This is a genomic window from Flavilitoribacter nigricans DSM 23189 = NBRC 102662 (assembly GCF_002646595.1).
Classification (GTDB): domain Bacteria; phylum Bacteroidota; class Bacteroidia; order Chitinophagales; family Saprospiraceae; genus Flavilitoribacter; species Flavilitoribacter nigricans.
Genome location: NZ_PDUD01000031.1, coordinates 115,343 through 202,776, shown reverse-complemented (window position 1 = coordinate 202,776; position 87,434 = coordinate 115,343). Strand labels below are relative to the sequence as shown.

The following is an 87,434-nucleotide window of genomic DNA, read 5'->3' as shown; positions in this document are numbered from 1 at the left end:
TATACGGATCTGGATGCCGGTATTTTGACTGGCGCCTCTATTGGCGATTACGTTTGGGAAGACCTGAACGGCGATGGCATCCAGGATGCAGGTGAGTCGGGCGTTGGTGGCGTTACCGTCAATCTTAAAGATGGCACGGGTACCATAATCAATACCACCACTACGGCGGCCGATGGTTCCTACAGCTTCACTAATCTGGAGCCAGGAGATTACTCCGTGCAGTTTGAATTGCCGACCGGAATTATTTTCACGGACCTGAATGCAGGCGGCGATGAAACCCGGGATAGTGATGCCGATCCGGCCATGAGTGGTATGACCGAAACGGTAACGCTGACTTCCGGCGAGAATTACAATGATCTGGACGCCGGTCTGTACCGGCAGATCGATCTGGAACTGATCAAATCCGTAAGCAACAGCAGTCCGAATGTAGGCACAGATATTGTTTTCACGATCAGCCTGACCAACCAGGGGCCAAGCGCGGCTACGGGTGTGGAAGTCAGTGATCAGTTGCCTTCAGGCTATGCGTATGTTAGTGCAGATGGCGCTTACAATGCCGGTAGCGGAATCTGGACCGTGGGTACAGTAGCAGCCGGAGAGACTGTTGAACTCAATATCACCGTAACGGTACTGCCCACCGGAGCTTATATTAACCTGGCGGAAGTTACAGCCGCTAATGAAGACGACATCGACTCCACTCCGGGCAACGGAGCGGATACCAATGATAACGGCATCGTGGGACCACTGGATAATGATGGCTCTCAGGACCCGAATGATGAAGACGACGGTGATGATGCCGAGACCACGCCGGTACCGGTCATTGATCTGGAATTGATCAAGACCGTCAGCGATGCCACTCCTAACGTGGGCGATGAGATCGTATTCACCATTACACTGACGAACCGCGGCCCCAGCGAAGCGACCGGTGTGGAAGTTGGCGATCAATTGCCCGATGGTTATGCTTATGTGGGAGCGGATGGCGATTATAATGCCGGGACGGGCATCTGGACTGTTCCCAATATTCCGTCGAACGGTACGGCTACGCTGAACATTACCGTAACGGTATTGCCGGAAGGCAATGTGATCAACCTGGCGGAAGTGATCAGTGCCAATGAGCAGGACAGCGATTCCACCCCCGGCAATGGTGCCGATACGGATGGTGACGGTTTGGTAGGACCTTTGGATAATGACGGCTCCCAGGATCCCGATGATGAAGACGACGGCGACGATGCGGAAGTTGGTGTCTGTGACGTAGTCACCCTGGCGGCAGTCGATCCGGTTTGTGAGGACAACGGCAGCTTCCAGTTGAACGGACAACCCGCCGGAGGTACTTACAGCGGTACGGGCGTTACTCCTGCCGGACTCTTCGATCCCGCAATCGCCGGCCCCGGTAACTGGACCATTACCTATGAATATAATGATGGCGCCGGCTGTGAAGACGTAGTCACCATTGACATCGTCGTATACGAATTGCCGGAAATTCAGATCGGTGATTCCGAAGGCAATACCGTGATCACACACGTGGGCTGCTTTGGTGAATCCACCGGAGCCATTGATCTGGTAGTGACCGGAGGCTCCGGAAATTACGATTTCGAATGGAGTAACGGTGCCGAAACGGAAGATATTAGCGGGCTACCCGCCGGAACTTACAGCGTGACGGTTACGGATGAAAATACTTGTCTCGATGTAGCGACCTTCGTGATTGAAGAGCCCACCGATCTGGTGATCGATGTCGACGGCAGCACGGTAGAAGATGTGGAATGTAACGGGGATGCTACCGGGGCCATTGACCTGGTGGTTAGCGGCGGTACCCTGCCGTTCACCTACGCCTGGAGCAACGGCGCTACCAGCGAAGATCTGACGGACCTGGCGGCCGGTACTTATACCGTTACCGTAACCGATGCTAATGACTGTATCGAAACAGCCAGCTTTACGATCGATGAAGCCAGTGATCTGGAAATTGACCTGGCCGCTACGGAGGTTACCCACGTAGATTGTAACGGTGATGCCACCGGAGCGATCGATCTGACCGTAAGCGGAGGAACGCCCGACTACATTTTCTTGTGGAGTAACGGGGCCACTACCGAAGACATCAATGGCCTGACGGCCGGCACCTATAGCGTGACAATCACCGATGCCAACGGTTGTACGGAATCTGGAAGCTTCGACATCGATGAAAATACCGCGATCGAGATCACGGTTTCTCCGGATACGGAAGTTTGCCGCGGAACAGCCACGGATCTGGTGGCCAGTGCCACCGGTGGGGTGGGACCTTATGTATTTACCTGGTCAACCTCCGAAACCAGCACGACCATTAGCGTAGCACCCGTAGCTACGACCATCTATACCGTAGAAGTGCGGGATGCGCTGGGCTGTACGGCTACCGGGCAGGTAACGGTGACGGTGAATCCATTGCCGATCGGTGACGTCAGTAATGACGTAACTATCTGTCTGGGCGAATCTACCAACCTCTTCATTGAAAATGTTTTCAACGGAGAACCACCTTACACCTTTGAGTGGACGGAAGGAAATGATCCGACCGTAATTTCCACCGCAACGGAGATCACGGTTACGCCAACTACCATTGGTACTACCAACTATTTTGTCAAAACCACGGATGCCAAAGGCTGCTTTGAAATTGACGTGGTTATGGTCACTGTAAATCCAAAACCGGAAGTAACGGTAGCGGATCAGACCATTTGCGCCGGTGAAATCGCTTCTCTGGAGCCCACCACCTCGGTAGGTACCGAACCTTATACGTATGCCTGGAGCACGGGCGCAACTACCGCCACCATTCAGGTAAGTCCGGAAATGACCACTACTTACGGACTTACCGTAACAGATGCTAATGGCTGTATCGCGGAAACCAGCGCGACGGTGACCGTGAACGAGCTTCCGGAAGTGGTGATCAACTCCGATGATGCCGATGATATTGTATGCTTTGACGAGTCCGTTACGTTAACGGCGGATGTAAGTGGCGGTACGGCGCCCTATACCTACGAGTGGAGTACCGGCGCCACCGGTATGTCCATTACCGAACTGCCCGTTGCGGCCAGTACGACTTACAGCGTGACCGTGACGGATGCTAACGGCTGTGAAAAGTCGGTCGAGATCACCATTGAAAAGAACCCGGATCTGGTGATCGATGTCGACGGTACGCTGATCGAAGATGTCGAGTGTAACGGTGATGCGAGCGGATCGATCGATCTGGTCGTATCCGGTGGAACATTACCTTATTCCTTCGATTGGAGTAACGGCGCAACGACCGAAGATATCTCCGGTCTGATTGCCGGTACCTACTCGGTGACCGTTACCGATGCCAACGGTTGTGAAGACACGGCCAGCTTTACCGTAGAAGAAGCATCCGATTTGGTGATCGATGTGGACGCCACTGAGTTGACGGATGTGGATTGCTTTGGCGAAGCTACCGGATCAATTGATCTGGTAGTTACGGGCGGTACGGCCCCTTACACCTATCTGTGGAGCAATAACGCCACTACGGAAGATATCAGCAACCTGGCGGCCGGCACGTATACCGTTACGGTTACGGATGCCAATAATTGTGAAGAAATTGCCGATTTTATCATCGAGCAGGCTCCGGATCTGGTGATCGATGTAGACGCTACGGAGCTGACGGATGTGGACTGCTTTGGGGAAGCTACCGGGGCCATCGATCTGGTAGTGACGGGCGGTACGGCACCTTACACTTATCTGTGGAGTAATAACGCCACTACGGAGGATATGAGTAACCTGACGGCTGGAACCTACACCGTCACGGTCACGGATGCCAATGATTGCGAAGAGGTTGCCAGCTTTACCATCGAACAGGCTCCGGAACTACTCATTGATCTGGATGCGACGGTACTGACGGATGTAGACTGCTTCGGCGATGCCACAGGGGCTATCGATCTGGTGGTCACGGGCGGTACGGCACCTTACACTTATCTGTGGAGCAATAATGCGACCACCGAGGATATCAGCAATCTGGTGGCCGGAACCTACAGCGTCACCGTCACCGATGCGAATGACTGCACCACTACCGAAAGCTTTACGATCGAACAGGCTCCGGATCTGGTGATCGACATTGATGCTACCCAAATAGAAAATGTAGAATGCAACGGCGACGCTTCCGGCTCGATTGATCTGATGGTCGGCGGTGGCACGCCACCCTACACTTATCTGTGGAGCAACGATGCGACTACGCAAGACCTCAATAATCTGGCGGCCGGAATTTACACCGTAACCGTTACGGATGCCAAAGGTTGTGAAGACACAGCCAGCTTCGAAGTGGAGGAAGCGAATGATCTGGTGATCGATCTGGACGCTACCGAAATTACGGATGTAGACTGTTTCGGTGAATCCACAGGAGCGATTGATCTCGTCGTGAGCGGCGGCACGCCCGCTTATACCTATAGCTGGAGCAACGGTGCGACAACCGAGGATCTTGCCGCAGTACCGGCCGGAACCTATACGGTAACGGTTACGGATGCCAACGGTTGTACCGAAATAGAAGCCTTCACTATTGAAGAAAATTCAGAACTGATTATAGCGTTAAGCCCGGATGCGGAAGTATGCCGCGGATCCGCTACGGATCTGGAGGTTTCCGCCAGCGGTGGGGTAGGGCCTTATACCTTCACCTGGTCTACCAATGAAACCAGCAACTTCATTACCGTATCACCGGTTACCACTACCGTGTATAGCGTTACCGTTACGGACATTTACGGTTGCGAAGATGTCGGTGCAGTAACGGTTACCGTTAATTCATTGCCGATCGGGGATGTGAGTGACGATGTAACGATTTGCCTGGGCGAATCGACGACTATGGTGGTAGAAAACGTTTTCAACGGCGAACCACCCTATGCCTTCGAATGGACCGAAGGCAATGATCCGACGGTGATCGGAACGGGTACGGAACTGACCGTTACCCCGGAGACCATCGGCACGATCAACTACTTTGTAAAAACTACCGATGCCAATGGATGCTTTGAGATAGACGTCGTGATGGTCACCGTCAAACCCAATCCCACGGTAACGGTAGCCACCGAAACGATCTGTACCGGTGAAACGGCAACTCTGGAAGCTGTACCGGCGGACGGCACCGGGCCTTATACCTATCTGTGGAGTACCGGAGCAACTACCAGCACGATTGAGGTAAGCCCGGAAGCAACCACGGATTATCAGGTGACCGTTACCGATGATTTCGGCTGCACCGGCGAAACGACCGGTACCGTGATTGTCAACGACCGTCCGGAAGTAGTCATTACCACTGATGATGCCGATAATATCCTGTGCGCTGATCAGTCAGTCACATTAACGGCAGAAGTAAGCGGGGGTAATGGTCCTTACACCTACGTGTGGAACACCGGTGAGGAAACGGTATCGATTACCGTTTTACCTACGGAAGCGAGCACCACCTACTCAGTGACTGTAATGGATGCGAATGGCTGTGATCAGACCGCGGATATTGTTATTACAAAAAATCCGGATCTGGTAATTGATGTGGACGGAAGTGTGATCACTCCGGTCGACTGCTTCGGCGCATCTTCCGGTGCTATTGATCTACTGGTTTCCGGCGGTACCGCGCCCTATACCTACCTGTGGAGCAACAACGCAAGCACGCAGGATATCAGCGGTCTGGCGGCCGGCAACTATTCGGTTACCGTCACGGATGCCAATGGTTGTGAGGATACGGCCAGTTTCACAGTTACGGAACCTCCCGTACTGGATGGCAGCGGTGAGACGGTTGATGTGGACTGTAACGGAGCGGCCACCGGTGAGATCGATCTGACCCCAACCGGGGGTACACCTCCCTACACTTTTGCCTGGAATACAAATGCTACGACGGAAGATATCGACGGTTTGACCGCCGGCAACTATCAGGTGACGATCACCGATGCGAATGATTGCGAAAAGATACTGGAATTCACGATTGAAGAAACCAGCGATCTGCTGGTGGAAGGTACCACAACGGATGTTGCCTGCTTTGGCGAGTCGACCGGCGCTATTGACCTGACGGTCAGCGGTGGCACTACTCCTTACACTATTATTTGGAACACTACGGCCACTACCGAAGATATCAGTGGCCTCCCGGCGGGCGAATACACGGTAACGGTGACGGATGCGAATGGTTGCGATAAAACGGCAACATTCACCATTGAACAGGCAGATGAATTGACCCTGAGCGCCGAAATGGTTCATGTAGACTGCTTTAATGCGGCAACCGGCTCGATCGATCTGACCGTTAGTGGCGGCACTACTCCTTACACGATTAACTGGAACACTACAGCCACCACGGAAGACGTTAGCGATCTGACTGCCGGGACTTACACCGTCACCGTTACGGATGCCAACGAATGTACGGAAACGATGAGCTTCACCATTATCGAACCCACGGACCTGATAGTCAGTGGCACCCAGATCGACGTACTGTGTAATGGAGCTGCGACGGGCTCAATCGACCTGACTGTCAGTGGCGGTACGCCGGACTACACTTACGCCTGGAGCAACGGCGAGATCACCGAAGACATCAGTGGTTTGACCGCCGGCACTTACACTGTGACCGTCAAGGATGCAAATGACTGTACCGAAACCGCCAGCTTCACCATCACGGAGACGGATGAACTGGTAGTTACGGGCACCCAGGTTGACGTATTGTGTAACGGCGCTGCGACGGGCTCCATTGATTTGACGGTGAGCGGCGGCACGCCGGATTACACTTATGCCTGGAGCAATAGCGCCACTACGGAAGATATTAGCGACTTGACGGCCGGTACTTACACGGTCACCGTCACGGACGCCAACGACTGTACAGAAACGATGAGTTTCACGATTACTGAACCTACGGAATTGTTAGTTGATGGTACCCAGGTAGACGTGCTGTGTAATGGCGCTGCGACGGGCTCTATTGACTTGACAGTGAGTGGCGGTACACCCGATTATACTTTCGTCTGGAGCAATAGTAACACGACGGAAGATATCAGTGGATTATCTGCGGGCACCTATAGTGTAACCGTTACGGACGCCAATGGCTGTACGGAAACGGCCAGCTTTACCATCACCGAACCAACCGATCTGGTATTGAATGGTACGCAGGTTGATATCCTGTGTAATGGTGATGCGACGGGTTCGATTGACCTGACGGTCAGCGGTGGCACCCCAGACTACACCTACGCCTGGAGTAACGGCGCGACCACCGAAGATATTAGTGGACTTACGGCCGGTACCTATACCGTGACTGTAACCGATGCCAATGGCTGTATGGAAACAACCGGCTTCACCCTCACTGAACCTACAGACTTGGTGTTGAGCGGTACGGAAGTGGACGTGGCGTGTAACGGTGCCGCAACTGGCTCCATTGATCTGACGGTCAGCGGTGGTACTCCAAATTACACCTTTGCCTGGAGCAACGGCGCCACTACCGAAGATATTAACGGACTGGGCACCGGTACTTACACGGTGACGGTTACGGATGCCAACGAGTGTACGGAGACGATGAGCTTTGTGATCGAAGAAGCCAGCGATCTTAGTTTGTCCGCGACTCAGGTTGACATTCTGTGTAATGGTGACGCGACGGGCTCGATCGATCTGACGGTTAGCGGCGGCACCCCGGATTACACCTACCTCTGGAGTAATGACGCTACCACTGAAGACCTCAGCGGTTTGACGGCCGGCACCTACACCGTAACGGTAACGGATGCCAATGGCTGTGAGAAGATACTGGAAATTACGATCACTCAACCGGATGCATTGGAGTTAAGCGGTACCCAGGTTGATGTGCTATGCAATGGCGCGGCAACTGGTTCCATTGATCTTACGGTGAGCGGTGGTACACCTAATTTTACCTACGCTTGGAGCAACGGTGCAACTACGGAAGACATCAGTGACTTAACGGCTGATACTTACAGCGTAACCGTAACAGACACCAACGACTGCACAGAAACAATGAGTTTCACCATCACCGAACCTACGGATCTGGTGGTCAGTGGCACCCAGATCGACGTAGAGTGTAATGGCGCTGCGACCGGGGCCATTGACCTGACCGTTAGTGGCGGTACGCCGGATTACACTTACGCCTGGAGCAACGGCGATATCACCGAAGACATCAGTGGTTTGACCGCCGGCACCTACACCGTGACCGTAACGGATGCCAATGACTGTACCGAAACAGCCAACTTCACGATCACGGAGACGGATGAACTGGTAGTTACGGGTACCCAGATTGACGTACTGTGTAACGGCGCTGCGACTGGATCCATTGATCTGACGGTCAGTGGCGGTACGCCGGATTACACCTATGCCTGGAGCAACAGCCCCACTACGGAAGATATCAGCGACTTGACGGCCGGTACTTACACCGTAACCGTTACAGATGCTAACGACTGTACGGAAACCATGAGTTTCACGATTACCGAACCTACGGACCTACTAGTTGATGGTACCCAGGTAGACGTGCTGTGTGATGGCGCTGCGACGGGCTCGATTGACTTAACGGTGAGCGGCGGTACACCCGATTATACTTTCGTTTGGAGCAATAGTGCCACCACGGAAGATATCAGTGGGTTAACTGCGGGCACTTACAGCGTAACCGTTACGGACGCCAATGGCTGTACGGAAACGGCAAGCTTCACCATCACCGAGCCAACTGATCTGGTATCGAATGGTACGCAGGTCGATATCCTGTGTAACGGTGCCGCGACGGGTTCTATTGACCTGACGGTCAGCGGTGGTACTCCGGACTACACCTACGCCTGGAGTAACAGCGCGACCACCGAAGACATCAACGGCTTGACTGCTGGTACTTATACGGTGACCGTTACGGATGCCAACGGCTGTACGGAAACAACCGGCTTCACCCTCACCGAACCTACTGACTTGGTATTGAGCGGTACGGAAGTAGACGTTGCGTGTAACGGCGCGGCGACCGGCTCGATTGATCTAACGGTAAGCGGCGGCACCCCGGATTACACCTATGCCTGGAGCAATGGCGCAACGACCGAAGATATCAACGGACTGGGTACCGGTACTTACACAGTGACCGTTACGGATGCCAACGAGTGCACGGAAACAATGAGCTTTGTGATTGAAGAAGCCAGCGATCTCAGTTTGTCGGCTACTCAGGTTGACATTCTGTGTAATGGTGACGCGACGGGCTCGATCGATCTGACGGTGAGTGGCGGCACACCCGATTACACCTACCTCTGGAGCAACGGCGAAACCACAGAAGACCTCAGTGGTTTGACTGCCGGCACCTACAGCGTAACGGTGACCGATGCCAACGGCTGTGAGAAGATCCTGGGAATTACGATCACTCAACCGGATGCATTGGCATTGGCCGGTACGCAGATAGATGTACTGTGTAACGGCGCTGCGACGGGCTCCATTGACTTGACGGTCAGCGGCGGCACACCAGATTATACTTATGCCTGGAGCAACGGTGCAACGACCGAGGATATCAACGGCTTAACGGCTGGTACTTACAGCGTAACCGTAACAGACGTCAACGACTGTACGGAAACGATGAGCTTTACCATCACCGAGCCTACCGATCTGGTATTAAATGGTACGCAGGTCGATATCCTGTGTAATGGTGACGCGACGGGTTCTATTGACCTGACGGTCAGCGGCGGCACCCCAGACTACACCTACGCCTGGAGTAACAGCGCGACCACCGAAGATATCAACGGCTTGACTGCTGGTACCTATACGGTGATCGTAACGGATGCCAATGGCTGTACCGAAACAGCCAGTTTCACCATTACGGAGACAGATGAACTGGTAGTTACGGGCACCCAGGTTGACGTACTGTGTAACGGAGCTGCGACTGGCTCCATTGATTTGACGGTGAGCGGCGGCACCCCGGATTACACTTATGTCTGGAGTAATAGCGAAACAACAGAAGATATTAGCGACTTGACGGCCGGAACTTACACGGTAACCGTCACTGATGCTAACGACTGTACGGAAACCATGAGCTTCACGATTACTGAACCTACGGAATTGGTAGTTGATGGTACCCAGGTAGACGTGCTGTGCAATGGTGCTGCGACGGGCTCGATTGACTTAACGGTGAGCGGCGGTACACCCGATAATACTTTCGTCTGGAGCAATAGTGCCACGACGGAAGATATCAGTGGGTTAACTGCGGGCACTTACAGTGTAACCGTTACGGACGCCAATGGCTGTACGGAAACGGCCAGCTTTACCATTACCGAGCCAACTGATCTGGTATTGAATGGTACGCAGGTCGACATCCTGTGTAACGGCGCTGCGACGGGTTCTATTGACCTGACGGTCAGCGGCGGTACCCCGGACTATACTTATGTCTGGAGTAACGGCGCGACCACCGAAGATATCAACAGCTTGACTGCTGGCACCTATACGGTGACCGTAACGGATGCCAATGGCTGTACGGAAACAAACAGCTTCACGCTTAGCGAACCTACGGATCTGGTACTGAGCGGTACCGAGGTGGATGTTGCCTGTAATGGCGCTGCCACCGGTTCGATCGATCTGACGGTGAGCGGTGGTACACCGGATTATACTTATGCCTGGAGCAACGGGGCAAGCACGGAAGATATTAGCGGCCTGGGTACGGGTACTTATACGGTAACCGTTACGGATGCCAACGAATGTACGGAGACAATGAGCTTTGTGATCGAAGAGGCCAGTGACCTAAGTTTGTCCGCGACTCAGGTAGACATTCTGTGTAATGGGGATGCGACGGGCTCGATCGATCTGACGGTTAGTGGTGGCACGCCAGATTATACCTTCCTCTGGAGTAATGATGCCACCACGGAAGATATTAGCAGCTTAACGGCGGGCAACTACACCGTCACTGTCACGGACGCCAATGGCTGTGAGAAGATACTGGAAATTACGATCACTCAGCCGGATGCATTGACTTTGAATGGCACAGAGGTAGATGTGTTATGTAACGGAGCAGCGATGGGTTCGATTGATCTAACGGTCAGCGGTGGTACACCGGATTATACTTACGCCTGGAGCAACAGTGCCACCACGGAAGACATCAGCGGTTTAACGGCAGGCACCTACACGGTCACCGTCACGGACGCCAATAATTGTACGGAAACGATGAGTTTCACCATCACCGAACCAACCGATCTGGTATTAAATGGTACGCAGGTCGATGTTCTGTGTAATGGAGCATCGACGGGTTCGATTGACCTGACGGTTAGCGGCGGTACTCCGGACTACACTTACGCCTGGAGCAACGGCGAGATCACCGAAGACATCAGTGGTTTGACCGCAGGCACATACACCGTGACCATCACGGATGCCAATGACTGTACCGAAACCGCCAGCTTCACCATCACGGAGACGGATGAACTGGTAGTTACGGGCACCCAGGTTGACGTACTGTGTAACGGAGCTGCGACCGGTTCCATTAATTTGACGGTTGGCGGCGGCACGCCGGATTACACTTATGTTTGGAGCAATAGCGCCATCACGGAAGATATTAGTGACTTGACGGCCGGTACTTACACGGTAACCGTCACTGATGCTAACGACTGTACGGAAACCATGAGCTTCACGATTACTGAACCTACGGAATTGGTAGTTGATGGTACCCAGGTAGACGTGCTGTGCAATGGTGCTGCGACGGGCTCGATTGACTTGACAGTGAGTGGCGGTACACCCGATTATACTTTCGTCTGGAGCAATAGTAACACGACGGAAGATATCAGTGGGTTAACTGCCGGCACTTACAGCGTAACCGTTACGGATGCCAATGGCTGTACGGAAACGGCCAGCTTCACCATTACCGAACCAACTTATCTGGTATTGAATGGTACGCAGGTCGATATCTTGTGTAATGGTGACGCGACGGGTTCTATTGACCTGACGGTTAGCGGCGGTACTCCGGACTACACCTACGCCTGGAGTAACAGCGCGACCACCGAAGATATCAACGGCTTGACTGCTGGTACCTATAACGTGACCGTTACGGATGCCAATGGCTGTACGGAAACAACCAGCTTCACGCTCAGCGAACCTACGGATCTGGTATTGAGCGGTACCGAGGTGGATGTTGCTTGTAATGGCGCTGCGACCGGTTCGATCGATCTGACGGTAAGCGGCGGCACGCCGGATTATACTTATGCCTGGAACAACGGCGCGACCAGTGAAGATATTAGTGGCCTGAGTACCGGGACCTACACAGTCACGGTCACGGATGCCAACGATTGTACGGAGACGATGAGCTTTGTGATCGAAGAGGCCAGCGATCTTAGTTTGTCGGCTACCCAGATTGACATTCTGTGTAACGGCGCTGCGACGGGCTCGATCGATCTGACGGTTAGTGGTGGTACACCGGATTACACCTACCTCTGGAGCAACGGCGAAACTACAGAAGACCTCAGTGGTTTGACGGCCGGCACCTACACCGTAACGGTGACCGACGCCAACGGCTGTGAGAAGATCCTGGAAATTACCATTACCCAACCGGATGCATTGGAGCTAAGCGGTACGCAGGTTGATGTGCTGTGTAATAGCGCGGCAACGGGTTCAATTGATCTGACAGTTAGCGGAGGTACACCAGATTATACCTACACGTGGAGCAACGGTGCAACGACCGAGGATATCAACGGCTTAGTAGCCGGTATTTACAGCGTAACGGTTACAGACGCCAACGACTGTACGGAAACGATGAGCTTCACCATCACCGAACCAACCGATCTGGTATTGAACGGTACGCAGGTCGATGTCCTGTGTAACGGAGCTGCGACGGGTTCTATAGACTTGACGGTTAGCGGCGGTACCCCGGACTACACTTACGCCTGGAGCAACGGCGAGATTACCGAAGATATCAACGGCTTGACTGCCGGTACTTATACCGTGACTGTAACGGATGCCAACGGCTGTACCGAAACAGCCAGCTTCACCATCACGGAGACGGATGAACTGGTAGTTACGGGCACCCAGATTGACGTACTGTGTAACGGCGCTGCGACTGGCTTCATTGATTTGACGGTGAGCGGCGGCACGCCGGATTACATTTATGTCTGGAGCAATAGCGCCACTACGGAAGATATTAGCGACTTGACGGCCGGAACTTACACGGTCACCGTCACGGATGCCAATGACTGTATCGAAACGATGAGTTTCACCATCACCGAACCTACGGAATTGGTAGTGGGTGGTACCCAGGTGGATGTACTGTGTAATGGCGCTGCGACCGGTTCCATTGATCTGACGGTGAGCGGTGGCACGCCAGATTATACTTATGCCTGGAGTAATAGCGGAACAACGGAAGATATCAGTGGTCTGACGGCTGATACTTACACTGTAACCGTCACGGACGCCAACGACTGTACAGAAACGGCCAGCTTCACCATTACCGAGCCAACTGATCTGGTATTGAATAGTACGCAGGTCGATATCCTGTGTAATGGTGACGCGACCGGTTCTATTGACCTGACGGTGAGCGGCGGTACCCCGGACTATACTTATGTTTGGAGTAACGGCGCGACCACCGAAGATATTAGTGGACTTACGGCTGGTATTTATACCGTGACCGTAACGGATGCGAATGGCTGTACGGAAACAACCAGCTTCACACTCACCGAACCTACGGAACTGGTATTGAGCGGTACAGAAGTAGACGTTGCGTGTAAAGGCGCCGCGACCGGCTCCATTGATCTGACGGTAAGCGGCGGCACCCCGGATTACACCTATGCCTGGAGCAATGGTGCCACAACCGAAGATATCAGCAGTTTAGATGCCGGAACTTACACGGTGACTGTCACAGATGCTAACGAGTGCACGGAGACGATGAGCTTTGTGATCGAAGAGGCAAGTGATCTCAGTTTATCCGCAACTCAGGTTGACATTCTGTGTAACGGCGCTGCGACGGGCTCTATCGATCTGACGGTTAGTGGTGGCACACCCGATTACACCTACCTCTGGAGCAACGGTGCTACCACCGAAGGTATCAACGGCCTGACGGCAGGCACCTACACCGTCACGGTGACGGACGCCAACGGCTGTGAGAAGATTCTGGAAATTACAATTACCCAACCGGATGCATTGGCATTGGCCGGTACGCAGATAGATGTACTGTGTAACGGCGCTGCGACGGGCTCCATTGACTTGACGGTCAGCGGCGGCACACCAGATTATACTTATGCCTGGAGCAACGGTGCAACGACCGAGGATATCAACGGCTTAACAGCCGGTACTTATAGCGTAACCGTTACAGACGCCAACGACTGTCCGGAAACGATGAGCTTCACCATCACCGAGCCAACCGATCTGGTATTGAATGGTACGCAGGTAGATGTACTGTGTAACGGTGATGCGACGGGTTCTATCGACTTAACGGTTAGTGGTGGTACCCCGGACTACTCTTACGTCTGGAGTAACGGTGCTATCACGGAAGATATTAACGGCTTGACTGCCGGTACTTATACCGTGACTGTAACGGATGCCAACGGCTGTACGGAGACAGCCAGCTTTACGATCACCGAAACCGATGAACTGGTAGCTACGGGCACTCAGGTTGACGTGCTGTGTAACGGAGCTGCGACGGGCTCCATTGATCTGACAGTCAGTGGCGGCACGCCGGATTATACCTACGCCTGGAGTAACGGTGTGACGACTGAGGATATAAGTGGTTTGACTGCCGGAACTTACACGGTAACCGTTACAGACGCCAACGACTGTAAAGAAACCATGAGTTTCACGATTACTGAACCTACGGAATTGGTAGTCGACGGTACTCAGGTTGATGTACTGTGTAATGGCGCTGCGACCGGTTCGATTGACCTTACGGTCAGTGGTGGAACTCCGGACTATAGCTTTATTTGGAGTAATGGAGAAGTAACAGAAGATATAAATGACCTAACTGCTGACGCATACACGGTTACAGTAAGTGATGCTAACGGCTGCACAACAACTGCGAGCTTTACCATAACTGAAGCCGATGCATTGAATTTGGATGGCACTCAGATTGACGATGCAGATTGCTTCGGTGATGCTTCCGGTTCTATCGATCTGGTAGTCAGCGGCGGTACTGCTCCTTACACTTACGCCTGGAGCAATGGTGCAGACACAGAAGATTTAACCAATGTCACAGCGGGAACTTACACCGTAACCGTTACGGATGCCAACAACTGTACGGAGACAGCCAGCTTCACGATTGAAGAAGCCAGCGATCTGGTGATTGATGTTGACGCGACGGTAATTGATGATGCGGATTGCTTCGGCGACGCTTCCGGATCTATCGATCTGGTGGTTAGTGGCGGTACGGCTCCCTACACTTTCTCTTGGAGTAACGGTGCAGATACGGAAGATCTGATCAACGTCACGGCCGGCACCTATACGGTGACCGTTACGGATGCGAATAACTGTACCGAGACAGCAACCTTCACGATTGAAGAGGCCAGCGATTTGGTGATTGATCTCGACGCTACGATTGTTGACGATGCAGATTGCTTCGGCGATGCCAGTGGCTCTATCGATTTAGTGGTTAGCGGCGGCACCGCTCCTTACACATTCGAGTGGAGCAACGGTGCTGATACGGAAGATCTGATCAACGTCACGGCCGGAACCTATACGGTGACCGTTACGGACGCGAATAACTGTACAGAGACAGCAAGCTTCACGATTGAAGAAGCCACAGATCTGGTGATTGATGTTGACGCTACAGTAGTAGATGACGCAGATTGCTTCGGCGACGCTTCTGGTTCTATCGATTTAGTAGTAAGCGGTGGCACGGCTCCTTACACTTACGCATGGAGCAACGGTGCTGAAACGGAAGATTTAACCAACGTCACGGCCGGCACCTATACGGTTACGGTGACTGATGCGAATAATTGTACGGAGACAGCGAGTTTCACGATTGAAGAAGCCAGCGATCTAGTGATCGATATTGATGCAACGCTAGTTGATGATGCGGACTGCTTCGGCGATGCTTCCGGCTCTATTGATCTGGTGGTAAGCGGAGGTACATCTCCTTACACTTATGCCTGGAGCAACGGTGCGGACACGGAAGATTTGACCAACGTTATGGCGGGCACTTACACGGTGACCGTTACGGATGCGAATAACTGTACAGAGACGGCCAGCTTTACAATCGAAGAAGCCAGCGATCTGGTGATCGACGTTGATGCGACGTTGGTTGATGATGCGGACTGCTTCGGCGATGCTAGCGGTTCTATCGATCTGGTAGTAAGTGGCGGCACGGCACCATATACATTCGAGTGGAGCAACGGCGCAGACACGGAAGACCTAGCCAACGTCACGGCTGGCACCTACACCGTTACTGTTACGGATGCGAATAATTGTACGGAGACAGCGAGCTTCACAATTGAAGAGCCCAGCGATCTGGTAATCGATGTAGACGCCACGGTAGTGGATGATGCAGATTGCTTTGGCGATGCCAGTGGATCTATTGATCTGGTAGTAAGCGGCGGCACGGCTCCTTACACCTATGAGTGGAGCAATGGTGCAGAAACGGAAGACCTGACCAACGTTACTGCCGGAACTTACACAGTGACGGTGACAGATGCCAACAACTGTACAGAGACAGCGAGCTTCACCATTGAAGAGGCCACCAATCTGGTAATCGATGTTGATGCCACGGTAGTAGATGATGCGGACTGCTTCGGCGATGCTTCCGGTTCTATCGATCTGGTAGTCAGCGGCGGGACTGCTCCATACACTTACGCCTGGAGCAATGGTGCAGACACAGAAGATTTAACCAATGTCACTGCGGGCACTTACACAGTGACCGTTACGGATGCCAACAACTGTACCGAGACGGCGAGCTTCACGATTGAAGAAGCCAGCGACCTGGTAATTGATGTTGATGCCACGGTAGTGGACGATGCGGATTGCTTCGGCGATGCATCTGGCTCTATTGATCTGGTAGTGAGCGGCGGTACGGCTCCTTACACTTATGCCTGGAGCAACGGTGCGGATACTGAAGATCTGACCAACGTCACTGCAGGAACTTACACGGTGACCGTTACGGATGCGAATAATTGTACCGAGACAGCGAGCTTCACCATTGAAGAGGCCAGCGATCTGGTAGTCGATGTTGATGCCACGGTGGTAGATGATGCGGACTGCTTCGGCGATGCTTCCGGTTCTATCGATCTGGTAGTAAGCGGTGGCACTGCTCCCTACACCTATGCCTGGAGTAACGGCGCAGACACGGAAGATTTGACCAACGTCACGGCGGGTACCTATACGGTGACCGTTACTGATGCCAACAACTGCACGGAGACGGCGAGCTTCACGATTGAAGAAGCCAGCGACCTGGTAATTGATGTTGATGCCACGGTAGTAGATGATGCAGATTGCTTTGGTGATGCTACTGGCTCCATTGATCTGGTAGTGAGCGGCGGTACGGCTCCTTACACTTATGCCTGGAGCAACGGTGCGGATACTGAAGATCTGACCAACGTCACTGCAGGAACTTACACGATGACCGTTACGGATGCTAATAATTGTACCGAGACAGCAAGTTTCACGATTGAAGAAGCCAGCGACCTGGTAATTGATGTTGATGCCACGGTAGTGGATGATGCCGATTGCTTTGGCGATGCCAGTGGCTCCATTGATCTAGCAGTTAGCGGCGGCACCACTCCTTACACATTCTCTTGGAGCAATGGAGCAGATACCGAAGATCTGACCAACGTCACGGCGGGCACCTACACCGTGACCGTTACGGATGCTAACAACTGTACAGAGACGGCGAGCTTCACGATTGAAGAGGCTAGCGATCTGGTGATTGATGTTGATGCTACGGTGGTAGATGATGCCGATTGCTTCGGCGATGCTTCCGGTTCTATCGATCTGGTAGTAAGCGGCGGCACTGCTCCTTACACTTACGCCTGGAGCAATGGTGCAGACACAGAAGATTTAACCAATGTCACAGCGGGCACTTACACTGTGACCGTTACGGATGCCAACAACTGTACAGAGACGGCGAGCTTCACGATTGAAGAGGCTAGCGATCTGGTGATTGATGTTGACGCAACGGTGGTAGATGATGCGGACTGTTTCGGCGACGCCTCCGGTTCTATCGATCTTGTAGTAAGCGGTGGCACGGCTCCTTATACATTCGAGTGGAGCAACGGCACTGATACCGAAGATCTAACTAACGTCACGGCTGGAACTTATACCGTTACGGTTACGGATGCGAATAACTGTACCGAGACAGCCAGCTTCACGATCGAAGAAGCCAGCGACCTGGTAATTGATCTTGACGCAACAGTAGTGGATGATGCAGATTGCTTCGGCGACGCTTCTGGCTCAATTGATCTGGTAGTTAGCGGTGGCACGGCTCCTTACATCTATGAGTGGAGCAACGGCGCAGATACGGAAGATCTAACCAACGTTACTGCGGGCACTTACACGGTGACCGTTACGGATGCGAATAATTGTACCGAGACGGCCAGCTTCACCATTGAAGAAGCTAGCGATCTGGTAATTGATATTGACGCCACGGTTGTAGACGACGCCGATTGCTTCGGTGACTCTTCCGGCTCGATTGATCTGGTGGTTAGCGGCGGCACTGCGCCCTACACTTATGCTTGGAACAACGGCGCTGATACGGAAGATTTGACCAACGTTATCGCGGGCACTTACACCGTCACGGTGACGGACGCCAACAACTGTACAGAGACGGCAAGCTTCACCATTGAAGAAGCCAGCGACCTGGTAATCGATCTTGATGCCACAGTAGTAGATGATGCCGATTGCTTCGGTGATGCTAGTGGATCGATTGACTTGGTGGTCAGCGGCGGCACTGCTCCATATACATTTGAGTGGAGCAACGGAGCAGATACTGAAGATCTGACTAACGTCACGGCGGGTACTTATACGGTCACGGTAACCGACGCTAATAATTGTACGGAGACGGCGAGCTTCACGATTGGAGAAGCCAGCGATCTGGTGATTGACCTTGACGCTACGGTGGTAGACGATGCCGATTGCTTCGGCGATGCCAGCGGCTCCATTGATCTGGTAGTAAGCGGTGGTACTGCTCCTTACACATTCTCTTGGAGCAATGGAGCAGATACCGAAGATCTGACTAACGTCACGGCTGGAATTTATACCGTCACCGTTACGGATGCCAACAACTGTACAGAGACGGCAAGCTTCACCATTGAAGAAGCCAGCGATCTGGTAATTGATCTTGACGCCACGGTGGTAGATGATGCCGACTGCTTCGGTGATGCCAGTGGCTCTATCGATCTGGTAGTCAGTGGTGGCACTACTCCTTATACATTCGAGTGGAGCAACGGTGCTGACACGGAAGACCTAACCAACGTTACAGCTGGCACTTACACCGTGACCGTTACGGATGCGAATAATTGCACCGAGACCGCCAGCTTCACCATTGAAGAAGCCAGTGATCTGGTAATTGATATTGATGCTACGGTAGTAGATGATGCAGATTGCTTCGGTGATGCCAGCGGCTCCATCGATCTGGTAGTCAGTGGTGGCACTGCTCCATACACTTACGCCTGGAGCAACGGCGCTGACACGGAAGATCTGACCAACGTCACAGCTGGTACTTACACGGTCACTGTGACGGATGCGAATAACTGTACTGAAACTGCCAGTTTCACGATCGAAGAAGCTACCGACCTGGTAATTGATGTCGATGCCACGGTAGTAGACGATGCGGATTGCTTCGGCGATGCCAGCGGCTCCATCGATCTGGTAGTAAGCGGTGGTACTGCTCCTTACACCTATGAGTGGAGCAACGGAGCAGATACCGAAGATCTGACTAACGTCACGGCTGGAACTTATACCGTCACCGTTACGGATGCGAACAACTGTACAGAGACGGCAAGCTTCACCATTGAAGAAGCCAGCGATCTGGTAATTGATCTTGACGCCACAGTAGTGGATGATGCAGATTGCTTTGGCGATGCCAGTGGCTCCATCGATCTAGTAGTTAGCGGCGGTACAGCTCCTTACACCTATGAGTGGAGCAACGGAGCTGAAACCGAAGATCTGACTAACGTCACGGCTGGAACTTATACCGTCACCGTTACGGATGCCAATAACTGTACGGAAATAGCAAGTTTCACAATTGAAGAAGCCAGCGATCTGGTAATTGATGTTGACGCCACGGTGGTAGATGATGCGGATTGCTTCGGCGACGCTTCCGGCTCGATTGATTTGGTAGTAAGCGGCGGTACGGCTCCTTACACATTCGAGTGGAGCAACGGCGCGGATACGGAAGATCTGACTAACGTCACGGCTGGAACTTATACCGTCACCGTTACGGATGCCAACAACTGTACAGAGACAGCAAACTTCACGATCGAAGAAGCCAGCGATCTGGTGATTGATCTTGATGCAACAGTAGTTGATGATGCGGATTGCTTCGGCGATGCCAGTGGCTCGATCGATCTGGTGGTGAGCGGCGGCACGGCTCCTTACACCTATGAGTGGAGCAACGGAGCTGACACGGAAGATTTGACCAACGTAACTGCAGGCACCTATACGGTCACGGTTACGGATGCGAATAACTGTACCGAGACAGCGAGCTTCATGATTGAAGAAGCCTCTGATCTGGTGATTGATGTTGACGCCACGGTAGTAGATGACGCAGACTGCTTCGGCGATGCCAGTGGTTCTATCGATCTGGTAGTAAGCGGTGGCACGGCTCCTTACACCTATGAGTGGAGCAACGGAGCTGACACGGAAGATTTGACCAACATCACTGCAGGCACCTATACGGTCACGGTGACCGATGCGAATAACTGTACGGAGATAGCGAGCTTCACAATCGAAGAAGCTACCGATCTGGTAATTGATGTTGATGCCACGGTAGTGGACGATGCGGATTGCTTTGGCGATGCGAGTGGCTCTATCGATCTGGTAGTCAGCGGTGGCACTGCTCCCTACACATTCGAGTGGAGCAACGGCGCTGATACGGAAGACCTGACTAATGTCACAGCGGGCACTTACACCGTTACCGTCACGGATGCGAATAACTGTACGGAGACAGCGAGCTTCACGATCGAAGAAGCCAGCGACCTGGTAATTGATCTTAACGCAACAGTAGTTGATGATGCAGATTGCTTCGGCGACGCTTCTGGCTCAATTGATCTGGTATTAGGCGGCGGCACGGCTCCCTACACTTATGCTTGGAGCAACGGCGCTGACACCGAAGACCTGACTAACGTCACAGCTGGAACTTACACGGTCACGGTGACCGACGCCAACAACTGTACAGAGACTGCGAGCTTCACGATTGAAGAAGCCAGCGATCTGGTGATCGATGTTGATGCAACGGTAGTTGATGATGCGGACTGCTTTGGAGATGCTAGTGGCTCTATTGATATGGTAGTGAGTGGCGGCACAGCTCCCTACACTTATACCTGGAGCAACGGTGCTGACACGGAAGACCTGACCAACGTCACGGCTGGAACTTATACCGTCACGGTTACGGATGCGAATAATTGTACAGAGACAGCGAGCTTCACAATTGAAGAGGCCAGCGATCTGGTAATCGATGTTGACGCGACTGTAGTTGATGATGCGGACTGCTTCGGCGATGCTTCCGGTTCTATTGACTTGGTAGTTAGCGGCGGCACTGCTCCTTACACATTCGAGTGGAGCAACGGCGCTAATACGGAAGATCTGACCAACGTCACGGCTGGAACCTATATGGTGACCGTTACGGATGCCAATAACTGTACGGAGACGGCAAGCTTTACCATTGAGGAAGCCAGTGATCTGGTAATCGATCTTGATGCCACAGTAGTGGATGATGCGGATTGCTTCGGCGATGCCAGTGGCTCTATCGATCTAGTGGTTAGCGGCGGCACTGCTCCTTACACATTCGAGTGGAGCAACGGCGCTGACACCGAAGATCTAACTAACGTCACGGCTGGAACTTATACCGTAACCGTTACGGATGCCAATAATTGTACGGAGACGGCCAGCTTCACCATTGAAGAAGCTAGTGATCTGGTGATTGATCTTGACGCCACAGTAGTGGATGATGCAGATTGCTTTGGCGATGCCAGCGGCTCTATTGATCTGGTGGTTAGCGGCGGCACCGCTCCTTACACATTCTCTTGGAGCAATGGAGCAGATACCGAAGATTTAACCAACGTCACGGCTGGAACCTATACGGTCACGGTGACTGATGCGAATAATTGTACCGAGACAGCAATCTTCACGATTGAAGAAGCCAGCGATCTGGTAATTGATGTTGACGCAACGGTGGTAGATGATGCGGATTGCTTCGGCGACGCTTCCGGCTCGATTGATCTGGTAGTAAGCGGTGGCACTGCTCCATACACTTACGCTTGGAGCAACGGCGCAGACACGGAAGACCTAACCAACGTTACTGCGGGTACTTACACGGTCACGGTGACGGATGCAAATAATTGTACAGAAACGGCAAGTTTCACGATCGAAGAAGCCAGCGATCTGGTAATCGATGTTGATGCTACGGTTGTGGATGATGCGGATTGCTTCGGTGATGCCAGCGGCTCCATCGATCTGGTAGTAAGCGGCGGTACCGCTCCTTACACATTCGAGTGGAGCAACGGCGCGGACACGGAAGACCTGAATAACGTGACGGCTGGTACTTACACCGTCACCGTCACGGATGCGAATGATTGTACGGAGACGGTGAGCTTCACGATCGAAGAAGCTATCGATCTAGTGATCGATGTTGACGCAACGGTAGTAGACGACGCGGATTGCTTCGGCGACGCTTCTGGCTCCATCGATCTGGTAGTCAGCGGCGGCACGGCTCCATATACATTTGAGTGGAGCAACGGCGCAGATACGGAAGATCTGACCAACGCCACGGCGGGTACTTATACAGTCACAGTGACCGATGCGAATAACTGTACAGAGACAGCGAGCTTCACGATCGAAGAAGCCAGCGATCTGGTGATCGACGTTGATGCGACTGTAGTTGATGATGCCGACTGCTTCGGCGATGCTTCCGGTTCTATCGATCTGGTAGCCAGCGGCGGCACTGCTCCTTACACTTACGCCTGGAGCAATGGTGCAGACACAGAAGATTTAACCAATGTCACAGCGGGCACTTACACTGTGACCGTTACGGATGCCAATAACTGTACAGAGACGGCGAGCTTCACGATTGAAGAGGCTAGCGACCTGGTAATTGATGTTGACGCAACAGTAGTGGATGATGCAGATTGCTTCGGCGACGCTTCCGGCTCCATCGATCTGGTAGTAAGCGGCGGCACGGCTCCCTACACTTATGCATGGAGCAACGGTGCTGACACGGAAGACCTGACCAACGTCACGGCGGGCACTTATACCGTCACGGTTACGGATGCGAATAATTGTACAGATACAGCGAGCTTCACCATTGAAGAGGCCAGCGATCTGGTAATCGATATTGACGCGACAGTTGTTGATGATGCGGATTGCTTCGGTGATGCCAGCGGCTCCATCAATCTGGTAGTAAGCGGTGGTACTGCTCCTTACACATTCTCTTGGAGCAATGGAGCAGATACCGAAGATCTGACTAACGTCACGGCTGGAACTTATACCGTCACCGTTACGGATGCTAACAACTGTACAGAGACAGCAAGCTTCACCATTGAAGAAGCCAGCGATCTGGTAATTGATCTTGACGCCACAGTAGTGGATGATGTGGATTGCTTTGGCGATGCTTCCGGCTCGATTGATCTGGTAGTAAGCGGCGGCACTGCTCCTTACACTTACGCATGGAGTAACGGTGCTGACACGGAAGACCTGACCAACGTCACGGCGGGAACTTATACCGTCACGGTGACGGATGCAAATAATTGTACCGAGACGGCAAGCTTCACCATTGAAGAAGCCAGCGATCTGGTGATTGACCTTGACGCCACAGTAGTGGATGATGCGGATTGCTTCGGCGATGCTAGCGGCTCCATCGATCTGGTAGTAAGCGGTGGCACTGCTCCATATACATTCGAGTGGAGCAACGGCGCGAACACCGAAGACCTGACCAACGTCACGGCGGGAACTTATACCGTCACGGTGACGGATGCAAATAATTGTACCGAGACGGCAAGCTTCACCATTGAAGAAGCCAGCGATCTGGTAATCGATGTAGACGCCACGGTAGTGGATGATGCGGATTGCTTCGGCGATGCGAGTGGCTCTATGGATCTGGTAGTTAGCGGTGGCACTGCTCCCTACACTTATGCTTGGAGCAACGGTGCTGACACCGAAGATCTAACCAACGTCACAGCTGGAACCTATACGGTCACGGTGACCGATGCGAATAATTGTACCGAGACAGCCAGCTTCACGATCGAAGAAGCCAGCGACCTGGTAATTGATCTTGACGCAACAGTAGTGGATGATGCAGATTGCTTTGGCGACGCTTCTGGCTCAATCGACCTGGTAGTAAGCGGTGGCACGGCACCATACACTTATGCTTGGAGCAATGGTGCTGACACGGAAGACCTGACCAACGTCACGGCCGGCACCTATACGGTGACCGTTACCGATGCCAACAATTGTACCGAGACGGCCAGCTTCACGATCGAAGAAGCCAGCGACCTGGTAATTGATGTTGATGCCACGGTAGTGGACGATGCGGATTGCTTTGGCGATGCTTCTGGCTCCATCGATCTGGTGGTTAGCGGCGGCACTGCTCCATATACATTTGAGTGGAGCAACGGCGTAGACACGGAAGATCTAACTAACGTCACGGCCGGAACTTATAACGTTACGGTCACAGATACGAATAACTGTACCGAGACGGCGAGCTTCACGATTGAAGAAGCCAGCGATCTGGTGATTGATGTTGATGCCACGGTAGTAGACGACGCGGATTGCTTCGGCGATGCCAGTGGATCGATTGATCTAGCAGTTAGCGGCGGCACTGCTCCTTACACATTCGAGTGGAGCAACGGCGCTGATACGGAAGATCTGACCAACGTCACAGCGGGCACTTACAGCGTGACCGTTACGGATGCCAACAACTGTACAGAAACGGCAAGCTTCACCATTGAAGAAGCTAGCGATCTGGTTATTGATGTTGACGCTACGGTAGTTGATGATGCCGACTGCTTCGGTGACGCTAGCGGTTCTATCGATCTAGTAGTAAGCGGTGGCACTGCTCCATACACTTATGCCTGGAGCAACGGAGCAGAAACGGAAGATCTGATCAATGTCACGGCCGGCACCTATACGGTGACCGTCACGGATGCGAATAATTGTACGGAGACAGCGAGCTTCACCATTGAAGAGGCCAGCGATCTGGTAATCGATGTAGACGCAACGGTAGTGGATGATGCCGATTGCTTTGGCGATGCCAGTGGCTCCATTGATCTGATAGTAAGTGGCGGCACGGCTCCTTACACTTATGTATGGAGCAACGGCGCAAACACCGAAGACCTGACCAACGTCACAGCAGGCACTTATACGGTGACCGTTACGGATGCGAATAACTGTACGGAGACAGCGAGCTTCACGATTGAAGAAGCCAGCGATCTGGTGATCGATGTTGACGCTACGGTAGTGGATGATGCGGATTGCTTCGGCGATGCGAGTGGCTCCATCGATCTGGTAGTAAGCGGCGGCACGGCTCCTTACACTTATACCTGGAGTAACGGTGCTGACACGGAAGATCTAACTAACGTTACGGCCGGTACTTATACCGTTACGGTGACGGATGCGAATAACTGTACCGAGACGGCGAGCTTCACGATTGAAGAAGCCAGCGACCTGGTAATTGATCTTGACGCCACAGTAGTGGATGATGCAGATTGCTTCGGCGATGCTTCCGGTTCTATCGATCTGGTAGTCAGCGGCGGCACTGCTCCTTACACTTACGCCTGGAGCAATGGTGCAGACACCGAAGATTTAACCAATGTCACAGCGGGCACTTACACTGTGACCGTTACGGATGCGAATAACTGTACGGAGACGGCCAGCTTTACAATTGAAGAAGCTACTGATCTGGTGATCGACGTTGATGCGACGTTGGTTGATGACGCGGATTGCTTCGGCGATGCCAGTGGATCGATTGATCTAGCAGTTAGCGGCGGCACTGCTCCTTACACATTCGAGTGGAGCAACGGCGCTGACACGGAAGATCTAACTAACGTCACGGCTGGAAATTACACGGTCACGGTGACCGACGCCAACAACTGTACAGAGACGGCGAGCTTTACGATTGAGGAAGCCAGCAATCTGGTAATTGATCTTGACGCTACGGTGGTTGATGATGCGGATTGCTTCGGCGATGCTTCCGGTTCTATTGACTTGGTAGTTAGCGGCGGCACGGCTCCTTACACATTCGAGTGGAGCAACGGCGCTGATACGGAAGATTTGACCAACGTTATCGCGGGCACTTACACCGTCACGGTGACGGACGCCAACAACTGTACCGAGACGGCCAGTTTCACGATCGAAGAGGCTAGTGATCTGGTAATCGATCTTGATGCCACAGTAGTGGATGATGCCGATTGCTTTGGCGATGCCAGTGGCTCTATTGATCTAGCAGTTAGCGGAGGCACCGCTCCTTACACATTCTCTTGGAGCAATGGAGCAGATACCGAAGATCTGACCAACGTCACGGCGGGCACCTACACCGTGACCGTTACGGATGCTAACAACTGTACAGAGACGGCGAGCTTCACGATTGAAGAGGCTAGCGATCTGGTGATTGATGTTGACGCCACGGTGGTAGATGATGCGGATTGCTTTGGCGATGCTTCCGGCTCCATCGATCTGGTAGTCAGCGGTGGTACTGCTCCATACACATTCGAGTGGAGCAACGGCGCAGATACGGAAGATCTGACCAACGTCACGGCGGGTACTTATACCGTCACAGTGACGGATGCGAATAACTGTACGGAGACAGCAAGCTTTACAATTGAAGAAGCTACTGATCTGGTAATTGATGTAGATGCCACGGTAGTTGATGATGCAGATTGCTTCGGCGATGCCAGCGGCTCCATTGATCTGGTAGTAAGCGGCGGCACGGCTCCTTATACATTCGAGTGGAGCAACGGCGCTGATACGGAAGATTTGACCAACGTCACAGCGGGCACTTACACCGTCACGGTGACCGACGCCAACAACTGTACAGAGACGGCGAGCTTCACGATTGAAGAGGCTAGCGATCTGGTGATTGATGTTGACGCCACGGTGGTAGATGATGCGGACTGCTTCGGCGATGCTTCCGGTTCCATCGATCTGGTAGTCAGCGGCGGCACAGCTCCATATACCTACGCTTGGAGCAACGGCGCAGACACGGAAGATTTAACCAATGTTACGGCTGGCACTTACACAGTGACCGTTACAGATGTGAATAATTGTACCGAGACAGCGAGCTTCACCATTGAGGAAGCTAGTGATCTGGTGATTGATGTTGACGCAACGGTAGTTGATGATGCGGACTGCTTTGGCGACGCTTCTGGCTCCATCGATCTGGTAGTAAGCGGCGGCACGGCCCCTTATACATTTGAATGGAGCAACGGTGCGGACACAAAAGATCTGACTAACGTCACGGCTGGAACTTACACAGTCACGGTGACCGATGCGAATAATTGTACAGAGACAGCGAGCTTCACCATTGAAGAAGCCACCGACTTGGTGATTGATGTTGACGCTACGGTAGTGGATGATGCGGATTGCTTCGGTGATGCCAGCGGCTCCATCGATCTGGTAGTCAGCGGTGGCACGGCTCCTTACACCTATGAGTGGAGCAACGGAGCTGACACGGAAGATCTGACCAACGTCACGGCTGGTACCTATATGGTGACCGTTACGGATGCGAATAACTGTACAGAGACGGCCAGCTTTACAATCGAAGAAGCCAGCGATCTGGTGATCGACGTTGATGCGACGGTAGTTGATGATGCGGACTGCTTCGGCGATGCTTCTGGCTCTATCGACCTGGTAGTAAGTGGTGGCACGACTCCTTACACATTCGAGTGGAGCAACGGTGCAGACACCGAAGATCTGACCAATGTCACAGCTGGTACTTATACCGTCACGGTAACCGACGCTAACAATTGTACAGAGACAGCGAGCTTCACGATCGAAGAAGCCAGCGATCTGGTGATCGATGTTGACGCCACCGTAGTGGATGATGCGGATTGCTTCGGCGATGCTTCCGGATCGATTGATTTGGTAGTAAGCGGCGGTACGGCTCCATATACCTATGCTTGGAGCAACGGTGCGGATACCGAAGATCTGACTAACGTTACTGCCGGAACCTATACGGTCACGGTGACCGATGCGAATAACTGTACCGAGACAGCCAGTTTCACGATCGAAGAAGCCAGCGACCTGGTAATTGATGTTGATGCCACGGTAGTGGATGATGCGGATTGCTTCGGTGATGCCAGCGGCTCCATCGATCTGGTAGTCAGCGGCGGCACGGCCCCTTATACATTTGAATGGAGCAATGGCGCAGACACGGAAGATCTGACCAACGTTATAGCTGGTACTTATACGGTCACGGTAACCGACGCTAATAATTGTACGGAGACGGCGAGCTTCACAATTGAAGAAGCCAGCGACCTGGTAATTGATGTTGACGATACGGTAGTGGATAATGCGGACTGCTTCGGCGATGCTTCTGGCTCCATCGATCTGGTAGTAAGCGGTGGAACTGCTCCTTACACATTCGAGTGGAGCAACGGTGCTGATACCGAAGACCTGACCAACGTCACAGCAGGCACTTATACGGTGACCGTTACGGATGCCAATAACTGTACAGAGATGGCGAGCTTCACGATTGAAGAGGCTAGCGATCTGGTGATTGATGTTGACGCAACGGTGGTAGATGATGCGGACTGTTTCGGTGACGCCTCCGGTTCTATCGATCTTGTAGTAAGCGGTGGCACGGCTCCTTATACATTCGAGTGGAGCAACGGCACTGATACCGAAGATCTAACTAACGTCACGGCTGGAACTTATACCGTTACCGTTACGGATGCGAATAATTGTACCGAGACAGCCAGCTTCACGATCGAAGAAGCCAGCGACCTGGTAATTGATCTTGACGCCACAGTAGTGGATGATGCAGATTGCTTCGGCGACGCTTCTGGCTCAATTGATCTGGTAGTAAGCGGTGGCACGGCTCCTTACATCCATGAGTGGAGCAACGGCGCAGATACGGAAGATCTGACCGACGTTACTGCGGGCACCTATACGGTGACCGTTACGGATGCGAATAATTGTACGGAGACAGCAAGCTTCACGATTGAAGAAGCCAGCGATCTGGTGATCGATCTTGATGCAACAGTGGTTGACGATGCGGATTGCTTCGGTGATGCTTCCGGTTCTATCGATCTGGTGGTAAGCGGCGGCACCGCTCCTTACACATTCGAGTGGAGCAACGGTGCAGAAACGGAAGATCTGACTAACGTTACTGCGGGCACTTACACGGTGACCGTTACGGATGCGAATAATTGTACGGAGACAGCAAGCTTCACGATCGAAGAAGCCAGCGATCTGGTAGTCGATGTTGACGCGACAGTGGTAGATGATGCCGACTGCTTCGGTGATGCCAGTGGTTCTATCGATCTGGTAGTAAACGGCGGCACAGCTCCTTACACTTATGCATGGAGTAACGGTGCTGACACCGAAGATCTGACCGACGTTACGGCCGGAACCTATACGGTGACCGTTACGGACGCCAACAACTGTACCGAAACCGCTAGCTTCACAATTGAAGAAGCCAGCGATCTGGTAATTGATCTAAATGCTACGGTAGTAGACGGAGCAGATTGCTTTGGTGATGCCAGTGGATCTATTGATCTGGTGGTAAGTGGCGGTACCGCTCCATATACATTCGGATGGAGCAACGGTGCGACTACCGAAGATCTTAACAATCTAACCGCCGGCACCTACACCGTGACGGTTACTGATGCCAACAACTGTACCGAAACCGCCAGCTTCACAGTAGAGGATGCAAGTGACCTGGTGATTGACCTGGATGCGACCGCAGTGGAAGATGTGGATTGCTTCGGCGACGCGAGCGGTTCGATTGCTCTGGTCGTAACTGGTGGTACGGCACCCTACACTTACGCATGGAGTAACGGTGGAAGTACCGGGGAATTGAATAACCTCGCTGCCGGAACCTACACCGTGACCGTTACGGATGCGAATAATTGTACGGAGACGGCTAGCTTCACGATTGAAGAAGCCAGCGAACTGGTAATTGATCTTGACGCCACAGTAATAGACGACGCAGACTGCTTTGGTGAAACTAGTGGCTCCATCGATATGGTGGTAAGCGGCGGCACCGCTCCTTACACTTATGCTTGGAGCAACGGCGTGGATACAGAAGACTTAGCTAACGTCACTGCCGGTACTTACACGGTTACGGTGACGGATGCGAATAACTGTACGGAGACGGCGAGCTTCACCATTGAAGAAGCCAGTGATCTGGTAATTGATATCGATGCAACGGTAGTGGATGATGCAGATTGCTTTGGCGATGCAACCGGTTCTATCGATCTGGTAGTCAGCGGCGGCACTGGTCCCTACACTTTTGCCTGGAGCAACGGTGCGGACACGGAAGACCTGATCAATGTCACGGCCGGTACTTATACCGTTACGGTGACGGACGCGAATAATTGTACGGAGACGGCGAACTTCACGATTGAAGAAGCGGAAGAACTGCTGGTCGATCTGGATGCCACCTTAGTGACCGATGCTGATTGCTTTGGTGATGCGAGTGGGGCTATCGATCTGGTGGTAACCGGCGGCACGGCACCATACACATTTGCCTGGAGTAATGGGGCAACTACGGAAGATCTGAATGGCCTTACCGCCGGTACGTATACGGTGACCGTTACGGATGCCAATAATTGTACGGCGGAAGCCAGCTTTGCACTAAGTGAAGCCAGCGATCTGATCGTAGCTATTCTGACGGAAGATGAAGCAGTCTGCGCCGGAGGTTCATCGGTGTTAACGGCAACGGTGAGCGGCGGGCAGCCCACTTACGAATATCTCTGGAGTACCGGAGCAACGACGGAATCCATTACTGTCACTCCGACGGAAACTACCGTGTACGGACTCACCGTCACCGATGCCAATGGTTGTGACAAACTGGCGAGCATTACGATTGAGGTGAATGAACTGCCCGACCTGATCGTCGATACGGAAAGTGGCGTCACGGCCGTTTGTGAGGACAACGATCCGGTTGCCCTGGCAGGCATTCCGGCCGGTGGCGTTTTCTCCGGAACGGGCGTGAGCGGTAGTACGTTTGACCCGGCCGGACTGGCAGTCGGCGACTACACGATTACCTACAGTTATACCGACGAACTGGGTTGCTCGGCGACAGAGACTCTGACCATCTCTATCCTGGCCGCACCGGTGATCGAGTTTGTAGCGGCGGATGCCTTCTGTCTGGAAGATGCGCCCCAACAACTGCAGGCCAGTCCGGGCGGAGGCACTTTCTCCGGACCCGGGGTTAGTGCACAGGGATTATTTACGCCATCACTGGCCGGAGTCGGTACTCACACGATTACTTACACCTTTACCAACGGCAGTAATTGCTCCGCCACGGGTACGATCGAGGTAGTGGTTAATCCGCTGCCGCAAATTACCATTGAAGAAAATGTGAGTACTTCCTGCGAAAGCAACGATGGTCGCATTCAGATTGCGATCAGCGGCGGTACGCCGGAATACACGATCGAATGGAGTAATGGAGCGACGGGCTTAAGCGTGGATAATCTGTCCGCCGGCACTTACGGCGTAACGGTTACCGATGCCGCCGGTTGCTCGGCAACTACCGAAGTAATTGTTACCCGGGAATGCTTTGACCTGGCGCTGATCAAACGGGTAAGCAATGTAAACCCGACCGATCTGTTCCCCGGCACCCTGGTACTGTTTACATTCGAACTGATCAATCAGGGCAACATTGCTGCGACCAATATCGAGATCACCGATTACATTCCGGACGGCATGTTGCTCGATGATGCCAACTGGTCACAATCAGGAGCACTGGCCACCCGGGTGATCCCCGGTCCGTTGGCCGGTGGTACTTCCACGATCGTTACCCTGGGGCTTCGGATCGATCCGGCTTACCCCGGCGGTAGCTCAATTGTGAATGCAGCGGAGATCAGTGCGGCGGAAAATGCCCTCGGACTGGAAGATGCCGATTCACAATACGATCAGATCAATGGCAACGACGGTGGCGGTCTGCCGAATTCTCCCGCTGACGATGCAGTGGATGGAGACGGAAGCGCTGCTCCCAATACCGGAGATGCTGCGGGAGATGAAGATGATTACGATCCGGCGGTGATCGATGTGCAGGTGCCCTGCGATATTACGGCTACTCTGATCCGGACCATCTGCGATCCGAACGGAACGGAAAGTAATCCGAACGATGATACCTGGACTTTCGAGATCCGGGTAAATGGTGAAGGAAAAGGTTCCGGCTGGACGGGTACAGTGAACGGTACGCCCTATAGCGGCAATTACGACGAAGTCACGACCATCGGACCGTTTTTCATCAGCAATGGTGCGGTATCCATCCTGGTTCGGGACAATGATGATCCCGATTGTACGGATGTACTGACGGTGGCTCCGCCCCAGACCTGCTCGGATGTCTGTGAGATCACGCTCATTCAGCCGCAGACGCCCTATTGTGATGATAACGGTACGGACTTCGATCCGTCCGATGATGTATACTTTGTAGTACTGGAAGCCAGTAATTTCAACGGCAGTCCGAACGGATGGGATGCTACCGACAACTTCGGTAATACCTGGTCAGGTAATTACGGCACAAGCTTCACTTTCGGACCGTATGCCTTTGCCGACGGTGCAGTGACGATCACTTTTGCCGATGATCAGGAGGGCGCTTGCCAGGAGGTCATTACGGTGGATCCGCCGGAGGAACGTTGTTCTGAAAACTGTCAGATCAATGCCATCGTTGAGACGATCATTTGTGATCCGAACGGCACGCCTTATGACAATTCCGATGATCAATATATCGCGATCGTGACCGTGGATGGATTTAATAACGGCAGTTTCTGGCGTTCCAACGATCCGAATACGCCTACCGGTCAGTACGGTGTAGCCACCATCCTCGGGCCATTCCCGATCAGTGGAGGTAACAAAGTGATCAATTTCCGGGATAATGTCAACAGTCAATGTACGGCTTCCGTCGTGCTGCAGGCACCCGATCGCGGATGTTCCAATGAATGTCTGATCGATGCCGTGGTGAACAACATCAAATGCGACGATAAAGGCACGCTCGATCCGTCGGATGATACCTATACCTTTGATGTGACCGTGATCGGTCAGCACAACTACGGCAACTGCTGGAACCAGAAAGAATTCGGTTATATCCAGGAAACCGGTGCTTACGGCGTTCCATTTACCTTCGGACCGTATATGGCCGGCGACGGCCCGGTAGAACTGACGTTCCGCGATTGTACCAACGATGCCTGTATTGTGACGGTTACGGTAGATCCGCCGGTAGGCTGCTCGGCCGATGTTTGTGAGATCCAGGAAGTAGCGGTGAGCAATATCGAGTGTTCGGAAACGGTCAGCGGGATGTTTACTTTCGATCTGGACGTGAGCGGGATCAACACGGGCGCCAACTGGAGAGCGGTCAGCGGAGACCTGGTCTTCACCGGAGTTTACGGTACAACGACCACCTCCATCGCCTTACCGGCGACCGGTAATCTCTACACCTTCGAACTGACCGACCTGGAAACCGGAGATTGTACTACTACCTTCACGGTACAGGCGCCTACGGCCGAAGACTGCTTTATTTGCCCGATCACCGCCGCAACGGCCAGCAATATTGCGTGTACGCCGAATAACGACGGCACCTTTACTTTCGATCTGCTGGTGGATGCCGCACCCGCTGAAGGTAGCTGGACGGCAACCGGCGGAGGCATCAGTTTTATTGGTAACTACGGTGAACTGACCACTTCCGCACCGATCCCGGCTACGGGAGAGACCATCACCTTCACGGTAGTGGACAACAGCAACCCGGACTGCAGCACGACCGTAACGGTAACTGCTCCAACCGCGGAAACCTGTTCCGAATGTACGCTGGAAGCGCTGGTCTCTAATGTGAGCTGCCACGAAAGTGGTGATCAACTGTTTGTCTTTGACCTGACGGTGACCGGCGAAAATACTTCCGGAACCTGGACGGCATCGGCGCGGGACATCACCTTCTCGGGTAGTTACGGAGAACCGGTAACCTCACCGGCCTTCGTCACCATGGGAGAAGTACTCACGGTAACCATCGTTGACGATGAGGACCCGAGCTGTACGACTACCGTCGACATCGGAGTGCCGGATGATTGTGGCGAATGTAACCTACGGGTGGAGATCGGACAGATCGTCTGCGATCCGGCCGGCACCTACGGTAACAATGAGGACGATACTTTCTCCTTCAGTGTGACCATTAGAAACGGTAGCGGCAACGGATGGGTCAGTATTGACCGCAAATACTCCGGTATTTACGGTCAACCGACCATGATCAGCGGAGTGCCGGTTTCGAATGGTGCCATTACGATTCAGGTACTGGACAAAACCAATCCGGAATGTCAGGCGGCCATCTTTGTAAATGCACCCGAACCCTGTTCGGATCTGTGCGTCATCGATGTCGCAGAAAACGATATTGAGATCATCTGCAATGATGGCGGTACCCCCGCCGATGCGTCGGATGATATATTCACCGCGAGCATCATCGCCACCTCGATGGATGTAGGGGCCAGTATCGGTTACATCGTTTCCGACGAAAGCACCGGTGAGGTGCTAGGTACCGGCTTCTACGGCCAGCCATTTATGCCGGTCTTCCCGTTCCCGGTAGCTGAGGGTAGCCGAAATCTGGTATTTATCGATCTGCTCAATCCGAATTGTGAAGCGATCGTTACCCTCGATCCGGCGGATTGTCGGGTTTGCGGAATAGAAGCGGTGATCAGCAACGTTACCTGTGATGATAATGGTACCGGCGCGGATGCAACCGATGATGTCTACTACTTCGATCTGACGGTCAATGCAGCCTACGCCTCGGCCGGATGGACCTTCGCGGAAGCCGGTCTGAGTGGCGCTTACGGTGAGACCATCACCCTGGGGCCATTCCCGATCAGCGAAGGTAACGTCAGCCTGACGCTGGCCGATGCCGAAGATGCCGGTTGTATGACTACTGCTACGGCCCAGGCACCCGCGCCCTGCTCGGATAGCCAGTGTGCCGTGACGGCGGAGATCCAGGAAGTAAGTTGTGATGACATGGGAACTCCGGAAGATCCTAACGACGATACCTATACGGCAACCGTATTTATTTCCAGTGTTAATGCCTCCGCTCAGGGTTGGACGAGCAGTAATGGGCAGTCCGGAACCTACGGAGAAACGGTGGTGCTCGGTCCTTTCCCGCTTGCCGATCAGACCATTGTGATCAGTGATCAGCAGAACAGTGAATGTTCCTTCAGTCTGGAACTGACACCGCCGGCTCCTCAGGTCATCTGTCCGGATGACGTAACCGGATTCGGGGATGGTGATGGTGGTTACCTGGATTTCATCTGCACCGATGTGGATTTCATCCTCAACAACCCGGGCAGCCTGATCGTGACCGGCGAACCCTTTATTCTGAATGCCTGCGGGGTCGATCACATCGATTTCTCCGATGAGATCGTCGATGACGGGGAGTGCACGGTGATCACTATTCTGAGAACCTTCACGATCCATACGATCACCGGTCAGGACTTTACCTGTGAACAGCGGATCTACATCCGCAAGCCGAATTTTGACGATGTCAATATGCCGGTAGATCTGTCCTTCGATTGTGACGCTACCTTCGAAACGGATGATAACGGTCACCCGCATCCAAATGTGACCGGTTACCCGACGGTGCTTACCGCCTTTGATGAATTCTCTCTGGATCCTGACTATTGCAATCTGTCGGCATCTTATGCGGATGAAGTGGTTGGCGGTTGTGCCGAAAGTGTGGTCATCAACCGGACCTGGACCATCACGGATGAATGTCTGCCGGGTGAAAGTCTGGTGGAAGTGCAGGTGATCACGATCGACGGATTCGGCACGGCCAGTATTATCTGTCCGGTGGATCAACACAACGGTCCGGTACTGGATGGCATCATGATCTTCGGTACCGATCCGGAGAAATGTTTTGCCACCGTAGAGATTCCGATGCCGATCGTGGAGGTCAACAGCAGTTGCGAAGCGATCGACTACGTATTGATGACGGAGATCCTGGACAGTGAAGGTGCCGTTATTTCGGTGATCGGTGAGGGTGACTCCCGCGTGATGAATACCCTGCCGACCGGCGAATACATAATCCATTACATTCTGCAAAGTGCCTGTGGCCTGCTGGCTACTCAGGACTGCCCGTTCCGGGTAGTGGATGAACTGGCTCCGATAGCGGAATGTGTCGGTGGACTGAATGTTTCCATCGGTGGATTTGGTCTGGCCCGGATCTACGCCGAGCAGATCGATAAAGGTAGTTACGACGAATGCGGTGGGCCGATCACGATGGAAGTGCGTCGGAAATATACCCGCGATCCGGAGACCTGCGATACGCTGCTCACGCCGTTCTACTCGGATTGGGGGCCGTATGTCGATCTGACCTGCTGCGATGCCGGACTGTACGTGGAAGTTGAATTGCGCATCACCGATATCAACGGCAATACCAATGTTTGTAACACCAGTATTCTGGTTGAAGATAAGAGTCTGCCGTTCTGTACCGGTCTGGAGGATGAATTTATCCACTGCGATGAACTGCCGCTGAACTTCCAGGCCAGTGATTCCACGATGTTGGCCGGACTCTTCGGAATTCCCGATGTAGTGGATAACTGTGCCGCCGAAGCCATTGAACTGGCGCCGGTGATCGCACTGGACGAGTGTGGTGGGGGAACCATCACGCGTCGCTTCCAGGCCGTCGACCGGGTTGGTAATGTTTCGGCCAGTATTTTCGAACAGGTCATTACGATCCAGTACAGCGCAGATTACGAGATCGGATTCCCCGCGGATGTGGAGACGGATTGTATCGATGAGTACGGCATCAGTCTGTATAAATTCGGATGTGATTCCGTAACGGTTCGTTATACGGACGAGATCCTGCCGGTATCCGGCGAAGCCTGCGCCCGGATCATGCGGACTTACCACGTGATCAACCACTGTGAGTGGGACGGTATTTCGGCTCCGGTCGTCATCAGCCGGGATGAGAACTGTAATGGTATAGCCGGCGAAGCGGATGTCTGGGTACTGAGTCGCTCGGCGAACGAGGTGTATGTTGATGCAGACCGGAACGAGAACAACTTCATTCCGAGCGCCAACAAAAAGTCCGAGGTCTGTGACGGCACCACCAATCCGGCAGGCTACTGGCGTACGGTCAACTCCACGGGTTACTGGCAGTACAGTCAGATCATCAGCTTGTACGATGAGGTGGATCCGGAAATCGACTTTGAAGAACCGGCACCGTTCTGTACTACTACCGAGGAGTGTGCGGCTGAAATACTCTATCCGTTCACGATCACCGAGAACTGTATCGCGGAATTGCTGAATTTCACCATTATGGTGGATGAAAACGGCGACGGATCGGTGGAACGGGAACTGATCAGCGAAGATGCGCTGGTAGGTACTTATCCGAACTACGCTATCCGGACTACCTTACCATTGGGTAAACATAATCTGCTTATCCGGGTAGCGGATGGCTGCAACAACCGTTCGACAGCCATCATGCCGCTAGAAGTAGTCGACTGCTTTGTACCCGATCCGATCTGCCTGGATGGTATGATCGTCAATCTGGAAGCACTGCCGGCGGATACGGATATCAACGGCGACGGATTTACGGACGAGGCCGCAGTTTCGGTATTTGCTTCCGAGCTGGCTTCCTGTAATCTCAGTGAATGCGCCGCACCGCTCCGATTCTCCGTGAATCGTATCGGCGAACTGCCCGATCTGGACCGGAGCAGCCTCCAACTGACCTGTGACGATCGCTACAGCGTGGATCTGGAAGTCCATGTGTGGGATAATGCCGACAATCCGCTGGCGCCACAACCGGACGGTACGGTCGGCGGACGCAATTTCAAGTCGTGTACCGTGAGGGTATTCGTTCAGGACGAACAGGAGATCTGTACCGGTTGCGGAGAGATCAGTGTGGAGGGAACGATCGAGACCTCCTGGTCCGTTCCGGTGGAAGATGTGATCGTACATTTGGAAGGCGAGGCGATGAATGCCGATGACCAAACGAACGTACAGGGCATATATCTGTTTAACAATGTGGTAGATGGATACAACTACCGCATTACACCGGAAAAGGATGGTGATGACCGCAACGGGCTGACCACTTTCGATCTGCTTTACCTGCGGGCCCATCTGATGGGTGAGAATGTGATCACAGATCCGTACCTGCTCATCGCTGCGGACCTCAATGGTAGCGGTACCGTCACTACGATGGACCTGCTCGAAATGCGGCAGTTGCTGCTTGGTGAAAACGATGATCTGCGGACCAATACCAGCTGGCGATTTGTGGATGCGGCTTACGAGTTTACCAATACGACGAATCCGCTGGCGGAGGACTTCCCGGAATACATCGAGGTGGACAATCTGCTGGATTGCCTGTCGGGCGCTAATTTCCGGGCGATCAAGATCGGTGATCTCAATGGTTCGGCGATCGCCAACAGTGAAGATCCCGGTGGAGCGAGAAACGCCGTGGGCAAATTTGGCCTGAACGTAGACGATCAGCTGCTCGAACCCGGTAAGGAATATCGGATCGATATTCATTCGGACGAGTTGCAGCGTATTCTCGGCTATCAGTTCACGCTGAATTTCAATCCGGATGCACTGGAATTAATGGATATCGAATACGGAATAGCCCAACCCGAGCATATCGGCCGGCGATTTGTCGACCGCGGAATGCTCACCAATAGCTGGAATCATCCGGATCTGGATCCCGGAAATACAATGAGTACCAATAGGTTATACACCCTGGTGGTGCGATCGAAAGTAAATGCACCGCTCAAACAACTTATTTGGATTGATTCTCGTTATATCTCCCGTGAAGCCTACGGAGTTGAAGGACAAGCGCTCGATGTAGAGCTTCATTTCAATCCATCGGTCAAAACGTTGGCTACTTCCCCCCGATTATTCCAAAACCACCCGAACCCTTTTGGTCAGCAGACCAAAATAGGCTTTGAATTACCCGTGCAAAGTTCAGTTGAATTTTTGCTCATGGACGCCCGTGGACAGCTGTTGAAAATAATAACGGATGAATATCCGGCAGGATACAACGAAATTGTCCTGGAACGTGGGAATCTTCCCGCAGGTTTATTATATTACAGCATGAATGTAAACGGGTTCTCCGCAACGCGAAAAATGGTTCTAATAGATTGATTTATTAATCTTTAGAAATTAAAAATATAAAACTTGTAAATTTGTTTCATGTGAAGGGGGTCGAGGCAATTTTGCCTCGGCCTACTTTTAAATTTGCCGGTTTATCCTTACTTTTGAGCGTTAGAAATTACTCCCCTCCCTTGCTAAGATCACTAATAAATTAAGGTAAGATCCAATCGATATTGTTACTGTGCGTTTGAGGCTTTCCCCCCTTCGTTCAAACTGGCATAACAATGTAGTTCCTTTTATCCTCCTCACTAATACGAACAACGATCTCTTTACCTGCAAACAGTCCGGTTTTTGGGTCAGCTCACCGAGTAGATCCTGAAACTTTGGCGGTTTGATTTCGTAAAGTTGATTACTACATTTTAAACACACTTAGCACATTAAAGCGCAACCGCTGCGAGCGGTTGGGTGAGTACAAACACTATGGAGTTCTACTACGCAACAGCACTTCCCAAGGCTGTCGGAGCGACGTATATCGCCCGGCCGGCCCCATTCCCATTTCTATTCCATCTGGATAAGTTTTGCCGGACTGCTATCGTAGCTGTAGGCCCATCGTTTGTGTCATTTTTCCTAGCCCTGGGGATAGGGAAATGAACATGCATAAAACAATTTACAAACACAGCTGAGCCCTGATAAATCCGGTTTCCATGGAATATTTTTACCTATTCTCTACCATCAGAACAATTTTAAACCAGTTTCCCGGCCGTCTGTGCCGGGCCGTCCTGCTGGTCAGTTGCGGCCTTATTTTTACCGGCTCCGGTACCCTGTGGGCCGAAGGGACCAAACAGCTTGCACCCAATCCGGATGAGATCGTCATGCTGCTGGTGGACAATGATGTTTACGGCAACTTTGCCGCCTATGACGGCCCCGAGAACAGTCGGCTCTATTTTCGGATCAACGATCCGGGAGAAGTAGTCTATCTGGGGCTTTCCCGGAATTTCCGCGCCAACGGCCAGCCGGAATCCACCGGAGCCTATAACTTTCGCATCCGCCGCCGCAGCGATGGTGCGGTCGTGCACGGTCCGTTCACCATTCATGCTTTCAACGAGAACGTCAGCAATTGGGAAGACGCTACGCTGGGCCCCGCCGCTATTACCGGCCAGGGATACGAAACCACCGATAGTCGCTACTTTTTTGATCCGCAGGAAGCCGGTGATTACTTTATCGAATTTGAAGATGCCACCCATATCGGTTTTTGGGATATTACCGTAGCCGGAGACGGTGCGGCGAAGACCGGGCGTATCTTTTCCATGAACTGGGCTTTCCGAACTCCTGCCGATCAGAACGAAGCGCCGGAATGTGTGTGGGACCGCGAATTCAACGGCATCCTCTATTCTTATACCTCGGATGGTTTCGTGACCAGGATCGATTTTAGCGATTCTGGTTTTCAGGGCCTTTCGTTCAACGTGGCTTTCAACCGGACCGGACCGGGTACTTCCGGCGATCCCCAACTGGATCGGATGTCCGTAGAGGGGCAGAACCTGACGGAGAATTCAGCCGAGCACCTGATATTTCTCAATGAACCGGATCCAACCCAGTTCCCGGACGGTGAATGCGGTGCCGCTGCCGTCGCGGAATCCTTTTTGTGTACGGATTATGGAGGATATTGCCTCGAAGCAACGGTTTCCCGGCCCGGCCAGGTAGAGGTGGTCCTGGATTTTAATCAGAACGGAGTATATGATAACGGTCTGGATGTACGATTACTGGAAATATTCGAAGACCCCGGATCGTCTACAAAGTGTATCAATTGGGATGGCTTAAAAGGCGATGGTACCCGTCCGGCAAATGGCGAAACGGTCAACCTGCTGGTGCAATACACCCAGGGGGTACAGCACTGGGCGCTTTTCGACGGCGAATTTCTGAAGAACGGTTTCTGCGTGGAACCCGTCCGGCCCATCTGCGATAACGGACAAAGCAACTTGTTGTACTGGGATGATCGCAACATCACGGATGATCCCGGGACCGGGGCGGTAAAGGACGGTCGACTGGGTTGCGACTGTACGACCGAAAGCTGCCGTACCTGGAATTATTTCGATCCCAATACAGAAGATTGCCGCTTTATTAATGACAATATCACCCTGGGTTACGGGGATAAAAGTACGCTGAACACCTGGTGGTTTGCCCGCAATGTTTTTACTACCTATGTCGATATTCCCTTCCCCGCCGGAGTGACCATTGAAGGAGAGACCGAGATCTGCGAAAATGCCGAAACCACCCTGGAGGCGATCACTTCCAGTTCGGATATCATTACCATCACCTGGGAAGGCCCGGCCGGAATCATCAGTGAAGGCGGTGCGGAGAATACCCAGATCACCGTTTCCGAACCGGGCATGTACACCGTAACGGTAGCGGAATCCACCGGTTGTACGACATCGGCCAGTCACGAACTGGCGGTCATCGTCTGCCCGGTAGATGTGGAACTGGACAAACTGGTAGACGTGCTGAACCCGGAGATCGGCCAGGTGATCAATTATGAGATCGCTCTGACGAATCACGGTCCCGGGGTAGCGACGGGTATTCGGGTAGAAGACCTGATCCCGGACGGTCTGACGGAGATCACCGCTATTTCCGACGGTGGTATGCTGCAATCGGACGTCATTGTCTGGACCGGACTGGCACTGGCGGAAGGCCAGACGATCGTACTGAGTTACCGGGCCCGGGTTACCCTGGGGCTCAGCTATACCAACCTGGCGGAGATCACCAGTATGGATCAGGAAGATATCGATTCTACGCCGGGTAACGGTGTGGATACCAACAATAACGGAGAGGTGGCCGATGACCCCGGCGATGAAGATGACGGCGATGGCGTGGTACTGGTACCCCAGCCCTGTAGTATGGGCGCCTCGATCGATAAAGTGGTCTGCGACGACAACGGGACGCCGGTGGACCCATCGGATGATACCTTTACGTTTGAAGTGACCATCAATGCCGCCAATGCTTCAACCGGCTGGATCGCCAATGATCCCGGTCTGAGTACCGGGGTATACGGACAGGCAACGAAATTCGGTCCGTACCGGATTGCCGACGGTATCGTCAGCTTTCAGGTCCAGGATCAGTTTTTCGGCGGGGTGTGTAGCATTCCCATTAGTGTAAATCCGCCGGCTACCTGCTCGGATCAATGCCTGATCGAAACGGAAGTGAGCCAACTGTTGTGTAATGATAACGGGACGCCGAGTGATCCCAATGATGACACCTATACTTTTGATCTGACGGTGACCGGTTTTAATACCGGGGAAAGCTGGTCGGCCGGTACAGTTTCGGCCGCCTACGGGCAGACCGTTTCCTTCGGTCCTTTTGCCATCAGCGACGGACCTACCTACCTGACCATCACGGATATTGGGGATGGAGCCTGTAAAGTGGAGGTCGTGGTGCAGGAACCGCTGACCTGTTCGGGGCTGTGTGAGGTGGAAGCCGCCATTTCCAATATTATCTGTGATGATAATGGTACGCCGAGCCATCCGGAAGACGATGTGTTTTACTTCGATATTCTGGTCGAAGGAGCCAACGTGGGCGCTGAAGGCTGGACCTGCAATTTCGACCTGGAAGGCAGCTACGGAGAAGTCCTGCGCGCCGGTCCTTTCCCCATCAGCGGCGGAGATCTTGAGCTCGAAATTCGCGATAAGGAAGACGCCGCCTGTACGGTCGTCAGCACCGTAAATGCCCCGGCAAGCTGCTCGGACGAATGTCTCGTTGAGGCCGTAATGAGCAATTTGCGCTGTGAGGATAACGGTACCCTGAGTGATCCCGATGACGATATATTCTTTTTTGATCTGATGGTTACCGGCCTGAATACGGGTGATAGCTGGTCTTCCAATATCGGGATTTCCGGTAGCTACGGAACCCTGACTTCCTTCGGTCCCTATCTGATCAGTGACGGAGCTATTAAGTTGGTTATCAGTGATGAAAGTGATCCAGAGTGTACCTTTACTTTAGAGATAACGCCTCCCAATACTTGCTCCAATGTTTGTGCCATTGAAGCGGCCATCGAAGCCATTTATTGTGACGACAACGGTACAGCCAGCAACCCGACCGACGATGTCTATTTTGCAGATATCCTGGTGACGGGTGCCAATACCAGCGAACAAGGCTTCACCATCGGTGAAATTTCCGGGCAGTATAATGTGCTGACTACAGTTGGCCCGTTCCCCATTGCTGACGGCGATGTCAGCCTGGAAATCACCGATGCGGGCAATTCTGATTGTCTGGCCTCGATCACCCTGACCGCTCCGGAAACAACCTGCTCCGAAGCCTGCGAATTATTCGTGGAAGTACTCAATATACAGTGTGATGACAACGGCACTCCGAGCCTTTCGGATGATGATACCTTTACGTTTGACGTGATCGTCAATGGCTTTAATTATTCCGGTAACTGGCAGTCGGCCGAAGGTGTCATTGGCAACTACGGGGAAGTGACCACCCTGGGGCCATTCCCGGTCGCCGGTGGCACGGTCAATACGGTCATTTCCGATCTGGAAGATGCCGCCTGTACGGTTCCCGTAAGTGTGGAGGCACCGCCGCCCTGCTCGGATGCCTGCGAGATCATCAGTACCGGTCTGCGGGATCTGCTCTGTGATGATAACGGCACCCCGACCGACCCGAGTGATGATACCTATTCGTTTGTACTGGTGGTGACCGGCTATAATGTGTCCGGCGAGGGTTGGTCTTCCAACCTGGGCGTCAGCGGCGAATACAACACCCCGGTGAGTTTTGGCCCCTATCCGATCCGGGAAGGAGGACAAAATATTGTGATCACTGACAAGACCGATCCGGAATGTCAAACTGTATTTAATGTCCCGGCTCCGCCCACCTGTTCGGAGCAGTGCGCTATCGAAGCCACCATCCTGGAAGTGATCTGTCTGGATAATGGTACGCCGAGCCACGCGGATGACGATCTTTTCCAGGTGCGGGTGATCGTATCTCCGATCAATAATCCCGGCACGGGCTGGATCGGTTCCGGCGGTGTACGCGGCGTTTACGGCGAAGAGGTCACCTTTGGCCCTTATCCCATTCGGGACGGCAACCGGCGATTGGTCTTCAACAGTCTGGACTTTGTCGATTGCCGGTTTGAATTGCCCGTGGAGGCACCCGAACCCTGTTCGGATCAGTGTCTGATCGAGGAGGTAGAGATCATATCTGTTGACTGCGATGATAATAATACCCCCGGCAATTCACTGGATGATCTCTATACCTACACCGTAGTGGTGAATGGATTGAACCTGGGCGAAAGCTGGACGGCCAGCGATGGTACTACCGGCGCATACGGGGTGCCGGTTACTTCCGTGCCGCATCCGGCAGCCGAAGGGGCCTTTACGGTCACCCTGACGGATGATCTGAGTGCGGACTGTGCCTACGAGATCAGTGTAAGCCCTCCGCCCATCACGATCGAATGTCCGGAGGATGCCTTCCGGGCTACGGTACCGCGCAATGCCCTGGTACTGGAAGGTCGCCTGGAAGAGACGGATGCCCGTTTTGCCAAGGTGGATGATCTGTGCTGGATGCCCAATGAGTATTTTGAATCGGGAGATCATTACTACGATCGCTTCAGCCTGCGCTACAACAGCGAGGCGGAGGAGCCCGAGATATTTACCTTCTATCTGTTCTCGGATATTCCCGGGAATGCGGATCTGACCTTGGGACTGGACGGCGCCGGTGGTCTGTTCCTCGGGCCGTATTATCCGGATGATCCCTGCTGTTTCCTGCAGTCTTCCGATGTACGCGCCACGGCTACGGAATTACCTGATTTATTGGAAAATCCTTTACTCGATCCATCCGGACTGTTCAGCAAGCCCTATTCAGCTGTCGCCAAATTCAGTGTGTTGATGGCCCCGAACGAAGTGTACACCCTGCTCACCACTACTTTTCTCCAGGACACCGAAGGCGATTACGCCTGGTTGATCGTGTCCAGACCGGAAGCGGAACTGGAAGTGGTAAACGGAGACATCGCGATCGAAAACCGGCAACAACTGGAAGTGGGGATGGAACTGACCTTCTTCGACCGCGATTTCGTACTGGATAACCCGGAAAGCACCGACGCCTTGGGTTACCCCCAACTCAGCGACTACTGTGGGGTAGATTCGATCACCTTTGATGACCGGATCACTGATCTCGGCGAATGTAGCGACATCATCGTTCACCGTAAGTTCAAAGTGTACGGCTACGGTAATCCGGCTCCTCTGGACAGTTGCGAGCAGGATCTGACCCTGCGGCGCCCGGATCTCGACGATATCATCTTGCCGCCGGAAGCGATCCTCTACGCCTGCGGTGCGGTATACGATACCCTTTCCAACGGTAATCCGGCACCCTCAGCCGCCGGTTTCCCGATGGTGCTGACCCAGTCGGGTTACGCCGAACTCTCGGAGTCTTTTAATTATAATCTGACCATTGCCTATAAGGATAATGTGGTAAATATTCCGGGCGATTTCACGAAGACCTTTAACCGGGACTGGACCATCACGGATGTCTGTAACGACACTTTGCTCCGATATTCCCAACTGATCAAGATCGGTGGATTTACCGATCCCATTGTGGAATGTCCGGTGAGCAATCACTACTGTCCGATCCTGGAAGGCAACATCATGCTCTTCCCGCTGGATCCCTTTGCCTGTACGGCCACGGTGGAAGCGCCGCTGCCCGACATCATCAATACCTGCGGCGAGCAAAACTGGATGGTGCGGACCGAAGTATTGCAGGTAGTGGGCGACGAAACGCTGGTGCTGGCTACTTTCGAGCCCGGAGAGGAACGCGTTATTACCGATCTGCCGCCGGCAGATTATCTGTTCCGCTATACGGTATTCGATAATGAGGATCACTCTGTGGAGCGGCTCTGCGTTTTCCGGGTAGCCGACACCCAGGAACCCGCAGCGATCTGCCGTACGGATCTGGACGTTACGATCAGTGAAGACGGACCGCAGCGGATCTTCGTAGACGAGATCAATCAGGGTAGTTACGATAACTGTGAAGTCGCCAAAATTGAGGTTCGCCGGGTATTCCACCGCGATCCCGCTACCTGTGCCCTGCTGGATACGCCGGCCTATTCCGCATGGGGCGAATTCGTAGAATTCAGTTGTTGTGATATTGACCAAAAGGTCACCGTAGAAATGCGGGTAACCGACATCTACGGCATCGAAAATATGTGCTGGCTGGACGTTCCGGTAACGGGCAGCCAACCCGTGGTTTCCGGTCTGGGAACTCGAAATCTGACCTGCTCCGATCTGCCGGATGATTTCGATGCCGCCGATACCCTGCACCTGCAGGCTGTTTTCGGTTTGCCGCAGGTAGACGCCAATTGTCCGGGTATCATCCGGGAATTAAGTCCCTTACTCCAACTTACGGAATGTGGTGTGGGTAGCATTCAGCGGCGTTTTCAGATCAGCCGGCTGAACGGCCTGTTGCTGGAAGATATTTATACCCAAACGATCAATATCGAAGCGTATCTTGAATATGAGATCGGTTTTCCGGCGGATGCCGTTACCGATTGCCTGGACTTGAGCGATACCCTTATCCTGCGGAAAACTGCCTGTGATTCACTCGAAGTCACTTTTGAGGACGAGCGCCTGGATCCCGTGGCGGATGAATGCTACCGCGTTGCCCGGACTTACCACGTTATCAGTCACTGCGAGTGGGACGGCATCAGCGATCCCGTGTTGATCAGCCGCGACGAAGACTGTAACGGTACGGAAGGGGAGGAGCGCACCTGGGTGCTGCGCCGTCCCGATCGGGCATATATCGATTCGGATACCAACGAAAACAATACCGTTCCGGCGGCCGGTACCAAAGGCCAGTCCTGCGACGGTGAGACCAATGAGGCCGGTTTATGGAAAACGGCGGAAAGTACCGGCTACTGGGTATATACCCAGGTGATCAGTGTTTACGACGAACAGCCACCGGTGATCACCTTTGAGGCACCCGATCCATTCTGTACGGTGGATGCCCGCTGTGAGGCCGAAGTGATTTACCCCTTTACGGCGGACGATGCCTGTGTGATCGAGACCTTCGACGAACTGAACATCGGGCTGGATATCGACGCGGACGGTACGCTGGATCAGGACCTGACCGATGCTGGTATACTCTTTGGGGACTATCCTCATTTTGAAATTATAGGAGACTTCCCGATCGGTAGTCATCAGTTTGTCGTTACCGCCATCGATGTATGCGGTAATGCAACTACGGCCAATTTGCCCTTTACCGTGATCGATTGTTTCGTAGCTACTCCCGTCTGTACGGAAGGGCTGACCGTCGATCTCGCCCTGCTGGGCGCCGGCGTAGATATTGACGGTGACGGTACGGCGGATATTGCCGGTGTGACCGTCAATGCGGCCGATTTGATCACTTACGACCCCACGGAATGTACCAACCCCCTAAGAATATCTCTAAACCACCCGGGAGAGCTGCCGGATATCAACCGGACCAGTATTGGCTATACCTGTGACGATCGGTACACGGATTCCCTCGAAGTATACATTTGGGACAGTGCTTTTAATCCCTACCGTCTGCAACCCGATAGTCTGACCCAGGGAGGGCCGAATTACAAATACTGTACATTGCAGATCCGCATTGAAGACCCAGAAGAGGTCTGTCCGGATTGTGACGGCAGCCCCGTGGTGGGAGGTACCGTAACCACGGAAGGTGGCGATACCCCGCCGATGGTGGAAATGGAGATTGAAAATGTGGGCATGGTGCAAACGCCCATAACCAAAGACGGTGGTTTCCAGCTGAGCGATCTGGCGTCCGGTGGTGGTTACGTCATCACGCCCCATTGGGATCAGGGTGTCCGGAACGGGGTCAGTACCCTGGATTTGATGCTGGCCAGAGCGCATATTCTCGGCTTGCGGACGCTGGATTCTCCCTATAAACTGATTGCCGCGGATGTCAATAATTCCGGGAATATCTCGGCGCTCGATCTGATCGAGTTCCGCCGGGTGCTGCTGGGAGAAGCGGACCGTTTCACGAACAACACCAGTTGGCGGTTCGTCGACCGAAAGTATACTTTCCCGGATGCGCTCAACCCCTGGTCGGAGCCCTTCCCGGAATCGGTCGTGATCGATGAACTGGTCACCTGCATCAATGGACTGGATTTCGCTGCGATCAAGATCGGCGACCTGGACGGTAGCGCGCGTTTCGAATCGGAAGCGTTTGCCGGTAACCGCGGTTTCGGTGCCGGACTGACGCTGGAAGCATCGGACCCACTGCTGGAATCGGGCACTTCAACGATCTGGACCGTCGAATTACCGGACCCCGGCAGCCTGCTTGGCTTCCAGTTTACCCTCAGTTTTGACCCGGAGTTGGTGGAGATCGAACAATTTATTCCCGGCCTGCTGACCGAAGATCAGACGGGGATGCGATTCTCCCGGGAAGGGGTCATGACCTTCAGCTGGGATCGCGATCCGAAGCTGGATCTCTCCGGAACGGAACGCACTAAAGCCTTCAGTCTGAAACTGCGAGCGAATACAACGCTGCATCCGAGTGAGGTGTTTCGGATCAGTTCGCGGGTAACGCCGGCCGAAGCTTACCGGACACTGGAGGGGGCAACAACCGTAAACCTGCAGTTCGAAGGAAACGATCCGGATACGCCAAGCCTGAAACTCTACCAGAACCGGCCGAACCCCTTCGGGGATTATACCATTATCGCTTTTGATCTGCCGACCAGTGGTCCGGCGGAAGTGCAGCTGATGGACGTGAGCGGCCGTTCGGTATGGCAGTACAAGGGGGATTTTGCGGCGGGTTATAATGAGTTGAAAGTGAGTGCCCGGGAATTGCCGGGTAGCGGTATGTATTACTACCTGCTGCGAACACCATCCGGAAGTCTGACCAGAAAATTAATTGTCCTATAAAGTCCTCAAACCAAAAGGGTGACCGGGAGCCGGAATTTACAGAATCGTATATTTTGTAAATTCCGAAGCTCTCCGGGCACCCTTTTTTATTGCAGCGGTGCGCCGGAGTCGCAATTCATCTCTATCCTCAACTCCTCTTCTGATCTTTTTCCATCGCCTGCAGGATCTTCCGGCCCCGGGAGCGAAAACCCGCCGTAGCGTGCTCCCACTGATCTTCGATGATCAGTTTTAATTCCTGCTTCAATTCCGGTACATGCGTGCAGATGTTCCAGATCACGGTCATGGCGAAAACGCGGATGGCCGCGGGTTCGCGCGGATCCGTCAGCAGTTGGAAGGAAATATCGGCTATCTCTCCCCAGAGTGATTCCGGAATATCAACATACTGCAGGGCGCGGAGCGTATTGCGCCGGATGGCGTCGTGCTGTCGTTTATCGCGAAGATTGAGGACCATCTTTTCCAGATGGGGGGCGATCAGGTGCGGATGCCGGTCCAGACAGTGAGTTACCACCCAGGCTGCCCTTTGGGCCACCCGGTATTCGTCTTCCAGCATCAGCCCGATCAGTTCGTCAAAACGTTCGGGGCGGTCGCCGATCCAGCCGGCGATCTTTTGGGCCTGTTCTTTTGAATGTTCTTCGAGAAGACTGGTTCGGATATCCATGTTGAACGCTTCGGTGGTGATTTTCCGGCAGGATCAGTCGTCCGGGAAAGGCAATATAATCCACGGGCGACTCAGCGGGTAAAAAAGGAAAAAGAATCGTAATTTCACAAACAAATATCCAAATGATACAAAAAAGTGAAATAAATTTTCGTTAGTTTAGCGATTCACGGTTTATTCGTCTGCTTAGTTGGAGCGCCGGAAAATTCAAAATGGTGATTTTCCGTTGAAACCGGCTCTCCCGTTGGAGTGAAAAAGATCTGTAACCGTTCGCAGCGGCCATGTTAATATATTGATTTACAAATTACTGTCACCCGGGCTTCTCAGCCTGTTTCGCACGCGGGCGATCTCCAGCCAAAACCAAGCAAACGCATACTAGCCCCGCTTCAGCCACATCCTGATTCCCTTAACCAACAGAACCGGAAACAATAATCGAATAGCATAAAATAAAGTATCATGTATTTTAATTCTAAAGGGCAAGACGACGTCACCTATGATGCCATCGTTGTTGGCACGGGTATCAGTGGCGGTTGGGCGGCCAAAGAGCTCTGCGAGAAAGGGCTCAACACCTTGGTATTAGAGCGTGGTCGAATGGTAAAACACGTAGTGGATTACCCCACCGCTAATCTCGATCCCTGGGATCTTCCCAATCGCGGACGCACCGCTCAGGCCGAGATCAAAGAAAAATATCCCAAGCAAAGTCGTACCGGCTACACCATCAGCGAAGCGACTAAGCACTGGTTCGTCAATGATATTGATAATCCATATTCCGAGGTTAAGCGTTTCGACTGGATGCGCGGTTACCACGTCGGTGGCCGGTCCATCATGTGGGGACGGCACTCCTACCGGTTGAGTGAAATGGACTTTTCGGCTAACGCCAAAGACGGACACGGATCGGACTGGCCGGTGCGCTACGCGGAGATCGCACCCTGGTACGATCACGTAGAGACCTTCGCCGGTATCTGCGGTCAGAATGAAGGCCTGCACCAGTTGCCGGACGGCAAATTCCTGCCGGCCATGGAACTGAACTGTGTGGAGAGCAAGCTGCGCGAAAGCACCGCCGCCAACTTCGGCGGACGGGTGGTCACTATGGGACGGATCGCCCACCTGACGGCCCCGAACCCGGCCGTTCACGGCTCCAGAGGTAAATGTCAGTACCGCAACCGCTGTATTCGCGGCTGTCCTTTCGGTGCTTATTTCAGCTCGAACTCCGCAACGCTTCCGGCGGCAGAGGCGACCGGAAATATGACTCTGCGCCCGAACTCCATCGTATTTTCACTCATCTACGATCCGGCCGATAAAAAGGCCAAAGGGGTACGCATCATCGACGCGGAAACCAACGAGACGCACGAATATTTTTCCAAAGTCATTTTCCTCTGTGCTTCGGCCCTGGGTAGTACCCAGATCCTGATGAATACCGTTTCCGACGAGTATCCCGACGGATTGGGCAGTAGTAGTGGTGAACTGGGCCACAACCTGATGGACCACCACTTCCGCTGCGGCGCCGCCGGCGTTTACGACGGATTCAACGACAAATACTATAAAGGTCGTCGTCCGGGTGGCGTGTACATTCCGCGTTTCCGGAATGTCGATAAAGAAAGCGAACGTCAGGATTATCTCCGTGGCTTTGGTTACCAGGGAGGTGCCAGCCGGCAGAACTGGATGCGCGATATCAGTGAAATGAGCGCGACCATGGGCGCCGAAGCGAAAGACCTGCTGATGCAGCCCGGCCCCTGGAGAATGGGACTGACTGCCTTCGGGGAATGCCTGCCTTACCACGAGAATAAGGTCGTCATCAATCGCGATAAGACGGACAAGTGGGGACTGCCTACCCTGACGATGGATTGCGAGTTCAAAGAGAACGAAAAAGCCATGCGCCAGGATATGATGGACTCTGCGGCCGAAATGCTGGAAGCAGCCGGCTTCAAGGACGTCAACACCTACGACCGGGCGTCTTACCCCGGCCTGGGGATCCACGAAATGGGCACCGCCCGCATGGGTACGAGCCGGAATAACAGCGTACTGAACAAGCACAATCAGGTTTGGGACGCTCCGAACGTTTTCGTTACCGATGGCGCGTTCATGGCTTCCGCGGGTTGCCAGAACCCCTCGTTGACTTACATGGCGTTTACCGCGCGGGCCGCGGATTACGCAGTAAGCGAAATGAAAAAAATGAACATTTAAAAACAGGAGTCGGGCCTAAGTGATCAACAGCCAGGTGGTAATAGCCGGCCACTGATCGCTAAAGACCGACCGTTAAAAATATAGTCATGAACAGAAGAGATGCACTAAAAAGGGCAGCCATGATCTCCGGTTTTGCGGTATCCGGTTCGCTGGTGAGCGCTGTCATGCAGGGGTGCCAGGAGGTGGATACTTCCCCGGACTGGACCCCGGAATTCTTTACGCCCGAAGAGGGTGAAAAACTGGGCGCACTGGCCGAGGCTATTCTGCCGAGGACGGATACGCCGGGTGCAAAAGATGTTTTTGTAGACCGCTACATCGATATGATCACCAAAAACTGTATGACCGAGGCGGAGCAGCAGCGGATGAAGCAGGGTATCGCGGAACTCTACGATGCCTACGAAGAATCCGGCGGCAAAGCCTTCATTGAGGCGAGCTCAGAGGAACAACTCGGTTATCTGCAAAAGGTAGAAATGGATGCCCGGCAGATCGCTGCGGATGCGGGCAATATCCAGCAACCCGATTCGGAAGAGGAACGCCTCAACCGCCGTCCTTTCCTGCCGGATTTCAAAAATCTGGTGATTGCGGGCTACTTTACATCCGAGGAAGTCGGTACCAATGTACTGCCTTACGATCCGGTTCCCGGAGAATGGATCCCCTGTGGAGATCTCCAGGAATTGACCGGAGGGAAATTGTGGTCATTGTAGAATAAGCGTGTGTTTGGGAATTGTTGCTTCGCGAAAACCAGTATTTTGGGCCGGATCAACAATTCCTGAACGAGCTTTCAAAGTGCCGGGACCGGAGCAGGTGGAAGGGCGTTCGGCCCGCCTCCGGCTTTAAAGCCCGCTCCATCCTAATACATTAAATCCCTCAAATATGATAACAAGACGAGAAGCCATCAAAAACACAGCTGCCGGTATCGGCGCCATCGGCCTGGGCCTGGCGGCCTGTAATACGGCCGATGGACAAGCTGCTAATTCGGAAAACGAAAAAGAAAAATCAACTATGGGTATGGCCAAATACCAACACTCCGTTTGTAAGTGGTGCTATGGAGATATTCCAATGGAAGAATTCTGTGAAAGAATTCAGGACATCGGGATCAAATCCGTGGAGATCATCGGACCCAAAGATTGGGAGATTGCTGCTAAGTACGGCATGACCTGCGCCATGGGAACGGATTCCTTCATCAGATTACCGGATTGTCTCAACGATCCCAAGAATCACGCCGAATTACTCGCCGGCTACACCACCCTGATCGATAAGGCCGTGGAAATGGGCATCCCCAACCTCATCTGTTTTTCCGGCAACCGGAACGGACTGGATGACGAAACGGGACTGGAAAATTGTGCCGTAGGCCTGGAGCCGATCGTAAAGATAGCGGAGCAAAAAGGGGTCAACATCGTTATGGAACTCCTGAACAGTAAAGTGAACCACCCGGATTACCAGTGCGACAAGACCCCCTGGGGCGTTAAGCTGGTAGATAAGGTCGGCTCTCCGAACTTCAAGCTATTGTATGACATCTACCACATGCAGATCATGGAGGGAGATGTGATCGCCACCATCAAAAAGTACAAGGATTACATCGCGCATTATCATACCGGAGGGGTACCCGGCCGGAATGAGATCGACGAAACGCAGGAACTGTACTACCCGGCGATCATGAAAGCGATCGCCGAAATGGGCTACGAAGGTTTCGTAGGCCAGGAGTTTGTTCCTACCTGGGACGATCCGATCGCCGCCCTGCGCCACGGTGTGGAAACCTGTACGGTTTAATCGAAAGTAATGAGTAATAAAAAAGGGCCTCTGCCGATCGGCAGAGGCCCTTTTTTATTGTGCGCCAATTCTCGCTGACTGTAGTTCGGATTAGTTCAGCTGGAACCGCACCACCACACCACCGGACGTATCCAGACGGGGGAAACCCGCGGATGTTTTCGGAATGGTTTTCCGATAGTCAAAGAACAGGCGCAGGGACAATCTCCGGTTCAGTTTGTATTCCGCTGAAGGCGAAAACTGCACGGTATTGTTACCCCGGGTCGGTTCGGAGGATTTATCATCCAGGTTCCGGGCGATCGTAAGGTCATCGGTCAGGGAGAAGGTGAACTGGATATCCAGATCCTGCCCCTGCAACTGGCTGGGCCGGTTGCCGCCCCGTCCGGGAGTGGTGGTCGGTGCCGGTGCGTCGTCCGGTTTCCGGCTTCCTTTTTTGTTACTACCGGTCAGGAAAGGAATATCTACGTTACGCATCAGGTAGCCGAAACCAAAGTCGATCTTTTTGGAACGGGTTTCGCTCAGCAGGGTGTTGGTCACGTTCAGGGCCAGTGTCCGCTGCTGCTGGTAATCAAAGCTGAAGGACATGCCGTTCTGTACGGTTGCCTCCACGCCCAATAGCGGGGCGAAACCTTCCTGGATCACCACATCGGGGATCTCCAGTTTGGCGTAGTAGTTATAGTTGACCGAATCTTTCAGGCTATTGTTCCGCAGACCGTCCAGGTAGTAGAGGTTCGTCTGGTAGTTGTTTACCGTCAGGGTGGAGCGGTAGCCGTGGGTGATATTGAAGTTCGAGAAAATATCCCGGAAGATCGGCAGTTTCGATAGTCCGTTGTAGGACGCCCGCCAGTTGGGGAACGGCCGCGTTCCGAAGAGGTCCATGTTAAAGTTGGTCGGATCCTGACCGGTATAGGTCGCAATAAATGCGGGGATCAATACCTCCTGCTGGTTCCGCCCGTAACCGTCCGTGTAGCCCTGAGCCGCCAGGTTCGGATCTTCGTGCTGTCCGGTACCGAGGCGTTGGGAAATAACCACGCGATTATCTTCGAAATCCTTAAACAACTGTTTGACCTCTTCGTCATTTTTGAACAGGGTATTCAGCGCATTGTAGCTGACCGTCATCGATCCCAGATAGCTGGGGATGGCGTGCCGGTAATCAGCTCCGAGTTCCTTGTCAAATACCTTGAAGCTTTCCGTATAGTTCTCCGTGTACTTGCGGTCGGCATCCACCTCGATCCGGAAATCCCGGAAAGGTTCGAGCGTAAGTCGTCCGCCGTATTCCTGGGAATATTCCTGCACCACGTCCTGGTTCATGAAGACGTTATCCGTGATCCAGTTGCGGTTATCGTACAACCAGTCACCGGCACCCGCCCGCGGATTATTCCGCAGATCATCGGACAGGGTCCGGATATTCGGTTGCAGACCCGCGATGAAGTCCCAGCCCGGTGCATCGAAACCGGAGGAAAGACCGAGTAATTCCGTTTCGGGCATAAAGCCGGGCACGACGGTGGCGAAGGTTTCTTTATAATTCAACCGGGCCTTGCGGATCAGCAGCAACGGCCTGATCAGTACTTTTTCGAAAACGCTGGGTTCGCGTTCGGGCTTCTCGTCTTCGGCATCGGCTCCCGGCTGTCGGGCCGGAGTACGGCGACTTCTGGGATCCGTACGTCCGCGGGTAGGCTGATTGCCCCGACTGATCTTCTTCAGGTACGGTATGTTGTCGTACAGTTTTTCGAAGTTCAGGTCGGCCGTCACCTGACGGATCTGATTGTTCTGGATGATGTTACCCAGACTGTCCACGTTCAGGGCCGCAGCGTTCCAGCTGTATCCGGCCTGGTACTGCGCCCGCACCTGTACCCAATCCATAAACGGCAGGTAGCGGAGCGGCAGCGTATAGCTTACATTGACGTTGTGCTCGTAGTTTTTCGGACGTCCCAGGTTTTTCAGGTTGGTCCAGATGCTATCCCGGCGGAACTGGTCGATATCCGTGATGTTGGGATTCTCCCGCATTTCCCGTTCGTCCGGTTCGTCGATCACCGAGAAGCTGCGGGCATTGAAACTCAACTGCAGGGATTTGGTAATATTCCACTGCAGGTCGTAGTTCCGTTCCCAGTTGAACCGCTTATTGAAATAGGTCGTATACCGGGGATCTCCCGCAAAACGGTAGCGGGTATCGGCAAACTGCCGGTCCAGTATAGAGCTGAAATTAAAGGAGTTTGGCAGCGGGTTCAGGTTGAATTCCTTGACCAGCCGGAGGAAAGGCGAATTGCCGAAGCCTTTGAATGGCTCCAGGAATCCACCCGGTCGACTGTAGGAATAATCAATAATACCGGTGTATTTCTTTTCGCGCTGGAATTCAATGATCGGATCCCGGTATTCGATCTCCGATTGTGAATAACTCAGACTGAAGTTCGAGATATCCCAGGGCATAGGTTTACTGTCGCCCGTTCGTTCCTTCCGGACGTTGGTAAAGTTGAGGGTCTTGATCTGGGTGACCTCCTGGGCCTGGGCCTTGATCGAATCTCGTTGTTCCTGATTCTGCGCGTTGTTGACCTTCTCATCCAGCAGAATGTCCAGATCGTAGGGATCGTATTCCGGCGTTTTGGTCGTATTGGAAAGCTGGGCGTAGAACGGTACGCTGATCCCGGTGCTTTCCGGCAGCAGTTTACCCAGTTCCAGGTTGGCCGCTACGTCGTAGCCGGCGATCTGCTCCCGGGAGCGTTGGTGTACACCGTCATCCAGGGCGCCGAAGCCGATGCTGTTGAAGTTACCGGCCAGGGTCAGGTTACCAAAGTCCGCCAGTTGGATATCCGTTCTGGCCAGGGCCGCCGCACCGCCGCGCTCATCCAGACCGACCAGGCGCAATTCGTTCGCCCATACTTCGGTAGAGTAGGAGACCCCGTCGTTCTTCGGGTTGCGGATACCGATCATAGCCATTTTTACGAAACCGAGGTTCGGATTACCCTTCACCTTGATTACGTGCCCCTGATCGATAGTCTCTATATATTCATCCGCCGGACTGCCGCTATTGGCGTTTCGCGCTTCCTTCAGCTCGGTGAGCAGGCGCAGACGGAAATTCAGTTCGTTCTCGATCCGCCAGACTTCCTGTTTGTATTCCGGGGAAGCCGGGTTGAGTTCCAGTATCCGGTCCGGATCGGACATCACCAGCGGGATCTCGTATTCGTAATAATTATTCTTGAAGTCACTACCCAGACGCATGAACAGGCGCAGTTCGCCGTCCGGCACTTCGAAGTTCTTAGATTCGGCGTGCACGAACATCTTGAGTTCCTCGTACAGACGGAAGTCCCATTCGATGATCTTGAATATGGCCCGCGAATCCCCGTCACAAAGGTTATCCAGGCGCATGGAGATAGATTGCTCGTTCTGCAGCGTATTGAATACACCCAGCGACAATTCCCGCTGGATCCCTTCGGGTAATACGTAGTTGAAAGGCGTCCGGCGGCTGTTCTCTTCAATGTTCACCGCATCCACGTCGAAGGTGGTCTCGATGTCGTCGCAGCCGGTGCTGATCACGCCGCTGGAAGTCAGGTCCTGCGTGTAGCGGCGCCACTGGTTACGTACCAGTTCCAGGCGGGCAAAACGCATAACTACGGGATCCTGGAAACCGCGCATGTACATCCGCATAAAGCGAATGGAGCGGAAATCTCGAATACCACCCACACTCTTTTTGTCCGGCGTGTTCAGCGGGATACGGAAGCGGTACCAAACCCGGTTGGAAGCGTCATCCTCGATCTGATCGGTGATGAAAGGCGTCCGTTCCCGGTCGATCAGCCGTGGGTTCATCGGATCGTAGTACAGCGGAACTTCGTATTGGAAATAAGCTTCCGTCTCGTTGAGGGTATTATCCTGGTTCAGGTCCTCCGCATCGGGGATGTTGGTACCCGACTGGCGGATCCGGTTGTCGGAATTGGAACGGGAGTTACCTTCCGGGTTATTGAAAAACTTGTAGCGTTCCCGGACACCGTCGGTATTGGTAAAACCCTGATCGTTATAATAACGGAAATCGTCATTCGAGGGATCCTGAGCTTCGCGGCTGGCGATGGTCGGGCTCAGTGCCTGGAGTGCGCTAAGGTAAGGAGCGAATTTCTGTTGTTCGCCCTCGTTGTTGAGACCGTCCAGACCTACGTCCTGGATCTCCCGCGTACCCGGATCGTTGTCGAAGGCCCGGGTGATCTGCTGCCCGATCGGCACCCGCGACCAGACCGTTGTATCTACCGGTCGCTCGGGGTTCTGCGGGGTAGGCAGACCATTTTCGAAAAATTTACGCGAGTCCTTCAGGATATCCTCGGAGATGTTACCCAGGTTGATATACAGCGTACCCTGGCGGGCTTCAACATTGCTGGCCGGCTGGGACGCATCCTGGTTGTCGAGGAAAGGACTCAGCGCCCAGAATTCCAGGAACTCGATGTTAGCCGATTGAAAATCATTCGTCGTCAGAGCCCGCATGATACCGCCCCAGCGGGTTTCCGGATCGTTCAGGATCAGGGTATCGTTCTGGCTGGTCACCCCGCGGGTGAGGTTGCCGTAACCATTTGGTACATCGTAGTTGTAGGGACCTCTTTCCCGGGGGAAGAAGGCCAGGTCCAGCGTCTGGAACAACTGCGGATCGGCCGGCGTCGGCTGGATATTGGGGAATACCTCCTGCTGTGGGATCCGGTCGTAGTAAGTAGATCCACCGTCCGTACCCGCCCGGGCACTGGGGTCGATCCGGTACCAGTTGAGCCGGGCCCGGTTGGCACCCGATGCCAGCGTATTCTCGCGGCTTTCGGGGAAGAGAGGGTTATTGTTTTGCGCATCGTTCTGCGGCACACTGGCCAGGTACCACTGGGTAACCGGCTGCCGCAGGTCGAAGCTGCTGGCGCTACCTTCAAAGTCATCCACGTAAATGATACCGTCCTTGTCGCGACGGCTCTCATTGATCGCCCGGGAGTGACCGGGTTTCAGGTAAGCCGCTTCCGCACTGAAGGAGATATTGGAAGGCGCTTTGGTGGACAACAGCGGAAACGCATCTACAGCCTTGGTCAACCAGGGCAACTCCTTGCTGAAGTTGACATCAAGGCCATAGATCTTGTTGTTAATAGGATCTTCACCCAGGTTTACCTTTTGGGTGAAGGGGCGTTCAAAGAGCTGTAGGAAAGTAGCTCCGATGTTGAAATTATCATTGAGCTGGTAATCGGCGCGCAGACCCAGCATGGTTTTGGACTGGAAGCCGAAGAGCGTATTATCCTCGTAGGAGACGTTGATCGGAACCCCGGAACTCAGGATCGCATCGTTCAGTACCCGCACTTTACCGGTCGCATAGTCTACCTCGTAGTCGCGGCCTTCCTGCAGCAAAGTACCACCGGCCGTTACCCGCACCGATCCCGGAGGAACGTTGAAGGCACCCAGGGAGATCTCTGAGGAAACGCTTGACTTGTAGCTACCCTTGATCACGTAACGGTTCTTCTCCGGATATTCCCGCGCCTGGAAGAGCGTCTGGGTATAAAGCTCCGGATAGGTATACTGGGCGATGGCGGCCTCCGTTTCCAGTTGTTCCCGGAGGTGCGAGCCGAAAGGTTCCAGTACCGGGAACATGATCCGGCCGTTGTTGGGATAAATGGTTAAACCGGGAACGTAGTCAAAAATACCGTCCGGTTGCGGGTCTCCCTGTGTATTCAGGTTATCGAGATTGAACACGTCGATCAGCGGGCGACCGGCCAGGTTACTGGACGGCAGGAAGCGCTTCAGGCCTTCACCCGGATCTTCGTAGAATACGTCCAGGCGGAAATCCTGCGGATTCACCTGGTAGGCACCGATGGAATAGACGTTTTTCATCATCAGGTCCCAGGTCGGCACGTCGATCCGCTGGGTGGTACTTTTCAGCAATTTGGTGAACAGTACCTGCGGCGTTTGTTTGAGGGTATCGGTTGAAGTATTGTCGTACAGGTTGGCGAATTCCCCCACGAAGAAGGTCTCTCCATTGTATTTGTAGGAGAAGGAAACAGCCAGTACCTGGTCGGGTTGTACGTTGATATTCAGGGAGATGAAGCCCAGTTCCGGGTGAATGGTATATTCCCGGGAGTTCAGCTTACGGGCACTTACCTTTTCGAAATCGCGGGCCTGCTGGAGTCCGAATTCGGCCGATTGCAGGATAGCTACCGAACGGTCGATGTTCCGGATACCGTCTTCGCGGTTGATCAATTTGCTATACAGACCGTTGGCGTCGTTATCCGGCAGCGGTTTACCGTCACAGATCTCGCGGTAGCGCGGGGTCTGGTAGGTTGGGATCGCATCGGGGTTCACCAGCCTTTCCGGTTCACCGAGATCCGAGAAAGCCACGATGTCCCGTACATCTTCTACTTCGTTCCGGTCGTTGGTGATCCAGACCTCGATGTTCTCGATCTGGAAAAGCGTATTGATCTGGGGCAGGTTTTGCAGCGCCCCTTCGAAAGTGCTTCGGTTGTAATGAGAGAGGAAGAAGTGCCGGTTCTCATCGTAGTCATCGGCCTTTACCTGGAATTCCTGCAGCTGGCTGCCCCCCTGCAACTGGATGTTTTCCCGTTGCGATTTTTGCTGGGAAGCGATGGCGGTCAGGCGGAGGTGACCGAACTGCAGTTCCGTTTTCAGACCGAAAAGGCTTTGCGCCCCCTGGATCAGGCTACCCCGGAGCGGTAAGCTCACGTTACCGGCCTCAATTTTCTTCAGGATATCATCTTCGCTGAATGCGTCGCTATTGTAATCGAGTTTGATCTGATTGTCAAAATCAAAAGTAGCTCCCGTGTTGTAGTTGGTATTCAGGTTCAGCTTCTCACCGATCTTACCGGTGACGTTCATCTGAATGTCCATGTCGAAGTCGAAACCACCGGTGGTCCGCTGCCGTTCGGTCAGGATGGGGTTGTCCAGCCGCTGTACATCGAAACCGAAGGTAAGGTCGATGCCCCCCTGCGGCCGGATATCAACGGTAGTACCACCGAAGAGCCGGTCGATGATACTGTTCTTGACATCGAATTTGGCAAAGGGATCCGTAGCGCTGAGGCCCGTCCCTTCGGTATTGATGCCCGACAGGCGATTGAAGTATTCCTGTTCTTCCCTCTGCTGACGGTATTTCAGGTATTCGTCAAAAGACATGTAGGTGGGAGGGCGGAAGTAGGAGTCGCCGATCTTTTCGGAAATGATATACTGACCGGTTTCGGGATCGTATTCGATCGTTTGTTCAACGGCCGACGGATCTTTCAGATCGAAAGGGTTGTTGGACTTGTCGTTGATATAATCACCATACCGCTCCTGTGGGGGAGGGATGGTATCCGAAACCGTTTGGGCCAATACGTATTTCGAATCATAAGGATCTCCGAGTCCGCCGGTGTCACCGGCCAGAGCGGAAAAACTGAAACTTAGAGCGGCCACAAAGGTTAGCAGTAAGCCGATAGGTAGTACTATTCTATTCATAATTCAACACGGGATTCTATCTGGAATGCGCGATTAAAAATCCGGGAGCATTCCCGGGAAGATTTCTTTTTCGTTTCTTCCCTTAAACGTTTGAATCGTTCCTTATTTTCTGACAGTCAAAAAATTAACATCAATCGAAAATTCATCCGACGTTCCTCGCCAGGACTACATACAACATAGGTTTGCTCTTGGTCTGGGGGAAAGGAGGGATGCATAGGGGCGGATTGCATTGTGAGGATTTTTTCAACCGGTTGACAACTTTAATGACAATGACAAAAGCTATTCGCTGCGTACTTTCGGAAATTGTTCAAGAAATTGTGCCAGAGGTTGTCTAATAAAATAGCCTCAACTGATCGGCGATCCGATTTCTCATTTGAGAATTTATGATTTAGTATATCGGCAAAGGGTTTCAGGAGGATGACAAGTTTGCGAAGCGCAATATTGAGATTGTTTACATTCCCCCGCAAAGGCGAAAGAGATCTAAGCAAGCTCTTATCCGGACATTTGTTTGAGAGCTACCCTGACCAGGGCCTCTACACTGGAAATGCCGGACTGTTGTTTCAAAATCTTATTGAGCACTTTTTGCACCTGAATGCGGTTGTAACCTAAAGTTACCAAAGCAGATAACGCCTCATCGCGCACGGTATTGTCCTGAGGCGAGAAAGTTAATCCCGTATCCCCACTTTCTTTCATTACTTTATCCTTCAGATCGAGGATGATGCGTTTGGCCGTTTTGGGCCCTACACCCTTCACCCGCTTGAAGGCAACGAGGTCTTCACTGATGATGGCGCTTTTCAGTTCGTCCGGGTTCATGGCCGATAGGAGTACCTGAGCGGTACTGGTACCGATACCGGAAACACTGATCAGTTGTACGAAAAGGGTGCGTTCGTCGGCTTCCGCAAAGCCGTACAGGGTATGACTGTCCTCCTTGATCTGCAAATGGGTCAGGATCTTCACCCTTTCCATTTTTTCGATCTGGGTATAAGTATGCAGGCTGATGTTGATGTGATAACCGAGGCCACCCGTCTCCACCACAATGAAGGTGGGCGTTTTAAAAGTTATCTCTCCTTTGATGTACGTAATCATGCTATTAACTGGCAGGCCTTTTCCCCTTCGGCCTGTTGGGGTAGATGGTTAGGCAATGCGTGTCGGACGAGATCGATGGAACGCTGAGCGGTGAAGCTGCCGGAATCCAAAACGTCCAACTCTTCAACGTCTCAAGGACTTACCTGTATTGCCTTTGATCTACCGGTTTTTCAAAAATGAGTACGAAGGTAAGGAAAGTATCCCAAACGGAGAACAGGTGCAGATTTTAGTGAACTTCCTGCTGCTGAAGCCTTCAGCGGGTCTTTTGTGTCAATGTAAGCGGGCTATCCTATCCGGCATATCTGGGCTAAAGATGGACCAACTTCGTATTTATGTGCTAATTTTATCTTTGGGGAAAATACCTCGGATGCCCGGCCAAACCGGGCAGCGCCCTCTATAAATGAACAGCTATGTACCTTTTGAAATCGGACCGGTCCGATGTGCCGCTCTTATTGGGAGTCTGGATCCTGATCCTGTTGTTCGTCAACCCCGTCGGAAACTATCCGATAAATGATGACTGGGCCTACGCCCAGATCGTCAAACGGTTTGTGGAAACCGGGGTTTATGACCTCGGGTTCTGGCCGGGTATGACCCTTTTTACCCACGTTATGTGGGGCAGCCTGTTTTGCTGGCTATTCGGTTTCTCCTTTACGGTACTGCGCCTGTCCACTCTGTGTATGGCGATCATCGGCAGCCTGGTCTTTCTGGAACTGCTGAAAAGTTTCGTCCGGAATACCTGGTCGCGCCGCCTGGCCGTGGGCGTTTTGCTATTCAATCCCTTCTTCCTGCTCCTTTCCTTTTCCTTCATGACGGATGTCCCGTTTTTGACCATGATCATCTCGGCCCTGCTGTTCTTCAAAAAGGCGCTGGATGAGGATCGTTACCGGGATTGGGCACTGGCGCTCCTGTTTTCGGTGGCCGCCATTCTGACCCGTCAGCTGGCCCTGATCGTTCCGCTTATTTTCAGTGCCGTGCTTGTGCTGAAGAGCCGTCGCCCTAAACACATCTTACTGGCAGCGGCCATTGCCGGCATCAGTTTTCTTTCCCTTTACGGCTATACCGCCTACATGGAAGCTACCGTGGGGCTACCTCCGCCTTTCGGCCGACCGGAATCTTTACTGGATAAACTGAATACCTATTTTATGGGCGTGCAACTCCAGCAGCGCGGCGGAGCCCATTTATTCTACTGGAGTATTTTTCTGATCCCGCTGCTGGCTATACTGGACTACGGTTTCCGGCGAAAAAGAGCCGATCTTTTGATCCTGGCGTTTGCTACCTTCATCTGCGGCTATTTTTACGCTTATTCCTACGATCTGATCCCGGTTGGTAATCTGTTTTTAGGCCTGGGTTTCGGTCCGATGCCGCTGGCCGATATCGAGAAAGGATTTAATCCGGCGCGGGAGATCCCCGCTGCGGCTTGGTTGTGGCTACAGGAACTGGTTTTCCCGGCATCGGTCGCGCTTTTGTACTACGCCGGTAAACAGGCCTGGATCGGGCGGAAGGCATGGCGTGATCTTTCCGGGATCCGACTGTGGAAACTGGCCGTTTTGTTACTGTTGCTGGCCTATTCCTGCTTTATTCTGATCGATGCCAATAAATTCGACCGCTATTTTTTACCGGTCTATCCCTTATTAATCATTCTGCTGTGCCCTACAGCCGAACGAACTCCCGGACGGTTGCCGCGGATCATCGGCGGCCTGACGCTTTCAATCCTGGCGCTCTATTCCCTGGTGGCTACCCGTGATTATCACGCCTGGCAGCGCGCGCGCTGGACGGCTCTGGACGAACTGGTGGTCGGGCAGGGGATCAGCCCCCGCCTGATCGACGGAGGTTTTGAATTTAACGGCTGGTACGAGACCGGCCCCAAAAATCCTTCCGGTTCGGACTCAAAGTCCTGGTGGTTTGTCAATGAGGATGTATACTTGTTGGGCAAAGATGCTTTCGACTGCTTCGAAGTGATCAAAAGGGTACCGACCCATACCTGGCTGGACCCACTGGGCGACAGCCTGGCCGTACTGCGCCGACCCGTTCTTATCCGGATGGATACCCTCTTTACCGATCTGGAAAGGACCGGTGAAGCGGGCAGTGTGCAATCCGATGACGGCCGCTATCAATTCAGTATCGGGGGCAAGTTGGATTCGACCGTTGCCTTCAGTGGGAGACGATCCGTTTTGCTGACACCCGAACATCCCTACGGCCTGTCCATTCAACTGGACAGTGTGGAAGCCTGCGAGCAGATCACGATTACCGCCTGGCGCCGGGGCAATTCCGGTTCGGCCGGTACGGTGATCCGGGCACCCGACGTGGAGCAATTGCACAGTTTTGAGCGCTACTTTGTAGATGAAGAAAGTGATAAAGGCTGGAGGCGCCTGCGACACGAATTGACGGTGCCGTATAATTACAGCCCGAATACCCTCCAGGTCTACATCTGGAACCCGGTCATAGATTCGGTGTGGATGGACGATCTCCGGATCATTCGTCGCCGATCGGGAACGGAGTAGGAGGATGGACCTATAGCCAGGTCGGAACTTTATTCGGTCAGACTGCTGTAGGCCCGGGCGATCTTTGCGGCTAGCGCGACATTACTCAGTACCAGTTGGATATTGGCTTTCAGGCTTTTACCCTTACTGAGCTGTTCGATCCGGCTCAGCAGAAAGGGTGTGATGTCCTTACCCGTGATGCCCCGGCCGCTGGCTTCGGAAACGGCCTGATCAATAACGGCATCGATCCATTTTTTAGGCAGAGAAGCCTCTTCCGGAATGGGGTTGGCAACTACCATTCCGCCGCCGAGTCCCAGTTCCCATTTGGTGCGCATGACTTCGGCGATCGCTTTGGGACCATCCAGCCGGCAGTCAACTTCCAGTCCGCTTTTTCGGGTGAAGAAAGCCGGGAATTCGCTCGTTTTGTAGCCGATGACCGGCACCCCGTGGGTCTCCAGGTACTCCAGGGTGAGGCCGAGGTCCAGAATAGATTTGGCACCCGCGCAAACGACAGCCACCGGAGTGCGGGCCAGTTCCTGCAGGTCGGCGGAAATGTCCATACTCGTGGGGGCATCCCGGTGCACTCCACCGATACCACCCGTGCCGAACACGCTGATTCCCGCCATTTCGGCAATGATCATGGTGGACGCTACCGTTGTGGCTCCGTGTGAACCTTTCGCCAGTATGATGGGCAGGTCCCGGCGGCTGACTTTGGGGATCACCGTGCCGCCTCGCCCCAGTTGCTCGAGTTGCCCGGACTGAAGCCCCACTTTGATCCTCCCGTCCAGGATAGCGATGGTTGCGGGGATCGCCCGGTTTTTCCGAACGGTACGTTCTACTTTCAGGGCCGTTTCCACATTTTGCGGATAGGGCATACCGTGGGAGATGATCGTGGATTCGAGGGCGACCAATGGGCGTTTTTCCGCCAGAGCGGTCTGTACTTCTTCGGAAAGGTCTAAGTATGGATGTACGGGCATGGGTTTGATCATTGTTGGCGGCAAAAATAATCATCCTGCTGAGCTCATGCAACGCAAGCGGACTGGAATGCCGTTTCGCACACCAGGAATCCACTACCCGGCATCATTTATACAGGAAGCAAACGCTCTCGCAATGAAATATAGATTTATGAAGGGATTGCATTATCTGATCTTGCCGGTTATGTTTTTATGGCTAATTCCGCCGGGCGTGGGGCAGCCGTTCGCACAGTATAAAAAACTGATGCCGCTGGAGCAGCCGGAAAATTATCCGAAAGATTCGATCTTGTTGAAGTATAAGGCGGTGGATTCGACCCGCGCCATCATTGCCTTTCTGATCAATCGCACCGCCGATACGCTACTGGTCCCGCTTTGGTCGGATGGAGCAGCTGCTCATCTGGAGATCGAATTTGTTGCGGACAACCAAGAGACGGAAACCTGGGTCGTATTGAATCCACCCCAACTGAGCAGTTGTTACATACACACAAAATATGCAGTCAACTTACCTCCGGATCACTACCTCTGGCTGAATGAGCAATTGCCTTCATCGGGGCCGTACCTGACCCAATTGAGATTTCAGGTGCGGGTAAATGACAGCTTGCAGGTTCTTTCTCCATTGATCCCCGCCCGGATTGACAAGCGCTATCTCTATCCCCAGCAGGCTGAATTTTTACGCTTTTTCGATAGCCGGCAGTTGGAGGTAGAAGACCGGGAAACCGGAATTATGCTGGCCGGTAGCAAAGCCAAAACCGAGGCGTATTTATTCGAAGATTGCGAAAGCGCCCTGCGAACGATCACCGGTGCACTCGAAAAATATCCCGATGCGGACCAGCTTCATCTGATACACGGCATGATCTATCTGGTGAGTATGGGGCAGAATGATGGACTTTCCCTACCGGAAAAACAACTGCTTATCGGTCAGGCCTACCGTTGTTGGGAGTCGATATCCGGTGCCGATGAGACGGTGCTGGAAAGCATCCGCAAATTTAAAAAGGTATACGATCCGCATCTGCTAAAAAAGTCGACCTGGGATCCCGAACAACTGGATTGCCGGGAACGGGACGGCCGGCTCGAATGCTTTCTGGACTATCCGGTTCCTGCTTATCTGGAGGTCTATTTTGCGGAAGAAAATTAGAACGATCCGGCAAAAAAAGCCTGCCGGTTTGTGTAATCGGGCACGGTCCGGCATCTCTAAAGGGAAAACCTTAAATCCGAGATCAATGAAAAAACAGACCCATTACCTGAAGATCAAACTCGATCAGCCCTGCGGAGAAAGCTGGGGTGACATGGAGCCTCGCAAACAAGGCCGTTATTGCCACCAGTGCACCAAAACGGTGCGCGACTTTTCCGAGGCTACTGATGCGGAACTCATCCATTTCTTTAGCAAGCAACCACAAAATATTTGTGGCCGTTTCCGGCGCGATCAGCTTCGCCAGGTGTATACTTTTTATCCCGCGGCACCCACCTCCCGGATCGCTCCCTGGCGTACGGCCGCTTTGATCGGTGGCTTATTGCTGGGCGGACATGCGGTGGCCGGACAGGTGTTGGAAACACCGCTGCCGCCACCGGTCCCGGAATTGCAAACGGGAGCTTCATTGAAAAGTTGTGATAGCCCCATTGTGGGAAAAATGAAAATTACCGGGCAGGTGACCGATACCCGGGGTGAGCCCCTGATCGGGGCCAATGTCCGGATCGTCGGTTTCGGCAACGGAACGGTGAGTGATATGGACGGTCAGTTCGTATTGACGATCCCGGACGAACTGGAAAATGTAGCGGTTGACGTCAGTTTCATCGGTTTTGAAGCCCGGACTTTCACTTTTGACCGCCAACAACTGGCGGACGAATTGAGCCTGGACGTACAACTGCAGGATAAGCAATACCTGCTGCAGGAAGTAGCCGTCGTTGCGAACAGTAACCATGGTGATCCTATGGTCCTCGGTGGCATCAGTTCGGTGGTCTACACCCGGATCGCTCCCAGGGCAGAACCTTATCAGGAGGAGATTATCGATCCCACGCTGACCATTGCTCCCAATCCGTTCCGGGAGGCGTTGAACGTCCGCTTCCAGGCACCCGCTTCGGGAGCTTATCAGCTGCACCTTTTTGACCTTTCCGGGAAGCTGCTGGATGATTCGGTACTGGAGCTGACGGAAGGGGAACAGCAATTCACGCCGGAATTGAGCCTCAACAACCTGCCGGCGGCAACCTACCTGCTGCGACTCCGGGCTCCGGATGGACAGGTCTGGACGAAGCGGTTGGTAAAGCTGGATTAAACGTTTCGGGCATTGCAACAGTTCATCCACTCATTCTCCCCGTCGATTCACTAAAAAAGTAGGCACAGTACCGGAACCACGCTGGTGTCAATGGCCGGAATTAGCTATCTTCCGCTTATAGATGGCCCATCACCACCGGATCGGGCGGGGTAACCTTTTGTTGTCCCGGCAGATTAAGGTAAAGCTCAGAGCGGCTGTTTTCACCTAAAAGAAACCGAAGATCAGTGGTCACCCAACCCGTATTGCTGCTTACTTTTTCCAATGATCAGGATAACTACCTGCCCATGATCGTGGCGGAACAGAAAGCGATCAAGCAGGCGCTGCTGGACCATGTGGATAAGAATTACCTGGAATTACGGGATGTGCAACACGCTTCTACGGAGGAGATCTTCTATCTGGTCAATCGCTACCACCAACGCCTGCATATTTTCCACTACGGAGGACATGCCGACCGGGAAAGTCTGCAACTGGAACGGGAAGTAGGCGTCGTGCAGACTGCCCACGCGCGCGGCATTGCCGGCCTGCTGGGTACCCAAAATCAATTAAAACTGGTCTTTCTGAATGGCTGCGCCACCGCCGGCCAGGTAAAAGTACTGCTGGACGAGGGCGTGCCGGCCGTCATCGCGACCCGGGTGCCGATCAACGATCGGGAAGCCCAGCACTTTGGCGCTCAGTTCTACCAGGCGCTTTCCGCCGGAAGTACGATCCGCGAAGCTTTTCGCAAGGCGCGCGCTTTTATCGAAACCACGCGCAACGATCTGGATATTCAGGAAAGCCCGCTGGGACGGGGGATCGATCTCAGTCGGCTCCATGCTACCGAACCCATTCCCTGGGGGCTGTATTATCGTCCCGACCGCGAGGAAGTATTGGACTGGAAATTGCCGGTAGAATCTCCCCTGGAGGTTAACTTCGGCGCCGAACAGTGGAAAAACCGCTGGGAAAGCCCGGTAAACGATCTGCTGGTCAATGAAAGCCTGAAAGCCATTCGCGAAAGCGAGATCGTCAAGGAACTGGCCCGTAAGATCCACAAGGAGCGCAAAGCGGGCAACAGTAGCCGGCGGCCTACGGATGCCGAAAAGAAAGACACACTGGTGCGGGCCTACCCGGCACCGGTCAGCGTGCATTTGCGGGCCCTGTTTTCCAGTAGTCATTCCGCGAAATACGATGAGGCCAGATTGGCGCAGACCGTCAATACCTACCAGAAGACCATGCAGTTCCTGGCGTTTATACTGCTGTCGGATATCTGGGATCACCACCATCGCAAGGCCGGAGGTATACAGTTGAACGAAGCCGAGCGCCTGCAGCTGCGGGCCTTTTTTGAACTGAACGCCATCGCGGTAAAAACCTTTGACTATTTCCAGCTACTGCATGCCCTGCTGGGGATTATATCCCGCAATCAGCTGGTCTGCTACGTGGAGGAGCTGGGTCGGGTTGGCCCATCCTGGAGTACAGATCAGCGGATGATCGAGTGCAATGATTTCTTTCAGCGGATGCGGAGCGAACTGGAATACGACATCCCCGGACGCCTGATCGAAGCCTACGGCATGGAAGCGGAACAACGGCTGGCCCAGCTCTTGGAAGCCATTCACTTTCTGGCTCATTATAAAATGGCGGTCGTGAAACATATCGAAGTGAAGCAGATGAAGCACATGCCGCCCAAGGCCTACCGGCACATCATCGTCGAACTGGATAATAACTACCAGGATATCGGAGAACGGGACCGGCAGCAGGAATTGGCCGAGTCCACGGATATGGAATCGGTGCTGTTGTACCGCGAGACACTGAATAAGAGTCTCAACCTTTCTCCTTTTTTCCTGGATGAGAATGCCCTGATCCGGGAATACAATTCCAAACTATACCATTTTTCCCACTGGACGGAATCCGGCCTCTGTTACTATTGGATGGAAAATGAAAAGGATACGCTTCAGGTGTCGGGGCGAATGTATCCCCGGATCTTACAGCAGTTTGAGCTGGTGCGGCAGGATCTCTTACAGGAGGAGGCTCCGAGCCGGGTCGCAACGGAGTTTGATGATGACGATATACTTTCCGTCATCTAAAATGATGTCCCGTAAAGGGGCAGAAATTCGATCGATAAAATATTCGGTACTGAAAAGCTAAAACCGTGCGTAAATACCCTTTCAAGTTTTTGGATGCCTACACCAGGGAAGATCGGGAGATCTTCTTTGGCCGTGACCGGGAGATCGATGCCCTGTACCGGATGGTTTTCCAGACCAATTTGCTATTGGTATACGGTGGCTCGGGTACCGGAAAGACCAGCCTGATCCGTTGCGGACTGGCCAATTGCTTCAAAGATTCGCAATGGCTGGATCTGTACATTCGCCGCGGAGCCGACATCAATCAGTCGCTACTGGAAACCATTCGTAATCATATACCGGAGGTGGTAGCGAAGGGCACCGAGGAGAATTCGCCCGACTGGTTCGAGGAAATGATCGCCGATGAATCGGGAGGGCGTACGACTGCCGTTCCGGAGGTCCTTTCCACTCATCCGGTGGCCCGGGCGCTTCGGGAACTGTATCTGGCCAATTTTACCCCCATTTACCTGATCTTCGATCAGTTTGAAGAATTATACACGCTGGGTACGGCTGCGGAACAGGAAGAATTGGTACGAACCATCAGCGAACTGGTACAGCTTCCCTTACCCATCAAGATCCTGATCGTAATGCGGGAGGAATACCTGGCCCGTCTATACGAACTGGAAAAAGCGGTGCCGCAGTTGCGGAACAAAAAACTCCGGATCGAACCAATGGACCTGCCGCGGGTAGAGCAGGTCATTCTGCAGGCTACCGTCCACAATCCCCAGTCCAACGTTCAGTTGGCGACCGGTCGGGAAAAAGAAATTGCGGAAGCCATCGTAGAAAAGATCCGGGAAGGTGACGTAAATGTGAAATTGCCCTATCTCCAGGTATTTATGGATCGGCTGTACGAACTGGCCAGCGGGGAGCCCATCCGGCGCGAACAGGACGTAACCATCGATCTGGATCTGGTGCGGCAAACCGGTAACATCGGAGATGTACTGGCGGATTTCATCGAACGGCAGAACCACCGCATCTATCAGAAATTATCCCACCAATATCCCGGCCTACCGCCCGATACGGTCTGGCGGCTGCTGTCTCCCTTCGCAACGATTGACGGTACCAAGGTGCCGATCCGCGAAACGGACCTGCCCCATCTGAAAAAATACCTGCCCGACGAAGGGGTGCCTTGGGCGGAAAAATTCATCCGGGAAACGATCGCTGAGCTGGAGAACGGTCGGATACTCCGCTACCGGAAAGAGGAAAGGACTTACGAAGTTGCGCACGATACGCTCGCCCGGCAAATTGCCGAAAAACGAAGCGAAGAGGAAAAAGCCTACCTGAAGGCAAGGCGCATGATTACCGAAGGGCTCGCTACATTCGCCGATACCCGTGCGCTGCTCGGGAAAGAACAACTCGCCTATATACGGCCCTATCGGAAACGGCTGCAGGAGGAGTTGTCGACCAGTCAAAAAGATTTTGTCGAACAGTCCGAACGCCGGCGGCAGCGAGAGATCCTCCGCTTGCGATTGGGCATTTTGCTGGCCTTTATCGTAGCCCTGGCCGTGATCCTGATCGTGCTGCGGGAACAGCGACGGACCCAGGCGGCTCTGGATGAACTGCTCGCGGCCCAGGCGGCCCGGGAAAGAACGGAGCTTAACGTTTTACTGGAAAGGGCCGGCCAGATCGCCAAGGGCGGGAACTGCCCGCCGGAAAGCATGCGCCAGACCATCGACAGCCTCTATCAAAAACACGAGGAAGTTACCGAATTACAACAACAGTACGGAGAAACGGTCGCAAAATTAACCCATTGTCAACGGTAAGGTATGGAAGCTAAAATGGATCGGATCGGAAGGGAAAAGTGGCAGCATCGGCAGATCATGCTGTTGCTGGCCGGCCTGCTTTGCCTGGTACCCGGTGTGGTAATGGGGCAAAATTGTTACGATTACCCCTGCGTCATCCGTAAGGTAAAAGAAGCGCTGGTCGCCAAACGTTACCAATCCGCTTTCGATAATCTGGAATCGGCGGCAGCCTATCCGGGCAGCAACGCGGAAGAAATAGCTGACCTGCGGCAGCAATTGTTCAACAGTATCCAGCGGGAAAAAGAACAGGCAGAGACCGAAAGACAACGCGCCGAACAGGCCGAAGGACGGGTAAGGAGTACCCTGCGGATCGTACAGGAAGAGCGCGACCGGAGTGAGGTATTGCGGAAGGCGGCAGAGCGAAACAGCGAGATCAATCGCATAACGGCGCAGGCGATGGAAGTGCAGGCCGAAGATCCGGGCCTGGCGGCCAATCTGGCCCATTACGCTTTTGAACTTTCCGATCGCGGACATCCGTTAGCCGCCAAGATCCGGAGAAATATGTACCAGGATCCCGCCGTACTCCTGCTGCGTACCGCGCTGCAAGGGCACCGGGCCGAAGTAACGGCCATGGCCTTTTCTCCGGATGGCCGGTACATACTGACGGGCAGCAAGGACCGGACCGCCATCCTCTGGGACTTCAAAGGCACCATCCTCCGGCATTTCACCGGGCATGCCGGAAGCGTCACTGCGGTGGCCTTTGCGCCGGACGGCCGCCACGTGGTCACCAGCAGTCAGGATCACGACCTTAAACTCTGGGACCTGGAGGGCCATGAGCTACACACCTTCTCCGGGCACCTGAGAGCGATCAAGCAGGTGGTTTTTTCCACTGACGGCAAGTTGCTCCTGAGTGAAGCCGGGGACGGTCTCCGATTGTGGCAAATCAGCGGTGAAGAGCTGGCCGCTAAATTTGAGGAAAGCCAGGGGCGACTGGAAGCGATCAGTTTTACGGAAGATGATCGTCGGATCGTCGGGGTCGATACCTACGGTGCGGTGAAAAAATGGGATCGTTCCGGGCAATTGCTCGATAAAGCTGAAATGAATATTGATAATCTACTGACGGCTGCTTTTTCGCAGCGGGGAGACCGCTTACTGGTAAACAGTATCGGAGGAAAAACCCTGCTGTGGGCAACCGAAAGTAATCGCGTAGAGCGGGAAATGCCCAATCCATCTGCCTTTCGGGCGGCGGGGTTTTCGGCCGTTGACGACCATATCCTGATCGCCCGTACCGAAGGGGTAGTGGAAGCATGGGAATTGTCCGGCCGGAAAAGAGGAGCCATCCGGCAAATGGGTTCGGCTCATTCTCTGATCGATGCCGTTTTTTCAGCCGATGGCCGGTGGATGCTTTCGCTCAGTCCGGCGGGTTTACCCAAACTTTGGGACCTGTCGGTGGGGAGGCAACTATTGCTGGGCGGGCACCGGGAGGCCATATCCGCTATGGTTACGGCCCCGGATGGCAGTCAGATCTATACTGGCAGCTCTGACGGATCGATCATTGCCTGGTCGGCGGACGGAAAAATACGTTGGCGGGCCCACTGCTACGCTGGAAGTGTAAGAAGCATGGCCGTCACGGCGGACGGCACCCGACTGATTATTGGCGGCGAGAATGGCCAGGTAGAATTGAGGAGCCATGAGGGGAGCCTGCTTTCCACCGTTCAGGGATCAGCTTACCGGTTTGGTTACGTTAATTCCGTAGCGGTATCGCCGGACGGAAACTATTTACTGCTGGCATCCGTCGGCGGGCATGTGCAGTTGATCGCATTGGAGACTGGAGCGCAGCGAGATTTTAGTGTTCAGAAGGAGGACGTCTTCTCCCTTGCCTTTTCTCCGGACGGTACGGAAGTTCTGCTCGGAGGTCTGGAGGGCGTGGTCTGGCGTTGTGATCTGGAAGGAAACCTGCTCCATACTTACCGGGCCGATACAGATCGCACGATCAATCGGGTGACTTTCACGCCCGATGGCCGGTACTTACTGGCGGCCAAAGGCGCGGATATTTGCATCTGGGATCCGGAAGGGACGCTGATCCGTACTCTGGCCGGACATCAATACGACATCACGGATCTGGCGATATCGAATGACGGCCAGTTAATATTGAGCAGCAGTCCGGACAAAACGGCCAGACTGTGGAGTATTCAGGGAGAATTATTACAAACGCTGGAAGCCCACCAGGGTATGGTGAGTGCGGTAGCTTTTCTGCGCGACTGTGACACCTGCCCATGGAAACTGGCTACCGCCGGAGCCGATCAGACGATCCGCATTTTTGACCGGGAGGGACAATTAACTCGGGTGCTGGGCGGGCATCCGGCAGAAGTGCGCGCGGTCGCCTACGCTCCGGATGGCACGCTGATGGCTACCGCCGGAAGAGCGGGCGAGATCCGCTTGTGGGATGCCGATGGTCAGTTGCGGACGCTCATACCGGCCCACGATCGCAGTGTTGAAACGCTCGCTTTTGCTCCGGATGGCCAAAGTCTGCTGAGTGGCAGCCTGGATCATACCGTAAAACAGTGGGACCGCAACGGCCGCCTGCTACAGACTTTTGAAGGGCAGGAGCGGGGTATCAAAGCCATACTGTTTTTTCCGGATGGGAAGAAATGGTGCACCGCCGCCGGTAGCGAATTAATCATCCGAGATATAGAAGGCTATTTGTTGGCAAGCTACGAGGCTCCTTTTAATATCTCCGGATTAGCCATTGCACCGGATGGCCAACAAGTAGCACTGGCCGGTGGTGAAGGACGGGTGGTACGCCTGAACCCGGAGGGTAAATTACTGGATGAGTTGCAAACGACCCCGGTCCCGATCTTTGATCTGGCCTTTTCTCCCAATGGGCAGGAATTACTACTCGGGCTTGAGCGCGAAGGTGCTCTGCTACTGGATCTGAAGGGCCAGGTTATCCAACACCTGGAAACTGGACCGTCGTCGGTAATGGCGGTTGCCTTTGCTCCGGTTTGTGAAAACTGTGCCTACCGGCCCGGTGAGGTACTGGCTACCGGTAGTGCCGACGGATCGGTGATCCTGTGGAACCGACAGGGGTTGGAGTTGCAACGAAGCGAACTGGGGCCAAAGGCGGTCAGCGACCTGGAATTTACCCCGGACGGCACCCGCTTGCTGGTGGGCACAACGGATCATAATGCCGTTGTGCTGTACCAGGTCGAAGCCTATTTCGGCGATCGGTCCGCCGTTTCTTACCCGCAAAGCGCCACTTTCGGTTTGCCTTTCGATTACCGGCAGCTATCCGATCCCGGCGCGATCCTGGAGTACGGAACGCATTACCTGGGAGAAAATAATACCCAACAGGAGATGAGTCTGGAGCAACTGGCTACCGCGCGGGAGGTGACGGAATATCTGGTCGATCGTTTTGGCGACGGGTACCGGATCTACCTGGCGGAAGTGCTCTACAATTACGCCAAATACCATTTTCGTCGGGGAGCATTTACCCCGGCTGTTGAGGCTTATCAAAAAATCATGGCCTATGATCCGTCCACCGCCTGGCTGGACCTAGAACTGGCCACCACCTGGCTGTTTGCCGGCAACTGGACCGAAACTAAAACCATCTACGACCGATGGCTGGGGCAGCCATGGGACCGCTCCGTTTCGGATTACGCCCGCAATTGGGGCGAAGCTTTCTACAAGTATCTGGATCAGGCATCGGAGCGTGTTACTCCCCGGGATGAAGCGTTGGTTGCCCGTGCAAAAAATTATCTACTCGAGGCCATGAGCAAATAAAAAGACCCGGCGTTCCGCAATGGGAAGACCGGGTCATAAGTTACGCTATTGTATTTTTAGCCGGTGCTTTACCGGCGTTGAATTATTGTACTTGGATCTGCCGTGGCGGTAAAACCTTGGCTTCCTCTCTCTTCGGGATCATGATCCGCAGTAATCCGTCTTCGTATTTAGCTTCGATCCGGGAATCATCCACTACCGTTTTGGGCAGGTGGAAAGTCCGTTGGAAAGACTGGTAGCTAAATTCTCTGCGGGTATAACGTTCGTCCTCTTTGTTTTCTTGTTCAGTTTCCCGATGAGAAGTAATTTTTAGGACTTCGTTCTCTAATTCGATAGTGAAATCCTCTTTTTTCATGCCGGGAGCCGCCATTTCTACGAGAAAACCTTCGTTGTTTTCCACAATGTTTACGGCCGGCAGGGTCGTGTTGGTATTCGAAAAATTGCTGTTACCCCAATCGAAAACATCTCTGGTAAAGAAATCGTCGAACAGACGGGGCAATGTCGGAAAATTACTTTTGATAAGTGTCATGGTTTCGGTTTTTTTTGGTTAAACAATAAATGAAATAAGTGCTCGAAAACCGATGTTTGCACCGTACAATCTATTTATTAACAACTTGTATGCCAATTGATTATATCTGAAAAATTGACAGTATCAAGCCTCTGTTCCCGACAATTTTGCATATTCGGCTGCAAATTTTGCAGTTGACCGGTCCTACTGCTTGATGATCTGCCGGGTCAGAAAACCATCTTCCGACTGGATCCGGATACGGTATGGACCGGCCGGTAATTCCTGCATCCCGATCTGGTTATCACCACTGAATAGCTGTTCCCGTTTTATGATCTGTCCCTGCGCATCCAGCAGCAAAGCGTTACCGGTCTGATGCTGCGGCCAGTGGACCGTTACTTGTTCTGCTGTAGGGTTGGGGAAAATACGAACAGCTACATCCGTCAGATAATCCTTTACCGGTGTGGCCACATCCAGGGTAGTGATCTGATCCAGGCAGAGATACGCCGGCGTGTTGGGGCCATATTGTCCGACATCACTACTGGTCAGCGAAAATTGCAGGCTATCGGCATCGCCCAGTGCCGTCAGGTCCAGATAGGTCCATTCCTTAACGATATAGTCCTGGCTGTTATCCTCAAACCGGTAATCGGCCAGGTAGAAATCGATGCTATCCGTACTCAGCGTACCGTTCAGGTATTTCTTGATGGTCAGCAGAAAAAAGTCCGGATCGTCTCCCGTTTCTCCACCGAATTTTTTGGCGAAGCTGTCCCCGTTCAGCATGCTCAGGTAGGCATAGGTATTGTTGGTGACGTACAGCCCTTCCACCGTTCCTCCGGCTGCACCTTCCGTCAGGATCAGATTAGAGAATGGAGAAGCGAACGTAACGGCATAGGTATCGGAATCATCGTAACCACCGCCGGTAATGGCGCTGAATTGGTTGGTATAGCCCGCGGTCAGCGTATCCGTCATGCTCGAAATGGCCCATCCGGACCAGGAGCCGTAATCGAAATTATAGCTATTGGGCAGAAAAACATTGCCGTCACTAAAACCGCCGCTGTTGTCGCCGCCGTCCAGAAAGTTATCGGGAGCCAGGCCAAAGGATTCGAAGGTGGCCGTTGTCTGGGCCGACACGAACGACAGCGAAATACTGCCCAGCAGGCAAATGAAGAATTGTCTCATTGGTATTGATGTTTATTATGGTTTTTATGGAATCGGTTGATGCACCTGGCTTCCGGTCGGTCGCCGAAAATACAGCTGCAGGCCAAGCTGGAAATGCCGGCCAGGCATCGGTTGGCGTTCGATCACGCGATAAGGAACATTCCAGAGATTATTGATCTGGAGATAAAGACGGGATCCCCAGTTTGATTTCTCCAGATGATAGGTAAGTCCCGTACTGCCCAGGTCATAACCGGATAGCTGGCCGACATTGAGACTGCCGACCGGGCCGGTGTAAGTGTGCCGGTACTGCAACTGCAATTGCCGCCATTGCAGACGGGCCTGTCCGAATGCCTGATGTTCCGGCACGTAGATCAGTTGTTCCCCCCGCTCGAGTTTAGGACTGGTGATCCCGATCTCGTTCGTAGAGCGGATGTAATCATAAGCGGTAGAGAGCTGCAACTGCCAGTCGGAAGACCGCCAGCCCCATTCCGCGCGATATTCCAGTCCCCGGCTCCACACCTTGGTAATATTATTAGAAGACCAGAAAGACTGTCCATCGGGGCGGCTCCATAAGATCCAGTTATCGATATGGCGATTGAAGGCCGTAATGCCCAATGACCAGGAGTGGGCACCGGTAACTGCCCGCCACTCCAGCCCGGCTTCCTGGCTCCAGCCGCTTTCGGGCAGCAGGTCCGGATTGCCACCCGGTTGCCAGTACAGGTCGTTGAGGGTCGGCAGACGATAGTTGCGGCTGACCTTGGCCCGAAAGCGCAGGTGCCGGCTTACCGGCCCTTCCAGCCCCAACCCCGGTACCAGAGGTTGTAACTTACCGTCGACGATCTCTTCCCGGAGGTTGAACTGCAGCGTCCAATCGCCCAAATGGTATCGGTATACCAAAAAGGGCGCGGTGCGGTTTTGTTCCGGAGGACGGGCGTAGGCATCCGCCCGGGCCGTCACCCAGTTATGGGTAATGCCGAATTGCAGGTGGTGGTTCCCGTTCCAGGCCCGGCTTCCGCTGACCTCCGCCTGAGTGGTCCAGAAACCGGTCAGTGCCTGCAAACGGATCTGTTCATCCCGGTAGTCGATGATCTCCCGGAAGAGCCCCAGCCGGGCCTGCCAGATCATTTGCGGACCAATCCGTTTCCAGTGGAGTGCCGTTCGGATAAAGCGGTCGGCCTGGGTGGCGAGGCTTTGGTTTTGTACGGTAGTGGGCGGGATCTCCCGGTCGGATTGCTGGGCCCAGACGTGTATGCTCAGTTGCTGACGCGCATCCGGTTTCCAGTAGGCACTTTGTAAAATGCCCGACTGCTGCAGGGCCGCATGGGTACGGACCTGCTCCGCCAGGTCCGGTCGGATCCGGTACCGGAAATCGTTATCGGCAGATCGGTAAAAAAGGCGGGTCTGGAATCCCAGACGTCCCTGGCGATAATATCCGCTCAGCTGGTAGTCCTGAAAGCCAAAACTGCCGAGGGTAGACCTTAGGTCCAGACCGGCGGTACTATCTCCGGGCATTTCATTACTTAGACTGAGTACCCCTCCGATGGCACCGCTGCCCCAGGCGGCACTATTGCCGCCGTAAGTGAGTTGGGCACGGTCGATAAACCCCAATGGGAACAGCGAAAAATCTAATTGCCCCAACATTGGGCTGGGTATGGGCAGGCCGTTCCACAGCACACTGGTATGGGCGGCGCTACCGCCACGGATTGAGGTAGTGGCAATGCTGCCGCTGCCGTAGCTTTTGATGTAGAGGCCGCTTTGCTGACCGAGCCATTCTGCCAGATTGGTGTGAGCAAATGCCCGGAGGTCCGCCCGGTCCCAGTTGCGTGTCCGCCCCCCCGTGACCTGACTACGTACGCTGGTCTCACTGATCTCGACCGTGGGCAACTGCAGTAACGTATCGATCTGCGCCACGCTAAAAAGCGGCAGACTCAGCAGGAGGCAAACAGCGAACAGATGAATGAAAGCAGGCATAGTTCCTTCGGGTTGGCTCACGGAACAATGCCAGGAAGAAAGGTCAGTGGGTAATCCAGGGCGGGGTAGGGGAGCACCATTCGGCCTCCAGCCAGTATTACCTTGCCTCATTCCCCGCTTTTCCTCCGAAAGCTTGAATGAATAACTTCCGACCGTTTCGGACGGTCAAAAGCAGATGACATCAGGCAGGTCTTCTGGCTCGTTCTTTTTGCCGGCGCCTTCCCACCCTGATGATTGGGCAGTGGCGTTATGCCGGAAAATGTACAGAACTTACAGCAGCGGGGACTGCTCCGGATTTACACCGGATTCCCTTTTAAGATCGATTGCGAACCACCGGGATCAACAAAACGATCACCTAAGCGACACAAAGGTAATCTTTTTTGGTACAAGTGGACCCTTCGTCAATTTACAGACAACAGTATAGGATAGAAAGCTCGGATTTATTTTGTTTATTTAGGGGCTTAAAAAACGAAAAACTTTAAAAGCAGTTTGGGTTTGGTTTTTCAAACTGGTTACCGGTTATTTTTTGACTATTGACCGCTAGCTAAAGGCCATAACAAAAACAGCTTTAAACACTTTAAACCGGTGCTTATATGCACGTATCCCATCTGCTGAAATGCCTCCTGCTGGGAGGCTTTTGCTGTTGGCTACTTCCTGTTGCGACTGCTCAGGAAATTGCCGAAAAGCCCCCCACCTTTAAGGAAGACCTGGACAATCTGGTACAGGGTCGCCTGTATTCCCCCAATTACTTTCCCATCAAGGGAAGTCCGTTTCTGACGAAAGACTGGAGCCTGGAAGATATCCAGATGCAGGGCAAGTTGTATACGGACATGCCGGTCTGGTACGATATCTATCTGGATGATCTGATCCTCCTGAATCAGAAGGGGGCAAAACTCTATTTTATTCGTCTGAACCGAAAGCAGGTAGAACACTTTAATATCGGCGACCGGCAATTCGTCAATCTGGCCCTTAGTCCCTATGCCTCCTTGCCGCTGCGGCCGGGTTACTACGAAAAGGCCTTTGCCGATAAGGTTACGTTTTTGATTAAACGTTCCCTGGAAATACAGGAAGAAGACAAGACCCTGATCAACTATTTTACCCGGAACGATCGCCGTTTTCTACTGATCGACGGCACCGTTCACCGGATACGCAACCGGAAAACACTGCTCGCCGCCGCCGGTAAGGCCAACCGGCAGGAACTTTCCGGTTTTATCAAAAATCAGAGGATCCGGTTTAAGAGCGCTACCGATGAGGAATGGGTAGCCATTGTCCGTTTTTTAAATACGCTTCAACCCGACCGGCAATGAAAAGATATACCTTACTGTTAGGCCTGCAACTCGGCCTGCTGGCCGTGCTTAGCGGGCAGTCCGGCGATCCGGAATATATACTCAATAAAAATTTTAATGGCCAGGCTTTTACCACATTCGTTACCGAAGTGGAGGCCGCGCATGATTTGCAGTTCTACTATTTTCCGGGCTGGACGAGTGAGCTGCAGGTGGTCCAGAATCAGACGCCGGCGACCTTATCCGAAGTGCTGACTTCGACTTTCGCCGATACGGATTACCACTTTTTCATTCAGCCCAACGGTCAGGTGATCCTGACGCAGGGTAAAACGATCCGACCGGAGATCCAGTTGATGGATCCGGCGGAGATAGCCGCCCGGAACAGTGCCGAGAATGTTGCGGTAATTTCGGCTGCCGAACGCCAGCTTAAAGATTTTGAGACCGAATGGATCATCATTGGTGATCCGGCTGCACCGGAGCAAAAACCGCGGGTAAAACTGAGCGGTTTTGTCCGTAATACCGACACCGACCGGCCCCTGCCGGAAGCCATCGTGTTTGTGGAGGAACTGCAATCCGGGACGACAACCGATTCCCTGGGCTACTACGAGCTCAATCTCCCCCAGGGCAAATACCGCATCCTGTACCAGAGTATCGGTTTAAAAGAGACCAGTCGTAATGTCCAGCTGTTTGCCGGCGGACAGGTAAATGCCGGACTCGGAGCCCTCATCCTCGATATGGAAGAAGTGGTGGTGCGGGCCAACCGGCAGGAACACGTCCGCAGTACCCAGATGGGCGTGGAGGCGCTAAAGATCGAAACCATCAAGCAACTGCCGGCCCTGCTGGGAGAGGTAGACATCGTCCGTTCGGCGCTGATGCTGCCCGGGGTGCAAACGGTCGGGGAATTCTCATCGGGTATCAACGTTCGCGGCGGTGGCTCGGATCAGAACCTGATCCTGCTCAACGGCGCCCCTGTATTTAACGCTTCTCACCTTTTCGGGTTTTCCTCTTCCTTTAGCCCGGACGTGATCGAGGGATTCGAACTCTACAAGAGTAGTATTCCCGCCAAATTCGGTGGTCGGATCTCTTCGGTCCTGGACCTGGAAATGAAACAGGGAGATCTGGAAGACTGGAGCCTGAAAGGAGGGATCAGTCCCGTAACCAGCCGGATCACCGTGGAAGGGCCCATCGTGAAAGACCGGTCTTCGCTGATCGTCAGCGGCCGGAGTACTTATTCCGACTGGATCCTGAAGCGTATCCGGGATGCTTCCTTTCGCAACAGCCGTGCCAATTACTATGACCTGACCACCCGCTATAAAACCCGCATCGGGCAGAACGACCAGCTCGACGCTTCGCTGTACTTAAGCCGGGATTTCTTTAAACTGAACGGAGATACCACCTTCGCTTACCAAAACCGAAACGCGGTGGTGAATTACCGGAAAGGTTTCGGCGAAAAACTGTTCGGTACTTTTTCCGGGATCTACAGTCATTACCGCTTCAATGTAGGCAGTGATGCGCAGGCGATCCGGTCCTTTGATCTGGCTTATCAGATCGATCACCTGGAAGGGAAGGCACATTTTTCCTACGCTCCTGATGATAAGCATCAGATTAACTTCGGGGCGGGCCTGATCAACTACCGGCTGGATCCGGGAAGCATCGAGCCCGATAGCCCCGAATCCATCGTGGTGCCGCGGCAACTTGATAAAGAACGGGCATTGGAAGGCAGTATCTACGTCAGTGACGAATGGACGGTTTCGGACAAATTCTCGGTACAGGCCGGCTTGCGGCTGACCCAGTATTTGTTCCTGGGGCCGCAAAAGGTGTACAATTACCAGGAGAACGCCGCCCGCATCGAAGAGAATATCGTGGACAGCACCCTGTATTCGGGCGGCTCCATCGTGCAGCGGTACGGCGGACCGGAATACCGGATGTCTCTGCGCTACTCGCTGGGCCCCAATTCCTCCCTGAAAGCCGCTTTCAACCGAAATCGACAGTACCTGAGTATGCTGTTCAATTCGGCTACGGTATCCCCGACGGCCACCTGGAAATTATCGGACTCCCACATTCGCCCGCAGACGGGCGATCAGTTTTCGCTGGGGCTCTTCAAAAATATGCTGGAGGACCGCCTGGAGTTTTCTCTGGAAGGCTATTATAAACTCATCCGGAATATGGTGGAGTACAAGGCCGGGGCCGAACTGCTGCTGAATGACCGTTTGGAAACGGATGTAGTCAACGGAGAAGGCCGGGCCTACGGACTGGAAGTACTCTTCAAGAAGAATGGCCGGAAACTCAACGGCTGGATGAGCTATACCTATTCCAGAACGCGCTTCCGGGCGGATAGCCCCTACGCGGAAGATCGTATCAATCAGGGAGAATGGTTCCCGACCAATTTTGATAAACCGCACGATTTCAGTTTCGTGGCGTTTTACCGGGCCTCCCGCCGGTTCAGCTTTTCCACGAACATCGCCTACAGTACGGGGCGGCCCATCACCATACCGGTTGCCAAATACCAGTATGCCAATGGCGTGCGGCTGCAGTATTCACGGCGCAACGAATTCCGGGTACCCGACTATTTTCGCTGGGACCTGTCCGTCAATCTGGAGGGAAGCCATAAACTGAAAAAACTGGCCCACAGTTCGTGGTCTTTGTCGCTGTACAACGTAACCGGCCGGCAGAATGTCTACTCCATCTATTTTGTGAGTGACGGCACTACGGCCCGCGGCTATCAGCTTTCTATTTTCGGTAAACCCTTCTTCACACTGACTTACAATTTCAGAATATGAAAAAGTGCATCTACTTTGTACTCCTGGCCCTTTCGGTATACAGTTGTGTGGAGCCCTACGAGCCGGAAGTTGGCGAATACGACAGCACCCTGGTGGTGGACGGCATCTTTACAGATGGCGAAGATACCTCAACGGTTTTGCTTTCCCGTTCTTACGCCTACTCGGGCGGCGCGCCCGAACTGGTGGTGGGAGCTACCGTAGCGGTAGAGGACGAACAGGGTAACCGGATCGAATTTACAGAGACATCCCCCGGGAAATATCAGAATGATCCGGCGGTTGTTTCGGGGCGCGCCGGGGTGAATTACCGGCTGTTGGTCATTACTCCGGAGGGTAATCAGTTCGAATCGGACTGGGAAACCCTGAAATCTTCACCTCCGATCAAAGATGTCTACTATCAATACGAAGAACGGGAGCGGGATAACCCGGACTTGTTCCCCTTCAAGGGAATTCAACTGTACCTGGATACCGAAGACACCGAAAACAATACGCGTTTCTATCGCTGGGAATACGTGGAGACCTACCGTTACGGATTGACTTACCCACCGCTGCTGATACCTAAATTCGGCAATCCGCCGGCCCGGGGAAGGGATACCATTTTCGAGATCCCGCTGAACGAACTGGAAGGCTATCGCTGCTGGAAATCTGTAGAATCCACCAAAATATTCATCGCCTCTACCGAAAGTTTTTCCCAGGATAAGATCGAAGGCTATCCCCTGCTTTATGTGAATAACCGGACGCCGCGACTTTACCTGCGGTACAGCCTGCTAGTGCGCCAGTACGCTATTTCTGAAGATTACTACGAGTATCTGCGCACGATCGAGGCGACTAACCAGACTACCGGTAGCCTTTTCGATCCGATCCCGAATGAGATCTTCGGCAATGTGCACAGTTCGGACGGGCGTGATATTCCCGTGTTGGGTTACTTTGGGGTAGCGGGGAGCAATTCCAAACGCATATTCATCAACCGGGACGAATTGCCGATGGGCTTAAATCCGCCCTACGGACCCGATTGCTCCGTAGATACGCTTGCCTACAATTTGCGGGACCTCTACAATGAGATCCGCTACTCCGGTAAGTTACTGTACAATTATTCCTATGACCTATTTGGTAATCCCAACGGATATCAGGTAACTACGCCGGAATGCGCCCGTTGTTCAGCCCTCGGGGCCACGAATATCGAACCGGAGTTCTGGTAGACCGATCATCGGTCATCCAATTAATCAAGGACAAATTGAATAAATTAGGATATATGCAAATTTTCAGATCTCTCGTATGCCTGGTCCTGATGGTGCTGCCTTTAGCCATCCGGGCGCAAACGACCGGTACGGAGGTGCCGGCGGAGTTGGTGGCGGAGCGTCTGCTGGTTCATACGGACCGGCAGTTGTATATCAGCGGCGAAGTGATCTGGTTCCGCTTGCTGGCTTTTGCGGCGGATACCGATCAGTTGTCCGATTTCAGCCAGGTAGCTTACGTGGAGTTGATCAGCCCGGACCGGATACCGGTTTCCCGGGTGAAAATAGATCTGAACGCAGGGCAGGGCAATGGTTCCATTGAATTACCGCAGGCGCTCAACAGTGGCAGCTACGTCCTGCGCGCGTACACCCAGGCGATGCGCAACGGAGCAGAAACGGACTTTGCCCGCTCAAAACTGATCATTCTGAATCCAGGGCAGGCCGTCGTCCGGGCGGATGCAGCCCGGGCCGGTGATTATGCCGGTTTTGTGCCGGAGCACCCGACTTTAACGGTCGATCCGGCCCGTTCGCTGAATATCCAGATAGAAACCGTTCAGGCAACTGTGGGCCAGCGCAGTGAAGCGGTGCTGGAGATCACCACGACCGACGCTGCGGGCCGTCCGGTATCCGCGGACCTATCCCTGGCCGTTGCGCTGCAGGCTACCGAAAATACAGGCACGGTACCCCTGTTTCAGGAAGGGAGCCGTCCGGCGGGGCGCCCGGCCGTTGCTCCCGGCAGTATTCGCTACGCACCCGAAGATCGGGGTATGAACCTGAGCGGAAAGGTGATCGATGAGGTTACTCAATCCGGCGCTGCGGATGCGGATATCTTTCTGGCATTTCCGGGAGACGTGGCCCGGGTGTATATGGCCAGGACGGATGAAGCGGGGAATTTCTCCTTTCTATTGCCAGAACTGTACGGTTTGCGTCAGGTCGTACTGCAAACCCATCCGGAAGAGACCCGCAACCTGCGCATGGAACTGACCGATGAATTTCATCCGATCGCAGCGAAAGATCAAACGACTTTTATTTTGCCTCCCGACTGGGTGCCGGTGGCCAATGCGGCTCTGGTCAATGCCCAGGTCCGGCAATCTTATCAATCCTTCGAACTACCGCCGGTATACGAAGTCGGAAATCATTTTGACAGTATCCCGTTTTTTGGGCAACCCGAGGCGCTTTACCGACTTGATGATTACAATCGTTTCCCCCTGCCGGAATTCTTTTTCGAGATCGTACTGGAAGTAGCGGTAAAGGGGAAATACGGCAGCGAACGCGTGGAAGTGATCAACGAATGGGAGAGTCCCTTCGAGGATCCGAAACCGCTGCTGCTGGTGGACGGTGTACCGGTATTTGACCAGCGCACTTTTCTAAAGATCAATAATAAACTCATCGAAACGGCCGAGATCGTTACCGAGCCCTTCTGGCTCAATCCGCTCTTTTACAATGGGGTTATTCAGTTGATCTCTTTCGAGAAGGACGGCCGCTGTTTTCGTTTGCCGGAAAATGCCCTGCAGCGATCCTTCCTGACCCTGCTGCCGGAGCGGCAGTTCAGTGTCCCGGATTATGCCGCTCAGCCGGATAGCCGCTTGCCGGATTTTCGGAATACACTGTACTGGGACCCGTCCGTACACACGGATGAGCAGGGAAAAGCGACGGTCCGTTTCTTTACCGGCGATGCGGTAGGGAATTTCGAGATCCGGTTGGAAGGCGTTTCGCCGGAAGGGCATCTGGGGAGTTCGGCGGGCAGCCTGGAAGTGGTGAAAGAGGTGCGCTGATCCGTCGGGCTTACGGGGCCGCAGGCGGCCCCTGTAGGTAGGGTATCAACACCGCTGGACTGACAAATCCGCACCATCTTTCCCGCAGTTGTAGTTTTTCCGAAAGGAGGATCGTGGTCGGAAAAATGATCTGTCCATCTTTTTTGGCGAGCATCTCGGCCAGTTCGTGGTAACCATCCTGTGCGCCTTCGTAATTCCGGTTCAAAAAGATAAGCGCATCCCGGGACTCCGCGTCGAGGCGAAGCGCATAGAAATTCCCATTGATCTTCTCACTGACCTGTTCATTTTGAAAGGTATTGTGATCCTGCAGAGCACAGTACTTACACCAATCCGTATGAATGAACAGCAGTACCGGTTTGGGAGCCCGGCGCAGGCTATCCGGCAGATCGGCAAAAGCAGTCCATTGCACCGCCTGGGCGTGTAGCTGTAGTCCACTGCAGAGCAGGACCAGCAGCACCAGCGTCTTTCCTATTTTTACCGCCCCGCTCATCTTACGGTATATCTGAAACCCAGAAAGCCCCTGATCCCCTGATTGGGTGCAAATACATAGCTGGGATCGAAGGTGAGGGCGTATGGGTTATTCGCCGTAGCCACCACCTGCCCCTGTTCATCAAAGGTGACCCCGCGATCGAAGGGATCAAAGGCCCGGGCGATGCTGTTGGCGGGAGGGGTGAAATTAAGCAGGTTCTTCACTCCGGCGTAGATCTCCCAGTTTTTTCCGAAGCTTTTGGTCAGTTGCAGGTTTTGAATACTCCACCAGGGAGATTCGGCCGCCCGTGGGTCCGTATCACTGAGCCGGGGCAGGCGCATCGGGCCGTACACATTGCCCGTGTAATCGATCTTAAGATCCAGTTCAGGAAAAGTATAGTTGATATTCCAGACCCCGGAATAGGACTCGGTGAGGATCTGTTGGGTTTTTACGCCGTTCTCTTCCGCGAAAACATCCATACCGGTCAGTCCGGCCACCACATTGAAACCCGAAGGAAAGGCGAGGTCCACATTCAGCGATACACCCCGCGAGATCGCGTGGCCGTCCAGATTGGCGTAAATGATCTGATTGGGGTTGGTCTCGTAGTCGGCAATGATCCGGTTGTTGAAGTAGGTATAG

Annotated in this window: 24 protein-coding genes and 1 riboswitch (1 of these 25 cut by a window edge); of the genes, 15 read left to right on the top strand and 9 right to left on the bottom strand. The window is 53.5% G+C overall.

Going from position 1 to position 87,434, the window contains the following annotated elements:
* Positions 1-24: 24 nt before the first annotated feature.
* Both CRP01_RS43035 and CRP01_RS26560 read left to right on the top strand, forming a co-directional pair.
* Positions 25-39,312, top strand: coding sequence for an SdrD B-like domain-containing protein (locus CRP01_RS43035; protein ID WP_233752766.1), 39,288 nt, complete (start codon positions 25-27; stop codon positions 39,310-39,312).
* Positions 39,313-39,965: 653 nt separating this feature from the next.
* Positions 39,966-49,148 (top strand): T9SS type A sorting domain-containing protein, encoded by a 9,183-nt coding sequence (locus CRP01_RS26560; protein ID WP_099153149.1) that lies wholly within the window; start codon positions 39,966-39,968, stop codon positions 49,146-49,148.
* Positions 49,149-49,275: 127 nt separating this feature from the next.
* Here CRP01_RS26560 and CRP01_RS26555 read toward each other — a convergent pair whose 3' ends face one another.
* A complete protein-coding gene (locus CRP01_RS26555) occupies positions 49,276-49,806 on the bottom strand; it encodes a hypothetical protein (protein ID WP_099153148.1) in 531 nt (176 codons plus the stop codon).
* Positions 49,807-50,259: 453 nt separating this feature from the next.
* Here CRP01_RS26555 and CRP01_RS26550 point away from each other — a divergent pair, with 453 nt between their 5' ends.
* The 3 genes from CRP01_RS26550 to CRP01_RS26540 all read left to right on the top strand — a co-directional run bounded on the left by CRP01_RS26550 (position 50,260) and on the right by CRP01_RS26540 (position 53,757).
* A complete protein-coding gene (locus tag CRP01_RS26550; RefSeq protein ID WP_099153147.1) occupies positions 50,260-51,987 on the top strand; it encodes a GMC oxidoreductase in 1,728 nt (575 codons plus the stop codon).
* A gap of 86 nt (positions 51,988-52,073) precedes the next feature.
* Positions 52,074-52,691 (top strand): gluconate 2-dehydrogenase subunit 3 family protein, encoded by a 618-nt coding sequence (locus tag CRP01_RS26545; RefSeq protein WP_099153146.1) that lies wholly within the window; start codon positions 52,074-52,076, stop codon positions 52,689-52,691.
* 169 nt (positions 52,692-52,860) lie between these two features.
* Positions 52,861-53,757: a hydroxypyruvate isomerase family protein gene (locus tag CRP01_RS26540; RefSeq protein ID WP_099153145.1), complete on the top strand. Its 897-nt coding sequence runs from the start codon at positions 52,861-52,863 to the stop codon at positions 53,755-53,757.
* A 90-nt stretch (positions 53,758-53,847) separates the two neighbouring features.
* Here the strand turns inward: CRP01_RS26540 and sov are convergent, their stop codons facing one another.
* Together sov and ruvA are read right to left on the bottom strand one after the other, a co-directional pair.
* A complete protein-coding gene (sov, locus tag CRP01_RS26535; RefSeq protein ID WP_099153144.1) occupies positions 53,848-61,197 on the bottom strand; it encodes a T9SS outer membrane translocon Sov/SprA in 7,350 nt (2,449 codons plus the stop codon).
* Positions 61,198-61,689: 492 nt separating this feature from the next.
* A complete protein-coding gene (ruvA, locus tag CRP01_RS26530; RefSeq protein ID WP_099153143.1) occupies positions 61,690-62,283 on the bottom strand; it encodes a Holliday junction branch migration protein RuvA in 594 nt (197 codons plus the stop codon).
* Between the two features lie 410 nt (positions 62,284-62,693).
* Here ruvA and CRP01_RS26520 point away from each other — a divergent pair, with 410 nt between their 5' ends.
* Complete coding sequence (locus tag CRP01_RS26520) at positions 62,694-64,784, top strand: ArnT family glycosyltransferase (protein WP_099153141.1); 2,091 nt, start codon at positions 62,694-62,696, stop codon at positions 64,782-64,784.
* A 29-nt stretch (positions 64,785-64,813) separates the two neighbouring features.
* On the opposite strand, the gene CRP01_RS26515 is transcribed toward CRP01_RS26520, so the two are convergent.
* Positions 64,814-65,740, bottom strand: a complete 927-nt coding sequence (locus CRP01_RS26515; protein WP_099153140.1) for a pseudouridine-5'-phosphate glycosidase — start codon at positions 65,738-65,740, stop codon at positions 64,814-64,816.
* 133 nt (positions 65,741-65,873) lie between these two features.
* On the opposite strand from CRP01_RS26515, the gene CRP01_RS26510 reads away from it, so the two are divergent.
* The 5 genes from CRP01_RS26510 to CRP01_RS26490 all read left to right on the top strand — a co-directional run bounded on the left by CRP01_RS26510 (position 65,874) and on the right by CRP01_RS26490 (position 75,625).
* Positions 65,874-66,872 (top strand): hypothetical protein, encoded by a 999-nt coding sequence (locus tag CRP01_RS26510; RefSeq protein ID WP_143473544.1) that lies wholly within the window; start codon positions 65,874-65,876, stop codon positions 66,870-66,872.
* A gap of 85 nt (positions 66,873-66,957) precedes the next feature.
* Positions 66,958-68,007 (top strand): carboxypeptidase-like regulatory domain-containing protein, encoded by a 1,050-nt coding sequence (locus CRP01_RS26505; protein WP_099153138.1) that lies wholly within the window; start codon positions 66,958-66,960, stop codon positions 68,005-68,007.
* A 224-nt stretch (positions 68,008-68,231) separates the two neighbouring features.
* Positions 68,232-70,064: a CHAT domain-containing protein gene (locus CRP01_RS26500; protein ID WP_143473543.1), complete on the top strand. Its 1,833-nt coding sequence runs from the start codon at positions 68,232-68,234 to the stop codon at positions 70,062-70,064.
* A 65-nt stretch (positions 70,065-70,129) separates the two neighbouring features.
* Entirely contained in the window at positions 70,130-71,863 is a 1,734-nt protein-coding gene (locus tag CRP01_RS26495) for an ATP-binding protein (protein WP_099153136.1), read from the top strand.
* 3 nt (positions 71,864-71,866) lie between these two features.
* The gene (locus CRP01_RS26490) at positions 71,867-75,625 is read left to right on the top strand and encodes a WD40 repeat domain-containing protein (protein ID WP_099153135.1); all 3,759 of its coding nucleotides are present in this window, start codon (positions 71,867-71,869) and stop codon (positions 75,623-75,625) included.
* 82 nt (positions 75,626-75,707) lie between these two features.
* Here the strand turns inward: CRP01_RS26490 and CRP01_RS26485 are convergent, their stop codons facing one another.
* The 3 genes from CRP01_RS26485 to CRP01_RS26475 all read right to left on the bottom strand — a co-directional run bounded on the left by CRP01_RS26485 (position 75,708) and on the right by CRP01_RS26475 (position 79,256).
* Positions 75,708-76,151 (bottom strand): Hsp20/alpha crystallin family protein, encoded by a 444-nt coding sequence (locus tag CRP01_RS26485; RefSeq protein ID WP_099153134.1) that lies wholly within the window; start codon positions 76,149-76,151, stop codon positions 75,708-75,710.
* A gap of 183 nt (positions 76,152-76,334) precedes the next feature.
* Positions 76,335-77,306: a DUF4465 domain-containing protein gene (locus tag CRP01_RS26480; RefSeq protein WP_099153133.1), complete on the bottom strand. Its 972-nt coding sequence runs from the start codon at positions 77,304-77,306 to the stop codon at positions 76,335-76,337.
* 24 nt (positions 77,307-77,330) lie between these two features.
* On the bottom strand, positions 77,331-79,256 hold the full coding sequence (locus CRP01_RS26475; RefSeq protein ID WP_170110552.1) for a TonB-dependent receptor plug domain-containing protein: 1,926 nt from the start codon (positions 79,254-79,256) through the stop codon (positions 77,331-77,333).
* A 167-nt stretch (positions 79,257-79,423) separates the two neighbouring features.
* Positions 79,424-79,609: riboswitch (cobalamin riboswitch) on the bottom strand.
* Between the two features lie 240 nt (positions 79,610-79,849).
* Between CRP01_RS26475 and CRP01_RS26470 the strand changes: the two genes are divergently transcribed.
* Genes CRP01_RS26470 through CRP01_RS26455 form a run of 4 tightly spaced genes read left to right on the top strand, consistent with a single transcriptional unit; the run spans position 79,850 to position 86,326 of the window.
* Positions 79,850-80,563 carry a hypothetical protein gene (locus CRP01_RS26470; protein ID WP_099153131.1) on the top strand — a complete coding sequence of 238 codons (714 nt, stop codon included), beginning with the start codon at positions 79,850-79,852 and terminating at the stop codon, positions 80,561-80,563.
* A complete protein-coding gene (locus CRP01_RS26465) occupies positions 80,560-83,319 on the top strand; it encodes a TonB-dependent receptor (RefSeq protein ID WP_170110551.1) in 2,760 nt (919 codons plus the stop codon). Before CRP01_RS26470 ends, CRP01_RS26465 begins: the two co-directional genes overlap by 4 nt.
* A complete protein-coding gene (locus CRP01_RS26460; RefSeq protein ID WP_099153129.1) occupies positions 83,316-84,515 on the top strand; it encodes a DUF4249 domain-containing protein in 1,200 nt (399 codons plus the stop codon). The genes CRP01_RS26465 and CRP01_RS26460 overlap by 4 nt, the downstream gene beginning before the upstream one ends.
* Positions 84,516-84,568: 53 nt before the next feature.
* Positions 84,569-86,326, top strand: coding sequence for a hypothetical protein (locus CRP01_RS26455; RefSeq protein ID WP_143473542.1), 1,758 nt, complete (start codon positions 84,569-84,571; stop codon positions 86,324-86,326).
* Between the two features lie 10 nt (positions 86,327-86,336).
* Here the strand turns inward: CRP01_RS26455 and CRP01_RS26450 are convergent, their stop codons facing one another.
* Positions 86,337-86,816 (bottom strand): thioredoxin family protein, encoded by a 480-nt coding sequence (locus CRP01_RS26450; RefSeq protein ID WP_099153127.1) that lies wholly within the window; start codon positions 86,814-86,816, stop codon positions 86,337-86,339.
* Positions 86,813-87,434: the 3' end of a TonB-dependent receptor gene (locus CRP01_RS26445; protein WP_099153126.1), read on the bottom strand. 1,670 nt of this gene lie beyond the right edge of the window; the window shows 622 of its 2,292 coding nt (coding positions 1,671-2,292); its start codon lies beyond the right edge, outside the window; its stop codon occupies positions 86,813-86,815. Before CRP01_RS26445 ends, CRP01_RS26450 begins: the two co-directional genes overlap by 4 nt.

Coding starts and splice junctions, on each gene's coding strand:
- CRP01_RS26560 (WP_099153149.1), top strand. CDS start 39,966: ATGGAATATTTTTACCTATTCTCTACCATCAGAACAATTTTAAACCAG.
- CRP01_RS26555 (WP_099153148.1), bottom strand. CDS start 49,806: ATGGATATCCGAACCAGTCTTCTCGAAGAACATTCAAAAGAACAGGCC.
- CRP01_RS26550 (WP_099153147.1), top strand. CDS start 50,260: ATGTATTTTAATTCTAAAGGGCAAGACGACGTCACCTATGATGCCATC.
- CRP01_RS26545 (WP_099153146.1), top strand. CDS start 52,074: ATGAACAGAAGAGATGCACTAAAAAGGGCAGCCATGATCTCCGGTTTT.
- CRP01_RS26540 (WP_099153145.1), top strand. CDS start 52,861: ATGATAACAAGACGAGAAGCCATCAAAAACACAGCTGCCGGTATCGGC.
- sov (WP_099153144.1), bottom strand. CDS start 61,197: ATGAATAGAATAGTACTACCTATCGGCTTACTGCTAACCTTTGTGGCC.
- ruvA (WP_099153143.1), bottom strand. CDS start 62,283: ATGATTACGTACATCAAAGGAGAGATAACTTTTAAAACGCCCACCTTC.
- CRP01_RS26520 (WP_099153141.1), top strand. CDS start 62,694: ATGTACCTTTTGAAATCGGACCGGTCCGATGTGCCGCTCTTATTGGGA.
- CRP01_RS26515 (WP_099153140.1), bottom strand. CDS start 65,740: ATGCCCGTACATCCATACTTAGACCTTTCCGAAGAAGTACAGACCGCT.
- CRP01_RS26510 (WP_143473544.1), top strand. CDS start 65,874: ATGAAATATAGATTTATGAAGGGATTGCATTATCTGATCTTGCCGGTT.
- CRP01_RS26505 (WP_099153138.1), top strand. CDS start 66,958: ATGAAAAAACAGACCCATTACCTGAAGATCAAACTCGATCAGCCCTGC.
- CRP01_RS26490 (WP_099153135.1), top strand. CDS start 71,867: ATGGAAGCTAAAATGGATCGGATCGGAAGGGAAAAGTGGCAGCATCGG.
- CRP01_RS26485 (WP_099153134.1), bottom strand. CDS start 76,151: ATGACACTTATCAAAAGTAATTTTCCGACATTGCCCCGTCTGTTCGAC.
- CRP01_RS26480 (WP_099153133.1), bottom strand. CDS start 77,306: ATGAGACAATTCTTCATTTGCCTGCTGGGCAGTATTTCGCTGTCGTTC.
- CRP01_RS26475 (WP_170110552.1), bottom strand. CDS start 79,256: ATGCCTGCTTTCATTCATCTGTTCGCTGTTTGCCTCCTGCTGAGTCTG.
- CRP01_RS26470 (WP_099153131.1), top strand. CDS start 79,850: ATGCACGTATCCCATCTGCTGAAATGCCTCCTGCTGGGAGGCTTTTGC.
- CRP01_RS26465 (WP_170110551.1), top strand. CDS start 80,560: ATGAAAAGATATACCTTACTGTTAGGCCTGCAACTCGGCCTGCTGGCC.
- CRP01_RS26460 (WP_099153129.1), top strand. CDS start 83,316: ATGAAAAAGTGCATCTACTTTGTACTCCTGGCCCTTTCGGTATACAGT.
- CRP01_RS26455 (WP_143473542.1), top strand. CDS start 84,569: ATGCAAATTTTCAGATCTCTCGTATGCCTGGTCCTGATGGTGCTGCCT.
- CRP01_RS26450 (WP_099153127.1), bottom strand. CDS start 86,816: ATGAGCGGGGCGGTAAAAATAGGAAAGACGCTGGTGCTGCTGGTCCTG.